Annotated in this window: 106 protein-coding genes and 1 pseudogene (2 of these 107 running past the window's edge); 44 read left to right on the top strand and 63 right to left on the bottom strand. The window is 66.1% G+C overall.

The annotated features are described in order from the left end of the window. Positions 1-732: the 5' portion of a hypothetical protein gene (locus I6H87_RS23920; RefSeq protein WP_037024008.1), read on the bottom strand. 516 nt of this gene lie to the left of the window's left edge; only the first 732 of its 1,248 coding nucleotides appear in the window; it begins with the start codon at positions 730-732; its stop codon lies beyond the left edge, outside the window. Positions 733-1,367: 635 nt separating this feature from the next. On the opposite strand from I6H87_RS23920, the gene I6H87_RS23915 reads away from it, so the two are divergent. Beyond that, entirely contained in the window at positions 1,368-2,402 is a 1,035-nt protein-coding gene (locus I6H87_RS23915; RefSeq protein WP_011616957.1) for an endonuclease/exonuclease/phosphatase family protein, read from the top strand. Positions 2,403-2,458: 56 nt separating this feature from the next. Here I6H87_RS23915 and ppk1 read toward each other — a convergent pair whose 3' ends face one another. Further along, entirely contained in the window at positions 2,459-4,594 is a 2,136-nt protein-coding gene (gene ppk1, locus I6H87_RS23910; RefSeq protein WP_011616956.1) for a polyphosphate kinase 1, read from the bottom strand. A gap of 201 nt (positions 4,595-4,795) precedes the next feature. On the opposite strand from ppk1, the gene I6H87_RS23905 reads away from it, so the two are divergent. The 5 genes from I6H87_RS23905 to I6H87_RS23885 all read left to right on the top strand — a co-directional run bounded on the left by I6H87_RS23905 (position 4,796) and on the right by I6H87_RS23885 (position 9,804). After that, entirely contained in the window at positions 4,796-5,077 is a 282-nt protein-coding gene (locus tag I6H87_RS23905; protein WP_010809744.1) for a hypothetical protein, read from the top strand. A gap of 84 nt (positions 5,078-5,161) precedes the next feature. After that, the gene (locus tag I6H87_RS23900) at positions 5,162-5,392 is read left to right on the top strand and encodes a hypothetical protein (protein WP_041688054.1); all 231 of its coding nucleotides are present in this window, start codon (positions 5,162-5,164) and stop codon (positions 5,390-5,392) included. Further along, positions 5,393-6,925 carry a CYTH and CHAD domain-containing protein gene (locus tag I6H87_RS23895; RefSeq protein ID WP_011616954.1) on the top strand — a complete coding sequence of 511 codons (1,533 nt, stop codon included), beginning with the start codon at positions 5,393-5,395 and terminating at the stop codon, positions 6,923-6,925. Positions 6,926-7,251: 326 nt separating this feature from the next. Continuing rightward, positions 7,252-8,292 carry an isocitrate/isopropylmalate dehydrogenase family protein gene (locus I6H87_RS23890; protein WP_010809741.1) on the top strand — a complete coding sequence of 347 codons (1,041 nt, stop codon included), beginning with the start codon at positions 7,252-7,254 and terminating at the stop codon, positions 8,290-8,292. Between the two features lie 189 nt (positions 8,293-8,481). Continuing rightward, positions 8,482-9,804: a CitMHS family transporter gene (locus I6H87_RS23885; RefSeq protein ID WP_011616953.1), complete on the top strand. Its 1,323-nt coding sequence runs from the start codon at positions 8,482-8,484 to the stop codon at positions 9,802-9,804. 131 nt (positions 9,805-9,935) lie between these two features. Here the strand turns inward: I6H87_RS23885 and I6H87_RS23880 are convergent, their stop codons facing one another. Continuing rightward, positions 9,936-10,241, bottom strand: coding sequence for a hypothetical protein (locus I6H87_RS23880; protein ID WP_136227858.1), 306 nt, complete (start codon positions 10,239-10,241; stop codon positions 9,936-9,938). Positions 10,242-10,466: 225 nt separating this feature from the next. Here I6H87_RS23880 and I6H87_RS23875 point away from each other — a divergent pair, with 225 nt between their 5' ends. Next, on the top strand, positions 10,467-11,690 hold the full coding sequence (locus I6H87_RS23875; RefSeq protein WP_011616952.1) for a polyhydroxyalkanoate depolymerase: 1,224 nt from the start codon (positions 10,467-10,469) through the stop codon (positions 11,688-11,690). 426 nt (positions 11,691-12,116) lie between these two features. Then, entirely contained in the window at positions 12,117-13,337 is a 1,221-nt protein-coding gene (locus tag I6H87_RS23870) for a cyanophycinase (protein WP_010809738.1), read from the top strand. 60 nt (positions 13,338-13,397) lie between these two features. Here the strand turns inward: I6H87_RS23870 and I6H87_RS23865 are convergent, their stop codons facing one another. Next, a complete protein-coding gene (locus I6H87_RS23865) occupies positions 13,398-14,672 on the bottom strand; it encodes an MFS transporter (RefSeq protein WP_010809737.1) in 1,275 nt (424 codons plus the stop codon). Then, a complete protein-coding gene (locus I6H87_RS23860) occupies positions 14,650-14,907 on the bottom strand; it encodes a hypothetical protein (protein WP_136227857.1) in 258 nt (85 codons plus the stop codon). The genes I6H87_RS23865 and I6H87_RS23860 overlap by 23 nt, the downstream gene beginning before the upstream one ends. A gap of 287 nt (positions 14,908-15,194) precedes the next feature. On the opposite strand from I6H87_RS23860, the gene I6H87_RS23855 reads away from it, so the two are divergent. After that, entirely contained in the window at positions 15,195-15,638 is a 444-nt protein-coding gene (locus I6H87_RS23855; RefSeq protein WP_010809735.1) for a cupin domain-containing protein, read from the top strand. An 80-nt stretch (positions 15,639-15,718) separates the two neighbouring features. Here I6H87_RS23855 and I6H87_RS23850 read toward each other — a convergent pair whose 3' ends face one another. Next, entirely contained in the window at positions 15,719-16,366 is a 648-nt protein-coding gene (locus I6H87_RS23850) for a TetR family transcriptional regulator (RefSeq protein WP_010809734.1), read from the bottom strand. A 164-nt stretch (positions 16,367-16,530) separates the two neighbouring features. Here I6H87_RS23850 and I6H87_RS23845 point away from each other — a divergent pair, with 164 nt between their 5' ends. Beyond that, positions 16,531-19,818: a bifunctional cytochrome P450/NADPH--P450 reductase gene (locus I6H87_RS23845; protein WP_011616951.1), complete on the top strand. Its 3,288-nt coding sequence runs from the start codon at positions 16,531-16,533 to the stop codon at positions 19,816-19,818. Positions 19,819-19,846: 28 nt separating this feature from the next. Here I6H87_RS23845 and I6H87_RS23840 read toward each other — a convergent pair whose 3' ends face one another. The 6 genes from I6H87_RS23840 to I6H87_RS23815 form a co-directional block, all read right to left on the bottom strand. Then, complete coding sequence (locus I6H87_RS23840) at positions 19,847-20,188, bottom strand: zinc ribbon domain-containing protein YjdM (RefSeq protein ID WP_010809729.1); 342 nt, start codon at positions 20,186-20,188, stop codon at positions 19,847-19,849. 57 nt (positions 20,189-20,245) lie between these two features. Continuing rightward, a complete protein-coding gene (locus I6H87_RS23835; protein WP_010809728.1) occupies positions 20,246-20,629 on the bottom strand; it encodes a hypothetical protein in 384 nt (127 codons plus the stop codon). A gap of 122 nt (positions 20,630-20,751) precedes the next feature. Then, positions 20,752-21,762, bottom strand: a complete 1,011-nt coding sequence (locus tag I6H87_RS23830) for a Bug family tripartite tricarboxylate transporter substrate binding protein (protein ID WP_010809727.1) — start codon at positions 21,760-21,762, stop codon at positions 20,752-20,754. 114 nt (positions 21,763-21,876) lie between these two features. Then, positions 21,877-22,935 carry a beta-keto acid cleavage family enzyme gene (locus I6H87_RS23825; RefSeq protein ID WP_010809726.1) on the bottom strand — a complete coding sequence of 353 codons (1,059 nt, stop codon included), beginning with the start codon at positions 22,933-22,935 and terminating at the stop codon, positions 21,877-21,879. Between the two features lie 50 nt (positions 22,936-22,985). After that, positions 22,986-23,828: a TauD/TfdA dioxygenase family protein gene (locus I6H87_RS23820; RefSeq protein WP_010809725.1), complete on the bottom strand. Its 843-nt coding sequence runs from the start codon at positions 23,826-23,828 to the stop codon at positions 22,986-22,988. Between the two features lie 12 nt (positions 23,829-23,840). Further along, positions 23,841-24,821 carry a quinone oxidoreductase family protein gene (locus I6H87_RS23815; RefSeq protein WP_010809724.1) on the bottom strand — a complete coding sequence of 327 codons (981 nt, stop codon included), beginning with the start codon at positions 24,819-24,821 and terminating at the stop codon, positions 23,841-23,843. Between the two features lie 161 nt (positions 24,822-24,982). Here I6H87_RS23815 and I6H87_RS23810 point away from each other — a divergent pair, with 161 nt between their 5' ends. After that, positions 24,983-25,981: an AraC family transcriptional regulator gene (locus I6H87_RS23810; protein WP_041688052.1), complete on the top strand. Its 999-nt coding sequence runs from the start codon at positions 24,983-24,985 to the stop codon at positions 25,979-25,981. 10 nt (positions 25,982-25,991) lie between these two features. Here the strand turns inward: I6H87_RS23810 and I6H87_RS23805 are convergent, their stop codons facing one another. Then, a complete protein-coding gene (locus tag I6H87_RS23805) occupies positions 25,992-26,411 on the bottom strand; it encodes a PaaI family thioesterase (protein ID WP_011616948.1) in 420 nt (139 codons plus the stop codon). Between the two features lie 309 nt (positions 26,412-26,720). Between I6H87_RS23805 and I6H87_RS23800 the strand changes: the two genes are divergently transcribed. Further along, positions 26,721-28,127, top strand: a complete 1,407-nt coding sequence (locus I6H87_RS23800; RefSeq protein ID WP_011616947.1) for a selenium-binding protein SBP56-related protein — start codon at positions 26,721-26,723, stop codon at positions 28,125-28,127. Continuing rightward, a complete protein-coding gene (locus I6H87_RS23795) occupies positions 28,124-28,789 on the top strand; it encodes a hypothetical protein (protein ID WP_010809720.1) in 666 nt (221 codons plus the stop codon). The genes I6H87_RS23800 and I6H87_RS23795 overlap by 4 nt, the downstream gene beginning before the upstream one ends. Positions 28,790-28,798: 9 nt before the next feature. Here I6H87_RS23795 and uraD read toward each other — a convergent pair whose 3' ends face one another. Together uraD and I6H87_RS23785 are read right to left on the bottom strand one after the other, a co-directional pair. After that, positions 28,799-29,317 carry a 2-oxo-4-hydroxy-4-carboxy-5-ureidoimidazoline decarboxylase gene (gene uraD / locus I6H87_RS23790; protein WP_010809719.1) on the bottom strand — a complete coding sequence of 173 codons (519 nt, stop codon included), beginning with the start codon at positions 29,315-29,317 and terminating at the stop codon, positions 28,799-28,801. Between the two features lie 124 nt (positions 29,318-29,441). After that, complete coding sequence (locus I6H87_RS23785) at positions 29,442-30,386, bottom strand: LysR family transcriptional regulator (RefSeq protein WP_011616945.1); 945 nt, start codon at positions 30,384-30,386, stop codon at positions 29,442-29,444. A 390-nt stretch (positions 30,387-30,776) separates the two neighbouring features. Between I6H87_RS23785 and I6H87_RS23780 the strand changes: the two genes are divergently transcribed. Genes I6H87_RS23780 through uraH (I6H87_RS23770) form a run of 3 tightly spaced genes read left to right on the top strand, consistent with a single transcriptional unit; the run spans position 30,777 to position 33,001 of the window. Beyond that, a complete protein-coding gene (locus I6H87_RS23780; protein ID WP_011616944.1) occupies positions 30,777-32,123 on the top strand; it encodes an MFS transporter in 1,347 nt (448 codons plus the stop codon). A gap of 1 nt (position 32,124) precedes the next feature. Continuing rightward, positions 32,125-32,634: a hydroxyisourate hydrolase gene (gene uraH, locus I6H87_RS23775; RefSeq protein WP_011616943.1), complete on the top strand. Its 510-nt coding sequence runs from the start codon at positions 32,125-32,127 to the stop codon at positions 32,632-32,634. A gap of 31 nt (positions 32,635-32,665) precedes the next feature. Continuing rightward, complete coding sequence (gene uraH / locus I6H87_RS23770) at positions 32,666-33,001, top strand: hydroxyisourate hydrolase (RefSeq protein WP_011616942.1); 336 nt, start codon at positions 32,666-32,668, stop codon at positions 32,999-33,001. A gap of 66 nt (positions 33,002-33,067) precedes the next feature. Here uraH (I6H87_RS23770) and I6H87_RS23765 read toward each other — a convergent pair whose 3' ends face one another. Continuing rightward, complete coding sequence (locus I6H87_RS23765) at positions 33,068-33,514, bottom strand: winged helix-turn-helix transcriptional regulator (protein WP_010809714.1); 447 nt, start codon at positions 33,512-33,514, stop codon at positions 33,068-33,070. Positions 33,515-33,617: 103 nt separating this feature from the next. Here I6H87_RS23765 and I6H87_RS23760 point away from each other — a divergent pair, with 103 nt between their 5' ends. Then, positions 33,618-34,865, top strand: coding sequence for an MFS transporter (locus I6H87_RS23760; protein ID WP_011616941.1), 1,248 nt, complete (start codon positions 33,618-33,620; stop codon positions 34,863-34,865). Between the two features lie 47 nt (positions 34,866-34,912). On the opposite strand, the gene I6H87_RS23755 is transcribed toward I6H87_RS23760, so the two are convergent. Genes I6H87_RS23755 through I6H87_RS23730 form a run of 6 tightly spaced genes read right to left on the bottom strand, consistent with a single transcriptional unit; the run spans position 34,913 to position 41,384 of the window. Continuing rightward, entirely contained in the window at positions 34,913-35,899 is a 987-nt protein-coding gene (locus I6H87_RS23755) for a Bug family tripartite tricarboxylate transporter substrate binding protein (RefSeq protein WP_011616940.1), read from the bottom strand. A gap of 59 nt (positions 35,900-35,958) precedes the next feature. Continuing rightward, a complete protein-coding gene (locus I6H87_RS23750) occupies positions 35,959-36,720 on the bottom strand; it encodes a cupin domain-containing protein (protein WP_011616939.1) in 762 nt (253 codons plus the stop codon). Positions 36,721-36,734: 14 nt separating this feature from the next. Continuing rightward, the gene (locus I6H87_RS23745) at positions 36,735-37,562 is read right to left on the bottom strand and encodes a GntR family transcriptional regulator (RefSeq protein ID WP_011616938.1); all 828 of its coding nucleotides are present in this window, start codon (positions 37,560-37,562) and stop codon (positions 36,735-36,737) included. Next, positions 37,559-39,340: an acyclic terpene utilization AtuA family protein gene (locus I6H87_RS23740; RefSeq protein ID WP_011616937.1), complete on the bottom strand. Its 1,782-nt coding sequence runs from the start codon at positions 39,338-39,340 to the stop codon at positions 37,559-37,561. The genes I6H87_RS23745 and I6H87_RS23740 overlap by 4 nt, the downstream gene beginning before the upstream one ends. Positions 39,341-39,363: 23 nt before the next feature. Continuing rightward, positions 39,364-40,131, bottom strand: coding sequence for an enoyl-CoA hydratase/isomerase family protein (locus I6H87_RS23735; RefSeq protein WP_011616936.1), 768 nt, complete (start codon positions 40,129-40,131; stop codon positions 39,364-39,366). Between the two features lie 2 nt (positions 40,132-40,133). Then, positions 40,134-41,384 (bottom strand): CaiB/BaiF CoA transferase family protein, encoded by a 1,251-nt coding sequence (locus tag I6H87_RS23730; protein WP_011616935.1) that lies wholly within the window; start codon positions 41,382-41,384, stop codon positions 40,134-40,136. A 146-nt stretch (positions 41,385-41,530) separates the two neighbouring features. Here I6H87_RS23730 and I6H87_RS23725 point away from each other — a divergent pair, with 146 nt between their 5' ends. Further along, positions 41,531-42,124, top strand: coding sequence for a hypothetical protein (locus tag I6H87_RS23725; protein ID WP_041688048.1), 594 nt, complete (start codon positions 41,531-41,533; stop codon positions 42,122-42,124). 17 nt (positions 42,125-42,141) lie between these two features. Here I6H87_RS23725 and I6H87_RS23720 read toward each other — a convergent pair whose 3' ends face one another. The 4 genes from I6H87_RS23720 to I6H87_RS23705 form a co-directional block, all read right to left on the bottom strand. Beyond that, a complete protein-coding gene (locus I6H87_RS23720) occupies positions 42,142-43,731 on the bottom strand; it encodes a gamma-glutamyltransferase family protein (RefSeq protein ID WP_011616933.1) in 1,590 nt (529 codons plus the stop codon). Between the two features lie 65 nt (positions 43,732-43,796). After that, on the bottom strand, positions 43,797-44,774 hold the full coding sequence (locus I6H87_RS23715) for a Bug family tripartite tricarboxylate transporter substrate binding protein (RefSeq protein WP_010809704.1): 978 nt from the start codon (positions 44,772-44,774) through the stop codon (positions 43,797-43,799). Positions 44,775-45,047: 273 nt separating this feature from the next. Next, positions 45,048-46,499, bottom strand: a complete 1,452-nt coding sequence (locus I6H87_RS23710) for an NAD-dependent succinate-semialdehyde dehydrogenase (RefSeq protein WP_010809703.1) — start codon at positions 46,497-46,499, stop codon at positions 45,048-45,050. Positions 46,500-46,508: 9 nt separating this feature from the next. Further along, positions 46,509-47,774 (bottom strand): 4-aminobutyrate--2-oxoglutarate transaminase, encoded by a 1,266-nt coding sequence (locus I6H87_RS23705; protein ID WP_010809702.1) that lies wholly within the window; start codon positions 47,772-47,774, stop codon positions 46,509-46,511. Between the two features lie 140 nt (positions 47,775-47,914). On the opposite strand from I6H87_RS23705, the gene pdxR reads away from it, so the two are divergent. The 4 genes from pdxR (at position 47,915) to I6H87_RS23685 (ending at position 51,224) form a co-directional block, all read left to right on the top strand. After that, entirely contained in the window at positions 47,915-49,429 is a 1,515-nt protein-coding gene (gene pdxR, locus I6H87_RS23700) for a MocR-like pyridoxine biosynthesis transcription factor PdxR (protein WP_010809701.1), read from the top strand. A gap of 65 nt (positions 49,430-49,494) precedes the next feature. Then, a complete protein-coding gene (locus I6H87_RS23695; RefSeq protein WP_155737070.1) occupies positions 49,495-49,644 on the top strand; it encodes a hypothetical protein in 150 nt (49 codons plus the stop codon). Between the two features lie 136 nt (positions 49,645-49,780). Continuing rightward, positions 49,781-50,122: a hypothetical protein gene (locus I6H87_RS23690; protein WP_011616930.1), complete on the top strand. Its 342-nt coding sequence runs from the start codon at positions 49,781-49,783 to the stop codon at positions 50,120-50,122. Positions 50,123-50,183: 61 nt separating this feature from the next. Then, entirely contained in the window at positions 50,184-51,224 is a 1,041-nt protein-coding gene (locus tag I6H87_RS23685; protein ID WP_011616929.1) for a ribonuclease Z, read from the top strand. Here the strand turns inward: I6H87_RS23685 and I6H87_RS23680 are convergent. After that, positions 51,221-53,122 carry a potassium transporter Kup gene (locus I6H87_RS23680; protein WP_011616928.1) on the bottom strand — a complete coding sequence of 634 codons (1,902 nt, stop codon included), beginning with the start codon at positions 53,120-53,122 and terminating at the stop codon, positions 51,221-51,223. The two genes, I6H87_RS23685 and I6H87_RS23680, sit on opposite strands and share 4 nt — an antisense overlap. A 217-nt stretch (positions 53,123-53,339) precedes the next feature. Between I6H87_RS23680 and I6H87_RS23675 the strand changes: the two genes are divergently transcribed. After that, the gene (locus I6H87_RS23675; RefSeq protein ID WP_011616927.1) at positions 53,340-53,903 is read left to right on the top strand and encodes a ProQ/FinO family protein; all 564 of its coding nucleotides are present in this window, start codon (positions 53,340-53,342) and stop codon (positions 53,901-53,903) included. A 27-nt stretch (positions 53,904-53,930) separates the two neighbouring features. On the opposite strand, the gene I6H87_RS23670 is transcribed toward I6H87_RS23675, so the two are convergent. Further along, positions 53,931-55,070, bottom strand: a complete 1,140-nt coding sequence (locus I6H87_RS23670) for an acyl-CoA dehydrogenase family protein (protein WP_011616926.1) — start codon at positions 55,068-55,070, stop codon at positions 53,931-53,933. Then, positions 55,063-56,259, bottom strand: a complete 1,197-nt coding sequence (locus tag I6H87_RS23665; protein WP_011616925.1) for a CaiB/BaiF CoA transferase family protein — start codon at positions 56,257-56,259, stop codon at positions 55,063-55,065. The genes I6H87_RS23670 and I6H87_RS23665 overlap by 8 nt, the downstream gene beginning before the upstream one ends. Before the next feature lie 115 nt (positions 56,260-56,374). Between I6H87_RS23665 and I6H87_RS23660 the strand changes: the two genes are divergently transcribed. Beyond that, the gene (locus I6H87_RS23660) at positions 56,375-57,280 is read left to right on the top strand and encodes a LysR family transcriptional regulator (RefSeq protein ID WP_011616924.1); all 906 of its coding nucleotides are present in this window, start codon (positions 56,375-56,377) and stop codon (positions 57,278-57,280) included. Positions 57,281-57,297: 17 nt separating this feature from the next. Here the strand turns inward: I6H87_RS23660 and I6H87_RS23655 are convergent, their stop codons facing one another. From I6H87_RS23655 to I6H87_RS23635, 5 genes are all read right to left on the bottom strand, one after another. Beyond that, on the bottom strand, positions 57,298-58,365 hold the full coding sequence (locus I6H87_RS23655; RefSeq protein ID WP_011616923.1) for an alpha/beta hydrolase family protein: 1,068 nt from the start codon (positions 58,363-58,365) through the stop codon (positions 57,298-57,300). Between the two features lie 11 nt (positions 58,366-58,376). Beyond that, complete coding sequence (gene mhpA, locus I6H87_RS23650; protein ID WP_011616922.1) at positions 58,377-60,035, bottom strand: bifunctional 3-(3-hydroxy-phenyl)propionate/3-hydroxycinnamic acid hydroxylase MhpA; 1,659 nt, start codon at positions 60,033-60,035, stop codon at positions 58,377-58,379. A 64-nt stretch (positions 60,036-60,099) separates the two neighbouring features. Then, the gene (locus I6H87_RS23645; RefSeq protein WP_010809690.1) at positions 60,100-61,164 is read right to left on the bottom strand and encodes a maleylacetate reductase; all 1,065 of its coding nucleotides are present in this window, start codon (positions 61,162-61,164) and stop codon (positions 60,100-60,102) included. 10 nt (positions 61,165-61,174) lie between these two features. Beyond that, positions 61,175-61,477, bottom strand: coding sequence for a Dabb family protein (locus I6H87_RS23640; protein ID WP_011616921.1), 303 nt, complete (start codon positions 61,475-61,477; stop codon positions 61,175-61,177). After that, the gene (locus I6H87_RS23635; RefSeq protein ID WP_011616920.1) at positions 61,474-62,355 is read right to left on the bottom strand and encodes an intradiol ring-cleavage dioxygenase; all 882 of its coding nucleotides are present in this window, start codon (positions 62,353-62,355) and stop codon (positions 61,474-61,476) included. Before I6H87_RS23635 ends, I6H87_RS23640 begins: the two co-directional genes overlap by 4 nt. A 114-nt stretch (positions 62,356-62,469) precedes the next feature. Here I6H87_RS23635 and I6H87_RS23630 point away from each other — a divergent pair, with 114 nt between their 5' ends. Together I6H87_RS23630 and I6H87_RS23625 are read left to right on the top strand one after the other, a co-directional pair. Further along, entirely contained in the window at positions 62,470-63,393 is a 924-nt protein-coding gene (locus I6H87_RS23630) for a LysR family transcriptional regulator (protein WP_010809687.1), read from the top strand. Positions 63,394-63,443: 50 nt separating this feature from the next. Continuing rightward, positions 63,444-63,668, top strand: coding sequence for a DUF3820 family protein (locus tag I6H87_RS23625; protein ID WP_011616919.1), 225 nt, complete (start codon positions 63,444-63,446; stop codon positions 63,666-63,668). A gap of 18 nt (positions 63,669-63,686) precedes the next feature. Here the strand turns inward: I6H87_RS23625 and garD are convergent, their stop codons facing one another. Continuing rightward, entirely contained in the window at positions 63,687-65,252 is a 1,566-nt protein-coding gene (gene garD, locus I6H87_RS23620; protein WP_011616918.1) for a galactarate dehydratase, read from the bottom strand. A gap of 391 nt (positions 65,253-65,643) precedes the next feature. Between garD and I6H87_RS23615 the strand changes: the two genes are divergently transcribed. Next, a complete protein-coding gene (locus I6H87_RS23615; RefSeq protein ID WP_010809684.1) occupies positions 65,644-66,699 on the top strand; it encodes a cyclase family protein in 1,056 nt (351 codons plus the stop codon). Positions 66,700-66,727: 28 nt separating this feature from the next. After that, complete coding sequence (locus I6H87_RS23610) at positions 66,728-67,969, top strand: ABC transporter substrate-binding protein (RefSeq protein WP_010809683.1); 1,242 nt, start codon at positions 66,728-66,730, stop codon at positions 67,967-67,969. A gap of 104 nt (positions 67,970-68,073) precedes the next feature. Here I6H87_RS23610 and I6H87_RS23605 read toward each other — a convergent pair whose 3' ends face one another. From I6H87_RS23605 to selB, 17 genes are all read right to left on the bottom strand, one after another. Then, positions 68,074-68,661 carry a helix-turn-helix transcriptional regulator gene (locus I6H87_RS23605; RefSeq protein ID WP_011616917.1) on the bottom strand — a complete coding sequence of 196 codons (588 nt, stop codon included), beginning with the start codon at positions 68,659-68,661 and terminating at the stop codon, positions 68,074-68,076. Positions 68,662-69,162: 501 nt separating this feature from the next. Next, the gene (gene pyk / locus I6H87_RS23600; protein ID WP_011616916.1) at positions 69,163-70,581 is read right to left on the bottom strand and encodes a pyruvate kinase; all 1,419 of its coding nucleotides are present in this window, start codon (positions 70,579-70,581) and stop codon (positions 69,163-69,165) included. 55 nt (positions 70,582-70,636) lie between these two features. Further along, entirely contained in the window at positions 70,637-71,725 is a 1,089-nt protein-coding gene (apbC, locus tag I6H87_RS23595; protein WP_011616915.1) for an iron-sulfur cluster carrier protein ApbC, read from the bottom strand. Positions 71,726-71,978: 253 nt separating this feature from the next. Then, entirely contained in the window at positions 71,979-73,016 is a 1,038-nt protein-coding gene (locus tag I6H87_RS23590) for a tetratricopeptide repeat protein (RefSeq protein WP_011616914.1), read from the bottom strand. Further along, a complete protein-coding gene (locus I6H87_RS23585; RefSeq protein WP_231881496.1) occupies positions 73,013-73,423 on the bottom strand; it encodes a cytochrome c-type biogenesis protein in 411 nt (136 codons plus the stop codon). Before I6H87_RS23585 ends, I6H87_RS23590 begins: the two co-directional genes overlap by 4 nt. A gap of 40 nt (positions 73,424-73,463) precedes the next feature. Then, entirely contained in the window at positions 73,464-74,024 is a 561-nt protein-coding gene (locus I6H87_RS23580) for a DsbE family thiol:disulfide interchange protein (protein WP_011616912.1), read from the bottom strand. Continuing rightward, a complete protein-coding gene (locus tag I6H87_RS23575) occupies positions 74,024-75,994 on the bottom strand; it encodes a heme lyase CcmF/NrfE family subunit (protein WP_011616911.1) in 1,971 nt (656 codons plus the stop codon). The genes I6H87_RS23580 and I6H87_RS23575 overlap by 1 nt, the downstream gene beginning before the upstream one ends. Then, a complete protein-coding gene (gene ccmE, locus I6H87_RS23570; protein ID WP_011616910.1) occupies positions 75,991-76,449 on the bottom strand; it encodes a cytochrome c maturation protein CcmE in 459 nt (152 codons plus the stop codon). The genes I6H87_RS23575 and ccmE overlap by 4 nt, the downstream gene beginning before the upstream one ends. Beyond that, complete coding sequence (gene ccmD, locus I6H87_RS23565) at positions 76,446-76,616, bottom strand: heme exporter protein CcmD (protein ID WP_198489266.1); 171 nt, start codon at positions 76,614-76,616, stop codon at positions 76,446-76,448. The genes ccmE and ccmD overlap by 4 nt, the downstream gene beginning before the upstream one ends. Positions 76,617-76,687: 71 nt before the next feature. Continuing rightward, complete coding sequence (gene ccmC, locus I6H87_RS23560) at positions 76,688-77,425, bottom strand: heme ABC transporter permease CcmC (protein ID WP_010809673.1); 738 nt, start codon at positions 77,423-77,425, stop codon at positions 76,688-76,690. Continuing rightward, a complete protein-coding gene (gene ccmB / locus I6H87_RS23555; protein WP_010809672.1) occupies positions 77,425-78,096 on the bottom strand; it encodes a heme exporter protein CcmB in 672 nt (223 codons plus the stop codon). The genes ccmC and ccmB overlap by 1 nt, the downstream gene beginning before the upstream one ends. Further along, positions 78,078-78,734 carry a cytochrome c biogenesis heme-transporting ATPase CcmA gene (gene ccmA / locus I6H87_RS23550; RefSeq protein ID WP_011616909.1) on the bottom strand — a complete coding sequence of 219 codons (657 nt, stop codon included), beginning with the start codon at positions 78,732-78,734 and terminating at the stop codon, positions 78,078-78,080. The genes ccmB and ccmA overlap by 19 nt, the downstream gene beginning before the upstream one ends. 18 nt (positions 78,735-78,752) lie before the next feature. Then, positions 78,753-79,169 carry a globin family protein gene (locus I6H87_RS23545; RefSeq protein ID WP_011616908.1) on the bottom strand — a complete coding sequence of 139 codons (417 nt, stop codon included), beginning with the start codon at positions 79,167-79,169 and terminating at the stop codon, positions 78,753-78,755. A gap of 80 nt (positions 79,170-79,249) precedes the next feature. Then, positions 79,250-79,825: a Tll0287-like domain-containing protein gene (locus I6H87_RS23540; protein ID WP_011616907.1), complete on the bottom strand. Its 576-nt coding sequence runs from the start codon at positions 79,823-79,825 to the stop codon at positions 79,250-79,252. 54 nt (positions 79,826-79,879) lie between these two features. Then, positions 79,880-81,301: an ammonia-forming cytochrome c nitrite reductase subunit c552 gene (locus I6H87_RS23535; protein ID WP_011616906.1), complete on the bottom strand. Its 1,422-nt coding sequence runs from the start codon at positions 81,299-81,301 to the stop codon at positions 79,880-79,882. Between the two features lie 12 nt (positions 81,302-81,313). Further along, positions 81,314-83,284, bottom strand: a complete 1,971-nt coding sequence (locus I6H87_RS23530; RefSeq protein WP_011616905.1) for an FAD-dependent oxidoreductase — start codon at positions 83,282-83,284, stop codon at positions 81,314-81,316. A 583-nt stretch (positions 83,285-83,867) separates the two neighbouring features. Continuing rightward, on the bottom strand, positions 83,868-85,778 hold the full coding sequence (selB, locus tag I6H87_RS23525) for a selenocysteine-specific translation elongation factor (protein WP_011616904.1): 1,911 nt from the start codon (positions 85,776-85,778) through the stop codon (positions 83,868-83,870). Positions 85,779-86,310: 532 nt separating this feature from the next. Between selB and I6H87_RS23520 the strand changes: the two genes are divergently transcribed. Beyond that, positions 86,311-87,267, top strand: coding sequence for a Dyp-type peroxidase (locus I6H87_RS23520; RefSeq protein ID WP_010809665.1), 957 nt, complete (start codon positions 86,311-86,313; stop codon positions 87,265-87,267). Here the strand turns inward: I6H87_RS23520 and I6H87_RS23515 are convergent. After that, positions 87,264-88,796 carry an FAD-dependent oxidoreductase gene (locus I6H87_RS23515; RefSeq protein ID WP_011616903.1) on the bottom strand — a complete coding sequence of 511 codons (1,533 nt, stop codon included), beginning with the start codon at positions 88,794-88,796 and terminating at the stop codon, positions 87,264-87,266. The two genes, I6H87_RS23520 and I6H87_RS23515, sit on opposite strands and share 4 nt — an antisense overlap. Between I6H87_RS23515 and I6H87_RS23510 the strand changes: the two genes are divergently transcribed. From I6H87_RS23510 to I6H87_RS23490, 5 genes are all read left to right on the top strand, one after another. After that, positions 88,796-89,605: a DUF1345 domain-containing protein gene (locus I6H87_RS23510; RefSeq protein ID WP_232626218.1), complete on the top strand. Its 810-nt coding sequence runs from the start codon at positions 88,796-88,798 to the stop codon at positions 89,603-89,605. The genes I6H87_RS23515 and I6H87_RS23510 overlap by 1 nt on opposite strands. Before the next feature lie 107 nt (positions 89,606-89,712). Continuing rightward, positions 89,713-89,997 carry a CppA family protein gene (locus I6H87_RS23505; RefSeq protein WP_011616901.1) on the top strand — a complete coding sequence of 95 codons (285 nt, stop codon included), beginning with the start codon at positions 89,713-89,715 and terminating at the stop codon, positions 89,995-89,997. A 113-nt stretch (positions 89,998-90,110) separates the two neighbouring features. Next, entirely contained in the window at positions 90,111-91,214 is a 1,104-nt protein-coding gene (locus I6H87_RS23500; RefSeq protein WP_010809661.1) for a malate/lactate/ureidoglycolate dehydrogenase, read from the top strand. 75 nt (positions 91,215-91,289) lie between these two features. Next, entirely contained in the window at positions 91,290-92,198 is a 909-nt protein-coding gene (locus I6H87_RS23495; RefSeq protein ID WP_010809660.1) for a 2-hydroxy-3-oxopropionate reductase, read from the top strand. A 31-nt stretch (positions 92,199-92,229) separates the two neighbouring features. Then, entirely contained in the window at positions 92,230-93,096 is an 867-nt protein-coding gene (locus I6H87_RS23490) for a DMT family transporter (RefSeq protein ID WP_010809659.1), read from the top strand. On the opposite strand, the gene I6H87_RS23485 is transcribed toward I6H87_RS23490, so the two are convergent. After that, positions 93,093-93,656, bottom strand: coding sequence for a flavin reductase family protein (locus I6H87_RS23485; RefSeq protein ID WP_011616900.1), 564 nt, complete (start codon positions 93,654-93,656; stop codon positions 93,093-93,095). The two genes, I6H87_RS23490 and I6H87_RS23485, sit on opposite strands and share 4 nt — an antisense overlap. Beyond that, entirely contained in the window at positions 93,653-94,831 is a 1,179-nt protein-coding gene (locus tag I6H87_RS23480) for an acyl-CoA dehydrogenase family protein (RefSeq protein ID WP_011616899.1), read from the bottom strand. The genes I6H87_RS23485 and I6H87_RS23480 overlap by 4 nt, the downstream gene beginning before the upstream one ends. A 146-nt stretch (positions 94,832-94,977) precedes the next feature. Between I6H87_RS23480 and I6H87_RS23475 the strand changes: the two genes are divergently transcribed. Then, the gene (locus tag I6H87_RS23475; RefSeq protein ID WP_010809656.1) at positions 94,978-95,982 is read left to right on the top strand and encodes an AraC family transcriptional regulator; all 1,005 of its coding nucleotides are present in this window, start codon (positions 94,978-94,980) and stop codon (positions 95,980-95,982) included. Between the two features lie 76 nt (positions 95,983-96,058). Here the strand turns inward: I6H87_RS23475 and I6H87_RS23470 are convergent, their stop codons facing one another. Further along, the gene (locus I6H87_RS23470) at positions 96,059-96,202 is read right to left on the bottom strand and encodes an entericidin A/B family lipoprotein (protein WP_010809655.1); all 144 of its coding nucleotides are present in this window, start codon (positions 96,200-96,202) and stop codon (positions 96,059-96,061) included. 269 nt (positions 96,203-96,471) lie between these two features. Between I6H87_RS23470 and I6H87_RS23465 the strand changes: the two genes are divergently transcribed. From I6H87_RS23465 to I6H87_RS23450, 4 genes are all read left to right on the top strand, one after another. Continuing rightward, entirely contained in the window at positions 96,472-96,744 is a 273-nt protein-coding gene (locus I6H87_RS23465) for a DUF2188 domain-containing protein (RefSeq protein ID WP_011616898.1), read from the top strand. A gap of 196 nt (positions 96,745-96,940) precedes the next feature. Further along, positions 96,941-97,138: a hypothetical protein gene (locus tag I6H87_RS23460; RefSeq protein WP_010809653.1), complete on the top strand. Its 198-nt coding sequence runs from the start codon at positions 96,941-96,943 to the stop codon at positions 97,136-97,138. Between the two features lie 151 nt (positions 97,139-97,289). Then, positions 97,290-97,628, top strand: coding sequence for a hypothetical protein (locus tag I6H87_RS23455; RefSeq protein WP_231881494.1), 339 nt, complete (start codon positions 97,290-97,292; stop codon positions 97,626-97,628). 206 nt (positions 97,629-97,834) lie between these two features. Next, positions 97,835-100,096, top strand: a complete 2,262-nt coding sequence (locus I6H87_RS23450; protein ID WP_011616895.1) for a VTT domain-containing protein — start codon at positions 97,835-97,837, stop codon at positions 100,094-100,096. Here I6H87_RS23450 and I6H87_RS23445 read toward each other — a convergent pair. The 3 genes from I6H87_RS23445 to I6H87_RS23435 form a co-directional block, all read right to left on the bottom strand. Beyond that, complete coding sequence (locus I6H87_RS23445) at positions 100,093-100,575, bottom strand: DUF1579 domain-containing protein (protein ID WP_010809650.1); 483 nt, start codon at positions 100,573-100,575, stop codon at positions 100,093-100,095. The genes I6H87_RS23450 and I6H87_RS23445 overlap by 4 nt on opposite strands. A gap of 122 nt (positions 100,576-100,697) precedes the next feature. Next, positions 100,698-101,063 carry a DUF2880 domain-containing protein gene (locus I6H87_RS23440; protein WP_011616894.1) on the bottom strand — a complete coding sequence of 122 codons (366 nt, stop codon included), beginning with the start codon at positions 101,061-101,063 and terminating at the stop codon, positions 100,698-100,700. Positions 101,064-101,176: 113 nt separating this feature from the next. Continuing rightward, positions 101,177-101,914, bottom strand: a complete 738-nt coding sequence (locus tag I6H87_RS23435) for a GntR family transcriptional regulator (RefSeq protein WP_010809648.1) — start codon at positions 101,912-101,914, stop codon at positions 101,177-101,179. Positions 101,915-102,054: 140 nt separating this feature from the next. On the opposite strand from I6H87_RS23435, the gene I6H87_RS23430 reads away from it, so the two are divergent. From I6H87_RS23430 to I6H87_RS23410, 5 genes are read left to right on the top strand one after another with little or no spacing between them, the layout of a single operon-like run. Then, positions 102,055-104,205 (top strand): acetate--CoA ligase family protein, encoded by a 2,151-nt coding sequence (locus I6H87_RS23430; RefSeq protein ID WP_011616893.1) that lies wholly within the window; start codon positions 102,055-102,057, stop codon positions 104,203-104,205. A 25-nt stretch (positions 104,206-104,230) separates the two neighbouring features. Continuing rightward, positions 104,231-105,544: a DUF1254 domain-containing protein gene (locus I6H87_RS23425; RefSeq protein WP_010809646.1), complete on the top strand. Its 1,314-nt coding sequence runs from the start codon at positions 104,231-104,233 to the stop codon at positions 105,542-105,544. Between the two features lie 11 nt (positions 105,545-105,555). Then, positions 105,556-106,872: a DUF1254 domain-containing protein gene (locus I6H87_RS23420; protein ID WP_011616892.1), complete on the top strand. Its 1,317-nt coding sequence runs from the start codon at positions 105,556-105,558 to the stop codon at positions 106,870-106,872. Beyond that, positions 106,869-107,849 (top strand): Bug family tripartite tricarboxylate transporter substrate binding protein, encoded by a 981-nt coding sequence (locus tag I6H87_RS23415; RefSeq protein WP_011616891.1) that lies wholly within the window; start codon positions 106,869-106,871, stop codon positions 107,847-107,849. Before I6H87_RS23420 ends, I6H87_RS23415 begins: the two co-directional genes overlap by 4 nt. 58 nt (positions 107,850-107,907) lie before the next feature. Then, on the top strand, positions 107,908-108,921 hold the full coding sequence (locus tag I6H87_RS23410) for a Bug family tripartite tricarboxylate transporter substrate binding protein (protein WP_010809643.1): 1,014 nt from the start codon (positions 107,908-107,910) through the stop codon (positions 108,919-108,921). A gap of 16 nt (positions 108,922-108,937) precedes the next feature. Here I6H87_RS23410 and I6H87_RS23405 read toward each other — a convergent pair whose 3' ends face one another. The 4 genes and pseudogenes from I6H87_RS23405 to I6H87_RS23395 all read right to left on the bottom strand — a co-directional run. Further along, positions 108,938-110,128 carry a M24 family metallopeptidase gene (locus I6H87_RS23405; RefSeq protein ID WP_010809642.1) on the bottom strand — a complete coding sequence of 397 codons (1,191 nt, stop codon included), beginning with the start codon at positions 110,126-110,128 and terminating at the stop codon, positions 108,938-108,940. Positions 110,129-110,139: 11 nt separating this feature from the next. Further along, positions 110,140-110,670 (bottom strand): tripartite tricarboxylate transporter substrate binding protein, encoded by a 531-nt coding sequence (locus I6H87_RS34750; RefSeq protein WP_255266283.1) that lies wholly within the window; start codon positions 110,668-110,670, stop codon positions 110,140-110,142. Positions 110,671-110,762: 92 nt separating this feature from the next. Continuing rightward, positions 110,763-111,059, bottom strand: a pseudogene (locus I6H87_RS34745) (Bug family tripartite tricarboxylate transporter substrate binding protein); the annotation flags it as partial. A gap of 166 nt (positions 111,060-111,225) precedes the next feature. Next, a protein-coding gene (locus tag I6H87_RS23395) for a TetR/AcrR family transcriptional regulator (RefSeq protein ID WP_011616890.1) crosses the window boundary here: on the bottom strand, positions 111,226-111,761 show its 3' portion. Its footprint extends 70 nt past the window's final position; the window shows 536 of its 606 coding nt (coding positions 71-606); its start codon lies off the right edge, out of view — the gene reads right to left on this strand; the stop codon is at positions 111,226-111,228.

The raw sequence follows: 111,761 nt of genomic DNA, 5'->3' as shown, positions 1-111,761 counted from the left end.
GCCGTACAGGATGTGACCGCCATTGCCTGCAGTGCCGCCACCGGTGCCGCCGGTGCCGCCGCTGCCGCCCGGCTGGGTGACCAGCGAGACCCCTGCCGGCCACACGTCATTGGCCTTGGGCCCGTACAGCGTCCAGGTATCGGTGTCGAGGTAGTAGTCGCCATTGTTGCCAACGCTGTTGGCTGGTGCCCCCGCGCCCGTCAGGACGACGCCGCCACCGGTGCCCGACCCGGTGCCGCCACCCATCTGGACGCCCGGCGGCCACGTGCCGTTTGCCTTGGGCCCGAACAGGGTCGAGGTGGAGGTATTGATGTAGTAGTCGCCATTGTTGCCGACGCTGTCGGTCGGATCGACCGAGCCGGACAGGATGGTGTTCCCGGCCGCTCCGGTATTGCCGGTACCCGCCACCGAAACCCCTGCCGGCCACGTGCCGTTTGCCTTGGGCCCGAACAGCATCCAGGTCACGGTATTCAGGTAGAAGTCCCCGTCTTTGCCGATCTCGGGCCCGGGATCAGTGGTACCCGACAGCATGGCGCTGCTGCTGGCGGCGGTCTGCGTTGCGGGCGTTGTTGGCGTCGTGGGTGACGCTGGCGCTGACGTTCCCGTGCCTGGGGCTGTGGCGGCGGCGCTGGCAGGCGTCGATTCGCCCCCCCCGCCTCCCCCGCAACCGGCGGCCGTGATGACCAGACAGGCGAGCGGCAAAGCCACAAGTTTCAAATGGATGCGTTTCATGGATGGACCCCTTTCCCTGGCTTTTGAGCACATAGAATTCGTCAGCCTTGGCAAGCGCCAACGATGAGGTCAATCTAGCTGGCGGAATCGGAATGGAAAATCGGCTCTATGGACGAGCTTCGGTTATGCGAAATGGCGTCCCGCAGCGCGGATGAAAATGCCCGCGCGGGATAATGCCGGAGCGCTCGGCACTATTCACGGGGTACAGTCGCCGCGGGGCTGCGTAATTCCCGTGAAGCCTTTCAGGACAAGGCATTTCCGGCCATGGAAAGTGGCTTCCGGAGGCTCCGGCAGCCACCGCGGACACTGTTTTCCAGCGCCCCGAAAATGCCGTCAATCGCCACTGGAGTGGAATGCCGGCGCGAGCTGAACGGCTTAGCGAGGAAGTATTAGACAGGCCGCCAGAGCAGTCGGAAAAAGTATGTATAGCAAATGAAACGTCATGGGCGACAGAAAATTAATGGTGAAGGCAGGCCACTGTCCGAATACCCACTCGGCACGATCGGGCTGTGAGATGTCGACCCGCGGGTATCCTCGCGTGGCCCGGCGATTGTCATCGAAACGAGATAGACACCGGGCGCCAGGCTTGCTGAACTCCGGGGGCGATTCGCGCATGCGCCAACGGAGAGTCCGCCATGAACCTGAAGACACTAAGTATCGCGACGTTCAACCTGTACAACCTGAATGTGCCGGGCCTGCCTCTCTATACCGACCGCAACGGCTGGAGCGAGAAGGAATACGAGCGCAAGATCGCCTGGACGGCGAGCCAGCTGAAGCTGATCGACGCCGACGTGGTCGGATTCCAGGAGCTGTGGCATGGCGACGGGCTGCTCGCGGCAGTCGAGGCCGCCGGCCTGGCCGATGCCTATGACGTGCTGGTGCCGGACAACGCCAATGGCAAGGGCATTGTGTGCGCAGCCATCGTCCGCCGCGGATTGCTCGCAGGCGAGGCCGAGTGGATCGCCGATTTTCCCGAGAAATTCGTGCTGAAATCGAAGGGAGACGATCCGCAGACACCGCAGATCAGCGTCAGTATTCGCGGCTTTTCCCGGCCGGTCCTGCATTTCACCATCCGGCCGCGCGAGGATGAGCCTGCCATGCACATGTACGTATGCCATTTCAAGTCGAAGCAGCCGACCCGGATCGATGGCGAGGCCTGGTATGAAAAGGAAATCTACGCGAAACATGCCAAAGCCGTCGGCGCTGCGTTGTCGACGATCCGGCGTACCGCCGAAGCGGCCGCGCTGCGCTTCATGCTGACCGACAGCATGAAAGGCAACAACACCGCAGTGGTGGTGATGGGCGATATCAACGACGGCCAACTGAGCAATACCGCCAATATCCTGACCGAGCAGCCTGCCTATCTGGTGGGTGACTCGGTCGGTGGTGGCGATATTGCGCTCTATACCGCGCAGACATTGCAGGAATACCGGGACACGCGCGATGTCTACTACACCCATGTCTTCCAGGATTTTCGCGAATCGCTTGATCACATCCTGGTCAGCGAGCAGCTATATGACAACAGCAAGCGGCGCCGCTGGCTGTTCGACGGGCTCATTATCAACAACGATCACCTGAACTTTAGCGATCACAAGGGCCTGGGCACCAACGACCATGGCATCATCCGCGCGGTGTTCAGACACCGGCCGATCCAGGACGATCTCGGTTGAGCAGCGGCACGGCCACGCAGGCGCGGTGCCGCGCCTGCGTGGCCCTTATGCAGGGCTCACGTCAACGCCGACAGCAGGATATTCTGCGCGCCCTCGCCATCACGCGAGCCCTGACGCTCGTATGTTCCGTCCGGCGCCATCTGCCAGGTGTCACGCCGGTCTGCCAGGTACGGTTTCAGCCCTTCCGCGATAACGCGCTCCTTCAACCCGGCATCAAGGATGGGAAAGCAGATCTCGATCCGCCGGGACAGGCTTCGCTCCATCCATTCACCGCTGGATAGCATGACCTTTTCCGCCCCGCCGTCGTGAAAATAAAAGATGCGCGAGTGCTCGAGAAACCGGCCCATGACGGATTTCACCGTAATGTTCTCCGACAGGCCGGCAACGCCGGGGCGCAGCGCACAGGCGCCCCGGATGATCAGGTCGATACGGACTCCGTCGCGTGAGGCGTCGTACAGCGCCTGAATCAGGTCGGGTTCCAGCAGCGCATTCATCTTGACCACGATCCATCCCTTGCGGCCGGCCCTGGCGTGCCCGGCTTCGCGCCGGATCGCTTCAAGCAACCCCGTCTTCAAGGTGAAGGGCGATTGCCAGATATGGGTCATGCAATGGGTCTGGCCACGACCAGTCAGCTGGCTGAACACTTGCGCCACATCCTGCGTCAGCGACTCATTGCAGGTGAGCAATCCAAAATCCGTATAGGTGCGCGTGGTCTGGTGGTGATAGTTCCCGGTTCCGAGATGCACATAGCGCCGGAGCTTCCCACCCTCGCGTCGCAATACCATCACCATCTTGGCGTGCGCCTTGAAGCCGACGACCCCATAGATGACATGCGCGCCGACTTCCTCCAGTTGCGTTGCCCAACCGATATTGGCCTCTTCATCGAAGCGGGCCAGCAGTTCCACCACGACGGTGACTTCCTTGCCGTTGCGCGCGGCCTCGATCAGTGCCGAGAGCAGGACCGAGTCGTGCCCGGCCCGATACACCGTCTGGCTGATTGCCACCACATCGGGGTCCTGTGCCGCCTGCCTGACAAAGTCCACCACCGGTGTGAACGACTGGAACGGGTGATGCAGCAGGATGTCGCCCTCGCGAATGGCGCGGAAGATATCGGAATGCTCGTGCAGCACCTTCGGCAGGCCGGCCCGGAAAGGCAGGTACTTCAGTTCCGGCCGGTCCACCTGATCTGGCACCTGCATCAGGCGAACCAGGTTGACCGGTCCGTTGACGGAGAACACCTCGCTTGCCGCCAGGCCGAACTGCTGCTGCAGGAACCCAGTCATTGCCGGCGTGCAGTTGTCAGCCACTTCCAGCCGGACCGCATCACCATAATGACGGTGCGGCAGTTCGCCTTGCAGCGCCTCGCGCAGGTTCTTGACCTCTTCCTCGTCCACGAACAGTTCGCTGTTGCGGGTCACGCGGAACTGATAGCAGCCGCGCACGGTCATGCCACTGAACAGCTCGCCGACGTGGGCATGCAGGATGGAAGAAAGGAACACAAAGCCATGTTCGCATCCGGCGATCTCCGGTGGCAGGGCGATCACCCGCGGCAACGCTCGTGGCGCCTGCACGATCGCATAGCCGGAGTTGCGCCCGAACGCATCCTTGCCCTCGAGTTCAACGGCGAAATTCAGGCTTTTGTTGAGCACCCGTGGAAACGGATGCGCCGGGTCCAGGCCGATCGGCGTCAGGACTGGCATCAGTTCGGCGAAGAAGAACTCCCGGATCCATTCCGCCTGCGCGAGGTTCCACGAGGGCCGCCGCAAGAAGCGGATCTGCTGCTCGGCCATGGCCGGAATCAGCATGTCATTGAACAGGCGGTACTGCTGATCGACCAGTTCCCGGACCCGTTGGTTGACCCTGGCATAGACCGCCTGCGGCGTCAGCCCGTCCGGGCCGACCACCGGAGACTGAAGCAAGCACTGCTCCTTCAGGCCGGCCACGCGGATCTCGTAGAACTCATCCAGATTGCTGCTGAAGGTACACAGGGCACGCAGGCGCTCAAGCAGCGGCACCGCGGGATCGGCGGCCTGCTCCAGCACGCGGCCGAAGAACTCCAGCTGGCTGAGTTCGCGGTTGATATAGAGCTCATTGCCATTCAGCAGGCCATCCGGGTCGACCGGGGTGCCGAGGCGCCCCTCCTCCGCGTCAATTGGCGGCGCATTCTGCATGGGATCGGATTCGGGTTTCATGATTGGAATGTCGGTGCGGGGGAATCCTTCCCGATTCTAGCTGGCGTATTGCGCATATCGAGGCGAATCTGATCGCACTGGTCCCGCGAAATACGTACCATCTTACGAGCATTCGCTGCGTAAAATGATCTGACGCGCCCACTGGAGCCGCCAATGACACACGAAATACCATCTGCGACCGAGACCACCCCCGAAGGTCTGATGCGCTTGATCGAGCATATTGGAGGTGCTGCAGCGCAAGGTCACCTTGACCCGGAGTTTGTGCGCAAGCTGGGCAAGCGCATTGCCAACGAATTGCAGCAGATGAAAGCGACCAGGCTACCGGGTGACCGCGAGCTGGCGGGCCTGGACGACGGCATAGAGGCCCTGCTGCTGGCCGCGGACCGCAAGCACGGCGCCAGGCTGACCCGATCGCTGCAGAAGTTGCGGGAGCACGAAAGCCCCTTCCCCGGCGGGGAGTCGAATGCAAGCCAGTCGCACTAGCAGGCTGCCTGGTGAAGTGAGTTCATTAAGCAGATGGTTCAATGACCTGGGTCGTTATTGCCACCGCAGATAACCTTGGAACCTATGTCAAAGACTGACAAGAAGCGATACCTGAAAGCACTCAACCGGCGCCTGAAGAAAGAATCGTCCGGAAAGTTCGATACGGTCTTTGTCTTCGACCCGTGCGGCTCGAAGCCGAAGAACGCCACCGGGGTGACGACCAGCGGCCCTGCCAGTGACGAGACCCTTGCAGTGATGAACGCAGTCCAGGCCAGGGTATTCGAAAAATTCGAGGGCACGGCAAAGCTCGGATAAATGGAGCGCGAACTCAAGCTCGAGTTGCTGCAGGACCAGGCCGAAGGGCTGATCGGCTTGCCCCTGGTGTCGTCCTGCTGTGTGGAGCCGCCGCACGAAGACAGGCTCGTGAGCACGTATTTCGATACGTCGGATCTTGCCTTTCGGCGTATGCACGCCTCGCTGCGTGTGCGGCAAGCAGGTGAACATTATGTACAGACGTTGAAGACCTGGGGCACGCAGCATGGGGCGCTTTACGAGCGGGAAGAGTTTGAGTCGGCAGTTCCCGGAAATGCGCCAGATCTTGGTGCACTGCGAGACAAATTGCCCGAGGGCACTGCGCTGGGAACGCTGCTGCGTGAAGGCGACCTGGCGGAACGGCTGAAGCCGATCTTCATCACGGATGTCCGGCGCACGGTGCTGCTGTTGCGCTTGCCACAGGGGGACGAGGTCGAACTGGCGGTCGATCGCGGCGTTGTCCGCGCGAACGACGCCACGGAGCCGATCCGCGAGCTTGAGATGGAGATCCAGACCGGTGAGCCCGCCCATCTGTCAGCGTTTGCCCTGCGGCTGCTCGACGCAGTGCCAATGCGCCTGAGCCGCGCCAGCAAAGGCGACCGTGGCTATGCGCTGGTCGCTGACGAGGCCAATGAAGCGCTACGGGCGGAGCCCCTCAGACTGGCCGAAGCAGGGTCGGCTGAAGCAGTGTTTCAGTGCATTGCCGAGAGCTGCCTGGCGCAAATCTCGGGGAACGAACGCGGCGTGGTCAATGGCTCCAATCCGGAGAGCGTGCACCAGATGCGTGTCGGCCTGCGTCGCCTGCGCTCCGCGCTTGATATCTTCGAGCCGCTGCTTGCCTGCCCGCCGGCACTGCAATCGGACCTCAAATGGATTGCCGATGAACTGGGCCCCGCACGTGACTGGGAAGTGCTTGCCAACACCACCTTGCGTGACGCATTCGATGGGGCGCCGGAGGACGTGGGCGCGGGCGCGGTGCTTGCCGCGGCGAAGGCAGTCGCAGCCGATGCGCGGCAACGCGCGGCCCAGGCCGTGAATTCCGATCGTTACACCCGGCTGATCCTGACGCTGAGCCATTGGCTGGGCAGCGCGGACTGGCGCCATGGCCTTGACGAGGCGCAGCGCGCGGCACTCACGGGACCCGCCAGGGACTTCGCGCTGGCCACGCTGCGCAAACGGCAACGCAGGCTGCTCAAGCGGGGGCGGGGCATGGCAAAGCTCGATGAGCAGCGGCGCCATCGTGCGCGTATCGCCGCAAAGAAGCTGCGCTACGCGACCGAGTTCTTTGAATCCTTGTTTGCCGCGAATAAGGTGCGCCGCTATCGCCGGCAACTGTCGCGCCTGCAGGATGACCTGGGATGGCGCAATGATATGGCGGTTGCAGAGGGATTGTTGCTGCGCCTGGCGACAGAGCGGCAGCAGCTTGCCATTGGCTGTGGCTATGCGCGCGGCTATATCGCAAGGGCTGTCAGCGTTGACCGGCAGCCGCTGCGCTGCCTCTGGAAACAATTCAAGGCGGCACGCCTGCCCGCTTAGCGCGGCTCCGGGCGTCAGTGCGCGTTCATCGTCGCGGCCAGTCCTGGCGCACTGCACCGGCGATGCTTTCACTGTCGCCGGCCCCGATTCGTCGGTCGTTCTCCGTCAGCAGGGTTCGTCGCCCTCCGCGTAAACCCCAATGACATAGCCGGCACATTGACAGTTTCCTGACAGCCTTCCCCGCCTAGAATCGGGCCCCTGGTCATCCGGACCGGCGGCAAACGCCGGAATCCGCAACCGGCGCCCCCCGGCGACGAGAAACACAGCCTCCCTGGCCCGGCGCCCTGGCCGGCCAGCGAAACGCTCAATTCACGACAGGAACGCAAATGGAAAACGGTGCACGCGAACAGATCCCGGCCACGCTGATCCCAGGCGACGGGATCGGTCCCGAAGTAGTGGACGCCACCGTCAGGGTGCTGGAAGCGCTGGGCGCCCCGTTTGCCTGGGATATCCGGCGCGCGGGAATGGCCGGCGTCGAATACAGCGGCGATCCCCTGCCGCAAGACACGCTGGACAGCATCGGCCGCACCGGCCTGGCCCTGAAGGGGCCGCTGACCACGCCGGTGGGCGGTGGCTTCCGCTCGGTCAATGTGCGCCTGCGCGAGGCGTTCAACCTCTATGCCAACGTGCGCCCTGCCCGCACGCTGGTGCCGGGCCGCTTCGAGAATATCGACCTGGTGCTGGTGCGCGAGAACGTCGGCGGCTTCTATGTGGCCCATGACTACTACATCCCGGTTGGCGACGACCCGCATGCGGTGGCGGTGTCCACCGGCACCAACACGCGCGACGCGTGCCGGCGCATTGCCCGCTTCGCCTTCGAGTACGCCGTCAGGAACGGCCGCAAGAAGATCACGGTGGTGCACAAGGCCAATATCCTGAAAGCGCTCACCGGCATCTTCCTGGAAGCGGCGCGCGAAGTCGCCAGGGACTACGCGGGCCGCGTGGACATGGACGACATCATTGTCGACGCCTGCGCCATGCAGCTGGTGCTCAACCCGTGGCGCTTCGACATGCTGCTCTGTACCAACCTGTTCGGCGACATCCTGTCGGACCAGATCGCCGGCCTGGTTGGCGGGCTTGGCATGGCGCCGGGCGCCAACATCGGCGACCAGGCCGCGATCTTCGAGGCGGTGCACGGCTCGGCGCCAGACATCGCTGGCAAAGGCATTGCCAACCCGATCTCGCTGATGCTGGCCGCCGGCCTGATGCTCGACCACGTGGGCCGCCAGGACCTGGCCACGCGCCTGCGCACGGCCATCGAGCTGACGCTGGTCCAGGACCAGGTGAAGACCGGCGACCTCCACGGCACGGCCACCACGCTGCAGTTCGCGGACGCGGTAGTGAAACGCATCGCTTCCGCCAGCTGAGCCGCGCCCGCGCGGCCCGCCCGGGCCAGCGCGCAAGACTGCCACCCTCCGCAGTCATTCCATACCCGGCACGCCCTGGCGTGCCGGCGGGATCGGCCTTGCTTTTAACCTCGTGCGCCGCACGGACGCACACACACTCCCGCCCGCATGCGCCCCACGCTGCAGGGCGGCAAAGAGATACAGAAAAAGATGTTGACCCTGCTCGCCTATTCGATGGTGATCGTGTTCATGGCATTGATCATGACAAAACGGCTCTCCGCCATGGTGGCGCTGATCCTGGTTCCGATTGCGTTCGCCGCGATCGGCGGTTTCGGCCCGGAACTCGGCCCGATGATGCTGGACGGCGTCAAGAAGCTGGCGCCGACCGGCGTGATGCTGATGTTCGCCATCCTGTATTTCGGCCTGATGATCGATGCCGGGCTGTTCGATCCGGTGGTGCGCGCGATCCTGAAGATAGTGGGCGGCGATCCGGTCAAGATCATCATGGGCACCTTCGTGCTGGCCGCGCTGGTGTCGCTCGACGGCGACGGCTCGACCACTTACATGATCACCTGCGCCGCCATGCTCCCGCTCTACAAGCGCCTGGGCATCAGCCGGCTGGTGCTGGCCTGCGTGATCATGATGGCCGGCGGGCTGATGAACATCCTGCCCTGGGGCGGCCCGACCGCGCGTGCCGCCAGCGCGCTGGGCGTGGACGTGGGCTCGCTGTTCGTGCCGATGATCCTGCCGATGATCGTCACCGGCATGTGGGGCCTGTTCGTGGCATTCCTGCTGGGCCGCCGCGAACGCAACCGGCTTGGCAGCATCGCCGTGATGCGCACCGGGGCCGGCGATGACGGCCATGCCATGCCGAAGGCTGCAACCAGCGATCCCCGGATCGCCAGGCCCAAGCTGCTGTGGTTCAACTTCCTGCTGACCAGCGGCCTGATGGTGCTGCTGATTCTCGGCACCTTGCCGCTGCCTGCGCTGTTCATCATCGCGTCCGCCATCGCGCTGATGGTCAACTACCCGAGCCTGCACGAACAGAAGGAGCGCATGAGCGCGCATGCCGCCAACGTCGTGCCGGTGGTGTCGCTGATTTTCGCCGCCGGCATCTTCGTCGGAATCCTGTCGGGCACCAAGATGGTCGACGCCATCGCCAACAGCGTCATCAGCGCCGTGCCGGACTGGATGGGTCCCTACATGGCCCTGGTGACCGGGGTGCTGAGCATTCCGTTCACGTTCTTTATCTCGAACGACGCGTTCTACTTCGGCATCCTGCCGATCCTGGCCAAGGCTGCCGCCGTCTATGGCATCGGCGCGGCGGAGATCGGACGCGCCTCGCTGATCGGGCAGCAGGTTCACCTGCTGAGCCCCCTGGTCGCGTCGACCTACCTGCTGGTCGGCCTGGCCGAGGTCGAATTTGGCGATCACCAGCGCTATACGCTGCTCTGGGCGCTGTCGGCGGCAGTGGTCATGATGCTGGCTACCGTTGCCTTCGGCGTGATTCCGGTCATTGGCCGGGCAGCGTGACAGCGAGGAAGCGGGACCGGGCGGGTCAACCACATCCGCCTGCCTGGCGTTTTACCCGAACGCAACTTGCAAAAATTTACAAATAGCCGAGCAGATGGCCCGGCTGCGTCCGCCCTGCTGGCAATAGAGGATCACATATCGCCTGCACATAAGGCCACATTCGCATCGAATGATCCCGCAAAGGTTCCTTCGTTGCCAAGGACGTATGCAAAGGGTTGCAATAGGGTTAGATCGAATATGTTACTGAATGTAAATGGCGTAACTTGATTGCAAGCTGTTCCGCTGGCATTGCGACGCAATGCTGGTGGCTTGAGTAGTAGGGGGGCATCATGCAGCATTCCAGCCGATTCGCGTGCGACCTGGGCCGCGCGCATCAGTCCGGCCGCAACGGCCGCCACGGCAAGACCGGAGCCTCCCGCAGCCAGTCCATTCGACATCGACGGCACCTGAGCCGCGCGCAGCACTTCTCAGTGCACCAGCGCCACCTTCCCACCTACGCACCCGCGGCAGAAGCCTGTCGCCCGCCCGCCCACCTTGCACGAAGCCGGCCATGCGGCTGTCGGGCACGCCAACTGCGCTGAAGCCCGCATTGCGCAGCACCCGGTTTGCCGGCCCCTGCGCCAGAACAACACACCAACCAATTCAAAAAGGCGGGAATCGCAATGGCGCTCTATGCTCTGCGGGAACTCACGCTGCAGTCCCTTGGCCCGCTCGGGGCGATGATCGAGGCAGGTTATCGTGCAGTCAATTTCTGGGGCGAGTCGGTCGCCTGGCTTCCGGGGCTGCGCGAGGCCGACGCCGCGCTTGAGTTGTTCACCCGGCTGACCAAGGCCTATGGCAAACCAAGCTTTGAGATCGACGAGGTCTTCGTGCGCGGCCAGCGGGTGGCCGTCACCGAGACCGCGCTCATCGAGGAGCCCTTCTGCCGGCTGCTGCATTTCAGGAAGGACATGTCCAATCCTGGCCCCCGGGTGTTGCTGGTGGCGCCGCTCTCCGGCCACTACGCCACCCTGCTGCGCCCGACGGTCGAGGCATTGCTGCCCGGGCATGATGTCTACATCACCGACTGGGCCGATGCGCGCCTGGTCCCGCTTGACGCCGGGCACTTCGATCTTGGCTGCTATGTCGATTACCTGAAAAAGTTCTTGCGATACCTCGGCGCCGGCACGCATATCGTGGCGGTTTGCCAGCCCGGGGTCCCGGTGCTTTGCGCGGTCGCCCAGATGGCCGAAGACAACGAGCAGGTGCAGCCCCGCTCCATGACCCTGATCGCCGCGCCGATCGACACCCGCGTCAGCCCGACGGCGGTCGACCAGTTCGCGCAGCAATATTCGCTGGCGTGGTTCGAGGCGAACGTCATCGAACGGGTGCCCGCCGGTTACCCGGGAAACGGGCGCCGGGTTTATCCGGGCTTCCTGCAGCTGGCAGGCTTTGTATCGATGAACGTCGCACACCATGCCGGTGCGCACCTCGACTTTTACCGCCACCTGGTCGATGGCAGGCAGAGCGAGGCAGCCAGGCACCGCAAGTTCTATGACGAGTACAACGCCGTGCTCGACGTGCCGGCCGAGTACTACCTGGAAACCATCCAGAAGGTTTTCCTGGAGCATCACCTGTGCCGCGGCCGCATGGAAGTCGGCCAGCGCCGTGTCTACCCCGAGGCCATTGCCAACGTTTCATTGCTGACCATCGAAGGCAGCGAGGATGACATCACCGGCCGCGGCCAGACCGAAGCGGCTCACGCGCTCTGCGCAGGTCTTGCCGCCGACCGGAAAGAACACTTGGTCGTCGACGGCGTGGGTCACTACGGCACCTTCGCCGGCCAGCGTTTCCGGGAATCCATCCTGCCCGCCATGACGCAGTTCATTCAACGGTGCGCCGACTGAGCGCTCCGTCGCCTTGGCGAGGCCAGTTGCGCAAGCTTCCAGGCGGGGACTGGCAAACAGTACAACGCCAACGTACGCCAGCGAACAGACCTTGCCGATGGCCGTGGCACCTTTGCTCTCATGGCGATCCGGCATGCGAGAGCGCCGCCTGTAGTGACCTTCGGAAGCAGGCCGCGATGGCGGCCTTGTTGCTGGTGGTCGTGTCTGCCTCACCGCATCTCCTGTCGGGACCAGGGTCGGCTGGAGTTTTTGTGCGCCAGCGTCTATAACGGAACGCCTGCACGTCCCGCACTTGTGCTCGGAATAACAGCCGGGAGCTTTTGCCTGGCGACGTGACATCTGCCAGCTCTTCCAGGGATTTGGCGCGTTGCTTTTCTGTCATCACCGAGTTGTACAAAGAAGATAGCGGCAGGGGGGTGTCACGTCATGGAATTCATTTCCAAGCTCACACAGCATTGCAGGGTGGTGGCGTACTACGCGGTCGCCTGTATCAGCGTGGTACTTGGGGTGCTGATGCCCCCCGCGTTTGCAGGTGACAAGACTACCTACAGCTACTTCGTAACTGGTACACGGTACTTCATGACTGGCAATCCAGTGCCGGTGCAGGCCCTCCCCACACCTCAGCCACGGGCGGTACAGCCGGTGGTCATCATGGGTGGCGGGCCCGATGTCGATGGCGCGTTTCGCTGGATGATTCGGCAGGCGGGCATTACCAAAGCAACGGGCGGTCGCATGGTCGTGATTCGCGCGACCGGCACCGACGCTTACGACCCTTACTTCTACTACAGCAACAAGAAGAACGCGACCGATATCCCCGCAGTGGACGGCTATGTCGGTGGCGCGTACCTCGGCCTGACTGCGGCGGAAACGCTGGTCATTACCGACACAGCTGCGGCGAATGATCCGTTTGTAAACGCCGTTGTCGGCAGCGCGAACGCATTGTGGATTGCGGGCGGCGATCAGGCCAACTACATCAAGTTCTGGAAAGGTACGAAGCTCAACGCGACCATCGCCGCGCTCATGCAGCAGAACGTTCCTGTTGGCGGCACCAGCGCCGGGGCCAACGTCCTGGGGCAGTTCGTTTTCTCCGCCATCGAAGGGACGGTCACATCGACGCAGGCGCTGAGCGATCCATACAACAAGTACATGACATTTGACCCGAAAGGGTTTTCCGGCCCTGAATTCCTGAACACTACGGCATTGGACAATACGTTCGTCGATCCTCACTTCGACACGCGCGATCGCATGGGCAGGCTGGTCACGTTCCTGTCAAGAAGCATTGCGCCATGGTCCGGTTCGGGCTGCGAGGGCGGAGTCCTGACGAACCCGTCGGCCGCCCGAGGGATTGGCCTTGACGTCGAGACAGCGTTGCAGATTCAGAATATCTCAGGCCGCTTCGTTGCACAGCGCGTCACCAACATATCCACGACATCGCCCAGCGCTGTTCACTTCCTGAGGCCACTGACTTCGCCCGCGGTCTGCGCGCCCGGCAAGCCGCTGACCATCTACGGTGTCCATGTCCAGCGGCTGGACGACGAGACTGTCTTTGATATGACAAACTGGTGGAATGGCGGCAGCGCAGGAATCGAAGCGTATGTCGTTGACGAGAACGCCGGCATCCAGAGCCCGGCCACCATACATTACTAGGGCCTGCCCCCTCCTCGCCCGCCAGCGATTGCGCACGCTGGAGCAGCAGCGGGCCGACGCCTAGGCTTGGACCTCCGGACTTGGTTCGCCATCCCTGGTAGCAATCAATGCCTTTGGCGTCAGCGGGATCAAAAGCAGGATCAGTGCGTACACCACGGTAGTCGCGATCACGCAATATGTGAAACCGTGCGTTGGGCTGCTGTTATAGATCCATGAGCCCAGGAGATCGCCGGCACGCGCCGAGAGCGCGAGAACGCCATCCACCAGCATCATCAAGGTTCCTTGCAGGCCCGGCGGACAGGACCGCATCGCGAGATCGAAGTATGCTGCCGTGGCGACACCGCCCATCAGCCCTATCGGTGCCGCCAATACCAGGGCAAGATTGGCTGAGTGGATGAATGCCAGCGGAACCATCTGCGGCACTGCGACGATCGTTCCCCACCACAGCAGCTTGTTCAGCGATACCTTCTTGCACAGAAAGCCATACAGCAGAAATGTCGGGACGAACGCGGCGGCAAAGATCCCGTTGTAGTACGAGTAAACGGAATCCGATGCATGCAGCTCATTGCTCAGGTAGAACTGCAGCGGCGTGGCCGCTCCTGGCGCAAAGTTCCACAGAAAGCAGATGAGAACCGCTGGATAAACAGCCTTATGTCTCACCAGCCGCCTGACATTGCCAACGAGATCCGTGCCCCTGGCTTGCGGCTTCTCGTAGATATGGCCGAAGACCGAAACGGGCTTCCAGAGCGCCAGCACCGCAATCAAAAAGGCGAACATCGCCATCAGCAGGAAGGCTTCTTTTGCGGCGAGATGATCGGAGATGTACCCGGAGGCGAACGCTCCCGCAACGACCGGGACGGAGCCGACCACGTTCAACAGGGCGCTCAGGCGCCCGGACATGAGCTTCTCCTGGCCCACCAGGGCGATCAACCCCTGATAGGCTGCGGCGATGAACCGGGACGACAGCATTGCCAGCAGCATCCCGATGACCAGCCCCGCGTATGAGAAACCTGAATACGCCATCCAGATGAATGCCACCGCGGTCGCCGGGGCGAAAATCAGGAAGAAGCCACGATCGCGCAATCCCAGCGGATTCCATTGGTCGCGCGCGAGGCCAAAAACGAACGCAAGGTAGACTGGTATGCCCGTCACCAGCCGGAATGTCGAGATCTCCGTCGCCGTCGCATGCAGCTGGTTCTTGAGCAGGTACGACGTCTGTATATCGACCAGGTAACCGGCCGGCGTTGCCAGAGCGATGAACAGGGTCAGCCAACCGAAATACAGCAGGGTCCGGTCGCTGCCCTCGGAACCATCATGACCAGAAGCGGCCGGCATTTTCGTCGCTCAGCGTTGCACGTATCGGGGCCAGGCGAATTCGCTCGGCGATGCATTCGGTATCAGGGCCGTATGTGACGCCGGAGAGGCGTCGGACGCGTTCGACTGCGGTTTCCCGCAGTGCGGGCTGGCCCATGAAAGGCAGATGGCTGTTGGCGTTACGCATCGAGCCAGCCTTGTCGGTCATCCTGTCAACCCCGATGCCGGGAATGCTCTGCAAGCGAGTGACTGCCATGATCTCATCCCTTCTCCCTGTCAACTCCATTGAAATGGGAAAGCGAGCCAGGGGCAAGTGACATTGCGCATGGGAGGAACGTTTGCTCACGCACATTGGCCGTGGCAATCCTCATTCCTGGCGATGACTTCCGATCGTGGGCCGCCTAAAATTCCCACACATCAAATAAGCGGGCAGCCCATGCCCCGCCCGTCCGGCATCGTGGCCGGCTCGCTTTGGAGCTGCCGCATGCCTCACACCCGGATAGCATCGCCACGTCGGCGCTCTCACTGACGGAGCAGAAAATCATGAAACCAGAACCATTTGCGGTGACTCCGGAAGCGTATGGACGCGCGCTCAACGTGGTGGGAGAAAGGATCACGGTGCTGGCATCCAAGACCGCCACGCAAGGCTATGAGGTGTTTCTGCAGCAGGGCGAAGAAGGCAGTGGCCCACCGCCGCATAGCCATGACTGGGACGAATCGTTCTTCATTACCAAGGGGACGGTCGAGATCGGCTATGGCGATCAAGCGATCACTGCTGCCGCTGGCACCTTTGTCCATGTGCCAGCGGGCACGGTGCATTACTTCCGTTTCGGCTTCGGCGGCGGCGAAATGATTTCAGTCACCAGCCACGGCGGAAACGCATCGCACCTGTTCACGCGGCTCGATGAGGAAATTCCGCCAGGCGCGCCGGACATGGAAAAGCTCCTGGCGGTGGCGCAAGAGTGCGGCATCACGATTTCAGGGTGAGTGCTGGCCCGGACACACGCCTTCGCTTCGGCCACTGCTTCGGCTGAGTTTCTTCCTTCTGCGTGTTTCGTCGCAACAGGCTACGCCGCCACGGCCTTGCGCTCCCTGCCTGATTTCGCTCCCGGCTGGGCATTCGGCCCTGCCGCGCCCTGCAGCAGCCAGCAACTCAACTGCACCGAGCGCGCCATCAGCCTGCGCCGTCCGGCGGCATCGGCTTCGATGTAGTCGACGCATTGATGGAAAAGGTAGGAAACGACGTACGCGCAGACGTCGTCAATGACCGGGCGTGAGAGCTTGGGACACAGCCCCAGCCGCTCGATGTCTTCCGCCATCTCGGCGGCGATGTCATCCAGCACCGTGCGAATGGCAACGCGAAGCGCGGGCTGCGGGCCCGTGATCCCGCACACACCAACGATGAATGCATCCGGGTGATGCTGCGCGTACAGGAACAGCGCTTCGCACGCACGCGTGGCCACTTCACCCGGGTTGTCGCGGGCAGCGGCCCATCGGACCGCGCGCAGCATCGGCCGCAGTTCGGCGCTTACCTCGGCCATGGCGGTGATGGCCAGGTCTTCCATGTCGCTGAAATGCCGGTAGAACGTGTTGGGGTTCAGGCCGGCCTCGCGCGCGATCTCGCGCAGCTTGAGTGCCGCAAAGCTGCGCTTGGCTGCGGCCAGCCGCAACGCGGCGTCGATCAGGCGGCGTTTGCCGTCGGCAATGGCTTCCATGAATGCGGTTTAGTAGCAGGACTCGGTTTTTGCCCGACATGCTTCGTTGACAGCATGTCTACGGTTGTCTACGCTTGCGCCGGTAGACAGATGTCTACGTTAAATGAAACGGCCGCACGTGGCAAATCGCGTGTCAGCTCCCGTTCAGGAGACACCGCCCCGCCATGCCGCCGCCCATTGAGCTATCCAGCCCCGACCAGGCCTCCGACGCGCCGCATCAAGCCCCTGCCCGCTCCATGCATGCCCCCATCCCCGAGCCCATCCCGCGCGACCCGGGTTGGCCGCTGGTCGGCAACCTGCTGCAGATCACACCCGGTGCGCTGGGCCAGCACCTGCTGGCGCGCAGCCGCCACCATGATGGCATCTTCGAACTGAATTTCGCCGGCCGGCGCGTGCCGTTCGTGACGTCGGTGGCACTGGCCTCCGAGTTGTGCGATGCCGCGCAGTTCCGCAAGTACATCGGCCCGCCGGTGTCCTACCTGCGCGGCATGGCCGGCGACGGGCTGTTCACCGCACGCTCCGACGAGGCCAACTGGGGCAAGGCGCACCGCATCCTGATGCCGGCGTTCAGCCAGCGCGCGATGAAGGGCTACTTCGACGTCATGCTGCGCGTGGCCAACCGGCTGGTGGACAAATGGGACCAGCAAGGCCCGGATGCCGATATCGCGGTCGCTGACGACATGACGCGGCTGACGCTCGATACCATCGCGCTGTCCGGCTTCGGCTATGACTTTGAATCGTTCGCCAGCACGGAACTGCACCCCTTCATCGAGGCCATGGTGGGCGCGCTGGAAGAGGCGATGTCCAAGCTGACGCGCTTTGCCCTGCAAGACCGCTTCATGCATGCGGCGCACCAGAAGTTCGACCAGGACACCCGCTTCATGCGCGACCTTGTGGACGACGTGATCCGGCGGCGGCGCGCGGGCGACGCGGCGGAACGCCCGGGCGGCACGGCCAACGACCTGCTCGGCCTGATGCTGGAAGCGCGGGATCCGGACACCGACCAGCGGCTGGACGACGAGAACATCCGCAACCAGGTGATCACGTTCCTGATTGCGGGCCACGAGACCACCAGCGGCCTGCTCACCTTCGCGCTGTATGAACTGCTGCGCAACCCGGGCGTGATGGCACAGGCCTACGCGGAGGTGGACGCCGTGCTGCCCGGCGACGCGGCGCCGGTCTACGCCGACCTGGCGCGGCTGCCGGTACTGGACCGCGTGCTGAAGGAAACGTTGCGCCTGTGGCCCACCGCGCCTGCCTTCGCCGTGGCGCCGTTTGAAGACACGCTGCTGGGCGGCCGCTACCTGATCCGCAAGGACAGGCGCCTGTCGGTGGTGCTGACCGCGCTGCACCGCGACCCCAAGGTGTGGGCCGACCCGGAACGCTTTGACATCGATCGCTTCCTGCCTGAGCAGGAGGCAAAGCTGCCGCGCCACGCCTACATGCCTTTCGGCAACGGGGAACGTGCCTGCATCGGCCGCCAGTTTGCGCTGACCGAGGCCAAGCTGGCACTGGCGCTGATGTTGCGCAATTTCCAGTTCACCGACGCGCACGACTACCAGTTCCGCATCAAGGAAACACTGACGATCAAGCCCGACGGATTCACGGTGCGTGCGCGCCGGCGCCGGCCGCATGAGCGCATCGCTGCGGCGCCGCTCGCCGGGACCGCGCAAGCGCCGCGGGCGGGCCCCGATGTGCAGGGCCGCGGCAGGACACTTGCCGTGCTGTGCGGATCCAGCCTTGGCACCGCGCGCGAACTGGCTGAGCAGGTGCATGCCGGCGCGCTGGCGGCGGGCTTTGATGCGACGCTGCGCGACCTGGACGACGTGGCCGACGCGCTCCCGACCACCGGCCTGGCCGTCATCATCGCCGCCACCTATAACGGCCGCGCGCCGGACTCGGCAAGGCGGCTCGAAGCGCTGCTCGACAGCGGCGCCGCCAGCGGCTACCGGGCAGAAGCGCTGAGCGTGGCCGTGCTGGGCTGCGGCAACTCGCAATGGCCGACGTACCAGGCCTTCCCGCGCCGCGTCTATGAATTCTTCACCAATGCCGGCGCCAGTCCGCTGCTGCCGCGTGGCGAAGCCGACGGCAACGGCGACTTCGACCAGGCCGTGGAACGGTGGCTGGCCTTGCTGTGGCAAGCCTTGCAGGCCGGTGACGGCGTGGGCGGGCCGGCCCACGGGACGCCGCCGGTCCGGGTGCAGGTGAAAGACGTCGCCGAGATCCGCGCGTCCACGCTGCCGGCAAACACCGAGGCCTTCACGGTCCTGGCCAACACCGAGCTGGTGAACGATCCGTCCGGCCTGTGGGATTTCTCGCACGAGGCGCCGCGGACTTCCACGCGCGATATCCGCCTCAGGCTGCCCGACGGCGTGCGCTACGCCACAGGCGATCACCTCGCCGTCTATCCGCAGAACCAGCCCGGGATGGTCGCGGCCCTGTGCGAGCGGATCGGCATCGACCCGGACGCAATCGTCACGTTGTCCGCCTCCGGCGGGGCCGCGCGCGGCCTGCCGCTGGGCGAGGCCCTGTCCGTGCGCCAGTTGCTGACCCATTTTGTGGAGCTGCAGGACGTGGTGTCGCGCCATACCCTGCGCCTGCTGTCGCAGTCTTCGCGCTGCCCGGTCACGCGCCAGGCCCTGCGGCAGCTGGCCTCGGACGACGCCGGGAGCGGGTACGCCGCCCAGGTGGCGCCGCGCCGGCTCGGGCTGGCCGACGTGCTGGACCGCTTTCCCGCCATCGAGGTGGATCTGGCCGGCCTGCTGGCTTGCACCGTGCCAATGCGGCCGAGGTTCTATTCGATCGCCTCATCGCCGCTGGTCTCGCCCGGCGTGGCGACCATCACCGTCGGCACGGTCTGGTCACCGGCGCTATCGGGCCGCGGACTCTTCCGCGGCGTGGCTTCCACCTGGCTGCAGGGCCTGGCGCCAGGCGCCATGGTGGCGGGTGCCATCCGCACCCCCAATCCCACCTTCGCGCCCGCGGCGGACCCGGCCACGCCCATGATCCTGATCGGCCCCGGCACGGGCATTGCGCCGTTCCGCGGCTTTCTTGAGGAGCGGGCCGCGCAACAGGCAGCCGGGCAGCCGGTGGCCCCGGTGCAGCTGTACTACGGCTGCCGCCACCCCGCGCACGACTGGCTCTACCGCAACAACGTGGAGCGCTGGCAGGCACAGGGCGTGGTGCAGGTCCACCTGGCCTGTTCAGTCGTGGATGGCGAGCCGCGCTACGTGCAGGACCTGCTGTGGCAGCGCCGTGCCGATGTCTGGGCCCGGCTGAACCAGGGCGCGATCATCTACGTGTGCGGCGACGGCCGCCACATGGCGCCCGCGGTCAGGCAGGTGCTGATTCAGATCGGCGCAGAGCAAGGGGGGATGACGCCAGAGGCGGCTTCGGACTGGCTGGCGGACCTAGTCAGCGCGGGACGCTATCGGCAGGACGTGTTCAACTGAAGGCAGGCACCGGCTCGCCGGCGCCCGCTTACACCTTCCTGACGAACTCGGATTTCAGGCTCATGGCACCAAAGCCGTCGATCTTGCAGTCGATATCGTGGTCACCGTCGACCAGGCGGATGTTCTTCACCTTGGTACCCATCTTGACCACGCCGGCCGACCCCTTCAGCTTCAGGTCCTTGATGACGGTGACGGTGTCCCCGTCCTGCAGGACATTGCCTGCCGCATCGCGATAAACCCTGGCCTCCGGTTCGGCCGGCGCCGCTGCCTGCGCCGACCATTCATGCGCGCATTCCGGGCAGATGTAGAGGCCTCCGTCTTCATAGGTGAATTCGGAATGACATTTTGGGCAGGGAGGCAAAGCGCTCATGGGGACTCTCAGGTGTCTGGCCAGGGCCATAAAGGACCGGAAGTATACCGCCCCCGCCTATGGCAACGCATCGGGCGGCAGCACGCTCCATCCCGAAACGCTGCCGGACGTCGTCAGGCGCTGGCTCCTGAGGACGCCGTTCTCGTCGAACTCGAAGAAAACCGTCGACGACCGGATCGCGCCGCCGGCGAACAGCGGGCCAATGAACGGGATAAAGCTCTCAGGGTGCGGCCTGGAGGCCGCAAACGAATAGATCAGGATGGTCGACCCGTTGACCAGGGTGGTCTGCGACGAGGGCTTCCCAAGCTGGGCGGTAACGTCGTCGAGGGTGGAGAAACCGAGCAGGAAGTTCGCCATCTGCTCCTGTTTCACCTCGACGCCCGTCGATACGCAGGCGGCCAGCATGACGCAAGTCACAATCAATGCGTGAGCAGGCTTCATATTGTCACCGCCATACTTTTTGCGCCGTGGCCGGGACGCGCTGAAGGCGCCCGGCGCGCCATGCAGAAAGCATACAACTTTGCTGAACGATTCGCCGAGGCCCGCGCAAGGCGGGCCGCCCCCTACTCCGGCACGAAATGTATCGACCGCAGCAACTCCGCCTGCCGCTCATGGGCGGCGCGCGCATCCCTGGACAGGGCCTCGCTGCTGAGCGGCTGCCCGGCGTCCATGCCCATGGCCTCCACGCGCTCGCGGTAGCCGGGCTGCTGCACGATGGCCAGCGTGGCGTTGCGGATCTTTTCCTGCACCGCCGCCGGCACGTCCGGCGGCAGCCACACCCCCATCCAGCCGGGCTCCGTCATCGCCGGGAAGCCGACTTCGGCGAAGGTCGGCACATCCGGCAGCGCGGGGATGCGCTTGGGATACGCCACGGCATAGGCCTTGAGCTTGCCGGACTTGATCAGCGGCAGCGACGTGGCCAGGCCGTCGAACATCAGCGGCACATGGCCGCCCATCACGTCCTGCAGCGCGGGCGGCGATCCCTTGTAGCCGACATGCTTCATATCCACGCCGGCCAGGCGGTTGAACTGGACGCCGATGGTCTGGCCGCGCATGCCGGCGGCATAAGAGGCATAGTCGATCTGCCCGGGCTTGCTCTTGATGTAGGCAAGCAGTTCGCTGAAGTTCTTCGCCGGCAGCTTGGGGTTGCCCACCAGCACCAGCCCCGTACGGGCCACCTGGGCAACAGGTTTCAGGTCCTTGAAAGGATCGAACGAGACCTTCAGCGCCAGCGGCGTTTCGGAAACGATGCCGCCCTGGATCAGCAGCAGCGTATGTCCGTCATGCGGTGCGGAAAGCAGTGTGTTGACCGCGATCGCGCCGGCGCCGCCCGGCTTCTGCTCGACGATCACCGGCTTGCCCAGCGACTGCGTCAGCCCCTCGGCCAGCAGGCGCCCGAGGATATCGGCGGTGCCGCCGGCGGGGCCGCCGACCACGATCCTGACCACCTTGGTCGGCCACGCCTGAGCCTGGGCGGTCGATGGGAGCGCAGCCGGCAGCGCCACCGACAGCGCCAGGCCGAGCATGCATGACAGCGACGCCCTGCGGCGCGCCGACGGTTGTGCTTGATTCATGGTTGTCTCCGAATGTTCGAGGGTTGTTCAGGGCAGCAGCCGGCTTCATCGTGAGCCGGTGATCTGCCACCCCTGCCCTTCTGCTGGCGCATCGCCAGTGCCGACCGACCCGGGTCAGGCGGCCTTGCGCAGGAAGCCCTGATTGCCGCCATTGCGGTTCGGCGCGAAGCCGTTGGCCTCCAGCGTCTCTTCGACCGTGTCGTAGAACACGCCGATCTTCTGGATGTCGCGCGCTTCCTGGGCCGTTGCCACCTTGCGGCCGAATTCGCCCGCGATGCGCACCAGCTGCTCGATCTGCTTCACCGTGCTCATCTTGGCCGTGCGCGACTGGTTCCACAGGCAGTCCTCGGTTCCGCACCGCACATGCAGGCCCAGGGCAATCCCCATCATGTTCACAGGCAGCACGTTGCGCACGGAGCTTTCGACGGTCAGCACCGCGCCATCCGGCACGGCGCGGACGATGTTGGCGAGGTTGAAGACGCTCGGCGCATCCATGCCGCCGCTGATCGCCACCCAGTTCATGACCAGCGGGCCCTTGTACACGCCGCGCCGGATCAGCCGCTCAACGGATTCGAAGCTATTGATGTTGTAGCACTGGAATGCGCTCTGGATGCCGGCAGCGGACAGGCGGCGGATGTGCTCTTCGACCCAGCCAGGCTGGGCGGGAACCGTCATCTCCTTGTACGCGTTGAAGATCGCGGGGTTCTCGCGCGAGGTGCCCTTGAAATCCGCGAGCTCCGCGTGCTCCGTCACGTTCATCTGCGACGTGTTCACCGTGACGGTCACCTGGTCCGGAACGGGGTCGAGTTCGGCAAGCATGTGGCGCGTGTCGTCGGAAAGCCACTTGGCGGCATCCCCCTCGTTTTCCGGCGCGAAGCTGATCGAACCGCCCACCTGGATGACCATCTCCGGCACCGCCTTGCGCACCCCGGCGATCAGCTCGTTGAACTTGGACAGACGCTTCGAGCCCTTGCCGTCGAGTTCGCGCACATGCAGGTGCAGCACAGTCGCGCCGGCGTTGTAGCAATCCACGGCCTTCTGGATCTGGTCTTCCATCGTCACGGGGATGTCTTCCGGGAAATCGGAGGGCAGCCAGCCCGGTGCATACGGTGCCGCGGTGATGATCAGCGGCTGCTGGTTTTCAGGGAACAGGGATCCATCGAGGTAGTGCACGGCATGTCTCCATTGATAAAGGCACGTGGCCTGGCGGCGGCTGGTGCGCCTCAGAACGGCTTGTCGCCGATGATGGCGGCGCGCTCCATCTTGCGCGGCGCCGGCCAGTAGTCCTGCACCGCGTAGTGCTGGGTGCAGCGGTTGTCCCAGATGGCCACACTGTTGGGCTGCCAGCGGAAACGCACCTGGTATTCGGGAATCGCCGCCTGGCTGATCAGGTAGTTCAGCAGATGGCTGGCGCCCGGGGTCTTGTCCTGTCCGTAGCGCACGTTCTCGGGCGTATGGAAGTTGGCGAAATGCGTGGAGAAGCCGCAGACGTAGAGCGCCTTCTCGCCGGTTTCCGGATGCGTGCGCACCACCGGGTGCTCGACCATGGGGTACTGCGCGGCAAGGCTGGCGCGCTTTTCCGGGCTCATCGCCGCGCCGAACGAATGCTCGATGCTGTGCTTGGCGCGCAGGCCGGCGATGCGCTGCTTGATTTCCTCGGGCAGGTGCTCGTAGGCCGCCGCCATGTTGACCCAGATGGTGTCGCCGCCGACCGGCGGGCATTCGATGCAGCGCAGCACGCAGCCCATGGGCGGGGTTTCGCGCCAGCTGCCATCGGTGTGGTAGCTGTTCTCGTAGTTCTCGCGCTTGTCGCTGCGATAGATCTGGACCAGCCCTGGATGATCGGGATCGCTGCCGGCGACGGGATGGTCTTCCAGTTCGCCGAAGCGGCGCGCGAACGCCACGTGGTCCGCGCGGGAGATTTCCTGGTCGCGCAGGAACAGCACCTTGTGCGTGAGCAGCAGGGACTTGATCTCGGCAAACAGCGCGTCGTCGCGCGCGGCATCGGCCAGGCTGACGCCGCTGACTTCGGCGCCGATATTGCAGGTAAGCGGTTGGGCTCGCATGGGGACGCTCCTTTACAGCACAAAGATCGAAGACCCGGTGGTCTTGCGTGATTCCAGGTCGCGGTGGGCCTGCACGGCATCCTGCAGCGCATAGCGCTGGTTGATTTCGATGCGGATACGGCCAGCGGCAACGTGGCCGAACACCTCGGCAGCCAGTTCGGCCTTTTCGGCGGGGTCCGCAATGTAGTCGGCCAGCGCCGGACGAGTCAGGTAGACCGAACCCTTCCTCGCCAGCAGCTGCGGATCAAACGGCGGGATGGTGCCGGAGGCCGTGCCGACGCAGACCATCAACCCGCGCCGCTTCAGCGAGTCCAGCGAGGCCATGAAGGTGCTCTTGCCCACGCTGTCGAAGACCACGGACACGCCCGCGCCATCGGTCAGCTCCCGCACCCGCTTTGCCACGTCCTCATGGCTGTAGTTGATGATGTGGTCGCAGCCATGGGCGCGCGCCACCTCTGCCTTGGCCTCGGTCGAGACGGTGCCGATCACGGTCAGGCCGAGCAGCCTGGCCCATTGCGAGACGATCAGTCCCACGCCGCCGGCAGCCGCGTGCAGCAGGATGGCTTCGCCACCCTGGAACGGGTAGATGCGGCGCATCAGGTAGGCGGAGGTCAGGCCGCGCATGGTCATCGCCGCCGCGGTCTCGAAGCTGATCGCTTCCGGCAGGCGGATCAGCGGTGCGGCGGGCACCAGGCGCTCGGTGCTGTACGCACCCAGGGTGTTGATGAAGCCGGTGTATGTGACGCGATCGCCCTCCGCGACATGGGTCACGCCCGGCCCCACCGCCTGCACCACGCCGGCTGCCTCCACGCCCATGCCGCCGGGCAGCGGCACCGGGTAGGTGCCGTTGCGGAAGTAGGTGTCGGCATAGTTCAGCCCGACGGCGGCGTGGCGGATCCGTACCTCGCCCGGGCCCGGGTCGCCTACCTCGGCGTCCTCATAGCGGAGGACTTCGGGCCCTCCGGTCTCGTACATGCGAATGGCTTTTGCCAAGGCTGTCTCCTGATTGTCGTGTCCTGCCCGCGCCGCTATCATTGGCGCGACGGTAACGATTGTCAGACAGCCATGGCGCGGCACCCTTGACCGATCGCGCCAGGATTTGACATTTGATGACGGACACGACCGACGCCCCCACCCACTCTCGCGGCAGCCTTATGACCGTCCTTGTTCGCAGCGCTTCCCTGACCAAATACCTGGAGATTGCCCGGGGCGCGGGCCTGGATCCGGTGCGCATGGTGGCCCAGGCCGGCCTGGACCAGGCCTGCCTGTACACCCCGGACCTGCGCATCCCGGAAGCGCGCCTGGCCGAAGTGCTGGAGGCCTCGGCCCGGGTCACCGCCTGCCATTCGCTTGGCCTGATGGTGGGGGAATCGTGGCGCCTGTCAGACTTCGGCCCGGTCAGCCTGCTGCTGCAGCACCAGCCCACGCTGCGCCACGCGCTGGCGGAGATCGAGCGCTACCGCCACTGGCTCAGCGACTCCATCTCCATCCTGGTCACGGAGTACCCCGAGATCACGGTGCTGCATGTGACGTTGCAGACCGGCCGGCACCAGCCCGGCAGGCAGGCCATGGAACTGACCGTTGCCGCCTTGTACAGCCTGATCCGCGCCATCCTGGGCGCGTCCTGGAAGCCGCACAGCGTGCACTTCGCCCATGCGGCGCCTGCCGACCTGCAAATCCACAGGCGCCTGTTCGGGCAACACATTGAGTTCGGTTCGGAGTTCGACGGGCTGGTGCTCGCCAGCGGCGACCTGGATCGCATCAACCCGCTGGCCGATGCCAGCCTGGCCGGGTATGCCAGGGGCTTCCTCGACCTGCAGGCGGGGGCCGGCAAGCCTTCGATCGCTGCCGAGGTCCGGCGCACCCTGCACCAGCTGTTGCCGCGCGGGCGCGGCGCGGTGGAACAGGTCGCGCAAAGCCTTGGCATCAGTCCGCGCACGCTGCAGCGCCAGCTGGAGCAGGATGGAGACACCTTCTCCGCACTGGTCAATGAGGTGCGCCGCGAGCTTGCGCAACGCTACCTGCAGGATCCGCAGCGGCCGCTGGCCCGGGTCGCCACGCTGCTGGGGTTCTCGGAACCCAGCGCATTCTCGCGCTGGTTCGCGGCACAGTTCGGCAAGTCGCCGACACGCTGGCGCCAGGACGGCGCCTGAGACGGGCTGCCTACTTCAGGTACTTCATCGTGGCGACGCCGGTTGCCACCAGCAGCTCCCCATCCAGCCACACCTCTGCGCGCGAGAAGAAGATCGAGCGCCCGCGCCGGTCGACCATGCCCTTTGCGGTCAGCAGCTTGCCCGTGCCGTTGCTCAGGAAGTTCGAGGTCAGCGACAGCGTGACCGCATGGCGCGCGGCCTCGCCCGGCGCCGAGTAAAGGCCCGAATAGCCAGTGGCGGCGTCGAGCAAGGTGCAGATGGTGCCGCCATGCACCACCCGGCTGCGGTTGAGCATATTGGGCGCGAGCGGGAGCTCAAGTTCCACATAGTCGTCGCGCCACCGGGTGATCCTGACACCGATGCTCTCCAGTGCCGGATTGTCCAGGCAGAACTCATCATCGCCCTCACCTTGAGGTTTCACCGCATCCATTGCTTGGGTTTCCATTTCGCTGATCGTTTCGCTGATACCGGTGTGGCGCGCGTTGCGCGCGCTGGCCCGGAACCCCGTTTCTGCTTGATTTATGGCTTTTCGTAAATCTCTATTTCACGAAGCGAATCTTTTGCCAGCATGAATAAGCCCCCCCCTGGGGGTTATTCACTTGCCGCGCCTGCGCCGCCTTTGACTCGGTATTGAGAACGACCTAGGCTAAGTAGGCTTACCCTGCACCTTGGCCACGCGCCAAGGGCAAGTGATGTACCGGCGACGTTGCGACGTCCTGCAAAACCAGGAGGGCTCCCCATGAACATGCGGCCAGATCCGACATTTCACGCCTCGCCGGAACTCGCGATCAGCGCACCAGCGGAATCATTTGCTTATACGGTGCTGCTAAGCCCCGACGCCTCGCAGCCAGACGCGCTCGCGGTGATCGACGCCAAACCCGGCTCGCCCACCTACAGCCAGGTGGTGCATACCGTGCCGATGACCAACAAGGGCGACGAGTTGCACCATTTCGGCTGGAATGCGTGCTCGTCGTCGTTGTCGCCGCTGACCGGCCACGCGTTTCTCGAACGGCGCTACCTGATCATTCCGGGCATGCGCTCTTCGCGCCTGTATATCATCGACACCAAGCCGCACCCGACCCAGGCACGGATCCACAAGATCGTTGAGCCGGACGAGATCTTCCGCAAGACCGGCTACTCCAGGCCCCATACCGTGCACTGCGGGCCGGAGGGCATCTACGTCAGCACGCTCGGGGGCGGTGGCCCGGATGGCACGGACGGCGCGCCCGGCATCTTCATCATGGACTGCGAGACCTTCGACGTGCTCGGCCGCTGGGAAATCGACCGCGGCGAACAGGAGAAGCACTACGACTTCTGGTGGAACCTGCCGCGCGACTACATGGTGTCGAGCGAATGGGCCCTGCCGCCGCAGTTCGAGAACGGTCTGGTGCCCGAGGACCTGCTGGGCAACCGCTACGGGCACAAGCTGCATTTCTGGGACCTGCGGGCGCGCCGCAACGTGCAGACCATCGACCTGGGCGCCAACCACCAGATGGCGCTGGAAGTCAGGCCTGCGCATGATCCGATCCGGGAATACGGCTTTGTTGGCGTGGTGGTCGATACCACCAACCTGGAGGGCTCGATCTGGACCTGGTGGCGCGAAGACGGCAAGTTCCACGCCGAGAAGACCGCAACCATCCCCCCCGAAGCCGCCGATGCAAGCCTGCTGCCGCCGCTGCTGCAGGGCTTCGGTGCCGTGCCGCCGCTGGTGACCGATATCGATCTGTCCCTCGACGACAAGTTCCTCTACGTGTCCTGCTGGGGCACCGGCGAAATGCGGCAGTACGACGTGACCGATCCGCGCAAGCCCAGGCTTTCTGGGTCGGTCCATATCGGCGGCATCGTCCGGCGCACGCCGCATCCCAACGGCAAGCCATTCGCCGGCGGCCCGCAGATGGTCGAGATCAGCCGCGACGGCAAGCGCGTCTACTGGACCAACTCGCTCTACTCCACCTGGGACAACCAGTTCTACCCAGACGGCATCCCCGGCACGCAAGTCATGGCGCATGCCGGCCCGGACGGCGGGCTGACGCTGGCCGATGACTACTGGGTCGAGTTTCCGGAAGGCTACCGCGCGCACCAGATCCGGCTGGAAGGCGGCGACTGCTCGACCGACTCGTTTTGCTATCCCTCGGTCAAGGCTTGACCGGTCACGCCTGGGAACAGATCGGTCTCTGGTCGGCAGTGCTGGCCAGCGGCCTCTATCACGGCATCAACCCGGCCATGGGCTGGCCGCTGGCGGTATCGAACGGCTTGCTGGCGCATAGCAGCCGCGCCCTCCTTGCCGCGCTCGGGTACCTGGCTTTCGGGCATGCGCTTGCGGTATTGGCGGTGACGCTGCCTTTCGGCATGCTGGCGGCCCTGGTCGCCTGGCAAGCGCAGATCCGCATCGGCGCCAGCGTGCTGCTGATCGGCTGCGGCATCGTGCTGCTGCTCAGGCGAGGCCACCCGCGCGCACTGGTGCGCATCGCGCCATCGCGGCTGGCGCTATGGTCGTTCGCGGTGGCGATCGCGCATGGCGCCGGCCTGATGCTGGTGCCGATCTATCTTGGCCTCTGCCGTGCCGAGACGGACCTGGGGCACCAGGCCGCCGCCACGCTCGCCAGCGCCAACCTGGGCATGGCGCTGCTGGTTTCCGTCATCCACACCCTGGCCATGTTCGCCGTGGGCGGCGCCATGGCGTGGCTGGTCTACCGCTACCTGGGACTGAAGTTCGTATCGCGGAGCTGGTTCAACCTGGAGGCGGTCTGGGCCGCCAGCCTCATCCTGGTGGGGATGCTGGCGCTGGCGCTTGAGGCCTTTGGATAGGCGCTGGACTCAACCGGCCAGCCGCGCCGCCAGCCGCCCTCGCGTGATCGCGGCGATCTGTGCCAGCGCTTCATCAAGCTCCTGCTGCGTGCTGCGGCCAAGCCGGCGTTCGAACGCGGCGAAGATGCCTTCGCGGGTGTAGTGGCGCACGCAGATGATGAACGGGAAGCCATGGCGCGCCTGGTAGTCCGCGTTAAGCTGGTCCAGCGCGGCCTCTTGCTGCGCCGACATCGCGTCCAGGCCGGCGCTCTTCTGCTCGGCGTTGGAATCGGCGGTCATCGTGCCCGCGCGGATATTGCGTGCCGACAGCTGCGGGTGCAGGTTCAGGAAATCGCGCTGGCGCGGTTCGTCAAGCTTGCGCACCACGTCCATCATGGCGCCATGCAGCGCCGTTGCCGATGCGAACGGCCGCTGCGCCCAGGCGCCCTCGGCAGCCTGCGGAAAGTGTTCGAACACGCTGCCGAAGGCATCGGCAAAGGCCGCTTCGTCCAGGGCGTTGACCGACGCCAGGTCGAGTGGTTGAGACATGGATGCTTCTCCCGTAGGGATCCCGCGCATGGGGAATCATTGGATACGGGGCCGAGTATAGGAACGGCCCGCCGCAGCGGCGAGAGCCCGCGCCCTATAGATCCCATAACAGAAACCGATACCGCTAGCGGCGCATATCGCGCAGGTCGCGCAGCTCCTGCGAGGCGGCGGTCAGCATGCCGCGCAGCCAGACGTGCGCGGCCGAGCGGTGGCGCGACGGGTGCCACAGCTGGTAGAAGCGCATGAACGGGAACTCGATCGGCGGCTCCAGCACCGCAAGCGGCACATGCTGCGCATGGTAGTTGGCGAAATGGCGCGCGGTGGTCAGGATCAGGTCGGTGCCCGGGATCAGGCTGGGCGCCAGGTTGAAGTAGGGACAGCTGACGCGGTTGTCCCGGTGCACGCGCATGGTGCTCAGGCCGGCATCGACCAGGCCGCGCTGGTCGCGCGAATATGGCGTGGGCACGATATGCGAGGCGCCCAGGTAGGCCTGGGCCGTAAACTTGCCGGGCTGCGCATGCACGCTGTCCTGCGCCACCACGCACACCACCTCGTCTTCCAGCAGCACCGACAGATGCAGGTGCTCAGGCGGGTTGGGCCAGTTGCCGATCACGATGTCGACCGTACCCGCCGACAGCGCCTGCTCGTAATCGAAGGTGGCCCCCAGCGGCAGCGCCGACAGCCGCGCGTGCGGCGCCGCACGCCGCACCGCGCGCACCACGTGCGCGAAGAACGGCGGCGCCAGGTAATCAGGCATGGCCACCACGAAGCTCTGCTCGGTGGTGGCGGGATCGAAGCGCTCGTCCGAGACCAGCAGGTTGTCCAGCGCGCTGAGCGCGGCCTGGGCATTGCGCGCCAGCTGCAGCGCGCGCTCGGTCGGCACCATCACGTTCTTCTCGCGCGTGAGCAGCGGGTCGTTGAAGATCGCGCGCAGGCGCTTGAGCGCGGCGCTGATGGCCGGCTGCGACTGGTTCAGGCGGATCGCGGTGCGCGACACGCTCTGCTCGGCGATCAGGATGCACAGCACGCGCAGCAGGTAGGTATCGAACGGGTCGTCGGCGCGAATCATGTTGGGTCCGTGGCAGCAAAAGTGGAGGCCTGGCGGGTGCGGCCGCCGCCGCTCCGGGCGGCAACGCCATGCCAGGCAATGGCGACTTTGTAGCGTGTCGCGCACCGCACGGCAACCGGTACAACCCGCACGAGCCTGCCCGATGCGCGTGCGCGCACCCCGGAAAACGGCCCGCCTAGGGTAATCCATAGGTCCGCCCGGCCCCGGCCGGAGCACCCGCAAACCCGCGCCACACAAGGGATTGCAGCCCATATCGGTGCTGCTATGGGGCCTATACCAGCCCCCTCGTTTCGCATTGGCGGGCCATTCATATACTTGCTCCCAACCCGGCGGACGGCATGCACCGCCGCCAAGCAAGACCTGGCAGAACACGACAAGACAGGAGACATCATGTCGATCACGAAACAAGGCATCCCGGTATTCGCCGGCACCGCCGACGACGCCGAGGACAGCGTCTACCGCAAGGTAACCTGGCGCCTGCTGCCCTTCCTTGGGGTGCTGTGGGTACTGGCCTGGCTGGACCGGGTCAACATCGGCTTCGCCAAGCTGCAGATGCTGGACGCGCTGCAGTTCAGCGAGGCCGTGTACGGGCTGGGCGCGGGCATCTTCTTCCTTGGCTACTTCTTCTTCGAGGTGCCGTCGAACATGCTGCTGCAGAAGATCGGCGCCAAGAAGACGATCATGCGCATCACCATCTGCTGGGGCGTGATCTGCATGCTGCAGAGCTTTGTCACCACGCCCACGCAGTTCTATATCCTGCGCTTCCTGCTGGGCGCGTTCGAAGCCGGCTTCTACCCGGGCGTGATCCTGTACCTGACCTACTGGTATCCGTCGCAGCGCCGCGCGCGCGCCTTCGGCACCTTCATGTCCGCGTCGGCCATCGCCGGCGTGCTGGGCGGGCCGCTGGCCGGCTGGATCATGACCGGCATGGCTGGCGTGAGCGGCATGCACGGCTGGCAGTGGCTGTTCATCCTGGAAGGCATCCCGTCAGTGCTGGCCGGCATCTTTGCCTGGTTCTACATGACCGACAAGCCGGAGCAGGCGCGCTGGCTCTCCGACGACGACAAGCGCGTGCTGCAGGACGCCCTCAAGCGCGACAACGCCGCCCTGGGCGAGCGCGGCCACGACTGGCGCACGCTCTTCACCAACCCCAAGGTGTGGCTGCTGATCGCGATCTACTTCTGCCTGCTGTGCGCCAACTCGACGCTGACCTTCTGGATCCCGACCGTCATCAAGGACGTGGGCTTCACCACGCCAATGGCGGTGGGCTGGATCGCGGCCGTGGCCTACCTGTGCGGCGCCGCCGGCATGATCCTCAACGGCGCGCATTCCGACCGCCGCAATGAAGTGCGCTGGCACTTCAGCGGCTCGGCGCTGGTCGGTGGCGGTGCCATGGCGGTGCTGGCCGTGCTGCTGGGCGCGCAGGTGCTGTCGCCGGTGATCGCACTGCTCGCCATGACTGCCGCGCTGGTCGGCACCATGAGCGCCATCCCCGTGTTCTGGCAGCTGCCCAACCGCTACCTGGCGGGCAGCGCCGCCGCGGTGGGCGTGGCCCTGATCAACTCGGTGGCCAACCTGGCCGGCTTTGGCGCGCCTTATGTGATGGGGCTGATCAAGAACACCACCGGCAAGCTCACCTCCGGCCTGTACCTGGTGGCGGTGATCGAGGTGCTGGCCGCGGTGCTGGTGCTGGTCGGCATCCGCAAGCTGGGCAAGCACGGCAAGCAAGGGGCCTGACATGGACAACCATAGCTTCGATCCCACCCGCCGGCGCTTCGCGCTGCAATCGATGACGCTGGGCGGCGGCGCGCTGCTGGCTGGCGCCAGCTGGGGCGCAACGCCCGATGCGGCGGCCCCCAACCAGACCGCTGCACCGGTGCAGCAAGGCGGCCTGAGCCCGCGCCTGACGCTGCACGCGCTGGACACCTATAACGGCACGCCCGCGGCCGGCATGCGCGTGGAGATGTTCCGCATCGACAATGGCCAGCGCACGCCGCTGCAGACCGTCACGCTGGCCGCCAACGGCCGCAGCGAACCGCCGCTGCTGATCGGCGACAGCTACCGCACCGGCACCTATGAGCTGGTCCTGCACGCGGACGAGTACTTTGCCGCGCGCAAGGCCAGCCTGCCGCAACCGTCGTTCCTGTCGAAGATCCCGCTGCGCCTGCGCGTCACCGACGCCAGCCAGCGCATCCACCTGCCCGTGCTGTTCGGGCCGTGGAGCTACAACTACTACCGCGGCAGCTGACGCCGCGGCCCAACCCGGAGACCAACGCATCATGGCAGGCATCAGCACACATGTGCTCGACGTATCCCTGGGCCGCCCCGTGGCCGGCATGCAGGTGGAACTGTTCGACGTTGCCACCCAGCCCCCGCGGCTGATCGCGCGCACCCGCACCAACCACGACGGCCGCACCGACACGCCGATGCTGCCGCCGGCGCAGGCGCGCACCGGCGAGTTCGAATTGCGCTTCTGGGTAGCGGACTACTTCCGCACCCCCGACGTGTTCGCCGACATCGTGCCGGTGCGCTTTACCATCGCGGACGCCGCGCAGCACTACCATGTGCCGTTGCTGTGCTCGCCGTGGAGCTTCGGGACGTATCGGGGCAGCTGAAGGCAGCAGCAGGTCGCCCGCGCTGCAAAGCGCGGCGACTGTTGACGACCTCGCCGCCGCCCCCTCCTAGCGCGGCTTGCGCACTTCCGTTTCCCCGGGCAACAGCACATCACCGTCGCTGGTCCGGGGTATCATCAGCGGCACCGGCTTCCCGGTCCGCTTCTCCACCATCAGCGAGCGCCGCTCGCCGCGCGCAAACAGATGTTGTTCGCCCCATTGGCGCAAGGCCAATACGATGGGGAACAGGCTCTCTCCCTTCTTCGTCAGCACATACTCGTGATACGCGCTGCCATCGGAAGCCGGCTGCGTCGTCAGGATGCCGGCTTCCACCAGCCGGCGCAGGCGGTCGGACAGGATGTTGCGCGCGACCGCCAGGCTGCGCTGGAAGTCGCTGAAGCGGCGCATGCCGTCGAAGGCATCACGCACGATCATCAGCGACCAGCGCTCGCCGACCAGTTCCAGGGTACGAGCAACGGGGCAGGTTTCATCGCTCGGGTCTTTGCGGGTGGCCATGTCTTGGTTGCCTTGGGGCTGTGCAGCCCGTCAATGTAGTTGCATTTTAAAACCAGTACGCTTACGCTTCAACTGGTTTTGTTTTGCAACCACTTGGACTGGTATGAAAACCTCCCCCGCTACGCCGGTGACGGCACCGCCTCCGACTTGCCCTGCGACACCGTGTGCGAACCTGCCGCGCGGCGCGGTGCTGCTGTTCGCCTGCGCCAGCGGCCTGAGCGTCGCCAATGTCTATTACGCCCAGCCGCTGCTGGATGCGCTGATGGCGGATTTCTCCATCAGCGCCGGGGCCATCGGCGGCGTGGTCACCGCCACCCAGCTTGGCTGTGCCCTGGCGCTGCTGTTGCTGGTGCCGCTGGGCGACCTGGTGCAACGCCGCCGCCTGATGCTGGCACAGGTGCTTGCCCTGGCCGGCGCGCTGGCTGCCGTGGCGCTGGCGCCGTCCGTTACGGTGCTGCTGGCGGGGATGCTCCTGACCGGCTTGCTCGGCACCGCCATGACCCAGGGATTGGTCGCCTATGCGGCCGCGGCTGCAGGACCGCATGAGCGCGGGCACGTGGTCGGCACCGCGCAGAGCGGTGTCTTTATCGGACTGCTGCTGGCGCGTGTCGTGGCCGGCGGCGTCAGCGACGTGGCCGGGTGGCGCAACGTCTATGTCTGCGCCGCAGCGGCGATGCTGGTGCTTGCATGGCTGCTATGGCGCACGCTGCCAGTGGTGGCCAGCGCCGGCCAGCGCATGCGATACGCCAGCCTGGTCGCATCGATGTTCCTGCTGCTGCGCCGCAACCGGGTCTTGCAGATCCGGGGCACGATCGCGCTGCTGATGTTCGCGGCGTTCAACATCTTGTGGAGCGCGCTGATATTGCCGCTGAGCGCTCCGCCCTATGGGCTCTCGCATACGGCCATCGGCGCCTTCGGGCTGGTTGGCGCGGTGGGCGCCCTGGCGGCTGCGCGTGCGGGGCGCTGGGCGGACCAGGGCTTCGGGCAGCGCACCACGCTCGCGGCACTGGTGCTGCTGGTGGCGGCCTGGCTGCCGCTGTCATGGCTGGAGACCTCGCTGTGGCCGCTGGCCATCGGCATCGTGCTGCTCGACCTGGGCGGCCAGGCCATCCACGTCACCAACCAGAGCATGATCTTCCGCACCGATGCCGCGGCGCACAGCCGGCTGGTCGGCGCGTACATGCTGTTCTACGCGGCGGGCAGCGGGCTGGGCGCGATTGCCACCACGGCGGTCTATGATGCTGCCGGCTGGCGGGGCGTGTGCGCGCTGGGCGCCGTGGTCAGCTTGCTGGCACTGGTGTTCTGGGCCGCTACCCGGCGCTTCATGCCGGCGCAAGCACCTGAGGTGTAGGGGCAGGCCTGCAGGAGGCGTTCTGCGCATCAACGCCCCCCCCTACGTCACTCGGGCTCGATTCCCGCTGCCTTGATCACCTTGGCCCATTTCAGGGTCTCGCTGCGGACAAAGGCGGCCAGTTCCTCGGACGTCGATGGCGCAGGCTGACCTCCGGTGCGGGCAAAGTAGTCGGTGGCAGCCGGCCCGGTCAGGCCGTTCCGCATCAGTTCGCTCATGCGGTCCACCACGGGCTTCGGCGTCCCGGCCGGGAAGAAGGCCGCCGACCATGCCACCATCTCATAGCCGGGCAGGCCGCTCTCAGCCATCGTGGGGACATCCTTGAGTACCGGATTGCGCTGCGCAGTGGTCACCGCGACCGCGCGCAGCTTGCCGCCCTGGATCAGCGTCATGGCCGGAGAAATATCGGAGATCATGAAATCGATCTGGTGCCCCATCAGGTCGGTCAGGGCCAGCGGCACCCCTTTGTAGGGCACATGCAGCGCCTGCACGCCGGCCAGCATCTTGTAGAGTTCGCTGGCGATGCGGGTCGACGAACTGCCGCTGGCAAACGTCAGCGTCCCATTTCTTGCCTTGGCCAGCGCCGTCAGGTCTGCCAGCGTGCGTACCGGACTGTCGGGCGGCACCACCAATACCAGCCCGCTCTTGGCGATCAGCGATGCCGGGGCGAAATCCTTGATCGGGTCATAAGGAAGCTTCTTGAACAAGGACGCATTGGCAGCATGCGTGGTGTTGGTCGTCACCAGCATGGTGTAGCCGTCGCCGGTTGCGCCGGCCACGGCCTTGGCGGCAATGAAGCCGTTGGCGCCCGGACGGTTGTCCACCACCACGGGCTTGCCCGTCTGCGCGGTGATCCGCTCGGCGACAAAGCGCGCACTGCTGTCGGTGCCGCTGCCCGCGGGAAACGGCACGATGACGCGGACTGGCTTGTCCGGATATTGGCTGGCGTCCGCGGCCTGCGCCATCGCGGCTGTGGCCGCGGCCAGCGGCAACAGCAGCCCGATGGCCACTTTACGCATGCATGGATGAATCATGGTCTGTCTCCTCGTGCCTTTGGCATCTGTTCATTGTCTGGGCCCTGCGCGGGCCGGATTCAGGGCACCGCGTCGTGCGCCCGCACCAGGATGGCCTCGCACGGGCCACCTTGCGCCGCAAAGCTGAAAGTGCCGCCCTCCGGCACAAAGACCCAGTCCCCCGACGTCGCGGTGAACTGCTGGTCGTTGATCTCGCCGCTGACCGAACCCGACTGCAGGAACAGCACCTGCTCAGTCGCCGCCACCGAGTGCGCTTCGGCACCGCCCGTGGCTTCGAGCTCCAGTGCGCGAATATCCAGATGCCGAGCGCCGACCGTGTCGCGCGTAATCACGGGTCTGGCACGGACGCGATGGTAGTGAGGCAGGCTTTGGGCCGCCTCATGCATCGGCACCTCGCGCAGGCTGTCCGCCTGCGCGCTGCTGCGGGGATCATCCGCTGCGCTGGCCACCACGGCCGCGTTCGGGTTTTCGCTGTACGGTGGGGCGTACACCACCATGACCTGCACCGGCTCGTCGCTGACGACCTCGAAGCGGTGGAATACGCCCATCGGATTGAAACCCCAGTCGCCCGCACGCAGGGTGCGCGCCCTGCCGGCGACCTCGCCGATGCCCTCGCCCGCCAGCAGGTAGGACGCCTGCTCCAGGTTCGGATGCGCATGGGGCAAGGCGCCATGGCCGCGAGAAATCGTGCCCAACAGCACTTCGATGCGCCGCGCGCCGACCGTCTCCCTGCCGATCACGCGCTGGTTGGCGGTTCCGGTATGGTTGGCCGGGGAATAGGCGGGCACATCGGCGGCGCGTCGTACGAATTGCGATGTCATGCGTTGTCTCCTGGTTAGTCGTCTTGCCGGGCAGCAGCTTTCGGCACGGCCAGTTCGGGGTAGCGCTCGGTAAGCTGCGCGGGCATCTCCACGTCGAGGATGAAGCGGTCGCCGCGGTACCAGAAGCGGCCCGCCGTGAGCACGTTGCCGTCGATATCCAGCGTGGTACGGACAATGCGCGCGACCGGTGCCGCGAAGGCATAGTCCAGGTCGCGCGCCAGCATGGCGTCGGCCGGCTCAACGGTCATGGTCTGGCGCATCGTGCCAAGCCGGTCGCCCAGCTGCTCCCGCAGCAAGTGGGCAATCTTGTGATGCTTCTCAGCGCCGCGCGGGAACCTGGCGAACACCGCGTCGGCCACATACAGCTCGATCAGGCAGAACGGCATCCCGTCATGCACGTGCAGCTTGCGCAGCATCACGTAGCGGTCCATCGGCGCGCCGCAGGTGGCAAGGCCGGGCGGCAGGGCCATGTTCTTGCGCTTTTCCAGGATGCGGATCTCGAGGCCGCTGGCGCCAACCGAGACATCGTTGATGGCCGAGCGCATGCCTTCGCCCGGGCCGGACGGCACCATGATGACGTGCGTGCCGCGCCCGCGCTGGCTGCTGATCAGCCCTTCCTCGGTCAGCAAGGCAAAGGCCTGCCGCACGGTGACCTTGGCAAGGCCGTACGCCTGCGCCAGGTGCTCGACCGTGGGCAGCTGGAACCCGACCGGATACTCGCCGGCGACGATCTTGTGGCGCAGCACGCTTGCCAGTTGCCGGTAGCGGGTCACGCCGCCGGCGTTATCGTCGGCCAGCGCGATGCCGCCATTGGCTGCGACCTTGGCGCTGGCGCGTGTCATGACAGCAGGCTCCGCGGCACGCGCACCGGCATCGTCAGCAGGATCTGCGCCATCCCCTTGCCTAGCGGGTCATTGCGCAGCGATGCCATGCCGCCGCCATCGAGCGCCGACTCGCAGACAAAGTTCATCGCGTCGAAGCCCGGCAGGTCATAGCGCGAGACCGGCCCCAGCACCAGGTGGCCCAGCCAGTCGGCCACGCGCGCCGCCGTGACCTCGGCGCGCAGCAGCGGGAGGTATTCCGGCCGGCGCGCAATCAGGCCGATATTGGAGATATCGCCCTTGTCGCCGCTGCGCCCGTAGGCAAGCCGGACCAGGGGGACTTCAATGCTGTCGCCACCGGCAGGGATGGCGGCAGCCTGCGCCGCGGCGGGGGCGGCGGCGTCCGTCGCTGCGTGCCCGGCCGGGATGGAGACGGCAGTCCACACGCCATCCATGACCACCGTCGGCGACAGCGCACCCTTGTCCAGCAGGAAGGCGTATTGCCGGATCGATGGCGACGGGCTGGCGCGTCCGCCGCCCGATCCCGTGGTGCCGGGCGACCAGCTCGTGCCGGCCGCCGCGATTTCGCGGGCGAATAGTTCAAGCGCCGCCTTCTCGGGATGCGTGACCGCAAGCCGCATGATGGCCTCGCGGGTATGGCGCGCCGCAGCGTGCGGCCCGAAGCAGGATTCGGCTCCCAGCACTTCGACCCGGGTGCGGGTGTAGTCGCCCCAGCCGTTTTCCGCGAAGAGCCTGCGCGTGCGGGCCAGGATGGCCTCGGCCGTGCGCTCGGCCTTGGCCGCCGCGTCAATGCCGACGATGGTCAGCTGGGCATTGCAGCGGAAGCCTTCCATATAGGTGGCACTGACCTTGTAGCAGTTGCCCGGCGCACGCCCACGGGCGCCGCGCACCTCGACCAGGTCCGGCCCGGCCTGGCGCAGCGCCACCTGCGTGAAATCGCAGGTCACGTCCGGCAACAGATAGGCCGAAGGGTCGCCGATCTCGTACAGCACCTGCTCGCCCACCGTGGCAGTTGTGACCAGTCCGCCGGTAGCGGGTGGCTTGCCCACCAGGAAGCTGCCGTCCGCCCGGCACTCCACCACCGGATAGCCGATGTTCGGCCAATCCGGCACCTGCTCCCAGTCGGTATGCAGCCCGCCTGTCGCCTGGCAGCCGCACTCGATGATGTGGCCGGCCAGGCTGCCCTGCGCCAGCCGGTCATAATCGTGCGCCTGCCAGCCGAATTCGTGCATCAGCACGCCCAGGGTCACCGCGCTGTCCACGCAGCGGCCGGTAATGACGATCTGCGCGCCCTGGTCCAGCGCCTTGCAGACCGGCAGCGCGCCGAGATAGGCATTGGCGCTGACCAGCTTGTCCGGCAGCGGCAAGCCCTTCTGCATGTCGGTGATGCCTGCCTCGCGCAGCGATGCCACCAGCGGCATGACATCATCGCCCTCGACCACGGCGATGCGCACCGCAATGCCCTGCTCGGCGGCGATCGCCGCCAGCGCCTGCGCGCAGCCCTGCGGATTGATGCCGCCGGCATTGCTGACCACGCGGATGTTGCACTCAACGATCTCCCGCAACAAGGTCTTCATCGTCACCGTGACGAAGTCGGTGGCGTAGCCAAGCTCCGGCTTGCGCAGGCGAGCCGCGGCCAGCACGGACATGGTCAGCTCCGCAAGGTAGTCGAACACCAGGTAGTCGATCCCGCCATGGCGCACCAGTTGCGGCGCGCCCACGCTGCTGTCGCCCCAGAATCCGCAAGCGCCGCCGATGCGCACTGTCTTGTCATGCATGGTCCTGTCTCCTTGCCTTTCTCTTACTTGCCGGTCCAGTTCGGCTTGCGCTTTTCGCGGAAGGCGAGCTGGCCCTCGCGCGCATCCTCGGTCATGGCGAACAGGCCGATCTGGCTTTCCGTGAACGCCATCGACTGCTCGAAGGACATCGCATCGATATGCTTGAGGGTATAGAGCCCGCGCCGGATCGCAGCGGGCGCCTTGTCGAGCAGCCGGCCCAGCAGCCAGTCAAGCTTGCCGTCCAGGTCCGTACTGACGTGGTTGACCAGCCCTGCCGCCAGCGCTTCCTGCGCGGTCAGCGGCTCGCCGCAGAGGCACAGCTCATTGAGCACGCGCCGCGGCACCAGATGCTGCAGCACGCTCAGCACCTGCGCCGGGAACACCCCCACCTTGACCTCGGGCAGGCCGAACACAGCCCGCTCGCTGGCCACCGCCATGTCGCACATGGCCATCAGCCCCATGCCGCCAGCCATGCAGGCGCCATTGACGCGCGCGATCAGCGGCACGTTGGAGCGCCGCGCGCAGCGCAGCAGGTCGGCAAGCCGCTGGCTCGGCTCCGAATAGTCGAACGCAAAGGACTTGCCGCTCTGCAGGTCGGCGCCCGCGCAAAAGGCCTGGTCTCCGGCACCGGTGATGACCACGGCTCGGATGGCCTCATCGTGGTTGGCACGGTCGATCCCCGCGTGCAACCCGTCCAGTACCGCCGGATTGATCGCGTTGCGGCGCTCGGGCCGATTGATGGTCAGCCAGAGGACCGCGCCGCGGACTTCGCACAGGAGTTCTTCATTCATGTTCAGGCCTCGCTTGCCGTGCCAGCCGTATGCACCGATGCCTGGCGCGGTTCGCGCGATGCGCCGGATGCCATCAGGCTGTCGATGTCGGCCTCGTTGTAGCCGGCCTCGCGCAGCACTTCGCGGCTATGCTCGCCCAGGGCCGGGGCATGGCGGCGCTGCGATGGCGGCGTCCCGTGCCATTCGCTGGGCACCGACATTTCGCGGATGCGGCCCACCGCCGGGTGGTCGGATTCGCTGAAGAAGCCGATGTCATTCAGGTGCGGATCATCGAGCAGCGATTCAAAGGTGTGCATCGGGAACACCGGGATATCCGCCTCCTTCAGCAGCACTTGCCATTCCTCCGTGGTCCGCCTGGCCAGTTCGTCGCTGACCATGCCGTAGAGCTCGGTGATGTGCGCCGTCCGGGTAGTGATGTCGGCGAAGCGCGGGTCGGTGTCGTACAGGCCGGGCTTGCCGATCACCTTCAGGAAGGCACGCCAGTGATGGTCGTGATAGATCAGGCAGCAGACATGGCCGTCGCGGGTCCGGTAAGGCCGGCGCTCGGGAGACAGCAGGCGTGGATAACCGAATCCGCCCTTGGCTGGCACGAAGGTCTCGCCATAGAGATGGTCGCCCATCACGTAAGGCACCATGGTTTCGAACATCGGCACATCGACGCGCTGGCCGCGGCCGGAGGTCGCCCGCGCGTAGAGCGCGGCGCAGATCACGCCGAAGGCATAGAGTCCGACGGAACGGTCGGCAATGGTCAGCGGAAGATAGCGCGGAATGTCGCCGGTGCCCATGGCAACCGCCTGGGGCAGCCCGGTGGCGGCCTGGATCAGGTCGTCGAACGCCGCTTGCGGGGCATAGCGTCCGCGCTGCGAGAAGCCGAACATGCCGACATAGACCAGGCGCGGATTGATCTGCGCCAGCGTCTCGTAGTCCAGCCCGAGCCGTTGCATCGCCTGGGGCCGGACGTTGTACGCCAGCACGTCCGCATCCGCCACCAGGCGCAGCAGCGCCTCGCGCCCCTGCGGCGACTTCAGGTCCAGCACGATGCTGCGCTTGTTGCGGTTCAGCCCGAGGAAAAGCGGCCCCATCTTCTCATTGCCGCAGGGCCCGATGCCACGGGTGCTATCGCCCGCGGGCGGCTCCACCTTGATCACATCCGCGCCGAGGTCGCCGAGCATCTGAGTGGCCGAGGGGCCCATGAACACCGCCGTGATGTCCACGACCTTGACGCCAGCGAGTGCTCCAGTCGGTGTCTCCATCTTTGCTCCTGCCTTGTTTCTATAGTTCTATTAATAGGACTATATGACAAGCAGACCGGGTACGCAAGGACCACGGGCAGACGTGAAGATGCATGGCAGGAAACAAGAAAGCCGTAGAATCCCGGCTGACAACTTCCCTCAAGACCGTGAAAGCACTTTCCCGCCTGAACCTGCAGCAGGCCGCCCTGCTCTGCGCCACCCTGCTGACATCCGTTTCGATCCATGCCGCGCCCCCTGCCCAGCCTGACGCAGCCGGCAACACCGCTGCGCCGCTGGGACTGGAGCTGGGCAAGGCCAGGTGCTCTCGCCTGGCGCCGCCGCAGAATCACGCCAGGACCGGCAAGTCCGAGTGGGCCGGTGGCGACGCCGTCGAGCTCAGGCACCTGGAGCGCTTCCACCTGCAGGGCCTGACGCGCGTGATCCTGAACTGCGATGCGCAGGACACCGTGGCGCTGATCACGATGACGTTCGAGCGCCCGGCGCTGGATGAGGTGCGCAAGAAGCTCGACGAGCGCTATGCGTCCCTGCGCAAGACCGAAGGCGCGGCGGAGAATGGCTATGCCGAGTGGTCCGCCGCCAATGGCAGCCTGGAGTTGCTCTATGGGCGCGACAGCAAGCACTTCACGGTGGCGTACTGGGCCAGGGGCGCGAAGGCGAAGTACTTCTCATATAGCGGCACTGACAACAAGAAGCCCGCCGCGGCCACGCCTGCCAGCCAGCCTCAGCCGGCGCCGCTGTGACCGCGGGCGGCTCGCCCCTAAAACCCCACTGCCTGCCCGTCGCGCCGCGAGTCCGAGGCCGCGATGTAGCCGTCCGGCGCCTTGTAGATGAGCTGCGCCGAGCCGAACTCCAGGCTGTCGCGCGGCGCCACTTCAACGCGATGGCCCATGCCGCGCAGCGTGGCGACCACATCCGGCGGCAGATGCGCCTCGACATTGACCACCGGCCCGTGCTCAACGCGGAAGCGCGGGGCATCGCTCATGGCCTGCGGATTCTGGCCGAAGGCGGCAAGCCGCGCCATCATCTGGACGTGGCCCTGTGCCTGCATCGAGCCACCCATCACGCCGAATGACATCACCGGCTCGCCATTGCGGGTGACGAAGCCCGGGATGATGGTGTGCATCGGCTGCTTGCCCGGCGCCACGCAGTTGGCGTGGCCGGGCTTGAGGTTGAAGCCCGCGCCGCGGTTATGCAGCGCGATGCCGGTGCCAGGCACCACCACGCCGGAGCCGAAGCCGCGGTAGTTGGACTGGATATACGACACCATCGAACCCGCCGCATCCGCGCTGGACAGGTAGACGGTGCCGCCGCTCTTCGGGATGCCAGCGGTAGGTGTGCCGGCGCGTTTCATGTCGATCAGCGCCGCGCGCTCGGCAAGATAGGCCGGATCCAGGAAGGCGGCGGGCGCGTGCTGCATGGTGGACGGGTCCGACACGTGGCGGTGCAGGTCGGCGAAGGCCAGCTTCATCGCCTCGATGCTGACGTGATAGAAGCCGGCGCTGTCGCAGCCCATGCCTTCCACGTCGAAGCGGTCCAGGATGCCAAGGCCGATCAGCGCGGCGATGCCCTGGCCGTTCGGGGGAATTTCATGGAGCGTGTAGCCGCGGAACTGCTGCGCCATTGGCTGGACCCAGGCGGCGCGATGTGCGGCCAGGTCGTCGGCACGGATGGCGCCTCCGGTTTCCTCGGCGAACGCGACGATGCGCGCGGCGAGTTCACCCGTGTAGAAGCTCTCGCCATCGCTCTCGGCAATGCGCTGCAGCGTGGCGGCCTGCTCCGGGAAGCGCCAGCGCTCGCCCGCCTGCGGTGCCCTGCCGTCGCGCAGGAACGCCTTGGCAAAGCCAGGCTGGCCGGCCAGCACCGGCACCTGTGCGGCCCATTGCCGTGCGATCTGCGGCGACACCAGGAAGCCCTGTTCAGCGTACTCGATGGCCGGCGCGAACAGCCGCGCGAACGGCAGCTTGCCGAAGCGGACCGACAGCGCCTTCCAGCCCGCGACCTGGCCCGGCACGGTGACCGTATCCCAGCCCACCTGGGGCATGCTGTCGTGCCCGGCGAAATGATCCAGGGTCCAACGCGCCGGCGCCCGGCCGCTGGAGTTGAGCCCGTACAGCTGCCCCTCGTGCCAGACCAGCGCGAACATGTCCCCGCCAATGCCGTTCATCACCGGCTCCACCACGGTCAGCGCAATCGCACTGGCAATGGCGCTGTCGATGGCATTGCCGCCTTCGTACAGCATGCGCAGCCCCGCCTGCGCGGCGAGGGGCTGGCTGGTGCTGACCGCGTTGGCGGCCAGCAGCGGCATCTTTTGCGACGGGTAGGGAAAGGTCCAGTCGAAAGGCAACATCGGGAACTCCATTCAGAACAGGTAAAGGGGCGCGCGGGCGGCGCCCCAGGGTTGCTGCACGCGGCTTATTGCAGGGTCACGCCGGACTGCTTGACCAGCTTTTCGGTGCGCGGGATCTCCGCGCTGACCATCGCGCTGAAATCGCCGACGCTGCCGCCGCGCGGCTCGGCGCCGGTGGCAGCCAGGCGTTCACGGAACTCCGGCGCCTTGAGCAGCTTGTTGATCGAGACATTGAGCTTGCTGACCACGTCGGCCGGCGTGCCCTTGGGCGCGACAATGCCGTACCACGGCGCGATATCGAAGCCGGCATAACCCTGCTCGGCAATCGTCGGAATCTCCGGCGCGTTGGGCGAGCGCTTTGCGGTGGACATGCCGAGCGCGCGCAGCTTGCCGGCCTTCACATACGGCAGGCCGGTCATGATGGTGTCGAAATACATCGACACCTGGCCCGACAGCAGCGCCGGGATCGCTTCGCCGGCGCCCTTGTACGGCACATGGACGATATCGATGCCGGCCGCGGCCTTCAGCATCTCGCCGGCGATATGCGAGGTGGTGCCGGCACCGAACGAGGCATAGGTCAGCTTGCCCGGATTGGCCTTGGCATACGCGACCATCTCGGGCAGCGTCTTGAACGGCAGCGAGGGGTTGGACAACAGGATATTCGGCGTGACCGCGACCACTGCCACCTTCTCGAACGCATCCGGGTCATAGCTGAGCTTCTTGTACAGGAACCGGTTGGTCACCATCGACGCCGGCCCGGACATCAGCAGCGTATAGCCATCGGCCGGCGCGCGCGCGGCCGCCTCGCTGCCGATCATCGCGGCGGCGCCCGGGCGGTTTTCAACCACGAAGGTCTGGCCGTATTCCTTGCCGAGGCCAAGGCCGATCTGCCGCGAGATCAGGTCTGTGGCCGAGCCGGCCTGGAACGGCACGACAATACGCACCGGCTGGCTGGGCCAGTCGCGGGCGCCTTGCGCAAGTGCCAGTGAAGAGGCCGCCAGCATGGCGACTGCAAGCAGGCTGCGGATAGCAGTGGAACGCATCTTTGTACCCTCATCGATAGAAGAAATGGCATCCGCTGACAGCAACGGATGGCACTTCCCAGTCCGCAATATGCGTGCCATTGGCGTTGGGCCGATCGCGGCGCGCGTCCTGTCCGCCCCCTTCCGTTTCCTGGAAGTTTGCGCAGGTCTTGCACCGGAGTCGCCCACCTGGCACCGGCATTCGCCGGACTGTCTTGTCTCCGTGGGGCCAGCGCACTGCGTGGGTGCGCCGTGCCCCGCCCTGGTGGTGGGGTGTTCCTCACCCCATTGTTGTTATTCGACTTCCATGCAGAGGTACTTCGTCTCCAGATACTCGTCGATGCCATGGCGTGAGCCTTCCCGGCCCAGCCCCGATTGCTTGACGCCGCCGAACGGCGCCACCTCATTGGAGATCAGCCCGGTATTGATGCCGACCATGCCGTACTCGAGCCCCTGCGCCACGCGCCAGATCTTCGCCATGTCGCGCGAGAAGAAGTAAGCGGCCAACCCGGATTCGGTATCGTTGGCCATCGCCACCACTTCTGCTTCGCTGGTGAAGCGGAACAGCGGTGCCAGCGGGCCGAAGGTCTCCTCGCGCGCGACCCGCATCGACGCAGTCGCATTGGCCAGCACCGTGGGCGCGAAGAAGGTGCCGCCCAGCGCATGGCGCTGGCCGCCCGTCAGCACCGTGGCGCCTTGCGCGAGCGCGTCGGCGATATGCGCTTCGACCTTGGCCACCGCGTCGGCGTCGATGAGCGGGCCTTGCGTGACCCCGCTGTCGACGCCATGGCCCGGCCGCAACTGCTCGACCGCGCTGACCAGCCGGCGCGCGACCTCGTCGTAGACGCGGTCGTGCACATAGATGCGGTTGGCGCAGACACAGGTCTGGCCGCTGTTGCGGAACTTGGAGGCAAGGATGCCCTCGACCGCGCGATCCAGGTCCGCGTCATCGAAGATGATCAGCGGCGCATTGCCACCCAGTTCCAGCGAGAGCTTCTTCACGGTGCCTGCGCACTGCGCCATCAGCAGCTTGCCGATCGCGGTCGAGCCGGTAAAGCTGAGCTTGCGCACCACCGGGCTGGCGCACAGCACGCCGCCGATCTGCACGGCGTCGCCGGTCACCACCTGCAGCACGCCACGCGGCACGCCGGCCTGTTCGCCCAGCACTGCCAGCGCCAGCGCCGTGAGCGGCGTCTGTTCGGCCGGCTTGACGATGATGGTGCAGCCGGCGGCGAGCGCCGGGCCGACCTTGCGCGTGATCATCGCCGCGGGGAAGTTCCACGGCGTAATGGCCGCGCACACGCCCACCGGTTCGCGCAGCACCAGCATCTTCTGGCTGCTGCGCGGGCTGGCCAGCACCTCGCCATCGACCCGCTTGGCTTCCTCGCCAAACCACTCGAGAAAGCTCGCGGCATAGGCCACCTCGCCACGCGCCTCGGGCAGGGGCTTGCCTTGCTCTGCGGTCATCAGCCGGGCCAGGTCTTCCTGGTGCGCCAGCATCAGATCGGCCCAGCGGCGCAGCACGGCGGCACGCGCCTTGCCCGTCTGTGCGCGCCACGCCGGCAGCGCGCGCTCGGCGGCGCGCACCGCCTGTTCGGCTTCAGCCGCGCCGGCCAGGGGCACCGAGCCGATCCGTTCACCGGTTGCCGGGTTGCAGACGGCGAGCTCTGCGCCGCTTTGCGCCCCGGTCCATTCCCCGTCGATCAGGCAATGGCTGCGCAACAGCGCGGTATGTTGGAGTTCCATGTGTTCCCCTTATTCGGCCAGCGCCTGGGTCAGCACCGCCAGCGCCGCGTCGAACTGCGCCTGCGGGATGGTGAGCGGATAAAGGAAGCGGATGACATTGCCGTAGGTGCCGCAGGTCAGCAGCACCAGTCCGGCTTCCAGCGCACGCGTCTGCACGCGCTTGGCATGCTCGGCGCTGGGCTGGCCTGTGGCGGGATCGCAGAATTCGGCGGCAACCATCGAACCCAGCCCGCGCACCTCGGCCATTGCGGGGCAGTGCTTGCGCTGCGCCAGCAGGTGCTCGCGCAACTGCTGGCCCAGGCTGGCAGAGCGCTCGCACAGCTTTTCTTCCTCGATGACGTCGATGACCGCGTGCGCCGCCGCCACCGCCAGCGGATTACCGGCATAGGTGCCGCCGAGGCCGCCGGGCAGCGGTGCATCCATGATCGCGGCCCGGCCGCTGACCGCCGACAGCGGCATGCCGCCGGCCAGGCTCTTGGCCATGGTGATCAGGTCCGGCTCCACGTCATGGTGCGACATCGCGAACATCTTGCCGGTACGGCCAAAGCCGGTCTGCACTTCATCGGCGATCAGCACGATGCCGTGCTGATCGCATACGGCCCGCAGCCCCCGCATGAAATCGGCCGGCGCCGCCTGGAAGCCGCCTTCGCCCTGCACCGGCTCAACGATGATCGCGGCCACGCGGGCCGGATCGATATCGGTCTTGAACAGGCCTTCAAGCGCCTGCAGCGCCCGCTCAGTGCTGACGCCATGCAGCGCGCTGGGGAACGGAGCGTGGTAGATGTCGGAGGGGAACGGGCCAAACCCGATCTTGTACGGCGCCACCTTGCCGGTCAGCGCCATGCCCAGCAGCGTGCGTCCATGGAAGGCGCCCGAGAAGGCGATCACGCCGGGGCGGCCGGTATGCGCACGGGCGATCTTGATGGCATTCTCCACGGCCTCTGCGCCGGTGGTGAACAGGGCCGTCTTGTTCAGGCCCTGGATCGGCACCAGCGCGTTGATGCGCTCGGCCAGCGTGACATAGCCCTGGTAGGGCACGATCTGGTAGGCGGTATGCGTGAAACGCTCCAGCTGCGCGGCGATGGCCTGCATCACGCGCGGGTGGCGATGGCCCGTGTTGAGCACGGCGATGCCGGCGGCGAAGTCCGTGTAGGCACGGCCTTCCACGTCCCACAGCGTGGCGTTCTCGGCGCGGTCGGCGTAGAAATCGCACATCACGCCCACGCCGCGCGGCGTCGCGAGGGTACGGCGTTGGTTCAGTTCGAGGTTTTTCATGGTCATTGTGCGGTAAGGACTGTCGGCACCGGCCGACTCGCGAAACGGGCACCGCTGGCAGGGGCCCAGCGATGCCAGCCATTTCAACCGGCCTTGGCCCTATAATCCAGTACCGCTTTCGCAATTCCGATGGTGCCAATTTGAAATCGATCTGCGGCGACCAGCTGCTCCAGCGCCTGGGCCCCGAAGGCACGGCGGCACTGGGCAAACCGCTCAACCGCGGCCTCTACGAATGCATCCGCGGCGCGATACAGGACGGCAGCCTTGCGCCGGCCACCCGCTTGCCGCCGCAACGCGACCTGGCCGCCGAACTGGGGCTGTCTCGCAATACGGTGATGTTTGCCTACGACCAGCTGCTGGCCGAGGGCTACCTGTATGCACGCACCGGCAGCGGCACCTTCGTTGCCGCCACCGCGCCGGAGCGCTACCTGAACGCCGCCGCGGTGCCGGCGACCGAGGTCGGGCCGCAGGCCATGCCCGGGCTGTCACCGCGCGGACAGCGGCTGCTGGCCAATGCCTCGGCCTCGCCCACGCAATGGGGCGCATTCATGCCGGGCGTTCCCGACGTCACGCGCTTCCCGCATCGCCGCTATGCACAGATCTCGGCCCGCGTGTGGCGCAACCCGCACCCGGAGTGGCTGAGCTACAGCCATGGCGGCGGGCTGCCGGCGCTGCGCGAAGCCCTGGCGGCGCATCTGCGGGTAGCGCGCTCGGTGCGCTGCGATCCGGACCAGGTGCTGATCACCGAGGGCATACACCAGGCCATCGACCTGGTGGTGAGGATGCTGGGCTCGCCCGGCGACCAGGCGTGGGTGGAGGAACCCAGCTATTGGGGAATCCGCGGCGTGCTGCAGGTCAGCGATATCGGCATGGTGCCGAAGCTGGTCGACGACGAGGGCCTGACGCTGCCCGACACGGAGGCCGGCGGGGAGATGCCCGCGCCGCGCTTTATCTTCGTCACGCCCTCGCACCAGTACCCGCTTGGCGCCGTGATGAGCCTGAAGCGCCGGCGCGCGCTGCTGGAGTACGCCCGCCAGCGCGGCAGCTGGATCGTGGAGGACGACTACGACAGCGAGTTCCGTTTTTCCGGGCAGCCGATCCCGTCGTTGCAGGGCATGGAGCCGGATGCGCCGGTGATCTATATCGGCACCTTCAGCAAGACCCTCTATCCGGGCTTGCGCATGGGCTACCTGGTGTTGCCGCGCAGCCTGGCCGGCGCCTTCCAGACCGCGCACGCCGAGCTATACCGGGCCGGCCACCTGATGACGCAGGCAACCGTCGCCGAATTCATGCAGGCCGGCGACTATGCCGCCCACATCCGCCGCATGCGGCCGCTGTATGCCCGACGGCGCGCCATCCTGGCCGCGTTGATCGAGCGCTATCTCGGCCCCGGCGCGCTGCATGAGCACGGCAGCAATGCCGGCCTTCACCTGGTGCTGCGCCTGCCCGACGATGCCGACGACGTGGCCATCACCGCCGCCGCCCGCGCGCGCGGCATCATGGTGCGGCCGCTGTCGCGCTATTTCATCGGCGATGCCGTGCAGCGAGGCCTGCTGCTGGGGTATGCCTGCGTGCCGGAGGAGGACATCGCGCCGGCCTTCGACAGGCTGCTCGGCTGCCTGCCGCGCGGCGGCATGCGCGCCCCGCAGCGTTGAACCGTGCCGAGAGACAAGCCCCGCCGTCCTGAAGGCGGCTTCATCCTGAAATAACGGAAGATGCAATGAATCAACTGTTGGTCCGCAATGTCCGGCTCGCAGCCGGGAACCAGGTCGATATCCTGATCGCAGACGGCCAGTTCGCGCGCATCGGCGCCGGGCTTGAGGCGCCGGCCGGATGCCAGGTCGAGGACGGCAACGGCGCGCTGGCATGAACGCATCCGTCAAATAGACTAGCTGCAGGGCGGCGTTGAGATCGTGCACTTGCGTTGCGCGGTAGTCGCTTGCAAAGCACATTGGCCGTCGGGCCCGGGTGACAAGCGGGCCACAACCCCACGGAGGTGGTAGTCGATGAAGCCTCGTCACGATCCACAGCAATGGCGCCGCTTCTATATCCTTGATGAGAAGAACCGGCCAGTGCAGGTAGCCGACCACGACGAATGGTCGCGCTGGATGGCGGACAACGACCTGGTATTCCGCCGCACCCTGCTGGAGCAGTCCGGCGGCACGGTGACGACCCGCTTCCGGGGCGTGTCGGAGGCCGCGCCGACGGACACCCCCTTGTTCATCACGCGCGTGACCGGGCAGGCCGAGCAGGACAATGAAAGTTTTGGCGCGCAGACACTTGACGCGGCGCTGGAACAGCATGAGCGGATCGTGCAGAAGCTGCTGCGCCAGCTGACCGGGCGGTGACCGGCAGCCGGACCAGTGCGCCCTTGCCTGAGCCTTAGCGTCGGTCGCACCGCGAGTGAACATGCGCCCCCTGCTGGAAGCCCGCCTCGTCAACGATGCCTTTGGCGATCCGGGGCTGTTCGTAGACTTCCTGGACGAACGGCGCGCGCTGCTGTTCGACCTGGGCGACATCGCCCGGCTGATGCCGCGCGAGCTGATGCGCCTGTCGCATGTATTTGTCACGCATGCGCACATGGATCATTTCTCTGGCTTCGACAAGCTGCTGCGTGTGCTGCTCGGGCGCAAGCCGCGCCTCGTGCTGGTCGGCGGGCCAGGATTCCTGGCACAGGTCGAGCACAAGCTGCTTGCCTATACCTGGAACGTGGTGCATCGCTACGCCACCGAGCTGGTCATCGAAGTGGCCGAACTTGGACTCGACGGGCAGATGCGGCACGCCTGCTTTTCCAGCCGGCACGGCTTTGCCAGGGAGGCCGAAGCGTGTGTCGAGAGGGCCGGCGATATCGTGCATGACGAAGCGACGTTCCGGGTGCGCGCCTGCTTTGTCGATCACGGGATTCCATGCCTGGCCTACCTGGTGGAGGAAAAGGCCCGGCTCGGCGTCAACAAGGAGCGCCTGGCTGCATCGGGCCTGACCACCGGCGCCTGGCTGCGCGAACTCAAGCATGCGGTCCTGACCGGCGCGGCCGCCGATGCCCCGATCCTTGTGCAATGGCGGGACAGGAGCGGCGACCATGCATCGGCGCGAACGGTCGGCGAGCTGAGCCGGCTGATCCTGGATACCGAGCCCGGCCTGCGCATCGGCTACGTGACCGACCTGCGCTATACGAGCGCGAACGTGCAAGCATTGTCGCAACTGATGCAAGGCGTCGACCAGCTCTTCATCGAGAGCGTGTTCCTGGATGTCGACCGGGCACACGGCCTGCGCAAGAACCACCTGACCGCCGCCCAGGCCGGGCGGATTGCGCGCAGCATAGGCGCACGCGCGGTGACGCCGTTCCATTTTTCGCCACGCTATCAAGGGCGCGCCGATGAACTGGCTGCCGAGGTACGGGACGCCTGGGGCACGGAGTCCTTTGCAGAACAGGTGCCGCCGGCGGTCTAGATCTTGATCTGCGTGCCAATCTCGATCACGCGATTTGCCGGTATGTTGAAGTAATCAGCAGCATTGCCGGCGTTCCTGCTCATCGTGGCAAACAGACGTTCACGCCATGACGCCATGCCACTGGGACCGCCGGCTGCAGCGACGATGGCCTCGCGACTCAGGAAAAACGAGGTGTCCATGATGTCAAACTCCAGGCCAGCCGCCGGAGGCAGAGCGCCGAGCGCCTGCGCGACATCGGGCCGGTTCATGAAGCCGAAGCGCAGCGTTATCCTGTAGCAGGCGTGTCCGAGCGGCTCAACGGCTGCGCACTCGGTCGCCGGCACCGATGGCACATCCTTCATTTTCACGGTAAGAAACACGACGCGCTCGTGTAGCACCCTGTTATGGTTGAGGTTATGCATCAACGCGTGTGGCACCACATCCGGTGTCGGGGTGAGGAACACCGCCGTGCCGGGCACGCGCGGTGGTGGTGCGAGAAACAGCGAATCCAGGAACGACTTGAGGGGCACGTCGGTACTTTGGAGCCGCTCCAACAGCGCTTGCCGGCCGCGAACCCATGTCAGCATCACGACGAATATCCCAGCCCCGACAACGAGCGGGAACCAGCCCCCTTCGGCAACTTTCAACAGGCTGGAGGAAACGAAAGCCATATCCACCGCAATAAAGAAGCCGGTTGCGACAAGGCTTAGCAGCAGGTTGTAGCGCCAACCGTAGTGGATCACAAAGAAGGTGAGAAGCGTCGTCACCAACATCGTGCCGGTGACCGCGACCCCGTACGCCGAAGCGAGATTGGACGAAGATCCGAAGCCGAGCACGGCAACCAGAACCGCAACAAGCAACATCCCGTTGAGAGTCGGTATGTAGATCTGACCGATCGCTCGCTCCGATGTGTGCACCACGTTCATGCGTGGCAGATAGCCCAGCTGGATTCCCTGTTTCGTCAGCGAGTAGGCACCCGAAATCGTCGCCTGCGACGCGATCACTGTTGCCGCTGTCGCGAGTGCAACCATCGGATAAAGGGCCCACGACGGATACAGCAGGTAGAAGGGGTTCTCGATTGCTTTTGCATTCACAATGATCAGCGCGCCCTGCCCCAGGTAGTTGAGCGCAAGCGCCGGGAATACCAGCCCGAACCAGGCCAGGCGAATCGGGGCACTGCCGAAATGCCCCATATCGGCGTAGAGCGCTTCGGCACCGGTGAACGCGAGCAGCACCGCCCCAAGCACCGCGAACGAGGCGAACCCGTGCTGCGTGACGAAGCCGAGCGCGTGCAGCGGGCTGAGCGCGCCCAGGATTGCGGGATACCGGGCGATGCCGTGGATGCCCGCGGCGGCCAGGGCGAGAAACCACACGATCGTGACAGGCCCGAACAGCGCGCCGATGGCGGCGGTGCCATGCCGCTGGAACAGGAACAGCGCGATCAACACACCCACGGATGCCGGCAAGACATAAGGCTGCAGCGCGGTAGTGCCCACCTCGATGCCTTCGAGCGCCGAGAGCACCGACATGGCAGGTGTCAGCACGGCATCGCCATAGAAGAGCGCCGCGCCGAACAGGCCCACCAGCAGGATCGGCGTCGGCGAGCGACCGACCTTTTTCACGGACGACAGGGCGAGCGCGAGCAGTGCCATGATGCCACCTTCGCCCCTGTTGTTTGCCCGCATGATGAGGATCACATACTTGAGCGAAACCACCACCATCAGCGCCCAGAGGATCGCGGAGATACCGCCAAGTATGTTCTCGGTTACGAGCGGGATCCCGTGGGCTGGATTGAAGGTCTCCTTGACCGCATAAAGGGGGCTCGTGCCGATATCGCCGTAGACCACGCCCAACGCAGCAAGCGTGAGCTCTGCACGGGATTGCTGCGGATGCGACGCGTCTGGCGTTTCACCGTTCATGGCATGGGAATCCACCGCTGCTCCTCGATTTTCGAACGGATGGTCCGCCTGCTCAGGGCAATCACGTGAGGGCGCCCCCGCCGAGAGCCCTTCTGTCCGGCCCCGCCTTGCGGCAGCGAGAGACGTATTCGGCCCATGCCCGCCGCATGCAAAATGCCGCCAAACCTGTCGTTGGGCCAGCCTTGCTACAATTCTGGTTCACAGAACGGCAAATATCATGGGCTTTGAACAACTCGCAGCACTAAGGGATCAACTGGCAAACAAGGCAAAGGCCGAATCCAAGGCAAAGGCCGAATCACGGGCGGAAGGCAAGCGCCGGCGCCCTGCGCCGGCTGCCGCGCAGGCTGCGGCACCCGCGAAGCCGCCCGTCGATCCTGTGGTGCATTCCATTGCCCGGCTGCAGAAGCACTTCCCCAAGGCGTTTCCGAAGAACCCGGCGCCCAAGGTGCCGCTGAAGGTCGGCACGTTCGAGGATCTGGCCCAGCATGCGGGCAAGCTGGCCCTGACCGAGGCGGAGCTGCGTGAAGCGATCCGCACCTGGTGCAGCGGCGCACGCTATTGGTCGTGCATGGTGGAAGGCGCCAAGCGGCTGGACCTGGAGGGCAATGAGGCCGGCGTCGTCAGCCTGGCGGATGCCAAGCGGGCCCAGCAGCTGAAGGCCCGCCGCGGTGCGGGCACCCGGCCGCGGAAAGCCAAGCCCGCCACGCCCGCTGCCACGCCTGACACCCCTGCCGCGCCCGACGCCACGCCTGACAGCCCCGACACGCCTGCCACGCCCTGATCCCCACCGTCGGATCTGCAGCGGCGCTTACGCCAGCACCGCGCGCGCGATCACCGTCCGCTGGATTTCCGACGAGCCTTCATAGATGCGCAGGATCCGCGCATCGCGCACCAGGCGCTCCAGCGGCATTTCGCGCGTGAAGCCGTAGCCGCCGTGGATCTGTAGCGCGGCGTCGGTGACAAAGCCGACCATCTCCGAGGCATAGAGCTTGGCCATCGATGCCTGCTCGGTGAAGGGCTCTCCGTCCCGGCGCCGCACCGCCGCCTGCAGGGTCAGCAGCCAGGCCGCCTCCAGCCGCGTGCGCATGTCGGCAAACATCCATTGCAGGCCTTGCTTGCGCGCCAGCGGCTCGCCGCCGACCTGGCGCTGCCTGGCCCAGTCCGCCGCGCACGCCAGCGCTGCCTCGGCAATGCCCAGGCTGGTGGCAGCCACGTCCAGGCGGCTGTTGTCCAGCACCTTCATCGCGGTACGGAAGCCCGTGCCTTCCGGCCCCAGCCGGTTGGCGGCGGGAACGAAGCAGTCCAGCGCCACCTCATGGGCCGGCGCCCCGCGAATTCCCATCAGTTTCTCGGCGGGCGCGATCTGCACGCCCTCGCTGTGCCGGTCCACCACGAAGGCGCTGATACCGCGCGTGCCGGCGGCGGGATCGGTCTTGGCGTAGACGACGATAAAGTCCGCAGCGTCCGCATTGGAGATGAAGTGCTTGACCCCGCGCAGGCGGTAGCCGTCGCCCTCCGGGGTGGCGCGCGTGGCCATGTCCGCCGGGTTGGAGCCGGCGCGCGGCTCGGTCAGCGCAAAGGCGCCCAGCTTGCCGCCGGCGGCCGCATCCGGCAGGTGGCGCTCGCGCAGGCTGTCGTCGCCGCCGATCAGGATGGAATCGGTAGCCAGGTAGTGCGCGCCGATCATCGACGAGGTCGAGGCGCAGGCCTTGGCAACCTCCGCCAACGACAGGATCAGTGCCACCGGCGAAGTCTCGGTCCCGCCCCAGCGCTCCGGCAGGTTCATCCCCATCAGGCCGAGCTCGGCAAGTTGCGGCACATAGCACGTGGTGGAGGCTTCGGCCCGGTCCACCTCGGCCGCCTTCGGCGCCAGTTCGCTTTGCGCGAAGCGTCCGATGGCATCGGCAATCTCAAGATCGCCCGGCTCTACGCCCAGTCGTTTATGCATGTTGTTTCTCCTTGCTGAACACTTGCGGATGCGCCGTGGCAGCGTTGGCCAGCTCGGCCAGGATGGCTTCGGTGTGCTGCCCCAGCGCCGGCGCGGGCGTCACGCGGTTGGCGCCGTAGCCGGAGAACTTCACCGGCTGCGACGGCAACCGCACGGTGCCGCCCTCCGGCCCGGGCACTTCGGCAAGCAGGCCGCGGTGGGCGGCATGGTCGCTCTCCAGGGCTTCCTTGACGTTGCGGATAGGCGCGACAGGGATGCCCGCCTCGCTCAGCAGGCGGTTCACCTCGGCCACGGAACGGCTGGCCGACCAGGCTTCGAGACCGGCGCGCAGATCGCCCTCGAAGCGGCAGCGCGTCTCGTCGTCGGCAAAGCGCGGGTCCTGCGCCATCTCCGGCCGGCCGATGGCATTGGCCAGCGCCTGGAACAGCTTGTTGTTCAGCACCGCCACCACATAGAAGCCGTCCGCGGCGCGGTACACGCCGAACGGCGCGGACGAGGGATGGCGGTTGCCGACGCGCAGCGGCGCCAGGCCGGTCGCGGCATAGCGCGCGACCAGGGTGGCGCTCAGGCTCAGGGTGGCGTCGAACATCGAGACATCGACATGCGTGCCCCGCCCGGTCTTCTCGCGCGCCAGCAGCGCGGCCAGCACGCCCCATGAGGCGAACAGGCCGCTGACCGCATCGGAGACGGCCTCGCCCAGCATGGTCGGGGTGCCGTCCGGGGCGCCGGTGGCATCCATCAGCCCGCACATTGCCTGCAGGATGATGTCGTAGGCCGGACGGTGCGATTCCGGCCCGGTCTGGCCGAAGCCCGACACGCTGGCGTAGACCACCGGCGGATTCAGCGCACGCAGCGCCTCATAGCCGATGCCCAGCTTGTCCGCGACACCCGGGCGGAAGTTCTCGACCACCACGTCGGCCCGGGCGCAGAGCGAGCGCGCCAGCTCCAGGCCCGCTGCCGTCTTCAGGTCGATCACGATGCTCTGCTTGTTGCGGTTCATGGCAGAGAACAGACCGCTCTTGCCATCGACGAAGGGACCGACCGCGCGGTAGTCATCGCCGCCAGGCGGTTCGATCTTGATCACCTCTGCGCCAAGGTCGCCGAGCAGCGCCGTGCAGTAAGGGCCCGCCAGCACGCGCGAGAAATCGATCACGCGGATGCCGGCAAGCGGCAGGTCGGAATGAGTCACGTCTTGGCCTCCAGGCTTGCAAACCCGCGGGCTTGCGTTTCAGTGACACCGATTCTGCGCAGCGCAGGCTATCAAGTAAAATATTGAATTCGACTAGCACCTATAGGATTTTCTGATGCGCGTCTCCTTGCGGCTGTTGCGCTACTTCGCCGCGGCGGCCGAAACCGGCAGCACCACGGCGGCTGCGCGGCTGCTGAACGTCTCGCAGCCCTCCATCTCCGTTGCCATCCGCGAACTGGAGACGCTGTTCGAGGAAGCCTTGTTCTCCCGTGATGTCGGCGCAAGGATGACCCTGACCCGCTTCGGCGTACGCAAGCTGGCGGAAGCGCGCCACATCCTCGGAGCAGCAACAGCATTTGAAGTGGACAAGAGCGGCGATGCCGCCGCGGGCGAGGTGCAGATCGGCGTCTTCCGCACGCTGGCGCCGGTCTATCTGCCGGTGGTGCTGCGCCTGGCACGCGAGCGCTATCCCAAACTGTCGGTACGCTTTGTCGAAGGGGATCTCGCACAACTGGAAGACTGGCTGCACGGCGGGCAGATCGAGCTGGCGCTGACTTACGACGTAGGCATGCCCGAAGACATCGAGCGCGAACTGCTGGCAGAGCTGCGGCCCTACGGCCTGCTGCCCGCGGGCTCGCGGCTGGCCAGGCGCAAAGGCAGCCTGTCGCTGCACGAACTGGCGCAGGAACCGCTGATCCTGATCGACCTGCCGCACAGCCGTGAATTCCTGATGGCGCCGTTCTGGCAATTCGGGCTGCAGCCCGAGGTGCGCTACCGCGCGACTTCGCTGGAACTGGCGCGCGGCATGGTGGCGAACGGACTGGGCGCGGCGCTGCTGATCACGCAGGCGCCGGCGTCGTCCCAGATCACCGCCGTCGTGGAAAAGCCGATACGGGAAGATACCGTGCGCCAGCCGCTGGTGATCGCGCGCACGGCCCGCGCGACGCGCACCCGCGCGTCAGAGTTGCTGGCCGAGTGCGTGCGCGCGGCTGTGGAAGAAGCGAAGATCCGGCGCGCTTGACGGCGCGCGGCGTCCATTCAGCAGAGCCGGTCCGCGAACCAATCCGCCACCAGTGCAGTCCGCTCGGCCGCGTGGTTGTAGATCGTATGCTCGCCATCCGGCCAGATTCGTAGCGTCACGTCGTCCGTGAGCGCCGCGTCCAGGAACGGCTGCTGGTCTTCCAGCTTCACCAACGGATCCTCGCCGCCATGCAGCACGAGCAGCGGGCAAGCGATCCTGTCGCGGTGCGAGTGAAAGCGCATGCGTTCGAAATTGGCCTGGATGGCTGCCTGGTTCGTGCTGCCCAGCATGGCGGCTGCCTGCTCCTCGAACGTCCGGAACGGCAGCAGTGTGGGAGCTGCGAGGGCACCGTTGATGCAGCACGCCCGGATCCTGTCGTCCGTCGCTGCCGTGGCTGCCGCCCAGAGCCCGCCCACGCTGTTCCCCCAGATGCCGGGGACGCCAAGCGATGCATCCTCGGCTATCCGTGACACAAAGCACCGGTAGGCCGCGGGAATATCCACGTCGACATGAATGCCGTGGACCAGCCGGGTTTCGCCCTGCCCCGGGCCTTCCGCCATCAGCGTGGCGAGACCGCGTTCCGCCAGGGCCCGCGCCAGCGGCAGGTATGCCACCCCCCAGCCGCTCTGCCCGCCAAAGAGCAGCACGGTGCCGCGCGCGTGGCCGGCTGGCGGGCGCATCAGCCACCCTGTCAGGCGACCATTTGCGAATGAAAGCTCAACGCGCTCGAGGCCTTGTGCGGACCAGTGGCAAAGCTGGTGCGTCGCAGCCACCAGGCGACTGTACAAGCCGAGTTTGCGTGGCGCGTCGTGATTGAAGGCCATCTGCGCAAAGACCAGGTCGGCAATCGCCATGGACTGGGCCTGGGCGGCTGTCACCAGGTGGCCGGCCCTGGCAGCATGCTCGGCGCGCTCCAGCTGAGCATCGGCGAGCGACTCGGCCACGCGATCCCAATCCTCTCCCCGGCTGGTGGCGTCGAACAGCCGGACGGCGTCGGCATAGTCCATGCCGCAATCCAGCAAGCGTGTGACCGGCATCGCCCGCTGGAACGCAAGCGCTGCCGAAGAAACCGTTGTCGTCATCATGGCTCCCGCGCTCACGAAACAGCCGCTGCGCTGGTCCCGGCCAGCATGCTGGATTGCGCCGCACCGCGCCAGTGCAGCTTCTGGCGCAGGGAATCGACCAGGCCGGGCAGATGCGCCAGGTCGGAAACGCCGCCGAAGACAGCAAAGTCCGGCCGGCTGATGTAAGCCTGCATGCCATGCGCGCGCATGAACGCTGCCTGCGCGCCATTGAGTTCCACCACTGCCCCGGGTATCGACGCCGCGTCGGACAGCACGACGATATGGCAGCCGAGTTGCTCAAGGAAACCGAGCTGGCCTTCATCGAGGTAGCGCAACGGATCGTCAAGAGCGATCAGCAGGAAGCCATGACCGACCACGTCATCGAGGCGCCCTTCGACTTCCCCCTTGCGCACGCGTCCCTGCGGAGCGGGCGTGCCGATCGCGGGCAACAGGCTGCCATCCACCTCGGCATGCACGATGCCGGCTTCGAGCCTCGGAAACGGCGGCATCGGGGGGATCGACCGGGCCCGGAATGCGGCGTCGCGCTCGGCAACCTTTTGCGGATCGTCTTCGTTGGCAACCTTGCCAAGGAATCTCGCCATCTCCATGATCTTGCTGACGTGGGGCCTGCGCTCTTCTTCATACGTATCCAGCAGACCCGGCGCGCTTCGGCCACTGAGCACCAGGTCCAGCTTCCAGGCCAGGTTGATGCCGTCTCGCATGCCCGAACACGCGCCTTGCCCCATATAGGGCATCATCGTATGCGCGGCATCGCCGGCCAGGAAGATCCGCCCGTCGCGCCACCGGTGCGCCATGCGGGTTTCGAATGTGTAGACGACATGGCGCAACAGGCGCATGTCTTCCGGGCCCAGGCCATGCTGCTCCTTCAGCCAGCGCCAGCCGACGGCCTCGTCCTCCCAGTAGGCAGTATCCTCGCCAGGCAGCACCCGCAGTTCGAAGCGAGTCCGCCGGGTGCCGATCGGCATGTACATATGGGCCCGCGCCGGGTCGCAATAGATGGTCGTGAGCGAGAACTTCTCGCCAAGGTCCCGCTTGTTCTCCGAGTCAAGGTTCAACCAGCGCTCGTTCTGCCCGAAGTCGTCGCGTTCGATGCACAGACTGCGGCGGACAAAGCTGTTCGCCCCGTCGGCGCCAATGACGTACTTTGCGATGAACTCGCGCGACGGTGTCGTCCATTGCGAGTCCTGCGCGCCGCGCCAGAGGTGCGCGGAGATCCTGACGCCATCCTCGTCCTGCCTGAGCGTCTCTGCCTCCCAGCCGCGAAGGATCTCGACCCCGGGAAAGCTTGCCGCGCGCTGATGAATGGCGTCTTCGATATCGGGCTGGTAAATCGAGATATGGGCCGGGAAGCCGCACGCGTGCCCGGTCCAGTCCAGTTCAATGAGGAGCTCATCGTCGGCGTTGCGATACTGATACGGACCCAGCCCACAGGCATCGCGCAGGGCCTGGTCAACGTCTCCGCACGCCTGGACGATCCGTGCCGTCTCGCCATCGATATGGGTCAGGCGCGGCAGGCCATAAGGCGTGGGCCAGCGTTCAATGACAACCACCTTGTAGCCAGCCTCGCCCAGCAGCGAGGCCGCGACGAGTCCGGTCGGGCCATATCCGATCACGGCTACGTCGAAGATTTCTGCGGCCGGCTCGGGTGTTTGCTTCGGATTGATGCTCATGCTTTGTCTCCATCTATATTGGTTTTGGGGGACGCTGTCCCGTGGCAGCTCGGCGAGTTGCGCATTACGGACGCGTTCCGTCGAAGGCGTCCTGCAGCAGCGCACGCAAGTCCTCCCGGGAAATCGGGCGCGGATTCCAGTAGGGATTGGCGCTGGCGATCTCCGCGGCGCGGTCCAGGTCTGCGTGCGCCATGCCGAGTTCACGCAGCGACGTCGGCGCCCCGAGCTTGCTCGCCAGGTCATGGACGCCGCGCGCGGCATTGTCAGTGCCCAGGGCGCGGGCGATCCGCTGCATTGCCTGCGGCGCAAAGTCCGCGTTGAACGCCAGTGCGTGTGGCAGCACCACCGTGTGGGTCTGGGCGTGCGGCAGGTTGAAGCTGCCACCGAGTGTGTGGCAAAGCTTGTGGTGCAGTGCCATGCCGACGTTGCTCAGGACCATTCCGCACAGCCACGCACCGTAGAGCGCCTGGCCGCGGGCCACAATATCGGCGGCGTCGCGATGGATGCCAGGCAAGCCCTGGCCCAGGGCACGGATACCTTCTTCAGCGATCAGGCTGGTGATCGGATTGGCATTGCTGGCGTAGAGTCCCTCGGCGGCGTGCGCGATGGCGTTGATGCCGCTGGTCACGGACAGGTCGACCGGCAGGGTCAGGGTCAGTTCCGGGTCGTAGATCACCGCCCGTGGCAGCACCCGCATATCGCTGCCGGTACGCTTGACCCCGCCCTCGGTAACGCCGTAGATCGGGGTCATCTCGCTGCCGGCATAGGTGGTGGGGATCGCCAGGATGGGAATGCTGCTTTCCAGGGCAATCGCCTTCCCGAGCCCGATCGTCGAACCGCCGCCAAACGCGATGGCACAGTCGGCATTGCAGGCCAGGGCAAGCTCGCGTGCTTCCCGGGCCGTGTCGATCGGCACATGCATGACTGCACGGTCGAACAGGCCTGCCGCGCGCTGGCCAAGGGATGCCATGATTGCCTGCGCCCCATCGCGCTGCTCGGGCGTGCACAAGACCAGCGCGCGCTGCGCGCCGAGCAAGCCGATCTCGCGCTCCAGGTGCTGCAGGCTACCCGCGCCAAATACGACTCTGGCAGGCGCTGCCTGGTAGACGAATTCCAGTGCTGTTTCCATATTGCATCCCTCAATCAATGGTGTAGTCGACCTGGTGGCGGGCGATGCGCAGCCCTGCCAGCTGCTCGCGGACGTGAAGGTGCTCCGGGTGATCGGCGTAGGCCTTGAGCGCCGCGAGCGATTCGAACTCGGCAAGCAGCACCGTGTCGCACGCGTAGTCAACGCGGCTCACGTCGATACCGACCTCCACGTGGCGCAGGCCTGGAATGCGGCCGGGCAAGGCCTCGAAGGCCGCCTTGATGCGTTGCTGGGCATCAGCCCGTTCATGCGCCGTCTCACCCTTCACCTTCCACATGACGATGTGCCTGATCATTTCCGTTCGTGCGCGCGGCTCAGGACAAAATCAAAATCGAGGGTGTAGTAAGGGTCCTCGAGCAAGCTGCCATCAGGCGCAATGCCCGGCGGGTGCTGCACCCAGTCAGCCACCAGCGTCGAGCGCACGCCGAACACGGCGTCGGAGTCGAGGTAGCGGTCACCGTCGCGAAAGACATGGGTAATCAGCGTCTCGCAACCCGGTGCACTGATCATGAAGTGCAGGTGGGCAGGCCGCCAGGGATGGCGGCCAAGCGCCTCCAGCAGCGCGCCGACCGGGCCGTCATGCGGAATCGGATAGGGTTCGGCCAGGATCGAGCGAAACGAAAACCTGCCGTCTTCGCCGGTTCGCAAACGCCCGCGCGCACGGTGGGTATGCGCGCCGTCAGGGCCCGGAATCTGCACGTCATAGTGGCCGTGCTGGTCCGCCTGCCAGACTTCGATGGTGGCATCCGGAATGGCCGTCCCCTCCCAGTCCCGCACCTGCCCGCGCACAAAGCAGGGCTCGCCTTGCGCGCCATTCGAGATATCCGCGCCGCTGTCGTACGCGGGACTGTCTTCCACGTAAAACGGGCCAAATACAGTGGACTCGGTGCAGCCTGCCGGCTTCACGTTGTTTTGTGCCGTCACCAGCATCGACAGGCCAAGCACATCGGACAGCAGGATGAATTCCTGGCGCTTGTCATCGGTGATATGGCCCACCGCAGTCAGAAAACGAATGGCCGCGAACCATTCTTCCTCGCTCAGCTTCACATCACGCGCGAAGGCATGCAAATGCTGGACGAGACTGGTCATCACGGTGCGCAGGCGCGCATCGCGGCAGTTCGCCATCGACGCAAGCACCGCCTGCGTGATCGTGTCTTCATTGAGGTTTCGCATTCCGGGTGTCTCCGCATGTTTTCTGCTTCTCGCTTGCTGCTAACATTAATTCCTTCCTCCACAGGTAAAAAGAGGTGGCAGCGAAGTAGTGTTCTCCTCTAGCCGGAAGAATTGATGGACAAGTGGACGCAGATTGAGTTTTTTGTGCAGGTTGCGGAACTCGGCAGCCTCACAAAGGCGGCGGAGCAACTCGGCATGTCGAGTGCGGCAGCCACCCGCTGCCTCAATGCGCTGGAAGAGCGCCTGGGAGCGCGCCTGGTCGAGCGCACCACGCGCCGGCTCTGGCTCACGGATGCCGGCCGTGAGTATCACCGGCGCTGTGCCGCGATGCTGGCTGAAATGGCCGAAGCCGAGGCCGCCATCAACGAGGCCACGCTCAATCCAACCGGCGTTCTTCGCGTGACCGCATCGGCATCCTTCGCGATGATCCATCTCGCGCCGGCATTGCCGGCATTTCGGGCGTGCTATCCGAACCTGGCGGTCCAGATCATTGCGGCCAATCGCTATCCTGACTTTATCGAGGCCGGGATCGATGTCGCCATCCGGACACGCGAACATGAGGGGGATTCAGGGATCACGGTGCGAAAACTGGCCGAGACGCGCCGCGTACTGGCGGCGTCGCCTGGCTACCTTGCCGAGCGCGGCATGCCAGATGCGCCAGATGCCTTGCGGCAGCATCAGATGCTCATTTACAACCTTGCCAATGATCCCTACCTGCTTCACTTCCGGCGAGGCGACGAAACGGCAACCGTACCTGTGACCAGCGTGCTCGACTCCAATGAAGGCCAGGTGATCCGCGCAGCGGCCCTGGCGGGCCATGGCATCCTGGTACAGCCGCTCTACATCATCTACGAAGACATCGTTGCCGGCCGGCTGGTGCCGGTCCTGCCGGATTGGCAACTGCCCAAGCTGACGATCAACGTCGCGTATCAGTGCCGCCGCCACCAGCCGGCCAGGATTCGCGTCTTCATCGACTTCCTGTTCGAACGATTCGAGCGGCTTGGACTCGCGAGAAAGTGGGAGATGACCGCCAGGTAGTGCGGCTTGCTGACTGTGATAGCGTGGAGCCTTCCGACTTTCCGCCACCCATGAACGATTTCGACGCCGACGCCCTCAAGCGGCTGGTCACAGTCACCATGCCCTTTGGCAAGCACAAAGGCACGGTGATCGCCGACCTGCCAGGCAACTACCTGAACTGGTTCGCGCGCGAGGGCTTCCCGCCGGGGCAGATCGGCGCGCTGCTGGCGCTGATGCATGAGCTGGACCACAACGGCCTGTCGCATCTGCTCAGGCCGTTGCGCGGGCGCACCTAGCGCCGTCAGAGCCGAGGCTCAGGTCACCGGTGCCGGGTTGAACAGCACCAGCGCATTGCGGATCTTCCAGTGCTCGGCCCATGACTTCTTGCCACTGGCCACGGCCAGGAGCGTGTGGAACAGCTCCCAGCCCACTTCCTCGATGGTGGCCTCGCCGGTCGCGATGCGGCCGGCGTTGACATCCATCAGGTCATGCCAGCGCCGTGCCAGGTCATTGCGGGTGGACACCTTGATCACCGGCACCTCGGCCAGCCCGTACGGCGTGCCGCGCCCGGTGGTGAACACGTGCAGGTTCATGCCGGCGGCCAGCTGCAGCGTGCCGCAGACAAAATCGCCCGCGGGCGTGGCGGCGTAGATCAGCCCCTTCTGCGTGACCTTCTCGCCGGGGCCGGTGACGCCGTGGATCGGGCCGGTGCCCGACTTGACAATCGAGCCCATCGCCTTTTCCACGATGTTCGACAGGCCGCCCTTCTTGTTGCCCGGCGTGGTGTTGGCGCTGCGGTCGACCTTGCCCTGCTCCAGGTAGCGGTCGTACCAGGCCATCTGCCGCACCAGCGCCTCGGCCACCTCGGGGGTGGCCGCGCGCGCGGTCAGTTGGTCGATGCCGTCGCGCACCTCGGTCACTTCGGAGAACATCACCGTGGCCCCGGCGCGCACCAGCAGGTCGGTGGCAAAGCCCACCGCGGGGTTGGCGGTGACGCCGGAGAAGGCATCGCTGCCGCCGCACTGCACGCCGACCACCAGGTCTGACGCCGGACAGGTCTCGCGCCGGCGCGCGTTCAGGCGGGCCAGATGCTTCTCTGCCGTGGCCATGATCGAATCGATCATCGAGGCAAAGCCCACGTGCTGCTCGTCCTGCAGGCAGACCACGTCGGGCTCGCCCTCCTGCTGGATCGGGATGGTGCCGGCGCCGATCAGGCGCGCCGGCTGCAGCTTCTCGCAACCCAGGCTGACGATCATCACCTCGCCGCCGAAATTGGGGTTCAGCGCGATATTGCGGATGGTGCGGATCGGGATGCCGGCATCGGGCGCGTCGATTGCCACGCCGCAGCCGTAGGTGTGCTCAAGGCCCACCACGTCGTCGACATTGGGATACTTCGGCAGAAGTTCTTCCTTGATGCGCCGCACGGCAAACTCCACCACGCCCTCCACGCACTGCACCGTAGTGGTGATGCCCAGGATATTGCGTGTGCCAACCGAGCCGTCCGCATTGCGGTAGCCCTCGAAGGTATAGCCTTCCAGCGGTAGCAGCGGCGCCACGCGCGTGCCGACCGGCAGGTCGTGCAGTTCCGGCGCGGCCGGCATGCGGATCACGCGCTCATTGACCCAGCTGCCGCGCGGCAGGTCTTTCAGAGCATAGCCGATCACCACGTTGTAGCGGATCACCGCGTCGCCCTCGCGCAGGTCAGTCAGCGCCACCTTGTGGCCCTGGGGTACGCCCTCGGCCAGCACCAGGCCGCAGGGGAATTCCATTCCCGCCGGCAGGCCGCCGTCGTTGGCCACGATCGCGACGTTGTCGTTCGCGTGCATCGTGATGTACAGCGGGCGAGCCGCCTGTCCACCTGCTGTCGGGGTCACTGTCATGTCATCTCCAGCCGGGTGCGCGTTGCGCACTTTTAGTGTTACGTTGTCTGACAACTTGCCATCCGTTTATGGTGGTCTACGGCCCCGGGAATTCCCTATTCTCTACTATTTTTAGGCGGAAATAAGCAGCTTCCCCAACCTAGTTGTACGATAACACATCATGAACCGGCATTGCCCGCCTCTATAAGGATGCCGCCTCGCCGTAATCCTGCTGCACCGCAAAATGACCATTCCCCGCAATATGGCCTATAAGGGATGCAACCGGTTTCATGCCACGAGAACCGGACAGGAGACCTTCCCGCGTGGCCACGCGCATCGCGCAACCACGCCGCACCGATACCCCATACACCGGCCGCTCCCTCGGCCACGCACACGACAGGAGGCATGACTCATGCGCTGGAAGCAACGTCCGCAAGGTTCCAACTGGGGTGACTTCGGCCCCGACGACCAGCTCGGCCGCATCAACCTGATCGGCCCGGAACAAGTCGTCAAGGGCGCGCGCGAGGTGCAGGCCGGCATCAGCTTCTGCCTGTCGCTGCCGCTGGACTACCCCGGCGGCAACAAGCTCAACCCGCGCCGGCATCCGCCGGTGCTGCGGCCTACCCTGCGCGACGACATCCCCTATTTGAACTTCCCGCTGGCCAAGGTCGATCCCACCGCCACCGACGTCATCAGCGACGACCAGGTGCTGCTGTGCCTGCAATACAGCACGCAATGGGATGCGCTGGCGCACGTGGGGGCGCTGTTCGATGCCGACGGCGATGGCCGCCCGGAGCGCGTGTACTACAACGGCTACCGCGCCAACGAGCATATCGTCGGCCCGGTGGACTATGCCGAGGATGACAACTTCGCCGCGCACCCTTGCGGCCACGACCACAGTGCCGCGCAGGCGCTGGGCATCGAGAACTTCGCGGTCAAGGGGATGCAGGGCCGCGGCGTGCTGGTGGACCTGGCGCATACCTTCGGCATGGACTTCCGCAATGTCGGCTACGACGACCTGATGCACGCGCTGGATGCCGGCAATGTGGAAGTCGAACGCGGCGACATGCTGCTGCTGCGCACCGGCTTTGCCGAGGTGGTGCTGTCGATGCAGCGCAAACCCGATGAAGCCGTGCTGCACCACAGCTGCTGCGCGCTGGACGGCCGCGACGAGCGCCTGCTGAACTGGATCACCGATGCCGGCATCGCCGCGCTGATCGCCGACAACTACGCGGTGGAACGCTACCCCGCCCGCCCCGCGCCCGACGGCGACAAGAGCCACCCGCTGCTGCCGCTGCACCACCATTGCCTGTTCAAGCTGGGCCTACCGCTGGGCGAGCTGTGGTACCTGCGCGAGCTGGCGGACTGGTTGCGCGCCAACGGCCGCACCCGCTTCCAGCTCACCGCCCCGCCGTTGCGCCTGCCCGGCGCGGTGGGGTCGCCGGTGACGCCGATCGCCACGGTATAAGCCAACAACAATAAACCAGGGAGACACCATGAACCATCGCCACGCGCTCCGCCGCATTGCCGCCAGCGCCCTCGCCTTCGCCGCGGCGCTTGCCTGCGGCACCGCCCAGGCCCAGCCCAGGGCCGCCGTCTCTGACGATGTCGTCAAGCTCGGCATGCTGCTCGACATGAGCGGCCTGTATGCCGACGTCACCGGCCGCGGCAGCGCCACCGCCGCGCAGATGGCCATCGACGATTTCGGCGGCAAGGTGCTGGGCAAGAAGATCGAGCTGGTGGTGGTCGATCACCAGAACAAGGCCGACATCGCCGCCAACAAGGCGCGCGAATGGTTCGACACTGCCAATGTCGACGCCATCCTCGACGTGGCCGCGTCTGCGCCGGCGCTGGCGGTGCTTGAGGTTGCACGACAGAAGAACCGCATCGTGGTGTTCTCCGGCCCGGGCACCGAGCGCATCACCAACGACCTGTGCACGCCGGTGTCAGTGCACTACGCCTACGACACCTACGCGCTGGCCAACACCACCGCGCGCGCGATGGTGCAGCGCGGCGGCAAGTCCTGGTTCTTCCTGACGGCGGACTACGCCTTCGGCCACACGCTGCAGGACTCGGCCACCGCGGTCGTCAACGAGACCGGCGGCAAGGTGCTGGGCGCCGCGCGCCACCCGCTGGCCACCAGCGACTTTGCCTCTTACCTGCTGCAGGCGCAGGCCAGCAAGGCACAGGTGGTGGGCCTGGCCAATGCCGGCGGCGATACCGTCAACGCGATCAAGGCCGCCTCCGAATTCGGCCTGACCCGCAACAACACGCAGCGCATGGCGGGCCTGCTGCTCTATATCAACGACATCCACGCCATCGGCCTGAAGACGGCCTCCGGGCTGGTGCTGACCGAAGCTTTCTACTGGGATATGAACGATGCCACGCGAGCCTGGTCGCGCCGCTATTTCGACAAGCTCAGGAAAATGCCCAACATGAGCCAGGCGGGTGCGTATTCATCGGTGACGCACTACCTGAAGGCCGTGCAGGCAGCCGGCACAGACGAGACCGCGGCGGTGATGAAGAAGATGAAGTCGATGCCGATCAACGACTTCTTTGCAAAGAACGGCCGCATCCGCGAAGACGGCCGCATGGTCCACGACATGTATCTGTTCGAGGTCAAGACGCCGGCCGAGTCCAGGTACCCATGGGACTACTACAAGGTGCTGGCCACGGTGCCGGGCGAGCAGGCGTTCATGCCGGTGTCGAAATCGCAGTGTTCGCTGGTCAGGCGCTGATGGCGGCGCCGGTAGAGATAAGCGATTTATGAGGCGCGGGGACGAAGTTTCTGACCAATACAGATCATGGTTTGTATTCGAGAAATACAATCTATATTGCGTATTTAGTCCCTGGTCAGATTTTCCAGCCACAGGCTCATCAACCCCGCCCGGCCCCTGACGCCGAATTTCCGGAAAATGCCGGTCACATAGGAATGGGTCGTTGAAACGGCCAGGCCGAGGCGCTGGGCAATCTGCTTTTCCGATGCGTCGGTCAACAGCAGCCGCAAGACCTTCTGCTCGTGGGGCGCCAACGGAACGGAAGAAAGCGCCAGCCCAAGGTCAAGAATGCTCTCCTTCTTCAGCGCAGTGACATCGCGGGCAACCCCGACGCGCAACCGTTCCGACTGGAGCCATCCGGCGGACCACATGATATGGACGGCACTGCCGTCCTTGTGGCGATAGCGGTTTTCAAAACCGATCCGCTTCTTTCCCGACATCACCTGCTTGGCCTCGATAATGGTCCGGTCCCGGTCGGCGGGCATGACCAGATCGATGATGAACTCGCCCGCCATATCCTTCGGCGTATAGCCAAAAATGCCCTCGCACGCGGCGCTGACATACTGGATGCGGCCGCCTGTGTCGACCAGGAATACGGCGTCCAGCAGTTGGTCGGCAAACGCAGTGATGTCTTTTCCGATCTCGATACTCATGGCAGTCCAGACCCCCGATACTGGCGCTTTTACTGGCGCCTTGATTGGCCCCTTCGCCCGGATTTCAGCCGAACGCGGGTCAACGTGAAGACTAGACCACGCGCCAGCGCATGTACAGTGTTGGCATCGATAAAACCGTGCATGGCTGGCCAGCCGGAAGGCCTTTAACCGCGCCACTCATGCCTGCGCGCCGTCAAAGGCACCCTGCTGATTGGCAGGGTATGACTTTTGCACGGTTTCGATACCATCATGGCCATCATTTGCCCGGTCTTCGGCTAAATAACAATGGCCCCGCCGGGGGCTTCCAAAGCCGTAGTCAACGAGAGTCGGGGCAAATGAGCCAAGCCTCAGCATTGCCTACCTCTTTCGAGGGGGGAGTCGAGGTCAGGAGGGGAGCGGCCCGGCCCGCTGACGGAGGTGGCAGTGGCCTCTGTCAGCGGGGACCGTGCAACGCTGCGGCAATGCCCCGGGTCGTACCTGTTCGGCGGTGTCCCTACCCCCTCATTGGATCTGCGCAATCCGCAGCAGGTTGGTGGTTCCCGCCACCAGGAACGGCAGCCCCGCGGAGATGACGACGGACTGTCCGGCTTCCCCGAAGCCCTCCGCCAGCACAGTGCGGCTGGCCAGATCGGTCATCTCCGGCACATCCAGCACCTCGTGGCAGAGCACCGCATGCACGCCCCAGGTGAGCGTCAGCCGCCTCGCCGTCGCCATGCGCGGTGTCATGCCGAGAATGGGCACCTGCGGCCGCTCGCGCGCCATACGCAGCGCCGAATAGCCCGAGCTGGTATAGGCGACCGTCGCCGGCACCCTGAGCAAGCCCACGATATGCCGCACCGCATAACCGATGGCATCAGCCGCGTCCGCGCGCGGCGGCGTGTGGGATGCCTCGATGGCGTCGCGGTACAGCGGGTCGGATTCCGTGCGGGAGATAATGCTGTTCATCATTCGCACCGCCTCCACCGGATACCGGCCCGAAGCCGACTCGGCCGACAGCATGACCGCGTCGGCACCGTCGTAGATCGCCGTCGCCACGTCTGACGCTTCCGCGCGGGTGGGCACCGGGGCGGCAATCATCGATTCGAGCATTTGCGTGGCAACGATGACCGGCTTGCCGGCCTTGCGGCATGCGCGGACGATCTGCTTCTGCAGCGAGGGCACCTGCTCGGCCGGCATCTCCACGCCCAGGTCGCCGCGCGCCACCATGATGGCATCGGCCTCGGCGACGATCAGATCCAGGCTCTGGATGGCGGCGGGCTTCTCCAGCTTGGCCACGATGCCGGCGCGGCCGTTGACAATTGCCTTGATCTCCCGGATGTCTTCGGGCCGCTGCACGAAGGACAGCGCGATCCAGTCCGCCCCCAGGGCCAGACCGAAGTCGAGGTCGCGCCGGTCTTTTTCGGTCATGGCCGACAGCGGCAGCACCGCATCAGGCACGTTCACCCCTTTTCGGTCCGAGAGCGTACCGCCGTTGACGACCGTGGTCTCGGCGAAGCCGGCGCCGCACTGCTCGACGCGCAACCGGATCTTGCCGTCGTCCAGCAGCAGCTCGACGCCTTCGCTCAGCGCGGCGAAGATCTCCGGGTGCGGCAGGCAGACCCTGCTGGCCGAGCCGGGCGCCGCGCTGTCCAGGTCCAGCCGGAAGCCGGCTCCCGCGGCCAGTTGCACTGGCCCGTCGGCGAAGGTGCCGATGCGCAGCTTCGGACCCTGCAGGTCGAGCAGCACACCGATGGGGCGGCCTCGCTTGCGCTCCACGGCGCGGATCGCTTCGAACCGTTGCCGGTGGTCTTCGTGGGTGCCGTGGCTGAAGTTGAGCCGGAAGACATCGGCACCGGCCTCGAACAGCGCGTCGATGAGCTCGGGGGTGCTACTCGCGGGGCCCAGCGTGGCCACGATCTTGGCGTTGCGAAGGCGTCTCATGCCATTGCTCCATGTCAGCGCGCGACGGGCGCCGCGCGTAAATCGCTCACCCTGGTCAGGTGTTCTGCACGACGATGCTCGGGAACTTGCTGGTCATGTCGCGCGCCTTGTCGGCGACCTTGATCGCCACCTTGCGCGCGATGGCGCGGTACATCCCGGCCACCGGGCTGTCGGGCTCGGCCACCACGGTCGGGCGGCCGGAGTCGGCCTGCTCGCGGATCTGCAGGTTCAGCGGCAGGCTGCCCAGCAGGTCGACGCCGTAGTCGGCGCACATCTTCTCGCCGCCGCCGTGGCCGAAGATATGCTCGACATGGCCGCAGTTCGGGCAGCAGTAGACCGCCATGTTCTCGACGATGCCCAGGATGGGAATGCCCACCTTCTCGAACATCTTCAGGCCCTTCCTGGCATCCAGCAGCGCGATATCCTGAGGCGTGGTGACGATCACCGCGCCGGTGACCGGCACCTTCTGCGACAGCGTCAGCTGGACGTCGCCGGTGCCCGGCGGCATGTCGACGATCAGGTAGTCCAGGTCGTGCCAGTTGGTCTGGCGCAGCAGCTGCTCCAGCGCCGAGGTGACCATCGGGCCGCGCCATACCATCGGGTTGTCCTGCTCGATCAGGAAGCCGATCGAGTTGGCCTGCAGACCGTGCCCTTCCAGCGGCTCCATGGTCTGGCCGTCGGCGGATTCCGGGCGGCCGTCGATGCCCAGCATCATCGGCAGGCTCGGCCCATAAATGTCTGCGTCGAGCATGCCGACGCGCGCGCCTTCCGCCGCCAGCGCCAGCGCCAGGTTCACAGCCGTGGTGGACTTGCCCACCCCGCCCTTGCCCGACGCCACCGCAATCACGTTCTTCACGCCCGGCAGCAGCTTGACCCCGCGCTGCACCGCGTGCGCGACGATCTTCATGGTCACGGCCACGCTGACGTTGCTCACGCCCGGCACTTGCCGCACCGCAGCAACCACCAGCTCGCGGATCGGATCGAACTGGCTCTTCGCGGGGTAGCCGAGTTCGACTTCCAGCGAGACATCGCCGCCGTCGACGCGGATGTTCCTGGCCGAGCGGGTGGACACCAGGTCCTTGCCCGTATTGGGGTCGATGACGGTGCGCAGGGCTTCGGTGACCTGCTCAGTGCTGACGCTCAAGACATACTCCGCTGCTGGTGAATGTAGGGATGCATGCACCAGGCGTGCTTTGGCGGCGTGGCGGCAATGCTGGAAAGATATCTGCTCACCCAGTTAAGGTAAATTCATATATTCTTAGCCGACGCATAAGCAATCCATTAAGTTGCGATCAAGCAGCACATCGCGGGACCACAGAATCCGCTACTGAGACGCTGGGCGGCGTTGTGGGCAGCGGCAGCTGGTCGTCTACCCTATGATCGTCGCGGATCAACCCTCATTTCCTTACCGTATCAATCAACAGCTGGATGCCAGCAGCGCCCACCTTCACCTGTACCGCCCCGCTTTCCAGGTCGCCTGGCTGGCCGATCGCCTGGCCGGAACGTGAGATTCGTGCGACAACCATCGCGCTTTCCCGCTCACTCAGGCGCGCACCGCCCATCACCGCCATGCTCTCGTCCAGCGAAAACGCCACCGGCCAGCGTCCAGGCACTGCCTTGAAGACAGCCAGCGGCATCGGCGGCCCTTGCAGCCCGCGTGCGAATACGTAGAGCGTGTCGGTACTGCCAACAGACGCCTGCAATTCGGGGGCAATTGCTACGGTGCCGGAAAGCTGCTTCTTGTTGCCCGCAACAGCCGAACCGGTCCCCACCTGCGCACGCGCTCCGGCAATGTTGGCCTGCAGACGGCGTAGCTCTTCGGAATCGGCTGGCAGCAATGGCGCCAGGCGCGTCCAGTAAACAATCGCGTCGGCAGGGCGCCGGTCATTGAAGGCAAAGCTGCCCGCCAGCCACAGCGACTTCACATGCTGCGCATCAAGTGCCAGCGCGCGTTCAACAGCCTTCTGTGCCTGCGCATCAAAAGTGCCCCCATTTTGCGCAGTACGCGCATCGGCATAATCGGCAAGCTGCGGTGCCGCGGGTGCCTTCAGCACGAATGCGCGCTCGAACGCCGGCACCGCCTCGGCGAAACGGGCTGCGGCATAGTATGAGCGCGCGAGCAACAGTGCGGCATCGGCATCGTCAGGCCATTGCTGCAGATGCGCCTCAAGACGCTTGATCAGATGCGGAATCGACGTTTCCCGCGGCGTTGCTCCTGACCCGCTGCCAGATTCCGGCCCGATCAGGTCCGGCCGGCCGACAGCAAGATACCCTGCCAGGGCCACCAGCGTGATAGCTAGCCCGGCCAGGAACTGAACCCGGCGCGCCCGGCCTTTCGCAACGGCGATACCTGCCACCATTGGCTGCAATACGGTCAGCAGCGCACCAATGGTCAGGGCGGTGGCGAATCCCCAGAATACCTGCGCCGATGTCATATGCTTCCCTCCTCGCTGCCGCCAGCCTTACCCGCCCGCTCGCGTGCCCGCGATCCGGCAGCATGCCGGTAGAGCACCACCATTCCCACCAACATGAGCAGGAACGGGCCAAGCCACAGGAGCCAGGTGGTGGGCTGCAGCGGCGGGCTGTACAGCACGAAATCGCCGTAGCGCTGCACCATGAACTCGGTCACATCGCGCTCGCTTTTCCCATCGCGCAGCATGCCGGCAATCTCGCTGCGCAAGTCAATCGCCAGGCTGGCATTGGAATCGGCAAGCGACTGGTTCTGGCATACCACGCAACGCAGGTCGACGGCCAGCCTCGTGACCCGGGCCTGCAGAGCCTGCTCGGCATCGGCCTGTGCCGGCTCGGCGCCGATTGCATTGGCCAGCAGACCGCCCAGCAAACACCCAAGTACGCACCACCGGCGAACGCTTGATTTCATGTCAGCCCCCTTTTCCCCTGCTTGCCAGTGCTACGTCCGGCTCGTTCTCGAGCGCCGCCAACATCGGCAACAGTTCTTTGCGCACCACCTCCTCGGTCAGCGGACCGACATGCTTGTGGCGTATCACGCCGCGACGGTCAATCACGAAGGTTTCCGGAACACCGTACACGCCGTAGTCGATGCCGACCCGGCCATCGGCATCGAACAGACTGGCGCGATAAGGGTTGCCGTGCCGCGCAAGCCAGGCACCGGCCTCGTCGCGCCCATCCTTGTAATCCAGCCCATAGATGGGCACCCGGGTAAGGCGCGCCAGCTCCATCAGCTTCGGATGCTCCTCGCGGCAGGCGCCGCACCACGATGCCCAGACGTTCAGCACCCAGACCTGTCCGCACAGATCGGCAGGCGCCACAGTTTGCTGAGGCGCGTCCAGCAAGGGCAGCCTGAAAGCCGGCGCGCTCTTGCCGATCAGGGGGGATGGCGGACTGCTTGGTCTCGGCGCAAGCCCGAGGCCGAGCAGCAGCAAGAGCATGATGAAGATCGCAGCAGGAACAAACCGTCGCATCACTCCACCCCCAGGTTCAGCGGCGTGGCGGCCGGCGCGATGCGCGCCCGATAGCGGCGGTCGCCGAGCGCAAGCAAGCCGCCAAATGCCATCAGCAGGCAGCCGGACCAGATCCAGCTTATGAACGGCTTGTGGTAAAGCCGCAAAGTCCAGCTACCGTCGGGCAACGCTTCGCCAAGCGATACATAGAGGTCACGCGTCAGGCCGGGATCGATCGCCGCCTCGGTCATCACCTTGCGCTGAACCGGATAGAAGCGCTTCTCTGGCCGCAGCAATGTCACCAGCTGGCCGTCTCGCGTCACCGTAATGCTCGCGCGCCGGGCCTGGTAGTTGTCGCGCGCCAGTGTTTCCACCGAGTCGAAGCGGAAGCGGTAGTCGCGGAACTCGAGCGAGTCGCCGACCGACATGCTCACCGTGCGTTCGCCTGCATAGCCGCCGACCATGGTGACCCCGACAATGCACACTGCAATGCCAAGGTGCGCGATCAACATGCCGTGGAACGACAGCGGACGGGCGGCCAGACTGCGCAACGCTCCTGCCCCGCGCCGGTCGCGCACGCTCTCGGCCGCGGTCGCGACCAGAGCACAGGTGATCCAGCCGGCCAGGGCCAGGCCGAGGCTGATGCCGATGCTCGATGTGCCTAGCAGCCAGGGCGTGACCAGGCCAAAGGCAAGCGCCGCGGCCAGCGCCCATTTCAGCCGACGCTTCAGATCCGGCAGCGAAGCATGCTTCCAGCGCATCAGCGGGCCCACGCCCATCAGAAACAGCATTGGCACGACCAGCGGCACAAACACCGCCTCGAAATACGGCGCACCGACTGATATCTTCGCCAGGCCCAGGCTATCGAGCGCCAGCGGATAGACTGTGCCCAGCAAAACAGACGCGGTTGCTACGGCCAGGAACAGATTGTTCAGCATCAGCACCCCCTCGCGCGAGAACGGCGCGAACGCCGAACTGCTCCGCACGCGCCCCATGCGCCACGCGTACAAACAGAGTGCGCCGCCGACGATGAATGCGAACAATGACAGCAGGAACACGCCGCGCCCCGGATCCGCGGCAAAGGCATGCACGGAGGTCAGCACGCCGGAGCGCACCAGAAAGGCGCCCAGCAAACTCAGGCCAAAGGCGGCGATCGCCAGCAACAGGGTCCAGCCGGCGAATATGCCCCGCTTTTCCGTGACCGCCAGCGAATGCATGAGCGCGGTGGCAAGCAGCCATGGCATGAAGGAAGCATTCTCGACCGGATCCCAGAACCACCAGCCGCCCCAACCCAGTTCGTAGTAGGCCCAGGCACTGCCAAGGGCGATGCCGAGTGTCAGGAACAGCCAGGCGCCGATGGTCCATGGCCGGCACCAGCGTGCCCAGAGTGAATCGATGCGCCCGGTCAGAAGGGAGGCCACCGAGAACGCGAAGGGCACCGCCAGTCCGACATAGCCGATATACAGCATCGGCGGGTGGATCACCAGCCCGATGTCCTGCAACAGTGGGTTGAGGTCACCGCCGTCCGGGGGCGCCGGCCACAGGCGCTCGAAAGGATTCGAGGTGAACAGCATGAAGCAAAGGAAGCCGCTCGACACGATGCCCAGGACGGCCAGCACGCGTGACGAGAACATCAGCGGCAGGCTGTCGCTGCGCCAGCTCACCAGGGCCGACCAGGCTGCCAGCAGTAGTGACCAAAGCAGCAACGATCCCTCATGGCCGCCCCAGGCGGCGGCAAAGCGATAGATCGCCGGCAGGCTGCTGTTTGAGTGGTTTGCGACATAGCGCACCGAAAAATCGTTCCCCAGCAGCGCCGCCGACAGGAAAACAAAGGCCAGCGAGAGAAACAGGAACTGCATGCGTGCTGCGGCATGTGCGGTGCGCATCCAGCCATCGACGCCGCGCACCGCCCCCAGGAGCGGCAGCGCCGCTTGCGACAGCGCCAGCGCGAGCGCAAGCGCCAGGCACCATTGACCGAGTTCGGGAATCATCTGGCCCCACCTTTCTGCGCCGCTTCGGCGAGCTTGAGCGAAGCGGCGACCTCCGGCGGCATGTACACTTCATCATGCTTGGCCAGCACCTCCTCGGCCGCGAAGATGCCGTTGCCACCCATGCGGCCGAACGCAATGGCACCCTGCCCTTCGCCAAACAAATCGGGCAGCATGCCGCGGTAGACCACCTGCACCCGGTTGACCGTATCGGTCAGTATGAAGGACGCCCCCAGCCCATCCGGGGCGCGCCGCAGGCTGCCGCGCTCGACCATGCCGCCAAGGCGGAAGGCCTTGTCGCGCGGGCCCTCCCCTGCCGCGAGCTGGCTTGGCGAGAAGAAGAACACCATATTGCTGCGGAAGGCATTCAGGATCAATGCGGCAGCCGTCCAAAGCAACAGCAATCCCACGGCGATCATGAGCAGGCGTCGCCCGCGCGCCTTGTTGAGCATCCTCATTGCGTACCCCGTTGCTCTTGCAGCCGCATGCCGGGCGCGGCGGGGTGCGCATCTGCCAGCGTGCGCCGAGTCGACACGCCGCAGCGCAGTACCAGCAGGACTTCGACAGCGAACAGCAGCGCCGTCACGCCGTATGCGCCCCAGACGAAAGCGCCTTGGCCACCCATCGAAAAAAATCCATTCAGATCCATCATTCCCTCCCTGCTGTTGAGCGCGTTGATCCGAGTGCGCGTCGGTTTCAGATGTCCTCGCCTTGCCGCCACCACCTGCGGCCGGCCTCGCTGCGCGCGATCAGGCAGCGCACCCGCGCCAGCGCGACGGCGATCGCATACATCCAGAAGGCGAAGGTCATGCCCAGCATGGCAACGATCATGATGCCGGCCATCTGCGGCGCCTTGGTCAGACTGACCGATGCCCCCTGATGCAGCGTGTTCCACCAGGTCACGGAGAAATAGATGACCGGCAGGTTGATCAATCCGACCAGCGCCAGCACCCCGCCGGCCCTGGCTGCGCGCCGTGGATCGTCGATCGCGGCCTGCAGCGCGATGAAGCCGAGATAGAGGAACAGCAGCAGCAGCTCGGAGGTCATGCGCGCGTCCCATACCCAGTAGGTGCCCCAGGTCGGCTTGCCCCAAAGTGCGCCGGTCCACAGCGTGAGGAAGGTGAACAACGCACCGCTGGGCGCCAGCGCGGTTGCCATCAGCGACGACAGACGGGTGCCGAACACCAGGCCAAGCCCGGCGTAGACGGCCATCACCACGTAGATGAACATCGACATCCAGGCGGCCGCGACATGGATGAACAGGATGCGGTACACCTCGCCCTGGCGGAAATCGGGCGGCGCCACCACCAGGCCAAGGTATAGCGCCATCGCGCCAGACACTGCGGCAGCAGCGCCAAACCATGGCACCAGATGCCCGGCGAGCGGATAGAAGGCTTGGGGCGCGGCGTACTTCCAGATATTCAAGGTGGCCATCAGACAGACTCCAATCCAATCCTGAGCGCCGCGGCGGTGGCCCATGGCGCCGACGCAACGGCAGTCAGCAGGCATGCCCCCAGCAGCGAAAGATTCGCCTGCAATTCCGCCGCAGTGCTGGCGGCGGCGACGCCGCAGCCGAACACCAGTACCGGCGCTGCCAGTGGCAGCACCAGCAATGCCAGCAGCGGGCCGCCGCGCTGCAGCGACAGCGTCAGCGCGGCAGCGATTGCCGCGATCAGGCACAGCGTCGGCGTACCGAGCAGCAGCGACAGTGCCAGTTGTGCCAGCTCGCCGTCAGGCACGCCGAGCTGAACGCCAAGCAGTGGCGTCAGCAACACCAGCGGCAGGCCCGCCCCGAGCCAGAAGCCGGTCACCTTGCCGAGCACCATCAAGGTCAGGGACTGCGGCGCGAGCGCGATAACTTCCAGGCTGCCGTCGCGGAAATCGGATTCGAACAAACGCTCCATGCCCAGCAGCGTCGCCAGCAAGGCGGCGACCCAGATCACACCGGGCGCCAGCCTGGCGAGAAACATCCGCTCCGGGCCAACCGCCAGCGGAAACAGGCTGACCACCGCGACAAAAAAGGCGAGCGGTGTCAGCACCGCCGACGGGCGACGCCACGCCAGCAGCAGCTCACGCGCGATCAGTTTCAGGACCGGATCCAGCATGCCGCCTCCTGCTGCGATCGATCGGCGATCGCCGGGATGGCAAGCTCGCGCATCCGCGCGGCCACCAGCCGCAGCGGGTAGTGGTTCGCAAACACCAGCATGCCGCCCGACTGCAGATGGTGTTCGCACAATCCCTCAAAGGCCCGGATGCTGGACTGGTCGAGTGCGGTGGTCGGCTCGTCGAGCAGCCATAGCTTCGCGCCACTGGACAGCACACGCGCCAGCGCAACCCGGCGCTGCTGCCCCTGCGACAACAGCCCGAGAGCGGTGTCGGCACCAGCGGCCAGCCCGACTTGTGCCAGCACCCGCTGCAGGTGCGCACGATCCGTGCGGCAACCGTACAGCGCGCAGGCACTGCGCAGGTTCTCCAGCGCGCTCAGCTCCGCTTTCAGGCCGTTGCGGTGACCGAGGTATGCGGAATCGGGCAGCGGCCGGCTCGCCGCCACCGCACACCCGTTCCATCGGATCTCGCCCGATTCCGGGCGCAGCAGGCCAGCCAGGATTCGCAGCAGGGTAGTCTTGCCGCTGCCGTTGGCGCCTGTGACATGCACCGCTTGCCCGGGCTCCACGCGCAGCCCCAGCCTGATGAAAATCGGCCGGTCGCCGCGCGCGGCGGTCAGTGACACTGCTTCCAGCATGGCCTCATTCCTCCTGAGTCAGTCCCAGGCGGTCGCGGCGGCGTCTTTCATGGCCCCGGCCAGGATCACGTAGGCGCTGGTCCAGGCGCCCTTCACCTCATCGGTAAAGGCGTCCCCGAGGCCGGCACCCAGTGTCCACAGCAGGGCGCCGGCCACGGTGTCGTAGTCCTCGTCCTTGACGCCATAGGCGACGTGGCGCCGGCCGAGTTCCTGTACAGCGGGAACGATGTCGTCGAGCTGGTCCAGTTTCGTGACGACGGCATTGATCATCGCCATCAGCTTGCGCCCCTGTTCGACGGTGTCGCCCTTGAACAGTGGCCTCAGCGAGGGATCCATTTCGAACAGCTTGCCGTAGAACAGCTCGGCGGCCTTTTCCTTGATCGGCACCACCTTCTGCCAGGAGCTTTGTACCAGGGTGATCTCTTGCGGTGTCATGGAATATTCCTTTACTTGACAATTGCGATCATGTAATCCGCTACTGCCTTCACGTCGTCATCGCTCAGCTTTTCGCTGGCTCAATTGCTGACAGGGATGCGCAGCACCACGCCACCCATCACGTCGCCAATCTTGAAATTGGTGCGCGGGCTGTCCTTATGGCCGTTGTGGCAAGTGACGCAGGCCGGCGCGATCGCCGTGTCGGCGTACACGGCGGTGAAATAGGTCTTCTTGCCGAGAGTCTCTTCCTTGTAGAAGTTCTTTCCGGGGTTCTTGGCGACGAAGTCCAGCCCTTCCTTCTCCACTGGGGTTTTCGCAGCGTTCTGCTTATTCAGCGGCCACAGGGACAACAGCGAATAACTGAAATTCGGCTTGCTCTTGGCTACCTCCTCCGCGCCGAAGCGAAACATCTGCGCCGGCAGCACCAATGTCTTCTCATCCTTCCAGTGCTCAGTCGCCTTGATCACCTTCTCTTCGTTCTGCAGGCGGTTGACGATCAGGCGGGTATACACGGTCCGGTCGGCCGCCATCACGGCGTGCAGGGCATCCGCCATTTCCTTTGGACTGATGCCGGATGCGTGCGCGGGAAAGGCGCTAACGGCCAGCGCCGCGCCCATTGCCAGACTGCTTGCCTGCAAGTTCGCATATCGTTTCATTTCTCTCTCCTTCACTGTTGAAAAGAAGCCCGCAAGCGCCAGAACGACGCGCAGCTAAGGCGTGCTTCGCTTGCTGCGCGTTTCCGCATCCTTGGCCACAGCCATGTCGATACTCTTCACGTGCCGGGCCGGCATGCCTTTGAAGTTGTTGTCGATCAACGTCTTGTCGGCCAGCGCGTCGATCGAGAAGCCGAGCCCGTGGCAGCTTATGCACGTGGTCCGTATCATCTTTTCGTTCGGCCGCAGGGTATCGTTCTGGTTGTGCTGAACCACGATGCGCGAGCCTTCGTCGGTGGACATCCGCACCCGCGGCATGTGGCAGCTGGCGCATGTCACGCCAGAACCCGGCGGCGCCTGTCCGGCGGTCTCCTTTTGCCACAGCGCGTAGTGCGGCGAACGCTTGTAGGCCAGGGTGTGTTTGTCGTCATGGCAACTCATGCATGACTCCACCGCCGCTGTCCTGGCATCGAAGCGATGGGCAGAATGGCAGGAAGTACAACCAAGTTCCGTGTGGGCAGCCGCTTCCTTCATTGGCAGACGGGCGTCGCCGGGCGTCATCGGCGTCAGGCCTTGCGCCAGTCGCATGCCGTGCTTTCCCGCCAGGAACCCCTTGGCCTCGGCCGCATGGCATCCTTCGCACGCTGCTGGGCTGCCTGGGTGGTCACTCCATTTCGTGGAACCGTCCTTGCCCTTCGATGCATGGCAACCGGTGCAATTGACGCCAGCCCTGGCATGCGCGGTGCCGAGCCAGTCGGCCTGCAACGCCGTACTGCCGCGCTTGCCGTGCGGCGCATCCTGCTCGGCTGCCGAGAGTGTCCGGAACGGATACTTCGCCGCCGGGTAGCCGCTCATCTCACGCACCGCTACGGCAAAATCGCGCTGCGGCAGCAGCGGCTTTTCGTTCAGCTTGCCGCCCTGCGCATGCTTTAGCAGGAAATCTTCGTACAGCGCGCGATTGTCGTGATAGTTATGGCAGCCGGCCGCGGTGCAGCTGTCGAACTTGAAGTCCTTGTGGTCCGACGGCATCTCGTCCGGACCGGCATGACAGTGGTAGCAGACGTCCTGCGGCTGCGTTACGCCCATGGCAAGCGTCGTGCGCGGCTTGTGCTCGGCATGGCAGGTGACGCATGCCTGCGCATCGATCTTTCCCAGCCGCTCGGCATTGCGCGGATCGTCGAACTTGCTGGCCGGATGCGAATCTCTGGCTTCCTTCAGCTCATTCTCATGGCATTTGGCGCATGCCTCCTGGATGGCCTCCGGGCCGGCGAACGGCTTGCTGTGGCAGCTCTCGCACGCCAGTTCGATCTGGTAGTGGCCGTGGCTGGTCTGACCCGGCAGGAATGCCATGCGCGCGGATACCAGGAGCGGATGCCTCGCCGCCTCCTTGTAGAACAGCCCAATCGAGAAATATGCCAGCATCGCCACGCTCAACACACCCCAGTAGACCCACAGAACTCTGCGGCTTTTGCTTGCCATCGCTGGTAGGCTCTAGAAATAGTAAGTTTTGAGAATGTGGAACCCGAGCAGCACGGGTACCGGCCAGAACAGCAAGATGTGCACCCAGGTGCTGTTGTCGCGCCAGCGCCGAACCAGTGCCACTGGCAGGCGATGCCCTTGCGCGATCATCAGCCCCGACATGCTGCCCGCCAGAATCAGGCCGGTGAAACTCGCCATCAACAGGAAATTCAGCTGGCTGCCAAGCCTGCCTCCCGTATGCGCATAGAGTCCCGCCAGCACACCCAATCCGAGCACCACATGCAGCACGCGCCAGATGGCAAAATCGCCATAGCCAAGGCGCGACCAGCGCTTCCGGAATGAGAGAAGCAGGGCAAGTACGCTCAACCCGAGAATGGAAAATCCGCTGACCTGCTTATACAAACTCACCAGCCATAGCTCGTCCCAGCGCCACTGCAGCTGCACCGTCTTCGCAAAGGGGATGGCAGGCGCAACGAGTGCCAGCAAGGCGAGCGCCAGTGCCGCCGCGGCCGCGCCCTGGAGCGGACGATGCGCGCGCACCGGTTCTCGCATCACCGCGCCACCGGCCAACTCGGCCAGCAACGGCTTGCACGAACCGCATACCGTAGAGGCACGCGTGCACGCTGCGAGTTGCTCGATCGAACGGCACCCGGCAGCCGCCGCTTCGCCAAGCTGACCGCGGGTAACGCCGGTGCAGTTGCAGACGACCGCGCTTGCCGGCCAGTTGACGACGCTGGCTTCGCCCTCCTGCCACAGCGAGCCGGTCCTGCGAAACCGCCAAAGCTGCCATGGCAGTATCCGGTGATTGCCGCTGACCGCGTCCTGCAGCCGACGCAGGTCTGCGCCTTCGCCGACCGCCATCGCGCCAATCAGATGACCGCGCTCGACCAGCACCTTCCGGTAGATGCCAGTTTTTTTGTCTTCATAAGCCGCCGTGCTCGCCGAGCCGATACCGTCATGCTCGCCGACGCGGCCCACGCTGAACACCGGCATATCGAGCACTTTCAGGCGCGTTGCCTGTAGCGAACCGGCATAGCTGGCGTCGCCGCCGCATATTGCATGCACGGCGACTGCCGCCTGTTCCAGGCCAGGGGCGACGATCCCGTACACTTGTTCGCGATGTTCCGCGCATTCGCCAACGGCGTAGATATGTGGATCGGACGTCTGCATGCGGTCGCTGACGCGAATGCCGCGCCCCACATTCAGGCCGGCCTGCAGGGCCAGGTCGGTGTTCGGCTTGATGCCGGCGGCAATCACGACGGTATCGCATTCGATGACATCGCCGGTGCGCAGGGTGATGCCGGTAACCGCTCCTTCACCATGCACGCGTTTCACTGCGGCGCCCGTCAATACCTGGATTCCGGCCGCCTCGACATGGGCGCGCAGCAGATCCGCGGCGGCCTGGTCCAATTGCTGCATCATCAGCCGGTCGTTGTTCTCGATGACCAGCACCTCGGTGTTGAAGCGCTGCATTGCGCGCGCCGCTTCCAGGCCCAGCAGCCCCCCGCCCAACACCACCGTACGGCGGCTGCGGATACGGCGTGCGAGCAGCCGCTGGGTATCGTTCATGTCACGGAAAACGTAGACATTGGCCTGGCCGATGCCCGGCACGTCCGGGATCCGCGGACGTGATCCGGTGGCCAGCACTAAGTGGGAATAGCGTTGCGTGCGCCCGGCCGAGTCTTCAATCTCCTGCGCGCCGCGATCGACATGCACCACTGCGCAATTGAGCCGCGCTGCGATCGCGGGTCCCTGCGGCAGTGCAAGCCCCTGCGTGAGCGTGGCCCAGCTCGCATCGCCGGCAAGAAAGGAAGACAGGCGCACGCGGTTGTATGGCTCCCATGGTTCGTTGCCGTAGATCACCAGCGGAATGGAAGGATCGCGACGATGCAAGTCCTGCGCAAGCCGCACGCCCACCGGCCCGGTGCCGATCACGACGACCGGCGCTTGGACAGCCTTTGTGTTTGGTATCGATTGCAGCATCACTGACACCCCTGACTCCCCCTGTGCACCACTTACAGACAAAAAAAATGCATCCGGCCCAGCGAGCACCGCTCGCCTGACTCGGACGCCTTTGTCCCGGAATCACGACCACCGTTGGTCGTAACTACTAGTTAATGTTGCGCCGCCGTTGGCGCCTGGACATACCTAGCGCAAGTAGCATGCCAGCACCAAATGCCGTATTCGGACGATATTCGCTGAATTCTTTTTAAATTCACGCACAGTTTTCGTGCAGTGCATTAAAAATGGGAAAATGATGACTAATCGATGTATTTCAAATTTCAAATGAGCATGATCTTTATATCCAATTTAATTATGATATTTATCTCCTATTCCATCGAAGCCGCGGACGCACGCGCATCGCGTCCGCTGGCGCACAGGATGCCGATTCCGGGATCGCGTGGTGGAGGTTCGTTACGAAAGTGCGAATCGTCGTATTGCTGTCACCGCAATACGGCCTCGAATTTGTGGATAAGGATGTAGTGTGGGGAGGAGGGAGGAGTGGAGAGCCCCGCAACGCTTGAGAATTCCCAGGAATCTCAATGGCGGCAGGCGGTTTTCCCTGTCAGAGCAACTCCAGCCAACGACTGTCCGTGCGCACCAGATGGCGGCCACGGTCGAAGCGCGTATAGCCAACACGGTCAAAAAACTCCAGGACCTGAACCGCACGCTTTCGTCCGAGTCCGGTGGCATTGCGAAATGCCCCGGCGACGACCGTACCGGCGTTCTTGCTGGCGTCGACAGCGGCGAGCAAGGCCAGCTCGCGAATAGCCTCCGGATCATAGAACAGGTCATGCACGACCTGAAACGTCTCGCCATGACGCGCGAGCTTGCGCATCAGTTGCCGCACCTTGTCCTCCGGCACGCCATGCGCGCTCGCCAGCTCGCGCACCCATGGCGGATCGAAGCGCCCCGCTTTCATGTCCTGCTGCAGCGTCGCGGCGAGCGTGCGATCCGCGTCGTCGAGCGTCACGGTGTGCTCAGGCAGGTGCAGCCAGGGGCCGGTCCGGACGATCTCGCCGCGCGCGCAGGCGTCATCGACGAGCGCGCACCACAACGCGTCTTGCGCCAGCGGTGCAGCGATCCTGCGCAAGCGCGCCACCTCCGGGCCAAGCACATCCGGCGAGCGTTGGTGGAATTGCCGGAGCGCAGTGGTCAATCGCCCCGTCAGCGCCCGCCACGCCGCGCCGGACACCAGCAAGGCATCGTTGCCCGGAAGTTCGATCACGCGCGTGTCACACGGCAGCTCGATGGCCGCCGCCGGCATGCCGCTCAGGCGTTCCAGCAATGCGCGCGACAGCCCGTGTGGCGCCTGCTCGAGCAATGCCCCGACCGATCCGGTGTCAAGCATGGCCTGCATCGCGTCGAGCCAAGCCAGCCGCGCCGGGGAACGGCGCTTGCGCGCGGGCGCGAACGGATCCAGTACATCGCCGCCGCCGATGGTGCGGCTGGCCTGCGCGTTCCTCACGACAAAGGGATCGCCAGGCAGCGCGCATACCGGCCGCTCGAACACAAGCTGCACGCGCGCGCGCTGGCCGGGCGCAAGCGTCGGGCCATCGAGCAGCGCGACATGCGCCACCTGGTGCTGCGTGCCCAGGTGAACATGCATGGGCGCCCAGTGCTCCAGCGCAGGGGCGTCCGGCAACAGGGTCAGCATCACATCGATGCGCTCCGACGCCTGCGCCAGGCGCACATCGACCACCCAGTCACCGCGCTCGATCGCGCCCTTGTCGATGCCGGCCAGGTTCAGCGCGCAGCGCTGCCCCGCCCGCCCGGCAGCAGCAGGACGATTCTGCGCATGGATGCCGCTCACGCGCACAGACTCGTTCTTCGGCGCGAGCAACACCCTGTCGCCGACATGGATGCGCCCGGACACCACGGTTCCCGTCACGATCGTCCCCTGCCCGGCAAGCGTGAAGACCCGGTCAACCGCAAGGCGGAACAGCCCGTCGTCGCGCTTCGTTCGCGACGCGGCCGCCGCCGCATGCAGGTGCCGCTTCAACGCGTTCACACCCGGGTCGTCGGCGCGCATTGCACAGGTTTCAAAAACCGGGGCGTCTTCCAGCATGCTGCCGCGCCGGAAAGACGCGATCTCCTCACGCACCTGCCGTAGCCGCACGTCATTCACGCGATCTACCTTGGTCAACGCGATCGCGCCGCGCCGGATGCCGAGCAGTTGCACAATGGCCAGGTGCTCGCGCGTTTGCGGCATCACGCCGTCATCGGCGGCGACCACGAGCAGCGCGAAGTCGATGCCGCATGCGCCCGCGGCCATGGTGTGAATCAGCTTTTGATGGCCCGGGACATCGACCAGGCCGAGCACGTCGCCGTTCTCGAGCGGCACGTACGCATAGCCAAGCTCGATCGAGAAGCCGCGCGCCTTCCTTTCCTCCAGGCGGTCGGTATCCATGCCCGACAGCGCCCTGACCAGGCAGGTCTTGCCATGATCGATATGTCCTGCCGTGCCGACGATCATGGCTGCGTCAGGTAGCCCGGCAGACTGACGTGACGGAGACCATCAGGGATGGTCTCCGGGGTATCCTCGTCGTGATCATGCATGGTCTCCCCTATCCTTGTTTGAATGGCCGATGAGGCTTGCTGAAGCGTGCTTCGATGCCGCTTTGCTTAGTGTTCCTGCATCGTTGGAGACAAGATAATTGCCTGGCCACTTAAGGTAAATTCAGCGATTCTTTGCGTGCCTATAAGCGATGCCTTATGTGACAACGGAATGGACAAAATGACCCGCGAGACCTGGCTCAGCATGGACATTTTGTCCGTCGCGGATGCCGCGCAGCGCTTGCCGCGCGCCCGAACCGCCTGACTACCCAAGGATGCCGTCACAGGCACAGGCCTTGCTCCAGCTGCCTGGATTGACAACTGCAACTGACACTGCCTGGTCAGGAGAAAATGAAAGGTCAGAGGCGCCACTCAATTCGTGTAGGCTTATGCGTTGAATTCTCTTCCGTCAGCCCGCAAACCGAATCGGTATAACCAACATGAAGAGTCCGATGCCTACAAAGATCCCCGAACCACAGGCCGTTTCCGGCACAGTCACCCGCAGCGCCATATTCATCGTTGCGACGCTCACCGACGGCGACGACCACGCCGGCACCGTCCGCGCTTGGTGTGCCGACGTTGCCGCCGTCGTGCGCGCGGTCGGCCATCGTGTGCCGTCAGGCAACCTGTCCTGTGTCTGCGGCTTCGGCGCCGACGCGTGGGACAGGCTGTTCGGCAAGCCCCGTCCCGCGGCGCTGCACCCGTTCCGGGAGTTCGGCACCGGCGATCGCGTCGCCATCGCCACGCCGGGTGACCTGCTGTTGCACATCCGTGCCGAATCGATGGACCTCTGCTTTGAGCTTGCCACGCAACTGCTCGGCAAGCTCGGCGATGCGATCCAGGTTGTCGACGAGGTGCACGGCTTCCGCAACTTCGACATGCGGGCGATGATCGGCTTTGTCGATGGCACGGAGAATCCGGCCGGACGCGAGGCGGTCGATTTCACGGTGATCGGCGACGAGGATGCCGAGTTTGCCGGTGGCAGCTACGTCATCGTGCAGAAGTATCTGCACAATATGACCGCGTGGAACGCCCTTCCCGTGGAGACACAGGAACTGATCATCGGGCGCAAGAAACTGTCCGACATCGAACTGGACGAAGAGGTCAAGCCATCGTCATCGCACAGTTCGCTGACTACGCTGGTCGAGAACGGGCAGGAAGTGAAGATCCTGCGTGACAACATGCCGTTCGGCCGCCCTGGCGCGGGCGAGTTCGGCACCTACTTCATCGGCTACGCCCGTTCGCCCGCGCCGATCGAGAAGATGCTCGAGAACATGTTCGTCGGATTGCCGCCCGGCAATTACGACCGGCTGCTTGACTTCAGCAAGGCGGTCACCGGCAGCCTGTTCTTTGTCCCGTCGGCCGACCTGCTTGAAGGGCTTGCGGACCGCGCACTCGCCCCTGCCTAGTGTCCTGTCGTCTCCTGCTCGAACGCCACCTCCGCGCGAAGGCTCGCCAGGTCGCGCCCGACCGTGGCGACCGCAAGCCTTTTATCCTTGCCCCAATAGGTCACCGTACAGTCATGCGCGGCGGGATCGCCGTCGACATCGAAACGATCCCATTGCTCCGCGTGGCCTACGTAGTTGATGGCCACATCATAGTGCTGGGTCCAGAAGAATGGCACGGCCGCAAAGCGTTGCCGCTGTCCCAGGATATTTCGCGCTGCCACCACGCCCTGGCGCTCGGCGACCACCCAGTGTTCGACGCGGATACGCTGGCCCGTTCCCGGGTCGGGCCAGCGCGCAATATCGCCCGCGGCATAGATGTCAGGTTCGCTGGTCTGGAGGAATTCATCGACCGCCACGCCCTTGTCCAGTGCGAGGCCGGCGTCCTGCGCCAAGGCCACGTCGGGGCGAACGCCGATCCCGGTCACGACCAGGTCGGCGGCCAGCTCCGCGCCGGTCGACAATCTCACCCGATCCGGCTGAATCTCTGCCACCGTGGCCCCGAGATGGAACGTTACCCCGTGCGATTCGTGAAGCGCCTTGATCATGTCGCCGAGCGTCGCGCCCAGGACCCGCTCCATCGGATGCGCTTCGGGCGCGACAACATGCACTTCCAGTCCTCGCGTTCGCAGCGCTGCCGCGACTTCCATCCCGATAAAGCTTGCGCCCACCACGACGCATCGGCGTGCCGTGCCGAGACGCGCGATCAGGGCGTCGCAGTCGGCCAGCGTGCGGAGCACGCTCACGTGCGGCAAGGTTGCGCCAGGAACGTCCAGCCGTATCGGCACGGCACCGACGGCAAGCAGAAGCGCGCCGTAGCTCACGTTGCTGCCGTCCGAGAGCGTGACGGATTTTTGCTCGGGGCTGAGCTTGACGACACGGTTGTCGGAGCGCACGTCGATGTCGTGATCCGCGTAGAACGTCGGTGGCCGCATTGGCAGCCAGTCCGCGTTTGCTGTCCCGGCGAGGTAGTCTTTCGACAGATTCGGCCGATCGTACGGCAATGAGCGATCGGCACTCAGCAGCGTGACGGGGCCGCTATAGCCTTCGCGCCGCAGGGTTTCGACCGCGGCAGTCCCGGCGGCGCCGCCGCCGATGATCACCACGGATTCAGGGAGCCGGGCCGAGGCAAGCCTCGGTGGCCGCACCGCCGGCAGCGCGTCGCGGACGAAGGCCTTCCCGTCTTGCTGTTCCACGCGCCAGCATTTCAGATCGTCCTGGGCGGGCGGCCCGAGGACCTCGCCGGTGCGAAGACTGAAGCAGGCGTGATGCCACGGACATCGGATCGTATCGCCGACCAGCAGGCCGTCCGCCAGTGGCCCGCCATAGTGGGTACAGGTCGCACCGATGGCAAACAGTTCATCAGCCCGACGCACAAGCAAGACCGGTTTGCCGCCAACCTGGCCTGTGACCATGCCGCCGTCAGCAAGGTCAGCCAGCGGCACGCCCTGGGTGAGATCGGGCTTATCCGTGGAGGAAGAGCTTTTGGTCATTGCGTCTCTCCTTGCCGGTCATGGCACAGGGCCATTATCGACCTCGAGGCCGCCAAATGAAAGGCGCATGCAGCGTAACAAACTGCGCGACGGCACGGATATTATTCACGCATGGCCAGCCTCCTTTCCTGACGAAGGGTCATCCGGATGAATACCCCATGAACAGACCCGCCCGCTTCGCTATCGGCAAGCGCATCGCACCCGCACGCTTTCTGCTGTGCGGCGCCATATTGATCGTTGCGACCTTTGCCGCGGGTGCGCTCGGCGCAGAGCCACGCATCGCCCTGCTGATCGGCTTCGATCTCGCGGCCCTTGTCTTCCTTGGCGCCGCGCTGCCGCTGTTGCGCGCCGATGCTGCGGCCATGCGGCGCACGGCGGAACACAACGATGCCAACCGCACAGCGCTGCTCACGATCACCGTGCTGCTCTCGATGGTGATCCTGGTCGCAATCGGCACGCTGATCGCGCGCCCCGAGACACCGCACTGGGCCGACATCGCGCTGATCGTCGCCACGCTTATCCTTTCCTGGCTTTTTGCCAACACCGTTTTCACGCTGCACTATGCGCATCTCTACTACCTCCAGACCGCCACCGGCGACCAGGGCGGGCTGCAGGTGCCGGGCGTGCAGCACCCCAGCTATTGGGACTTCCTCTATTTCAGCTTCACGCTGGGCATGACTTTCCAGACTTCTGACGTGACCATCGCCGGCGCACACATGCGCAGGGTGGTCCTGGGCCACTGCGTGGCCGCGTTCCTTTTCAACATGGGGATTCTGGCGTTCACCGTGAACGCCCTGGGTGGCTTGTAGCCAACTTGGCCTTTCGCCCGAAGTATTCCTGGACAAACTCCTTGCATCCCTCTGGATACTGTATATATTTACAGTACCTGTATGGATGAACAGTAGGAGTCCCGTCCATGGAACACCTGATCCGTGTGCAAAACGACTATGACCGCCAGGTGCTTGCCTGGCTGCGCGGTCGCATCGGCGATGCCGCGCTGCAGACCGCGGCGCTGCGCCTGGGCGGCCAGCGCAAGCCTTATCTGTCAACGATCTGCCGCAGCCTGGGCATCCGCCCGCCCAGCCGGCGCCAGTTCGCGGCCGAGGCGGCGCGCATGCACCGCGCGGTGGGCGATACCTACCTGGCCCGTATCCGCGAAATCCTTGGCCAGTCACCTGCCGAAGCTGCGCTGCGCCAGTAAGCAGTAGCCGATCACCGGCCATGCCGGCGCCACCAAGCTCGCGCCGGCCGTATCATGAAGCCCCGTTGCCGTCACACGGCACGGGGCTTTTTTCATCCCTAGCCAAGGCCGATATGAGCGAACACCGCATCCCTACCGCCGCCCTGCACCAGTGGGTGGCCGATCTCTGGCTTGCCGCGGGCAGCAGCGCGCAAGAGGCGCGCCTGACGGCCGACCACCTGGTCGGCGCCAACCTGAGCGGGCATGACTCGCACGGCGTCGGCATGATCCCGCGCTATGTGCTGGCCTGGCAGGCCGACGAGCTGCAGCTGAACCAGCAGGTCAGCGTGCTGCACGATGCCGGCAGCATGCTGAGCCTGGACGGCAACCGCGGCATGGGCCAGGCGGTGACGGCGCAGGCCATGAACATGGCCATCGGCCGCGCGCGCGAGCATGGCGTCTGCGTGATGGGCCTGCGGCAGTCGCACCACCTGGGGCGCGTGGGCCACTGGGCCGAGCAGGCCACCGCCGCCGGCATGATCTCGATCCATTTCGTCAACGTGCTGTCCAAGCCCATCGTGGCACCGCACGGCGGCTACGATGCGCGCTACGGCACCAACCCGTTCACCATCGGCGTGCCGGTGGCGGGCGAGCCGCCGCTGGTGCTGGACTTCGCCACCAGCGCGATTGCGCTGGGCAAGGTGCGTGTGGCCCACAACAAGGGCGTGCCGGTGGCGCCCGGCTGCCTGCTGGACGCGCATGGCGAGCCCAGCGCCGATCCTGCCGTGATGTACCCCGCCGACGGCGCGCCGCAAGGCGCGCTGCGGCCCTTTGGCGAACACAAGGGCCATGTGCTGGCCGTGATGTGCGAGTTGCTGGGTGCCGCGGTCACCGGCGGCCACACCATCCGCCCCGAAACGCTGCGGCATGAGCACGCGGTCTGGAACAACATGCTGGCGATCGTGTTCGATCCCGCGCGCCTGGGCAACAGCACGTCATTCGGGCATGAGGTGGCGGCGTTCGCCGACTGGATGAAGGCCTCGCGGCTGCAGCCGGGGCAGGATGGCATCCGCCTGCCGGGCGAGCCCGAACGGGCCTGGCGCGCCGCCCGCGCCACTCATATGCCGGTCGACGCCGGCACGCTGGCGCAGTTGGACGACGCCGCGGCGCGGGTGGCGGCCGCGCGCGCCGGCGCGCAGCCTGCGCCGGGGCCGCTGTCTGCGCTGGCGTGCGACTGACTATCATCAGAGATGAACCCGGCGTCGTGCGCGACGCACGGCCGGCCTGGCGCCTGACCACTACCGGACACTGACATGAGCAAGATCGGCTTTATCGGACTTGGCGTGATGGGCAAGCCCATGGTGCAGCACCTTGTCGACGGCGGGCATACCGTGTTCGCCCATACGCGCAGCGGCGTGCCGCAGGACCTCCAGGATGCCGGCGTGAAAGCCTGCGCCAGCGCCGAGGAGGTGGCGAAGCAGTCGGAAACCATCATCCTGATGCTGCCTGACACGCCCGACGTGGAGCGGGTGCTGTTTGGCGAGAAGGGGGTCGCTGACGGCCTTGCCGACACGGCAGGCGGCATTACCGTGATCGACATGAGCTCGATCTCGCCGATCGCCACGCGCGAGTTCGCGCGCTGCATCGAAGCGCTCGGCGTCGACTATATCGATGCGCCGGTCTCCGGCGGCGAGGTCGGGGCCAAGGCGGGCACGCTGTCGATCATGGCCGGCGGCAAGCAGGAAGTATTCGACCGCGTGCTGCCGATCCTGCAGCTGATGGGCAAGAACATCACGCGCGTGGGCGAGGCCGGCGACGGCCAGGTGGCCAAGGTGGCCAACCAGGTGATCGTGGCGCTGACCATCGAGGCGGTCAGCGAAGCGCTGGTGCTGGCCGCCCGCGCCGGCGCCGATCCCGCGCGCGTGCGCGAGGCGCTGATGGGCGGCTTTGCCAGCTCGCGCATCCTGGAAGTGCATGGCGAACGCATGATCAAGCGCACCTTCGACCCGGGCTTCCGCATCGCGCTGCACCAGAAGGACCTGGAACTGGCGCTGTCCACCGCGCGCCAGCTCGGCGTGGGCCTGCCCAACACGGCGTCGTGCCAGCAGCTGTTCAATGTCTGCAGCGGGCTGGGCGGCGCGGGCTGGGATCATTCCGGACTGGTCAGGGCGATCGAGCACCTGTCCTCGTTCGCCATCGGCGACGAACCGCCCGCAGCCTGAACCACGCAGCGCCCACCGCCCACCCCGCCGCATGCCGCGCGCGAACACCGTGGTGCTGACCGCACTGGCGATGCTCGCCTTTGCCGGCAATTCACTGCTGTGCCGGCTCGCGCTGAAGGGCACCACCATCGACGCGGCCAGCTTTACGCTGGCCCGCGTCGCCGCGGCGGCGCTGGTGCTGTGGGTCATCGTCGTGGCGCGGCACCAGTTGGTGCGCACGGTCGTGGCGCAACGGCTGCCGCCGGTGGAAGGCAACTGGATTTCCGCGCTTGCACTGTTCTGCTATGCCGCGGCCTTTTCCTTTGCCTATGTGCGCCTCACCGCGGGGACCGGCGCGCTGCTGCTGTTCGCGGCGGTGCAGGCCACCATGACCGGCTATGGCCTCTATGCCGGCGAGCCCATGCGCCTGCAGCAATGGATTGGCCTGGCCCTGGCGCTGGCCGGGCTGGTATGGCTGTTGCTGCCAGGGCTGGCCACGCCGCCGCTGCCGTCCTCGCTGCTGATGATCGCGGCCGGCATCGCATGGGGCGTTTATTCGCTGCGCGGCAGGCGCGCCGCGGATCCCGCTTCCACCACCGCGGGCAACTTCCTGCGCGCGGTGCCGATGGCGCTGGCGCTGGGTGCGGTGATGCAGGCGCAGCGATCACTGGACGGCGCGGGGCTGGCCTATGCGCTGTTGTCCGGCGCCATCACCTCCGGGCTGGGCTATGTCATCTGGTATGCCGTGGTGCCGCAGCTGAAGGCCGCCATCGCCGCCACCGTGCAACTGAGCGTGCCGGTCATTACGGCGGCAGGCGGCATCGCGCTGCTCGGTGAAGCCCTGAGCCTGCGGCTGGCATTGAGCGCGGCCGCGGTGCTGGGCGGCATTGCGCTGGTGATCGCGGGCAAGCGCGGCTAAGGCGCTGGTACCTCAAACCCGCCTGCGTGGAACACCAGCGGCGCGCCCGGCGTCGATCCATAGGCCACCACCTCCACGACAAAGATCACGTGGTCGCCCACCACGCGCACCGAGTGGTGCCGGCAGATAAAGTACGCCAGCGTGCCGCCGCTCAGCACCGTGCCAAACGGCCCGGGGCGGCAATCGACGCCCGCGAAGCGGTCAGCACCGCGCGCGGCGAAGCGCCGGCACAAGGCCTGCTGCCCGCTCCCCAGCACATTGATCGCGTGGCACGGCGCCGCACGCAGCGCCGCCAGGCTGCCGGAGCTGCGTGCCAGGCACCACAACAGCAACGGCGGTGCGAGCGACACCGAGGTAAAGGCATTGATCGTGACGCCGACCGGCTGGCCGTCGGCGTCCGCGGCCGTGACGATGGTAACGCCCGTGGCAAACTGCCCCAGCGCATCGCGCAAGGCCCGCCGCGCCGCGCCATCGTGGCTGATGGCGCGGGCCGGGTCGTCCTGGCCGCTGTCGTTGCAGGCTTGCGTGTCATACGGCAGCGGCGCCAGGGCGGGGATCATTGCGCGGCAGGCCGCACCTCGCCGGGCGGCGCATCGAGATCCAGCCCCAGTGCCATGCGCCCTGCGTACTCCTGCTGGGCACCGGCCTGCAGCGGATGGAAGCGCGCGCCCTGCGCATCGCGAAAGCGCCGCTCCAGCCCGGCATCGCGATAGAAGCCCGCGCCGCCGGCCAGGTCCATCGCCGCCTCGACCGTCGCCAGCACCGCGCGCGCGGCCAGCGTGCGGGCGCACATGATGCGGTTGGTGGTGACCGCGCCCGGCGCCTGCCCCGATGCCGCCGCGAACATCGCATCCAGCGCCAGCTGCGCGGCATCGGCCTCGTTGCACAGGCGCCCGGCGGCTTCCACCGCATGTGCGCTCAGGCGCCGCTGGCGCGCCAGCTGCAGCGCGATATCGCGCGCGGCCTCGGCCACGCCGACGTAGACCGCATAGATCAGCGGCAGCGCGATCATCGCCACCGTATGCATCATCGGATGCCACACGCCTTGCGGGCGGCGGGCGGCAATGGCGGTATCCGGAACCAGCACGCCTTCAAGCAGCACATCATGCGAGCCGGTGCCGCGCATGCCCAGCGTGTGCCAGTTCGACAGCACGCGTACGCCCGGCGACTTCATCGGCAGCGCGAAATGCAGCACCGTGGGCCCGGTCTCCGGATCGTCATGGACGGCGCAGGTCATGAACAGGTCCGCCGCCGGCGCGCCGCTGGCGAAGATCTTGCGCGCATCCACGCGAAAGCCGCCATCCACGCGCGTAGCCTTGCCGCTGCCCTGCAGCCAGTCCGAACCGCCGCTGCCCAGCAGCACCATCTGCTCGCCCGCCACGCGCTTGAGCAGCCCCTCCACCGACGCTTGCTGATTGCGCCAGCGCCACGCGGCCGTGGCCACCGGGTGGGTGTGCATGGCAAAGGCCAGCGCGGTCGATCCGCAGTACTTGCCCAGCTCGCGCAGCACCGCGCCCAGCTCCTGGTGCGACAGCCCGGCGCCGCCAAGTTCCCGCGGCACGGCCGCGGCAAAGAAGCGGTGCGCGCGCAGGTCGTCGTAGTTGGCGCTGACGAACTGCCCGCTGGCATCGATCTCTGGCGCGCGTGCGTCGAAGGTGCGGCCCAGGGTCGCGGCCAGGCCGAGCCAGTCGGCCTGTGCGCCTGCGCTGGCATCCGCTGCGGAAAGGGTTTCCATGGTGTTGTCTCCGGCTAGTCTGATACGTGCGCTGCGGCGTTGTATGGCGCCAGGCACGGTGCTAGTATCGGAGCCCGGTCCCCTTGCCCGTATGATCGGGCGTCCGGCTTTCTTGCGCGAAACACCGGATCTGGAGGAATGTGACCATGGATGCCTTGTCCGACCTCTTGCGCGCCGTGCAGCTCAGCGGTGCCGTGTTCCTGAACGGCGAGTTCAAGTCGCCGTGGTGCCTGATCAGTGAAGCGGATGCTGAATTGCGCGCCGCCTTCCTGCCCCGCGCCGACCGCGTCGTCTCCTACCACCTGATTACCGAAGGCGTCTGCTGGGCGCGCCTGGTCGACGGCACCGGCCCGGGCCTGCGGGTCGACACCGGCGAACTGCTGGTGGTGCCGCAGGGCGAGCCGCACGTGCTGGGCAGCGACCTGCGTCTGCAGCCGCTGCCGTCCGCTCCGCTGGTGTACGACATGCTGCGCAACAGTCCGGGCGAGGTCATGCGCGTTTCCTACGGCGGCGGCGGCGAGACCACGCGCATGGTGTGCGGCTTCCTGGGGTTCGACGACACCATGGGCAACCCCTTGCTGACGTCGCTGCCGCGGCTGTTCAAGGTGGGGCTGGGCAGCGGGCTGGAATCGGCATGGCTGGCGTCGGCGCTGGCCTTTGCCACGTCTGAAGCGGCGGAACCGCGTGCGGGCACCGCCACGGTGCTGGCCAAGCTGTCTGAGCTGCTGTTCGTGCAGGCAGTGCGGCGCTGCATCGACACCCTGCCTGACAATGAAAGCGGCTGGCTTGCCGCCCTGCGCGACCGCTATGTGGGGCGGGCGCTGTCGCGCATGCACGCGCGGCCCGCCTACCCGTGGACGGTCGATGAGCTGGCGGGCAACGTGGGCCTGTCGCGCTCGGCGCTGGCGCAGCGCTTTACCGACCTGCTGGGGCAGCCACCGATGCAGTACCTGGCGCACTGGCGGCTGCGCTCCGCGGCCGCCGAACTGCGCAGCGGCAACCGTTCCATCAGCGAGGTCGCGGGCGCGGTCGGCTACGATTCCGAGGCCGCGTTCAGCCGCGCGTTCAAGCGCGAGTTCGGCCTGCCGCCCGCCAGCTGGCGCCGCAACCACATCGATGCGGCGCAGGCGCCGGCGGCGGCCGCACATTGAATTCGCCGTGACAAAGACAACGGCCCGCGTCACCAGACGCGGGCCGTAGCAATGCCAGGGCGGCAGGCAGCGGGACTTACATCTTCTGCTTGGTGCTTTCCGCCGCGCCTTGTACCTTCTCGCCGCCGCGCTCGATATCCTTGCCTGCGCCGGCCATGGTATTGCAACCCGTGACCAGCATCACGCCAGCGAGGGCAAACAGTGCAAATAGCTTTCTCATGACGATCTCCTTGCTTCGTGTGGATGCGACATGCGCCGCCAGGATGGAGTGGATCGGAATGGCTTGGGACCGGGCAGCCGCTTGCCCGACCGGCAATTGGATCGTAGCAACGCACCGCAGCGCAAAAAGTCGGCTTTCGTCCTACCGGGATGTCAGCCGACGGCGCGACCGGCCGTCACCGCGTGCGCGCTTGTAGGACATCGACGGATACCCGCGGCGGCGCCGTCGCTTAAAAATCAAATGTCAGCCCACGCCCTCCGGAGAACACCATGACGTCACGCAGCATCCACGTGCTTCCCGCCGCAACCGACAACGCCGAATACGCCGGCGACGGCGGATGGGCACTCACCATCGAAGGCCTGGGGAACGGTGGCGACGACACCGCGCTGCATTTCCCGACCCAGGAAGCCGCGATCGCGGCCGGCTGGATGCGCGCGCGCGCGGATGGCCTGCCGTTGTGCATCCACGGCCGCGATGGCCTGGTGCGCGAACGCAAGATCTATTGCCGGGACGCACGCGGCACCGCCCGCGTCGGCTACTGACCACCCCGGCCACCGTCAACCGCCGGTTCCCCCTGCATCCCCCGGGCCCGCGGCGAACGCGGGCCACAACAATCCATTGCGGGAAACACATTGAGTGAAATCAATGTGTTACGTCTGCGCTCGTGAAAGCTACGGGTCTGTCACCGATACTGGAATCAAGGCAGCACGCCATTATCCAGGACCAACCGAGACCCCCATGCGCCTGTTCCTCAGGTATCGCCCGCTGGACATCTATCCCGACCCGATCGACGCCAGGGTTGCCGAACTGCACGAACTTGCCGAAGACATCCATGCCAGGCACGCGCGCAAGTGGCGCCGGCATGGCACGATGCTGACCCCGCGCGACCGCGCGGATCGCAGATTTCCGACCGGCGACCCGGAAACGCGGCATTAGCCTAGGGACGATTCCTCTCTCTGCGCTAGGAAATGTGAACAAGTGTCATATCCGGTTGGCAAGGATATGACCCCTGCGAAAGAATGGGTACCGTACGCGGCAGGCTCGATTGGCGAGCCCACCGCTGTACCCTTTTTCCTGACGCAGCGAAATGAATCGAACCACCCGGGAATGCGTGATGGCGTTGATTTCCAGCCTGCGTGCCAAGGGGCCCATGCCCCGGCACCAGCTTGCCGCCGCCAGCCGCCTGAACGCCGCGGAACTGACGCGCGCGCTGAAGTCCGCCCGCCAGATGGGCGTAGTGGCCTACGCCGGCGAGCCTGAATCGCCGGCAGAGGCCGATACCCCGCTAGTGCTGACCGGCCGGCCTTTGCCGCCGCCGCGCCGCGTGGCGCCGGCACCGCGCGAAAGCAAACCGCATTTCGAGCCGCTACTGGATGTCTGGGGCATTGCGCGCCCCACGGCGCTGCGGCGCGGCCATCCGTCGTAGCGTCTTCGCCGCATGCCGGGTCTTCCGACCCGCCCGCGCCGGCATGCCGTTCTTACAAAGGGCAGGTAAAGCGCACACGCGCCTGAGCCGCCCACGGCTGGCCCTTATCCCCCGGGGCATTGCCTGCACGCCTGGACCAGCCCGCTTGGCGCACCGGTACGGAACTTGCGCGACGTTTCTGGCTGAACCTCCCCGAAGCGTGCGACATGAGGCAACACAACCCGCCCGGCACCACCGCGTCTCCCGCCACTGGCCCTCCGCATGATCACCAGGCCCCGGCCGCCTTTACGCCGGAGCCGGGGCGCAACTGCTGGCGCGTCGAGCCCTGCCAGCGCTTTGCCATGCTGGTCGACGCCGACGCCTACTTCCGCGCGTTGCGCGAAGCGCTGCCGCGCGCCGAGCACACCATCTTCATCCTGGGCTGGGATATCGACAGCCGCATGGAACTGGTGCCGCAGGGCGCACAGGACGGCCTGCCGGCGGGCCTGCGCGACTTCCTGTGCGCGCTGGCGGACCAGCGCCCTGAGCTGCGCATCTATATCCTGAGCTGGGACTACGCCATGGTGATGGCGATGGAGCGCGAGTGGCTGCCGTCGGCCAGCGCGCACTGGCAGGCGCACCGGCACCTGGCGTTCCGGCTTGACGGCAACCATCCCCCGGGCGCCTCGCACCACCAGAAGGTAGTAGTGATCGACAACAAGCTCGCCTTTGTCGGCGGGCTGGACCTGACGCTGCGCCGCTGGGACGACAACCGCCATGCCCCCGGCGCGCCGTTGCGCATGGCCGAAGGCAAGCCCTACCCGCCCTTCCATGACGTGCAGTGCGCGCTCGACGGCCCCGCCGCCGCGGCGCTGGGCACCCTATGCGCGGCGCGCTGGCTGCGCGCCAGCGGCAGCGAGCCGCGCCCGGTTGCGGCCACCTCGTCAGACCCGTGGCCGCCAGGCCTGGCGCCGGAGCTGACCGATGTGCGCGTCGCCATCGCCCGCACCATGCCCATGTGCGAGGACGAGCCCAGTGTCAGCGAGATCCGCATGCTGCTGCACGATGCCATCGCCTCGGCCCGGCACAGCATCTACATGGAGAACCAGTACTTCAGCTCGCGCGAGATCGCCAACGCGCTGGAGGCACGGCTGGGGCACGAGGACGGCCCCGATATCGTGCTGGTGTCGAGACGCAACGAGAGCGGCTGGCTGGAAGCGCACAGCATGGGCGTGCTGCGCGCTCGCCTGTACCGCCGCCTGCGCGCGGCCGACACGCACGAACGCTTCTGTTTGTACTGCCCGTCGATTCCCGGCCTGATGCCCGAATGTGTCAATGTGCATAGCAAGGTCACGGTGATCGACGACGACCTCATCACCATCGGCTCGTCCAACCTCAGCAACCGCTCGCTGGGGCTGGATACCGAGTGCAATGTGGTGGTGATGTCGGGCGGCGACCCGCGCGTGCAGGCGGCCATTGCCGCCATGCGCGCACGGCTGCTGGGCGAGCACCTGGATGTGGCACCTGAAACCTTCCAGGCCGAGGTCGCCGCCACCCGCAGCGTGCTTGCGGCCATCCGCAACCTGCAGCGCGCGGACGGGCGCTCGCTGGAAGCCTACGAGCCGCCGTTGCCGGACGATGTCGATGCCGCTTCGCCGGCGGCCAACCTGCTGGACCCGATCGAGCCGATCGACAGCGACCAGGTGCTGGCCGAGTTCGTCAGCCATGAGGCACGCCCGCGCGTGCTCGGGCGCGTCGGGATGATGGTGGTGCTGGCGCTGATGCTGGCGGGGCTGGCATTTGCATGGCGCCATACGCCGCTGCGCGAATGGGCGGACTTCCGCGCGCTGCTCGGCTTGGTCGAGCAGCTGGACGAGATGCCGCTGGCACCGCTGGCGATGATGGGCGTCTACCTGGCCGGCGCGGTGACAATGCTGCCGGTGACGCTGCTGATCCTGCTGACCGTGGTCATTTTCGGCCCGCTCTACGGCGCCGCGCTGGCGCTGTGCGGCACCGTGCTGAGCACCGGCGCAGGCTACCTGGCCGGCCGCTTGCTGGGGCGCAATACTGTGCGCCGCTTTGGCGGCAGACGGCTGAACCGGGTCAGCCAGCAGTTGGGCAAGCACGGACTGGTGGCGATGGTGGTGCTGCGGCTGGTGCCGATTGCACCGTTCGCGCTGGTCAACCTGGTGATCGGCGCATCGCGCATCGGCCTGCGCGACTGCCTGGTCGGCACCGCGCTGGGCATGCTGCCCGGCATCGTGGTCGCTGCCTGCCTGGTGAACCGGGTCGCCGCCGCGGCGCGCGATCCGGGCCTGTTCACGTTCGCCTTGCTGGCGCTGGTGCTGCTGGTGCCGGCGTCGCTGCTGCTGGTGCTCCGCCGCCGGCGCCGGCGCCATGCCGGGGGCAGCGCCGCGCACCCGCACGACGATCCGCCCGGCCCGCGCGGCCGGCTGGCACGGCTCGCGGCCCAGCGCCGCCAGGCTTAACGCTGGCGGCGATAGCTGGCGTTCATGAACTGGGTCCACTCGCCGTTCTCGCCCAGCATGTAGGACGTCAGCGTGCGGTGGTCGTCGTCGGTGAAGGTGATCACGTCGCGGTACTGCGCCATGCGGCCATTGCCGGAGCAATCCGGCCCCTCGGCACGCAGCGTCAGTTGCTGGCCGCCGGCATCGAGGTCGCCTTCATAGATCCACAGGTGCGTCATCATCGAGCCGATGAAGGTCCCGACGAAATGCTTGCGGGCGGGATCGTAGCCCAGCGTCATGACCGTGGTGGACGGGCCGCAGCCGGGCATGTCGCCCTGCGTCACGCACTGGACCCAGACGTCGCCGACGCTGCTCACGCGCTCGGGAATCTCCCACTTCTGCACCGGCTGGTCCGGCCCCATCGATGCCTCGCCTTCGGCGATCCAGTTGCCCACCAGCCGTTGCAGCCAGCGGTGCTCCTTCTGCGCTTCGGTCTTCATTCGCGGTCTCCTTGGATTGCACCCACAGATGTTTGTGGATGCCGTACACATAGCCTAGCAAATGAAATGGACAGCGTCCACTTTTACCTGGGATTTGCTGTGCCGCGCTGGCCTGCCGGGACCTAGTGCTGCGGCAGCCTGACCTTGGGCACCACGAACTGGTTGCCCGGGGCGCGCAGCACGTCGCACTGGACCTTGGCCTTGCGCACGGCGCCGTCCTGCGCCAGGTATTCGACGTCGGCCACCACGCTGTAGGCGTCTTCGGCCACCTTGCGGGCCTTGCCGCTGACCCACTTGAAGCTGGCGGGATTGGGCAGCGCTGCCTTGACCGCCTTCATGCAGGCGACCGGGGCCTCCGGGGCCTCGTCCTTGCCGCGCGGCTTTGGCGCTTCATCCTGCCCCGCGGCCAGCGCCGCCGACGCGCACGTGACCGACAACGCCATCACCAGCGCGGTGGGCAGGGAACGCGGGAAAAGCGGCGAGAGCATCTTGGACTCCTGGGCTGGGGCAGAACTGGGCGCCACATTCTAACGCCAGCGCCGATGCCGTTCAGGCCACGGCACCGGCACAAAAGTTCCCCCGGCGCCACTGCCAGGCGACGCTAGCGCCGCACGCAGGCTTTGTAGGTGAACTTGTCGCCACGAAACATGAATTCGGAGAAGGCCAGCGGCTTCTCGTCGATGTCGTGCGGCGTGAACCGGATGCGCAGCAGCGGCTCGCCCGGCGCCACCTTGAGCCGGCGCGCGGTTTCGGCATTGGCAGGGATTGCTGCGCTCTCCGTGTGCAGGTACTTGAGGCGATAACCCAGGCGGGCCTCCACGATCATCAGGGCATCGTGGTTTTCCAGGTCGTGCTCCAGAATCGCGCGCATCAGCGGTTCGGGCGCCATCGTCATGCCGACCGCCACCGGCACGCCGGCCACTGACTTGAGCATGGTCACGCACAGCAGCCTGGTTCCCGGCGGCAGGCGCAGCGCATCGGTGGCGATGGCCGGCGCCGCGATCAGCCGCGTCGACAGCAGCTTGCCGTGCGCTTCGTGCCCGCGCGCGCGCATGTAGTCGAAAAAGCCAGTCAACGGCCCCAGGTCCGCCTGCCCCGCCGGACGGCTGACAAAGCTGCCCTTGCCGTGCACCGTCTCGATCAGCCCTTCGGCAAGCAGCGATGCCAGCGACTGGCGCACGGTGATGCGGCTGACGCCGAATTCAGCCATCAGCTCAGACTCAGACGGCAGCTTGATGCCCGGAGTCCATTCGTTGTTGACGATGCGCTGGCGCAGCGCGCCTTCGATCTGCTTGAAGCGAGGCAGGGAGCTTGTTGTCACGAGATTGGCGGTGTTCACGGCATGTCCGATGCGGGCTTCTACTTATCATAACAACATTGACTCATCATAACATGTCATGACAACATGCTCGGACACACCAATGACAAGATTCGCGGCGCCGTCTTGGAAGTCATGGCGCACGCATACGGAGACAAGCGATGCCAGACCTCTGCGCCCTGTTGCAGCCGCGCACCATCGCCGTGATCGGCGCCTCCACCCAGCCCGACAAGGTGGGCGGCATGCCGGTGCGGCTGCTGAGCGAACTGGGCTACGCCGGCCGCATCATTCCCGTGCATGCCACGGCGCGCGAAGTACAGGGGCTGGCTGCGGTGCCCTCGCTGGATGCGCTGGACACACCGGCCGACCTCGCCATCGTGGCGCTGCCGGTCAGTGCCAGCCTGGACACCATGCGCCAGCTGGCGCGCAACGGCACGCGCGCCGCGGTGTTCTTCACTTCGGGCTTTGCTGAAACCGGCGGCGACGGCATCGCCATGCAGGCGGAACTGGCGGCACTCGCGCAAGCGCACGGCATCACGCTGCTGGGGCCCAACTGCCTGGGTGCGATGAACCTGCGCGAGCGCGTCTTTGCCACTTTCTCGCCGATGCCGCTGAGCGGGCTGCCGCCGCTGGGCGAAGTCGGGCTGGTCAGCCAGAGCGGCGCCTTCGGCGCCTATGCCTTTGGGCTGGCGCGCGAGGCATCGCTGGGGCTGAGTCACTGGGTCACCACCGGCAACGAAGCCGGCCTGCACGTGGCCGACGTGATCGAATGGCTGGCGCACGACGACGCCACCCGCGTGATCCTGGCCTACCTGGAAGGCTGCCGCGACGGCACCCGCCTGCGCCGCGCGCTGGCGGCGGCGCGTGCCGCGGGCAAGCCAGTGGTGGTGACCAAGGTCGGCACCACCGAGGCCGGGGCCCGCTCCGCGCAATCGCACACGGCCAGCCTGGCCGGCGAGGACGCCGTCTACCAGGCGGTCTTCGACGAGTACGGCGTATTCCGCGCCCATACGCTGGATGACTTCTTCCGGCTGGGCTACGTGCTCTCGCGCGGGCGTCGGCCGACGCGCTGGCAGCCCTCGGCGAAAGAGCCGGAAAGCGCCGTCACGCCGGTCGCATTGGTCACGGTTTCGGGCGGCGTCGGCATCATGATGGCCGACCAGGCCGAGGCGCTGGACCTGCCCCTGCCGCCCATGCCGGAAGCCGCGGCCACTGCGCTGCGCAGCGCCATCCCCTTTGCCAGCACGGCCAATCCCATCGATGTCACCGGGCAGATCGTGGCGCAGCCGGAAGTGCTGCTGGACGCGATTGCCGCCGCGGCGCAAAGCCCCGACTACGGCAGTGTCGTCGCCTTCCTGGCGGGCGGCGTTGGTGCGCCGCGCATCTGGCCTGGCCTGCAGGATGCTGTCGAGACCCTGCACCGCAGCGGCACCGCGGCGCCGCTGCTGTTCAGCGGGCTGGTCGATGACGAAAAGCGCCGCTGGCTCGAAGCGCGCGGCGCGCTGGTCTTCCGCGAACCCGCCCAAGCGGTGCAGGCCGTGGCCGTGCTGGCCCGCGCCGCCGCGCAGGCAGCGGCAGCACATGCGAAGCCCGCCGTAGCTGCCGCGGCCCTGGCTGCGCCGGACCTTCCGCGCGACACTACGTCGCTGTCCGAGTTCGAAGCCATGCAGTGGCTCAACGCCTGCGGCATCCCCACCGCACCCCACGGACTGGCGCGCGATGCCGACGAGGCCGTGCGCATCGCCGAAGGCATCGGCTACCCGGTTGCCGTCAAGCTGTGTTCGCCCGACATCCTGCACAAGAGCGACGTAGGCGGCGTGGTGCTGAACGTGGCCGATGCGCAGGCGGTGCGTGCGGCGTTTGCGCAGGTGCAGGCCGCCGCTACCAACCACGGCAGCCCGGCGCGCTTCGAGGGCGCGCTGGTCGCCGGCATGGTGCGCGGCTGGGGCGAGCTGATGGTGGGCGTGCGGCGTGACCCGGTCTTCGGGCTGGTAGCGCTGGCCGGCATCGGCGGCACGGCAGTTGAGATCTTCCGGCAGACCGCGTTCGGCCTGGCCCCGCTGACCCATGCCCGCGCCTGCACCATGCTGCGTGCAAGCCGTGCCGAAGCGCTGCTGTGCGGCCATCGCGGCCATCCCGCGGTCGATGCCGATGCCGTGGCCGAAGTGCTGGCGCGCGTGTCGCAGGCCGCCGCCGCACTCGGGCCGCGGCTGGACACGCTGGAGATCAATCCGCTGATCGTCACCGCCCAGGGCGTGGTCGCGGCCGATGCCGTGGTCACGCTGCATGCCGGGGACGGCATCAACGAGTAAAGCAAAACCCGACGGAGACAACGCCATGAACCAACCCGCTGCGCCCTTCCTTGCCGGCGCGCCCATCGACACGCCCCAGGAAGCCCTCACCGCCGCGGCGGCGCTGCCGCTGGTGCTTGCCACCTATCCGCTGTTTGAAAGCCTGCGCACCTGCCGGCTGCAGACCTCCGTAGCCCAGGCCACCGGCTACGGCCGTGCCCCCGTCAACGTGCTGTCGGCCAGCACCCACCAGTGGACACACAAGGACCGCGACATCGTCACCCCGGCCAATGACCTGCTCTACTTCTGCGCCTGGGTCAACCTGGCCGACGGCCCGGTCACGCTGCACGTGCCGGCGCTGCCGGACGCCAGCCGCTATTACGTGGTGGAGCTGCTGGACGCCTGGACCAACAACTTCGAGAACCTGGGCCCGCGCAACGTTCCCGCGGCCGGCGCCGACATCGTGCTGGCCGGCCCCGGGCAGCAGGCCGAAGGCGACCACGTGGTGCGCTGCCCCACCGCACTGGTCTGGCTGCTGGGCCGCGTGCTGGTGACGGGTGCCGACGATCTGCCGGCGGCGAGCGCCTTCGAGAACGGCTTCTACCTGTCCGGCGGCGCCAGGATGCAGCCCGCCTGCGTGCGCGACTGGCAGGAGGGCGGCGAGCCCGCGCTGGACTTCTTCGCCAACATCTTCAACGCCCTGCGCGAGTATCCCGCCGAGCCTTCCGCCGCCGGCCTGCTGTCGCTGCTGCGCAAATGCGGCATCCGCGCCGGCGACGCCGTCGATGTGGGCGCGCTGCGGCCTGCGGTGCAACAGGGCCTGGTCCGCGCCTGGCACGAAGGCATGGCCCTGATCGAAGCCAACACCCGCAGCCATGCGCGCAAGAGCTGGACCTACAGCCTGCTGCTGGGCCGCTATGGCGACGACTGGATGCAGCGCGCGGTCACCGCGATGAAGGGCTTGGGCGCACTGCGCGCCGACGAGGCCGTCTATGCCGCTGCCGACTACGACGCCGACGGCGAACTGCTGCACGGCCGCCACGCCTACGCCCTGCACTTCCCCGCGGGACACCTGCCGCCGGCGCAGGCGTTCTGGTCGGTCTCGCTCTACGGCGCCGACCGCTTCTTCACCGACAACGCCATCGGGCGCTATGCGCTGGGCGACCGCAGTCCTGGTCTGCAATACGATGTCGACGGTGGCCTCACGCTGACCATCTCGCACCAGCGCCCCACGCAGGCGCAGGACAACTGGCTGCCGGCACCGGACGGCCCGTTCTACCTGATCCTGCGGCTCTACCACCCGACCGATGGCTTCATGGCCGGCGGCTACGTGATCCCGCCCTTGCGGCGCATTGCCTGATGGAGCGCGCCATGGAACACCACGACAACCTGCTCGGCACGCTGGCGTGCGACGCGGTGCGCTACACGCTGCCGCTGTACGAGATGGCGCGCATGCGTGCCGCCACCTGCCCGCGGCGCGATGGCGCCGGGGTCTTTGCCGGCGACGGGCCCGACACAACGCTGCGCTGGATCAACACGGTCACGCACGTGCGCACGCTGCTCGGCCCGCAGCACCGGCAGGTCGTCACGCCGAACAACGACACGCTCTACACCAATGCGTGGCTCGACCTGTCCGGCGGCCCGCTGCTGCTCGACGTGCCCGACTGCCGCGGCCGCTACTACGTGCTAGGCCTGCTCGACGCCTATACCAACCCGTTCGGCTATATCGGCACCCGCACCACCGGCACGCAAGGCGGCACCTGGCTGCTGCATGGGCCAGCCTGGCGGGGCGAGGTGCCGGCCGGCGCAACGCCGCTGCCCTGCCCCACCAACGCGGTCTGGATCATCGGCCGCATCCTGGCCGATGGCGAAGCCGATTTGCCGGGTGCACATGCCCTGCAGGACGGCATCCGCCTGCGCCGGCCGGACGGCACCAGCGCAGCAACCGTATTCGATGCTGGCATGCAAGCCGGCGAGCGGCCGGCCGATCCCGACCGCTACGCCGCCGTCGTCACCCGCATGCTGCGCGAGAACCCGCCACCCGCGGCCGAAGCGGAACTGGTCCGCAGCTTTGCCCCGGCCGGCATCGGCAGCAACGCGCCGCTGACCGGGGCACAGCGCGCGGCGCTGGCCACCGCGCTGACGCAGGTTGACGCGGAACTGGCCGCGCCCAGGGTCTCCGCGCTGGGCGGCGGCTGGTTCCTGCCGGTGGAAATCCGCACCTCGTTCGGCACCCACTACGCTCTGCGCGCCGAAGTGGCGCGCAACTACATCGGTGCGCTGGGCGTTGAGGAAGCCATGTACCTGATGGCCGATTGCGATGGCGACGGCTTGCCGCTGGACGGCAGGCGCCAGTATGAACTGGTGTTTCCCCGGCAAGGACTACCCCAAGTGGGCGCATTCTGGTCGCTGACCATGTACCGTAAATCGGACTGCATGCTGGTCGAGAACCCGCTGCAGCGCTACTCGCTGGGCGACCGCTCGCCGGCCCTGCGCCCGGCGCCCGATGGCAGCCTGCGCATCGTGCTGGGCGCGCAACCCCCTTCGGAGAACGCCCTGGCCGGCAACTGGCTGCCGGCACCCGCGGAGCCGTTCTATGTAGCGTTGCGCCTCTACGTGCCCGGCACCACGCACCTGGAACGCACCTTCCGCTATCCACCCATCCGCCGCATGAAGGAAGCATCATGAATCGGACCACAATCTTCGCCCGGGCCGTGCTGACGGCCGGCCTGGCGATGCTGTGCCTGGCCAGCCCGGCGCAGGCGCAAACGTATCCGTCGCGGCCGGTCAAGCTGGTGTCGCCATATGGCGCCGGCGGCTCCAATGACATCTCTGCCCGCATCCTTGCCGAGGCACTTGGCCACAAGCTGGGCCAACAGGTGGTGGTGGAGAACAAGCCTGGCGCCGGCACGCGCCTGGCCACCGAGCAGGTGGCCCGTGCCGCGCCGGACGGCTACACGCTGCTGTGGGCTGCCGCGCCCTTCGCCATCAATACCGCGGCAGGCATCGCCCAGCGCTACGACGTCCACAAGGACTTCGTGCCGGTGGGACCGCGCGTGCTGGGCCCGGTCTTCCTGATCGTCAATGCCAGCTCGCCGGCCCGCACCGTGTCCGACTTCGTGCGCATGGCCCGGGACAAGCCGGATGGCGTGACGCTGGCCTCCCCGGGCGCAGGCTCCGGCCCGCACCTGACCGCCGAGCTATTCGGGCAGGTCGGCAAGTTCCAGCTGCTGAATGTCCATTACCGCGGCGACGCCACCGCCTATACCGAACTGCTGGCCGGCCGCGCGGACGCCACCCTGACCGCCATCACCTCGGCGCTGCCCTTTATCAAGGCCGGCAAGCTGCGCGTGCTGGCAGTGGCCTCGGAACAGCGTTCGCCGGTCTATCCGGATGCGCCCACCTTTGCCGAGCAGGGTTACCCGGGCATGGTCGGCTACGGCTGGTTCGGCCTGGTCGCGCCGGCCGGCACGCCGCCCGCCGTCTCCGAGCGCCTGAACCGCGAGGCATCGGCCGTGCTGGCCGATGCCGAGATCCGCAAGAAGCTGCTGGGGCTGGGGCTCGAGCCGCAGCCAGAGCCGGGCAGCGCGTTTTCCGCCTTCATCGACCAGGAGATCGGCAAATGGGGCAAGCTGATCAAGGCGCGCGGCATCAAGCTGGAGTGAGACTTCCCCTTCGACGTAGGGCAACACGGACCATCCATCCCAAGGAGACAACGCCATCATGACGACCGCTGCCCACCTGCTGCGCGGCCCGCTGCTGCAAGCCGCCCTGCCCCTGCTCACCGTGCTGGCCCTGGCCGCCGCGCCCGCCCCGGCCGGCGCACAGGGCGCCTACCCGGCCAAGCCCATCCACCTGATCGTCGCCTACCCGCCGGGCGGGCTGACCGACACGCTGGCGCGCACCATCGGCGATGGCCTGTCGCGCCAGCTCGGCAAGACGGTGGTGGTGGAGAACAAGGGCGGTGCCGGCGGCATCATCGGCACCGACTACGTCGCCAAGTCGGCGCCTGACGGCTATACGCTGCTGATGACCATTCCCGGCCCGATCACGTCCAACCTGGCGCTGTACAAGAAGCTGCCCTACGATCCGCGCACTGAGCTGCGCCCGATCTCCGACATCGCCACCGCGCGCACCGTGCTGGCGGTCAACAGCAGCGTGCCGGCCAAGACCGTTGCCGAACTGCTGGCCTATGCCAAGGCATCGCCGGGCAAGCTGCGCATGGGGTCGTGGGGCGCGGGCACGCAGCCGCATACGATCCAGACCTACATCGCCAGGCAGTACCAGGCTGACATGCTGCATGTGCCCTACCGCGGCGAAGGGCCCATGGTGACCGACCTGCTCGCCGGCCAGGTCAACGTGACGGTGGGCTCCGTGACCGCGCTCAAGCAACACTTCGCCACCGGCAAGCTGCGGCCCCTCGCTGTCACCGGCACGCGCCGCGCACAGGGCCTGCCAGACGTGCCGACCTTCGCCGAGGCCGGCTACGCCGACGAACCGTTCCGGCTGACCGGCCCGATCACGCTGATGGCGCCCGCGAAGACGCCGCAGGACATCATCGACCGCCTGGGCCGCGAGACCGCCAGCCTGGTCGCCAGCGCCGACATGCAGCGGCGCATCGTGGACATGGGCGCGGAACCGCTCGGCAATACCCCGGCACAGGCAGAGGCGGCGTACAAGGCGTACCTGCCGGTGGTGCTCAAGCTGACGGCGGATACGGGGGTGACACTCGACTGAGCTACGCTGCGGGCGCCTAGTCCACGGTTGCGTATTCCAGCGTCTTCGGCGTCTTGATGATGACCTCCGGCTGGTCGCCAACCACCACGGTATCGTCCAGCCGGAAGCCGCCAAGGCCGTAGACATAGAGGCCCGGCTCCGCCGAATACACCTCTCCCGCAAGCAGCGGGCGGGTATTGAAGGCCATGTCCTCCGGGTATTCATGCAGCATCAGACCGACCGCGTGGCCGGTGCGATGAAAGACATAGTCCCCGCAGCCGGCCTGCTCGATCACAGCCTGCGCGGCCGCATCCATGTCGCAGACGCGCTTGCCGACCACCGCCGCGGCAACGGCAGCGTCGGTGGCCTTTGCCGCAACCTGGTAGAACCGCGCCTGCTCGTCGCCGGGCCGGCCGCAAAACCAGGTGCGCTCATTCTCGACATACAGCCCGTTCAGGCGCGGCAGCACCAGGTTGACGATGGTGTCGCCGGCGGAAATCCGTGCGCCGCATCCGGCGCCATCGCCATGCGGCGATGCCGAAGCTGGCCCGGTCAGCGTCCAGCATTTGAGGATGTCGAAGTCCTCGCCCGGAAAGCGCCGCGCCGCCTCCTCCGACATCAGCGCCGCCATGGCGTGGTCAAGCTCCTGCACCAGCCGGCCTGGCCGGAAGTTCTCGCGGTAGCGATCCTGCACCCAGTCTGTCAGCGCACCTAGCTCGCGCATGACCTGCAGCTCCTCCGCATGCTTGACCCAGCGCAGGCTGCGCATCTCCGCCATGGCGGGCCGCAGCGTGAGTTCAGGCAGGCAGCGCTGCGCACCGGCCAGGATCGGATGCTGGACGTCGACCGCAATCCGCGACATGCCGAGCCCCCTGGCCCCCAGCAGCGCGGCAACCACTTCCGGCAGCTGCGCAGGCAGCGGCAGGCGATTCGAGACACGGGGATGCTCGGCGTAGTAGGTGACATCGGCAAGCCAGACCGAGCCCTTCCCGGTCGCAAAGCGCATATGGTTGGTCGACAGCTCGTTCATGACCGCGAAGGTGTCGCCATTGCGCGGCACCACCACGAACACCGGGCGCTCCCACGGCCAGACATCGAGCTGGAAATTGGTCGCGTACTGGAAAAAGTCAGGCGTGCCGAACACCAGCGCATCGACGCGCAGCTTGTCCATCAGCCTGTGCATCGCCGCCAGGCGATAGCCTTGTACGGCCTTGGTGAGATGTGCCATGGCAGCGGTCCTCAGAGAGAAATGGCAAGGTTGCGGATGATCGGGCCCCAGGTATCGGCGTCGCGCTTCATATAGCGCTCCACCTCGGACGGCGGCCCCTTGATTGCATCCAGGAACTGGAAGGCAAGCTTCCCCTGGAACTGCGGGTCGTCCAGGATCTGGTTGATGTCGGCATTGACCTTGCGGATAACGCCTGCAGGCGTGCCTGAGCGGGCCACGATCGCGTACCACCCGGGTACCTGCACGTCATAGCCAAGCTCCTTGAAGGTGGGCACCGCGGGCAAAGCCGGCTGCCGCTTGTCGCCGGTGACCGCCAGCGGTATCAGCTTCTTGCCGGCGATGTAAGGCTGCACGCCCGCGAGCACGTTCATCATCACCGGGGTCTGCCCGTTCATCAGGCTGGTCGAGCCGCCGCTGCCATTGAACGGCACGTGCTGCAGCCGGACTCCGGTGCGTTGCGCGACCAGTTCCATCGCCAGGTGGGTGGAGTTGCCGATGCCGCCCGACGCGAAGCTGATCTCGCCGGGGCGAGCCTTGGCCATCCGCACGAAATCCTGGAACGTATAGCCTTGAGCGACGGCGCCGCGACAAAGACAAAGGGCGAGTTGGCGAGCATCGCCACGCCAGTCAGGTCCCGACCCGGGTTATAGGGCAGCTTCGGATACAGGAAGGGATTGAAGCTCAGGTTGGAAACGCCGGCGAAGAACAGCGTGTAGCCATCGGCGGGCTGCCCGATCACATAGCTGATCGCCAGCGTCCCGTTGGCCCCGGGCTTGTTCTCCACCACCACCGGCTGGTTCCAGGCACGGCTGAGCTTTTCCGCGAGCGCGCGCGCCAGCACATCATTGCCGGTGCCGCCGGCCTGCGGCACCACCAGCCGTACGGGCTTCGAAGGGAAGGTTTGCGCCTGCCCGATCCCTGGCAGCGCCATCGCCACCGCAGTCCCGGCCACCCAGGCCAGTAGTTGTCGCCGATCCATATTGCACCCTGTTGGTTTGCCACGATTCGCCTCGTTCGCAAGGCGTGGGATGCAATGTACCACGTGGTACACGAATGGGAAAAATCGGGGTTTACGCGGATTTCCGGGGAAAAAACCGTTACTTGCCGGTTTGGGGAAGCGCCGCCATCCTGGCGGCGAAGTACTTCAGCGCGGCCGTCGTGCCCTTGCGGTCACCCGTGGTGACCAGGTCCAGCAGCAGTCCGCGCATGGTGGCAAGTTCCACGCGCGCGCGCAGCCCGGCCTCGGCAGCGCCGAGGCCGAGGTCGCGCTGCAGGCGCGTCGCCAACGTGGTTGTCCAGCTGCCGACCACGTCTTCCAGAAAGCCGCTGAAGCGCTCGCGGTCGCGGATGGCCTTGCCGTAGATCTCGAACATCAGCTGCATGATCGGCAGGTAGCCTGGGGCGGAATAGCGCTCCCACGCCGCTTCCATCGCGGCTTCGGGAGCCATGCCTTCCACCATCACGCGCTCGCGGGCGGCCTGCTCCGCATGGCGGATGCGATGCAACAGTGCCTGCCAGAAGCCATCCCCGGAGCCGAAGTAGTAGATCAGCATGCGGTGGCTCGTGCCGAGCGCATCCGCCACGCTGCGCAAGGACAGATCGCCCAGGCCATTGGCGAGAACATGATCGGTGG

Origin of the sequence: Cupriavidus necator, from assembly GCF_016127575.1 — a bacterium.
Lineage (GTDB): Bacteria > Pseudomonadota > Gammaproteobacteria > Burkholderiales > Burkholderiaceae > Cupriavidus > Cupriavidus necator_D.
This window is presented reverse-complemented; position numbering and strand designations above follow the sequence as displayed.

Bases quoted from the DNA above. Each gene is read 5' to 3' on its own strand.
- I6H87_RS23915 (WP_011616957.1), top strand. From the start codon at position 1,368: ATGAACCTGAAGACACTAAGTATCGCGACGTTCAACCTGTACAACCTG.
- ppk1 (WP_011616956.1), bottom strand. From the start codon at position 4,594: ATGAAACCCGAATCCGATCCCATGCAGAATGCGCCGCCAATTGACGCG.
- I6H87_RS23905 (WP_010809744.1), top strand. From the start codon at position 4,796: ATGCGCTTGATCGAGCATATTGGAGGTGCTGCAGCGCAAGGTCACCTT.
- I6H87_RS23900 (WP_041688054.1), top strand. From the start codon at position 5,162: ATGTCAAAGACTGACAAGAAGCGATACCTGAAAGCACTCAACCGGCGC.
- I6H87_RS23895 (WP_011616954.1), top strand. From the start codon at position 5,393: ATGGAGCGCGAACTCAAGCTCGAGTTGCTGCAGGACCAGGCCGAAGGG.
- I6H87_RS23890 (WP_010809741.1), top strand. From the start codon at position 7,252: ATGGAAAACGGTGCACGCGAACAGATCCCGGCCACGCTGATCCCAGGC.
- I6H87_RS23885 (WP_011616953.1), top strand. From the start codon at position 8,482: ATGTTGACCCTGCTCGCCTATTCGATGGTGATCGTGTTCATGGCATTG.
- I6H87_RS23880 (WP_136227858.1), bottom strand. From the start codon at position 10,241: ATGTCGAATGGACTGGCTGCGGGAGGCTCCGGTCTTGCCGTGGCGGCC.
- I6H87_RS23875 (WP_011616952.1), top strand. From the start codon at position 10,467: ATGGCGCTCTATGCTCTGCGGGAACTCACGCTGCAGTCCCTTGGCCCG.
- I6H87_RS23870 (WP_010809738.1), top strand. From the start codon at position 12,117: ATGGAATTCATTTCCAAGCTCACACAGCATTGCAGGGTGGTGGCGTAC.
- I6H87_RS23865 (WP_010809737.1), bottom strand. From the start codon at position 14,672: ATGCCGGCCGCTTCTGGTCATGATGGTTCCGAGGGCAGCGACCGGACC.
- I6H87_RS23860 (WP_136227857.1), bottom strand. From the start codon at position 14,907: ATGGCAGTCACTCGCTTGCAGAGCATTCCCGGCATCGGGGTTGACAGG.
- I6H87_RS23855 (WP_010809735.1), top strand. From the start codon at position 15,195: ATGAAACCAGAACCATTTGCGGTGACTCCGGAAGCGTATGGACGCGCG.
- I6H87_RS23850 (WP_010809734.1), bottom strand. From the start codon at position 16,366: ATGGAAGCCATTGCCGACGGCAAACGCCGCCTGATCGACGCCGCGTTG.
- I6H87_RS23845 (WP_011616951.1), top strand. From the start codon at position 16,531: ATGCCGCCGCCCATTGAGCTATCCAGCCCCGACCAGGCCTCCGACGCG.
- I6H87_RS23840 (WP_010809729.1), bottom strand. From the start codon at position 20,188: ATGAGCGCTTTGCCTCCCTGCCCAAAATGTCATTCCGAATTCACCTAT.
- I6H87_RS23835 (WP_010809728.1), bottom strand. From the start codon at position 20,629: ATGAAGCCTGCTCACGCATTGATTGTGACTTGCGTCATGCTGGCCGCC.
- I6H87_RS23830 (WP_010809727.1), bottom strand. From the start codon at position 21,762: ATGAATCAAGCACAACCGTCGGCGCGCCGCAGGGCGTCGCTGTCATGC.
- I6H87_RS23820 (WP_010809725.1), bottom strand. From the start codon at position 23,828: ATGCGAGCCCAACCGCTTACCTGCAATATCGGCGCCGAAGTCAGCGGC.
- I6H87_RS23810 (WP_041688052.1), top strand. From the start codon at position 24,983: ATGACCGTCCTTGTTCGCAGCGCTTCCCTGACCAAATACCTGGAGATT.
- I6H87_RS23805 (WP_011616948.1), bottom strand. From the start codon at position 26,411: ATGGATGCGGTGAAACCTCAAGGTGAGGGCGATGATGAGTTCTGCCTG.
- I6H87_RS23800 (WP_011616947.1), top strand. From the start codon at position 26,721: ATGAACATGCGGCCAGATCCGACATTTCACGCCTCGCCGGAACTCGCG.
- uraD (WP_010809719.1), bottom strand. From the start codon at position 29,317: ATGTCTCAACCACTCGACCTGGCGTCGGTCAACGCCCTGGACGAAGCG.
- I6H87_RS23785 (WP_011616945.1), bottom strand. From the start codon at position 30,386: ATGATTCGCGCCGACGACCCGTTCGATACCTACCTGCTGCGCGTGCTG.
- I6H87_RS23780 (WP_011616944.1), top strand. From the start codon at position 30,777: ATGTCGATCACGAAACAAGGCATCCCGGTATTCGCCGGCACCGCCGAC.
- uraH (WP_011616943.1), top strand. From the start codon at position 32,125: ATGGACAACCATAGCTTCGATCCCACCCGCCGGCGCTTCGCGCTGCAA.
- uraH (WP_011616942.1), top strand. From the start codon at position 32,666: ATGGCAGGCATCAGCACACATGTGCTCGACGTATCCCTGGGCCGCCCC.
- I6H87_RS23765 (WP_010809714.1), bottom strand. From the start codon at position 33,514: ATGGCCACCCGCAAAGACCCGAGCGATGAAACCTGCCCCGTTGCTCGT.
- I6H87_RS23760 (WP_011616941.1), top strand. From the start codon at position 33,618: ATGAAAACCTCCCCCGCTACGCCGGTGACGGCACCGCCTCCGACTTGC.
- I6H87_RS23755 (WP_011616940.1), bottom strand. From the start codon at position 35,899: ATGATTCATCCATGCATGCGTAAAGTGGCCATCGGGCTGCTGTTGCCG.
- I6H87_RS23750 (WP_011616939.1), bottom strand. From the start codon at position 36,720: ATGACATCGCAATTCGTACGACGCGCCGCCGATGTGCCCGCCTATTCC.
- I6H87_RS23745 (WP_011616938.1), bottom strand. From the start codon at position 37,562: ATGACACGCGCCAGCGCCAAGGTCGCAGCCAATGGCGGCATCGCGCTG.
- I6H87_RS23740 (WP_011616937.1), bottom strand. From the start codon at position 39,340: ATGCATGACAAGACAGTGCGCATCGGCGGCGCTTGCGGATTCTGGGGC.
- I6H87_RS23735 (WP_011616936.1), bottom strand. From the start codon at position 40,131: ATGAATGAAGAACTCCTGTGCGAAGTCCGCGGCGCGGTCCTCTGGCTG.
- I6H87_RS23730 (WP_011616935.1), bottom strand. From the start codon at position 41,384: ATGGAGACACCGACTGGAGCACTCGCTGGCGTCAAGGTCGTGGACATC.
- I6H87_RS23720 (WP_011616933.1), bottom strand. From the start codon at position 43,731: ATGTTGCCTTTCGACTGGACCTTTCCCTACCCGTCGCAAAAGATGCCG.
- I6H87_RS23715 (WP_010809704.1), bottom strand. From the start codon at position 44,774: ATGCGTTCCACTGCTATCCGCAGCCTGCTTGCAGTCGCCATGCTGGCG.
- I6H87_RS23710 (WP_010809703.1), bottom strand. From the start codon at position 46,499: ATGGAACTCCAACATACCGCGCTGTTGCGCAGCCATTGCCTGATCGAC.
- I6H87_RS23705 (WP_010809702.1), bottom strand. From the start codon at position 47,774: ATGAAAAACCTCGAACTGAACCAACGCCGTACCCTCGCGACGCCGCGC.
- I6H87_RS23695 (WP_155737070.1), top strand. From the start codon at position 49,495: ATGAATCAACTGTTGGTCCGCAATGTCCGGCTCGCAGCCGGGAACCAG.
- I6H87_RS23690 (WP_011616930.1), top strand. From the start codon at position 49,781: ATGAAGCCTCGTCACGATCCACAGCAATGGCGCCGCTTCTATATCCTT.
- I6H87_RS23685 (WP_011616929.1), top strand. From the start codon at position 50,184: ATGCGCCCCCTGCTGGAAGCCCGCCTCGTCAACGATGCCTTTGGCGAT.
- I6H87_RS23680 (WP_011616928.1), bottom strand. From the start codon at position 53,122: ATGAACGGTGAAACGCCAGACGCGTCGCATCCGCAGCAATCCCGTGCA.
- I6H87_RS23675 (WP_011616927.1), top strand. From the start codon at position 53,340: ATGGGCTTTGAACAACTCGCAGCACTAAGGGATCAACTGGCAAACAAG.
- I6H87_RS23670 (WP_011616926.1), bottom strand. From the start codon at position 55,070: ATGCATAAACGACTGGGCGTAGAGCCGGGCGATCTTGAGATTGCCGAT.
- I6H87_RS23660 (WP_011616924.1), top strand. From the start codon at position 56,375: ATGCGCGTCTCCTTGCGGCTGTTGCGCTACTTCGCCGCGGCGGCCGAA.
- I6H87_RS23655 (WP_011616923.1), bottom strand. From the start codon at position 58,365: ATGATGACGACAACGGTTTCTTCGGCAGCGCTTGCGTTCCAGCGGGCG.
- mhpA (WP_011616922.1), bottom strand. From the start codon at position 60,035: ATGAGCATCAATCCGAAGCAAACACCCGAGCCGGCCGCAGAAATCTTC.
- I6H87_RS23645 (WP_010809690.1), bottom strand. From the start codon at position 61,164: ATGGAAACAGCACTGGAATTCGTCTACCAGGCAGCGCCTGCCAGAGTC.
- I6H87_RS23640 (WP_011616921.1), bottom strand. From the start codon at position 61,477: ATGATCAGGCACATCGTCATGTGGAAGGTGAAGGGTGAGACGGCGCAT.
- I6H87_RS23635 (WP_011616920.1), bottom strand. From the start codon at position 62,355: ATGCGAAACCTCAATGAAGACACGATCACGCAGGCGGTGCTTGCGTCG.
- I6H87_RS23630 (WP_010809687.1), top strand. From the start codon at position 62,470: ATGGACAAGTGGACGCAGATTGAGTTTTTTGTGCAGGTTGCGGAACTC.
- I6H87_RS23625 (WP_011616919.1), top strand. From the start codon at position 63,444: ATGAACGATTTCGACGCCGACGCCCTCAAGCGGCTGGTCACAGTCACC.
- garD (WP_011616918.1), bottom strand. From the start codon at position 65,252: ATGACAGTGACCCCGACAGCAGGTGGACAGGCGGCTCGCCCGCTGTAC.
- I6H87_RS23615 (WP_010809684.1), top strand. From the start codon at position 65,644: ATGCGCTGGAAGCAACGTCCGCAAGGTTCCAACTGGGGTGACTTCGGC.
- I6H87_RS23610 (WP_010809683.1), top strand. From the start codon at position 66,728: ATGAACCATCGCCACGCGCTCCGCCGCATTGCCGCCAGCGCCCTCGCC.
- I6H87_RS23605 (WP_011616917.1), bottom strand. From the start codon at position 68,661: ATGAGTATCGAGATCGGAAAAGACATCACTGCGTTTGCCGACCAACTG.
- pyk (WP_011616916.1), bottom strand. From the start codon at position 70,581: ATGAGACGCCTTCGCAACGCCAAGATCGTGGCCACGCTGGGCCCCGCG.
- I6H87_RS23590 (WP_011616914.1), bottom strand. From the start codon at position 73,016: ATGACATCGGCGCAGGTATTCTGGGGATTCGCCACCGCCCTGACCATT.
- I6H87_RS23580 (WP_011616912.1), bottom strand. From the start codon at position 74,024: ATGCGACGGTTTGTTCCTGCTGCGATCTTCATCATGCTCTTGCTGCTG.
- I6H87_RS23575 (WP_011616911.1), bottom strand. From the start codon at position 75,994: ATGATTCCCGAACTCGGTCAATGGTGCCTGGCGCTTGCGCTCGCGCTG.
- ccmE (WP_011616910.1), bottom strand. From the start codon at position 76,449: ATGAGGATGCTCAACAAGGCGCGCGGGCGACGCCTGCTCATGATCGCC.
- ccmD (WP_198489266.1), bottom strand. From the start codon at position 76,616: ATGGGTGGCCAAGGCGCTTTCGTCTGGGGCGCATACGGCGTGACGGCG.
- ccmC (WP_010809673.1), bottom strand. From the start codon at position 77,425: ATGGCCACCTTGAATATCTGGAAGTACGCCGCGCCCCAAGCCTTCTAT.
- ccmB (WP_010809672.1), bottom strand. From the start codon at position 78,096: ATGCTGGATCCGGTCCTGAAACTGATCGCGCGTGAGCTGCTGCTGGCG.
- ccmA (WP_011616909.1), bottom strand. From the start codon at position 78,734: ATGCTGGAAGCAGTGTCACTGACCGCCGCGCGCGGCGACCGGCCGATT.
- I6H87_RS23545 (WP_011616908.1), bottom strand. From the start codon at position 79,169: ATGACACCGCAAGAGATCACCCTGGTACAAAGCTCCTGGCAGAAGGTG.
- I6H87_RS23540 (WP_011616907.1), bottom strand. From the start codon at position 79,825: ATGAAACGATATGCGAACTTGCAGGCAAGCAGTCTGGCAATGGGCGCG.
- I6H87_RS23535 (WP_011616906.1), bottom strand. From the start codon at position 81,301: ATGGCAAGCAAAAGCCGCAGAGTTCTGTGGGTCTACTGGGGTGTGTTG.
- I6H87_RS23530 (WP_011616905.1), bottom strand. From the start codon at position 83,284: ATGCTGCAATCGATACCAAACACAAAGGCTGTCCAAGCGCCGGTCGTC.
- selB (WP_011616904.1), bottom strand. From the start codon at position 85,778: ATGATCGTCGGCACGGCAGGACATATCGATCATGGCAAGACCTGCCTG.
- I6H87_RS23520 (WP_010809665.1), top strand. From the start codon at position 86,311: ATGCCTACAAAGATCCCCGAACCACAGGCCGTTTCCGGCACAGTCACC.
- I6H87_RS23515 (WP_011616903.1), bottom strand. From the start codon at position 88,796: ATGACCAAAAGCTCTTCCTCCACGGATAAGCCCGATCTCACCCAGGGC.
- I6H87_RS23505 (WP_011616901.1), top strand. From the start codon at position 89,713: ATGGAACACCTGATCCGTGTGCAAAACGACTATGACCGCCAGGTGCTT.
- I6H87_RS23500 (WP_010809661.1), top strand. From the start codon at position 90,111: ATGAGCGAACACCGCATCCCTACCGCCGCCCTGCACCAGTGGGTGGCC.
- I6H87_RS23495 (WP_010809660.1), top strand. From the start codon at position 91,290: ATGAGCAAGATCGGCTTTATCGGACTTGGCGTGATGGGCAAGCCCATG.
- I6H87_RS23490 (WP_010809659.1), top strand. From the start codon at position 92,230: ATGCCGCGCGCGAACACCGTGGTGCTGACCGCACTGGCGATGCTCGCC.
- I6H87_RS23485 (WP_011616900.1), bottom strand. From the start codon at position 93,656: ATGATCCCCGCCCTGGCGCCGCTGCCGTATGACACGCAAGCCTGCAAC.
- I6H87_RS23480 (WP_011616899.1), bottom strand. From the start codon at position 94,831: ATGGAAACCCTTTCCGCAGCGGATGCCAGCGCAGGCGCACAGGCCGAC.
- I6H87_RS23475 (WP_010809656.1), top strand. From the start codon at position 94,978: ATGGATGCCTTGTCCGACCTCTTGCGCGCCGTGCAGCTCAGCGGTGCC.
- I6H87_RS23470 (WP_010809655.1), bottom strand. From the start codon at position 96,202: ATGAGAAAGCTATTTGCACTGTTTGCCCTCGCTGGCGTGATGCTGGTC.
- I6H87_RS23465 (WP_011616898.1), top strand. From the start codon at position 96,472: ATGACGTCACGCAGCATCCACGTGCTTCCCGCCGCAACCGACAACGCC.
- I6H87_RS23460 (WP_010809653.1), top strand. From the start codon at position 96,941: ATGCGCCTGTTCCTCAGGTATCGCCCGCTGGACATCTATCCCGACCCG.
- I6H87_RS23455 (WP_231881494.1), top strand. From the start codon at position 97,290: ATGAATCGAACCACCCGGGAATGCGTGATGGCGTTGATTTCCAGCCTG.
- I6H87_RS23450 (WP_011616895.1), top strand. From the start codon at position 97,835: ATGAGGCAACACAACCCGCCCGGCACCACCGCGTCTCCCGCCACTGGC.
- I6H87_RS23445 (WP_010809650.1), bottom strand. From the start codon at position 100,575: ATGAAGACCGAAGCGCAGAAGGAGCACCGCTGGCTGCAACGGCTGGTG.
- I6H87_RS23440 (WP_011616894.1), bottom strand. From the start codon at position 101,063: ATGCTCTCGCCGCTTTTCCCGCGTTCCCTGCCCACCGCGCTGGTGATG.
- I6H87_RS23430 (WP_011616893.1), top strand. From the start codon at position 102,055: ATGCCAGACCTCTGCGCCCTGTTGCAGCCGCGCACCATCGCCGTGATC.
- I6H87_RS23425 (WP_010809646.1), top strand. From the start codon at position 104,231: ATGAACCAACCCGCTGCGCCCTTCCTTGCCGGCGCGCCCATCGACACG.
- I6H87_RS23420 (WP_011616892.1), top strand. From the start codon at position 105,556: ATGGAACACCACGACAACCTGCTCGGCACGCTGGCGTGCGACGCGGTG.
- I6H87_RS23415 (WP_011616891.1), top strand. From the start codon at position 106,869: ATGAATCGGACCACAATCTTCGCCCGGGCCGTGCTGACGGCCGGCCTG.
- I6H87_RS23410 (WP_010809643.1), top strand. From the start codon at position 107,908: ATGACGACCGCTGCCCACCTGCTGCGCGGCCCGCTGCTGCAAGCCGCC.
- I6H87_RS23405 (WP_010809642.1), bottom strand. From the start codon at position 110,128: ATGGCACATCTCACCAAGGCCGTACAAGGCTATCGCCTGGCGGCGATG.
- I6H87_RS34750 (WP_255266283.1), bottom strand. From the start codon at position 110,670: ATGGCCAAGGCTCGCCCCGGCGAGATCAGCTTCGCGTCGGGCGGCATC.